The organism is Streptomyces sp. NPDC031274 (genome assembly GCF_055570235.1).
In genome coordinates this window covers 123,936-238,090 of record NZ_JBVIHP010000015.1, presented here as the reverse complement: position 1 = coordinate 238,090, position 114,155 = coordinate 123,936, and the positions used below count along the sequence as shown (strand labels likewise).

Annotated in this window: 83 protein-coding genes; 30 read left to right on the top strand and 53 right to left on the bottom strand. The window is 71.2% G+C overall.

From position 1 onward, the window contains the following. The 3 genes from ACZ5CR_RS24375 to ACZ5CR_RS24365 form a co-directional block, all read left to right on the top strand. On the top strand, positions 1-15,639 hold a 15,639-nt coding region (locus ACZ5CR_RS24375; RefSeq protein ID WP_468860738.1), incomplete at its 5' end, for an SDR family NAD(P)-dependent oxidoreductase. Positions 15,640-15,696: 57 nt separating this feature from the next. Beyond that, the gene (locus tag ACZ5CR_RS24370; protein ID WP_468860735.1) at positions 15,697-27,060 is read left to right on the top strand and encodes a type I polyketide synthase; all 11,364 of its coding nucleotides are present in this window, start codon (positions 15,697-15,699) and stop codon (positions 27,058-27,060) included. 61 nt (positions 27,061-27,121) lie between these two features. After that, positions 27,122-27,880, top strand: coding sequence for a thioesterase II family protein (locus ACZ5CR_RS24365; RefSeq protein ID WP_468860733.1), 759 nt, complete (start codon positions 27,122-27,124; stop codon positions 27,878-27,880). A 170-nt stretch (positions 27,881-28,050) separates the two neighbouring features. On the opposite strand, the gene ACZ5CR_RS24360 is transcribed toward ACZ5CR_RS24365, so the two are convergent. Further along, positions 28,051-28,704, bottom strand: a complete 654-nt coding sequence (locus ACZ5CR_RS24360) for a helix-turn-helix transcriptional regulator (RefSeq protein ID WP_468860732.1) — start codon at positions 28,702-28,704, stop codon at positions 28,051-28,053. A gap of 279 nt (positions 28,705-28,983) precedes the next feature. Then, entirely contained in the window at positions 28,984-29,490 is a 507-nt protein-coding gene (locus ACZ5CR_RS24355) for a hypothetical protein (protein ID WP_468860729.1), read from the bottom strand. A gap of 333 nt (positions 29,491-29,823) precedes the next feature. Here ACZ5CR_RS24355 and ACZ5CR_RS24350 point away from each other — a divergent pair, with 333 nt between their 5' ends. From ACZ5CR_RS24350 to ACZ5CR_RS24335, 4 genes are all read left to right on the top strand, one after another. Continuing rightward, positions 29,824-30,570 carry a DUF1838 family protein gene (locus ACZ5CR_RS24350; protein WP_468860727.1) on the top strand — a complete coding sequence of 249 codons (747 nt, stop codon included), beginning with the start codon at positions 29,824-29,826 and terminating at the stop codon, positions 30,568-30,570. Positions 30,571-31,096: 526 nt separating this feature from the next. Continuing rightward, entirely contained in the window at positions 31,097-31,303 is a 207-nt protein-coding gene (locus ACZ5CR_RS24345) for a hypothetical protein (RefSeq protein WP_468860725.1), read from the top strand. Continuing rightward, the gene (locus ACZ5CR_RS24340) at positions 31,300-31,938 is read left to right on the top strand and encodes an RNA polymerase sigma factor (protein WP_468860723.1); all 639 of its coding nucleotides are present in this window, start codon (positions 31,300-31,302) and stop codon (positions 31,936-31,938) included. The genes ACZ5CR_RS24345 and ACZ5CR_RS24340 overlap by 4 nt, the downstream gene beginning before the upstream one ends. Before the next feature lie 4 nt (positions 31,939-31,942). Continuing rightward, positions 31,943-32,590, top strand: a complete 648-nt coding sequence (locus tag ACZ5CR_RS24335) for a hypothetical protein (RefSeq protein WP_468860721.1) — start codon at positions 31,943-31,945, stop codon at positions 32,588-32,590. Between the two features lie 265 nt (positions 32,591-32,855). Here the strand turns inward: ACZ5CR_RS24335 and ACZ5CR_RS24330 are convergent, their stop codons facing one another. The 8 genes from ACZ5CR_RS24330 to ACZ5CR_RS24295 all read right to left on the bottom strand — a co-directional run bounded on the left by ACZ5CR_RS24330 (position 32,856) and on the right by ACZ5CR_RS24295 (position 41,129). Next, the gene (locus ACZ5CR_RS24330; protein WP_468860719.1) at positions 32,856-34,175 is read right to left on the bottom strand and encodes an NADase-type glycan-binding domain-containing protein; all 1,320 of its coding nucleotides are present in this window, start codon (positions 34,173-34,175) and stop codon (positions 32,856-32,858) included. Then, complete coding sequence (locus tag ACZ5CR_RS24325; RefSeq protein WP_468860716.1) at positions 34,172-34,729, bottom strand: phage tail protein; 558 nt, start codon at positions 34,727-34,729, stop codon at positions 34,172-34,174. The genes ACZ5CR_RS24330 and ACZ5CR_RS24325 overlap by 4 nt, the downstream gene beginning before the upstream one ends. Next, positions 34,726-36,684 (bottom strand): putative baseplate assembly protein, encoded by a 1,959-nt coding sequence (locus ACZ5CR_RS24320; RefSeq protein ID WP_468860714.1) that lies wholly within the window; start codon positions 36,682-36,684, stop codon positions 34,726-34,728. Before ACZ5CR_RS24320 ends, ACZ5CR_RS24325 begins: the two co-directional genes overlap by 4 nt. Further along, entirely contained in the window at positions 36,684-37,136 is a 453-nt protein-coding gene (locus tag ACZ5CR_RS24315) for a GPW/gp25 family protein (RefSeq protein ID WP_468860712.1), read from the bottom strand. Before ACZ5CR_RS24315 ends, ACZ5CR_RS24320 begins: the two co-directional genes overlap by 1 nt. 55 nt (positions 37,137-37,191) lie before the next feature. Beyond that, positions 37,192-39,129: a VgrG-related protein gene (locus ACZ5CR_RS24310; RefSeq protein WP_468860710.1), complete on the bottom strand. Its 1,938-nt coding sequence runs from the start codon at positions 39,127-39,129 to the stop codon at positions 37,192-37,194. Continuing rightward, positions 39,129-39,848 (bottom strand): CIS tube protein, encoded by a 720-nt coding sequence (locus tag ACZ5CR_RS24305; RefSeq protein WP_468860708.1) that lies wholly within the window; start codon positions 39,846-39,848, stop codon positions 39,129-39,131. Before ACZ5CR_RS24305 ends, ACZ5CR_RS24310 begins: the two co-directional genes overlap by 1 nt. A 73-nt stretch (positions 39,849-39,921) precedes the next feature. Continuing rightward, positions 39,922-40,344 carry a phage tail protein gene (locus ACZ5CR_RS24300; RefSeq protein ID WP_453543737.1) on the bottom strand — a complete coding sequence of 141 codons (423 nt, stop codon included), beginning with the start codon at positions 40,342-40,344 and terminating at the stop codon, positions 39,922-39,924. A 59-nt stretch (positions 40,345-40,403) separates the two neighbouring features. Next, on the bottom strand, positions 40,404-41,129 hold the full coding sequence (locus ACZ5CR_RS24295) for a hypothetical protein (protein ID WP_468860706.1): 726 nt from the start codon (positions 41,127-41,129) through the stop codon (positions 40,404-40,406). A gap of 235 nt (positions 41,130-41,364) precedes the next feature. Between ACZ5CR_RS24295 and ACZ5CR_RS24290 the strand changes: the two genes are divergently transcribed. Both ACZ5CR_RS24290 and ACZ5CR_RS24285 read left to right on the top strand, forming a co-directional pair. Beyond that, on the top strand, positions 41,365-41,562 hold the full coding sequence (locus ACZ5CR_RS24290; RefSeq protein ID WP_468860704.1) for a hypothetical protein: 198 nt from the start codon (positions 41,365-41,367) through the stop codon (positions 41,560-41,562). 1,746 nt (positions 41,563-43,308) lie between these two features. Continuing rightward, positions 43,309-44,091, top strand: a complete 783-nt coding sequence (locus tag ACZ5CR_RS24285) for a hypothetical protein (protein WP_468860702.1) — start codon at positions 43,309-43,311, stop codon at positions 44,089-44,091. Here ACZ5CR_RS24285 and ACZ5CR_RS24280 read toward each other — a convergent pair. The 4 genes from ACZ5CR_RS24280 to ACZ5CR_RS24265 form a co-directional block, all read right to left on the bottom strand. Then, positions 44,040-44,198, bottom strand: a complete 159-nt coding sequence (locus ACZ5CR_RS24280) for a DUF6760 family protein (protein ID WP_389912212.1) — start codon at positions 44,196-44,198, stop codon at positions 44,040-44,042. The genes ACZ5CR_RS24285 and ACZ5CR_RS24280 overlap by 52 nt on opposite strands. Then, complete coding sequence (locus tag ACZ5CR_RS24275; RefSeq protein WP_468860700.1) at positions 44,195-44,701, bottom strand: hypothetical protein; 507 nt, start codon at positions 44,699-44,701, stop codon at positions 44,195-44,197. The genes ACZ5CR_RS24280 and ACZ5CR_RS24275 overlap by 4 nt, the downstream gene beginning before the upstream one ends. Then, positions 44,701-45,144, bottom strand: a complete 444-nt coding sequence (locus ACZ5CR_RS24270) for a phage tail protein (RefSeq protein WP_383279946.1) — start codon at positions 45,142-45,144, stop codon at positions 44,701-44,703. Before ACZ5CR_RS24270 ends, ACZ5CR_RS24275 begins: the two co-directional genes overlap by 1 nt. Positions 45,145-45,212: 68 nt before the next feature. Beyond that, a complete protein-coding gene (locus ACZ5CR_RS24265; RefSeq protein WP_468860697.1) occupies positions 45,213-46,811 on the bottom strand; it encodes a phage tail sheath subtilisin-like domain-containing protein in 1,599 nt (532 codons plus the stop codon). 425 nt (positions 46,812-47,236) lie between these two features. Here ACZ5CR_RS24265 and ACZ5CR_RS24260 point away from each other — a divergent pair, with 425 nt between their 5' ends. Further along, positions 47,237-48,637 (top strand): hydrolase, encoded by a 1,401-nt coding sequence (locus tag ACZ5CR_RS24260; RefSeq protein WP_468860694.1) that lies wholly within the window; start codon positions 47,237-47,239, stop codon positions 48,635-48,637. A 97-nt stretch (positions 48,638-48,734) separates the two neighbouring features. Here the strand turns inward: ACZ5CR_RS24260 and ACZ5CR_RS24255 are convergent, their stop codons facing one another. From ACZ5CR_RS24255 to ACZ5CR_RS24210, 10 genes are all read right to left on the bottom strand, one after another. After that, positions 48,735-50,846 carry an ATP-binding protein gene (locus ACZ5CR_RS24255; RefSeq protein ID WP_468860693.1) on the bottom strand — a complete coding sequence of 704 codons (2,112 nt, stop codon included), beginning with the start codon at positions 50,844-50,846 and terminating at the stop codon, positions 48,735-48,737. Beyond that, positions 50,843-51,520: a Pvc16 family protein gene (locus ACZ5CR_RS24250; RefSeq protein WP_468860690.1), complete on the bottom strand. Its 678-nt coding sequence runs from the start codon at positions 51,518-51,520 to the stop codon at positions 50,843-50,845. The genes ACZ5CR_RS24255 and ACZ5CR_RS24250 overlap by 4 nt, the downstream gene beginning before the upstream one ends. Before the next feature lie 204 nt (positions 51,521-51,724). Continuing rightward, positions 51,725-52,342 (bottom strand): helix-turn-helix transcriptional regulator, encoded by a 618-nt coding sequence (locus ACZ5CR_RS24245; RefSeq protein WP_468860759.1) that lies wholly within the window; start codon positions 52,340-52,342, stop codon positions 51,725-51,727. 159 nt (positions 52,343-52,501) lie between these two features. Next, positions 52,502-53,248, bottom strand: a complete 747-nt coding sequence (locus ACZ5CR_RS24240; protein ID WP_468860688.1) for an FG-GAP repeat domain-containing protein — start codon at positions 53,246-53,248, stop codon at positions 52,502-52,504. Between the two features lie 470 nt (positions 53,249-53,718). After that, positions 53,719-54,372, bottom strand: coding sequence for a GOLPH3/VPS74 family protein (locus tag ACZ5CR_RS24235; protein WP_468860685.1), 654 nt, complete (start codon positions 54,370-54,372; stop codon positions 53,719-53,721). Between the two features lie 260 nt (positions 54,373-54,632). Continuing rightward, entirely contained in the window at positions 54,633-55,529 is an 897-nt protein-coding gene (locus tag ACZ5CR_RS24230) for a sucrase ferredoxin (protein ID WP_468860683.1), read from the bottom strand. A 10-nt stretch (positions 55,530-55,539) separates the two neighbouring features. Further along, on the bottom strand, positions 55,540-56,745 hold the full coding sequence (locus tag ACZ5CR_RS24225; RefSeq protein WP_468860681.1) for a cupin domain-containing protein: 1,206 nt from the start codon (positions 56,743-56,745) through the stop codon (positions 55,540-55,542). Beyond that, positions 56,742-57,005 (bottom strand): BatC protein, encoded by a 264-nt coding sequence (locus tag ACZ5CR_RS24220; protein WP_468860679.1) that lies wholly within the window; start codon positions 57,003-57,005, stop codon positions 56,742-56,744. Before ACZ5CR_RS24220 ends, ACZ5CR_RS24225 begins: the two co-directional genes overlap by 4 nt. A 161-nt stretch (positions 57,006-57,166) precedes the next feature. Then, entirely contained in the window at positions 57,167-57,592 is a 426-nt protein-coding gene (locus ACZ5CR_RS24215; RefSeq protein ID WP_468860676.1) for a DUF6299 family protein, read from the bottom strand. A 158-nt stretch (positions 57,593-57,750) separates the two neighbouring features. After that, positions 57,751-58,158 (bottom strand): rodlin, encoded by a 408-nt coding sequence (locus ACZ5CR_RS24210; protein ID WP_468860674.1) that lies wholly within the window; start codon positions 58,156-58,158, stop codon positions 57,751-57,753. 281 nt (positions 58,159-58,439) lie between these two features. Here ACZ5CR_RS24210 and ACZ5CR_RS24205 point away from each other — a divergent pair, with 281 nt between their 5' ends. Then, the gene (locus tag ACZ5CR_RS24205; protein ID WP_468860671.1) at positions 58,440-58,742 is read left to right on the top strand and encodes a hypothetical protein; all 303 of its coding nucleotides are present in this window, start codon (positions 58,440-58,442) and stop codon (positions 58,740-58,742) included. A 105-nt stretch (positions 58,743-58,847) separates the two neighbouring features. Here ACZ5CR_RS24205 and ACZ5CR_RS24200 read toward each other — a convergent pair whose 3' ends face one another. Then, positions 58,848-59,306, bottom strand: coding sequence for an SRPBCC family protein (locus tag ACZ5CR_RS24200; protein ID WP_468860669.1), 459 nt, complete (start codon positions 59,304-59,306; stop codon positions 58,848-58,850). 195 nt (positions 59,307-59,501) lie between these two features. Here ACZ5CR_RS24200 and ACZ5CR_RS24195 point away from each other — a divergent pair, with 195 nt between their 5' ends. Further along, entirely contained in the window at positions 59,502-60,560 is a 1,059-nt protein-coding gene (locus tag ACZ5CR_RS24195; RefSeq protein WP_468860667.1) for a vWA domain-containing protein, read from the top strand. Here the strand turns inward: ACZ5CR_RS24195 and ACZ5CR_RS24190 are convergent. The 3 genes from ACZ5CR_RS24190 to ACZ5CR_RS24180 all read right to left on the bottom strand — a co-directional run bounded on the left by ACZ5CR_RS24190 (position 60,550) and on the right by ACZ5CR_RS24180 (position 62,321). After that, positions 60,550-60,777, bottom strand: coding sequence for a hypothetical protein (locus tag ACZ5CR_RS24190; RefSeq protein WP_468860664.1), 228 nt, complete (start codon positions 60,775-60,777; stop codon positions 60,550-60,552). The two genes, ACZ5CR_RS24195 and ACZ5CR_RS24190, sit on opposite strands and share 11 nt — an antisense overlap. Positions 60,778-60,870: 93 nt before the next feature. Next, positions 60,871-62,076, bottom strand: a complete 1,206-nt coding sequence (locus ACZ5CR_RS24185; protein WP_468860661.1) for a beta-ketoacyl-[acyl-carrier-protein] synthase family protein — start codon at positions 62,074-62,076, stop codon at positions 60,871-60,873. Then, positions 62,073-62,321: an acyl carrier protein gene (locus ACZ5CR_RS24180; protein ID WP_468860659.1), complete on the bottom strand. Its 249-nt coding sequence runs from the start codon at positions 62,319-62,321 to the stop codon at positions 62,073-62,075. Before ACZ5CR_RS24180 ends, ACZ5CR_RS24185 begins: the two co-directional genes overlap by 4 nt. A gap of 169 nt (positions 62,322-62,490) precedes the next feature. Here ACZ5CR_RS24180 and ACZ5CR_RS24175 point away from each other — a divergent pair, with 169 nt between their 5' ends. Then, positions 62,491-63,207: a 1-acyl-sn-glycerol-3-phosphate acyltransferase gene (locus tag ACZ5CR_RS24175; protein WP_468860656.1), complete on the top strand. Its 717-nt coding sequence runs from the start codon at positions 62,491-62,493 to the stop codon at positions 63,205-63,207. 18 nt (positions 63,208-63,225) lie between these two features. Here ACZ5CR_RS24175 and ACZ5CR_RS24170 read toward each other — a convergent pair whose 3' ends face one another. Continuing rightward, positions 63,226-64,692, bottom strand: coding sequence for a hypothetical protein (locus tag ACZ5CR_RS24170; RefSeq protein WP_468860653.1), 1,467 nt, complete (start codon positions 64,690-64,692; stop codon positions 63,226-63,228). A gap of 37 nt (positions 64,693-64,729) precedes the next feature. Next, positions 64,730-66,217: a lipase family protein gene (locus ACZ5CR_RS24165; protein ID WP_468860651.1), complete on the bottom strand. Its 1,488-nt coding sequence runs from the start codon at positions 66,215-66,217 to the stop codon at positions 64,730-64,732. 188 nt (positions 66,218-66,405) lie between these two features. On the opposite strand from ACZ5CR_RS24165, the gene ACZ5CR_RS24160 reads away from it, so the two are divergent. From ACZ5CR_RS24160 to ACZ5CR_RS24150, 3 genes are all read left to right on the top strand, one after another. Beyond that, positions 66,406-67,716 (top strand): hypothetical protein, encoded by a 1,311-nt coding sequence (locus tag ACZ5CR_RS24160; RefSeq protein WP_468860650.1) that lies wholly within the window; start codon positions 66,406-66,408, stop codon positions 67,714-67,716. Between the two features lie 28 nt (positions 67,717-67,744). Next, a complete protein-coding gene (locus ACZ5CR_RS24155; protein ID WP_468860648.1) occupies positions 67,745-68,485 on the top strand; it encodes a bestrophin-like domain in 741 nt (246 codons plus the stop codon). Between the two features lie 64 nt (positions 68,486-68,549). After that, positions 68,550-70,343 (top strand): alpha/beta fold hydrolase, encoded by a 1,794-nt coding sequence (locus ACZ5CR_RS24150; RefSeq protein WP_468860645.1) that lies wholly within the window; start codon positions 68,550-68,552, stop codon positions 70,341-70,343. 137 nt (positions 70,344-70,480) lie between these two features. Here ACZ5CR_RS24150 and ACZ5CR_RS24145 read toward each other — a convergent pair whose 3' ends face one another. Together ACZ5CR_RS24145 and ACZ5CR_RS24140 are read right to left on the bottom strand one after the other, a co-directional pair. Further along, complete coding sequence (locus ACZ5CR_RS24145) at positions 70,481-72,127, bottom strand: amidohydrolase (RefSeq protein WP_468860642.1); 1,647 nt, start codon at positions 72,125-72,127, stop codon at positions 70,481-70,483. 69 nt (positions 72,128-72,196) lie between these two features. Further along, entirely contained in the window at positions 72,197-73,060 is an 864-nt protein-coding gene (locus tag ACZ5CR_RS24140) for a mycofactocin-coupled SDR family oxidoreductase (RefSeq protein WP_468860640.1), read from the bottom strand. Positions 73,061-73,296: 236 nt separating this feature from the next. On the opposite strand from ACZ5CR_RS24140, the gene ACZ5CR_RS24135 reads away from it, so the two are divergent. Beyond that, positions 73,297-74,217, top strand: coding sequence for an AEC family transporter (locus ACZ5CR_RS24135; protein ID WP_468860637.1), 921 nt, complete (start codon positions 73,297-73,299; stop codon positions 74,215-74,217). Positions 74,218-74,221: 4 nt separating this feature from the next. Here ACZ5CR_RS24135 and ACZ5CR_RS24130 read toward each other — a convergent pair whose 3' ends face one another. Beyond that, positions 74,222-75,112 (bottom strand): MBL fold metallo-hydrolase, encoded by an 891-nt coding sequence (locus ACZ5CR_RS24130; protein WP_468860635.1) that lies wholly within the window; start codon positions 75,110-75,112, stop codon positions 74,222-74,224. Between the two features lie 115 nt (positions 75,113-75,227). On the opposite strand from ACZ5CR_RS24130, the gene ACZ5CR_RS24125 reads away from it, so the two are divergent. The 3 genes from ACZ5CR_RS24125 to ACZ5CR_RS24115 are packed head-to-tail and all read left to right on the top strand — an operon-like array spanning position 75,228 to position 77,450. Then, positions 75,228-75,434 (top strand): hypothetical protein, encoded by a 207-nt coding sequence (locus tag ACZ5CR_RS24125; protein ID WP_468860633.1) that lies wholly within the window; start codon positions 75,228-75,230, stop codon positions 75,432-75,434. Further along, the gene (locus tag ACZ5CR_RS24120; protein WP_468860631.1) at positions 75,421-76,836 is read left to right on the top strand and encodes an amidase; all 1,416 of its coding nucleotides are present in this window, start codon (positions 75,421-75,423) and stop codon (positions 76,834-76,836) included. Before ACZ5CR_RS24125 ends, ACZ5CR_RS24120 begins: the two co-directional genes overlap by 14 nt. 53 nt (positions 76,837-76,889) lie before the next feature. After that, on the top strand, positions 76,890-77,450 hold the full coding sequence (locus ACZ5CR_RS24115) for a TetR/AcrR family transcriptional regulator (RefSeq protein ID WP_468860629.1): 561 nt from the start codon (positions 76,890-76,892) through the stop codon (positions 77,448-77,450). 10 nt (positions 77,451-77,460) lie between these two features. Here the strand turns inward: ACZ5CR_RS24115 and ACZ5CR_RS24110 are convergent, their stop codons facing one another. The 11 genes from ACZ5CR_RS24110 to ACZ5CR_RS24060 all read right to left on the bottom strand — a co-directional run bounded on the left by ACZ5CR_RS24110 (position 77,461) and on the right by ACZ5CR_RS24060 (position 89,777). Beyond that, entirely contained in the window at positions 77,461-78,105 is a 645-nt protein-coding gene (locus ACZ5CR_RS24110; RefSeq protein WP_468860626.1) for a response regulator transcription factor, read from the bottom strand. Then, positions 78,096-79,262 (bottom strand): sensor histidine kinase, encoded by a 1,167-nt coding sequence (locus ACZ5CR_RS24105; protein WP_468860624.1) that lies wholly within the window; start codon positions 79,260-79,262, stop codon positions 78,096-78,098. Before ACZ5CR_RS24105 ends, ACZ5CR_RS24110 begins: the two co-directional genes overlap by 10 nt. Before the next feature lie 99 nt (positions 79,263-79,361). Beyond that, a complete protein-coding gene (locus ACZ5CR_RS24100; protein WP_468860621.1) occupies positions 79,362-80,036 on the bottom strand; it encodes a DedA family protein in 675 nt (224 codons plus the stop codon). A gap of 330 nt (positions 80,037-80,366) precedes the next feature. Next, positions 80,367-81,116 carry an ANTAR domain-containing protein gene (locus ACZ5CR_RS24095; RefSeq protein ID WP_468860618.1) on the bottom strand — a complete coding sequence of 250 codons (750 nt, stop codon included), beginning with the start codon at positions 81,114-81,116 and terminating at the stop codon, positions 80,367-80,369. A 234-nt stretch (positions 81,117-81,350) separates the two neighbouring features. Continuing rightward, complete coding sequence (locus ACZ5CR_RS24090; protein ID WP_468860616.1) at positions 81,351-82,166, bottom strand: DUF1295 domain-containing protein; 816 nt, start codon at positions 82,164-82,166, stop codon at positions 81,351-81,353. Further along, entirely contained in the window at positions 82,163-83,482 is a 1,320-nt protein-coding gene (locus ACZ5CR_RS24085; protein WP_468860614.1) for a class I SAM-dependent methyltransferase, read from the bottom strand. The genes ACZ5CR_RS24090 and ACZ5CR_RS24085 overlap by 4 nt, the downstream gene beginning before the upstream one ends. Continuing rightward, positions 83,479-84,762, bottom strand: a complete 1,284-nt coding sequence (locus ACZ5CR_RS24080; RefSeq protein WP_468860612.1) for a class I SAM-dependent methyltransferase — start codon at positions 84,760-84,762, stop codon at positions 83,479-83,481. Before ACZ5CR_RS24080 ends, ACZ5CR_RS24085 begins: the two co-directional genes overlap by 4 nt. Then, entirely contained in the window at positions 84,759-85,505 is a 747-nt protein-coding gene (locus ACZ5CR_RS24075; protein ID WP_468860757.1) for a DUF1365 domain-containing protein, read from the bottom strand. The genes ACZ5CR_RS24080 and ACZ5CR_RS24075 overlap by 4 nt, the downstream gene beginning before the upstream one ends. After that, positions 85,499-86,803 carry an NAD(P)/FAD-dependent oxidoreductase gene (locus tag ACZ5CR_RS24070; RefSeq protein ID WP_468860610.1) on the bottom strand — a complete coding sequence of 435 codons (1,305 nt, stop codon included), beginning with the start codon at positions 86,801-86,803 and terminating at the stop codon, positions 85,499-85,501. The genes ACZ5CR_RS24075 and ACZ5CR_RS24070 overlap by 7 nt, the downstream gene beginning before the upstream one ends. 160 nt (positions 86,804-86,963) lie before the next feature. After that, positions 86,964-87,653: an alpha/beta hydrolase gene (locus ACZ5CR_RS24065; RefSeq protein WP_468860608.1), complete on the bottom strand. Its 690-nt coding sequence runs from the start codon at positions 87,651-87,653 to the stop codon at positions 86,964-86,966. Positions 87,654-87,797: 144 nt separating this feature from the next. Continuing rightward, positions 87,798-89,777, bottom strand: a complete 1,980-nt coding sequence (locus tag ACZ5CR_RS24060; protein ID WP_468860605.1) for a hypothetical protein — start codon at positions 89,775-89,777, stop codon at positions 87,798-87,800. 465 nt (positions 89,778-90,242) lie between these two features. On the opposite strand from ACZ5CR_RS24060, the gene ACZ5CR_RS24055 reads away from it, so the two are divergent. The 5 genes from ACZ5CR_RS24055 (at position 90,243) to ACZ5CR_RS24035 (ending at position 94,799) form a co-directional block, all read left to right on the top strand. Then, positions 90,243-90,629: a hypothetical protein gene (locus tag ACZ5CR_RS24055; RefSeq protein WP_468860603.1), complete on the top strand. Its 387-nt coding sequence runs from the start codon at positions 90,243-90,245 to the stop codon at positions 90,627-90,629. 308 nt (positions 90,630-90,937) lie between these two features. After that, positions 90,938-92,281 carry a hemolysin family protein gene (locus ACZ5CR_RS24050; protein WP_468860755.1) on the top strand — a complete coding sequence of 448 codons (1,344 nt, stop codon included), beginning with the start codon at positions 90,938-90,940 and terminating at the stop codon, positions 92,279-92,281. After that, the gene (locus tag ACZ5CR_RS24045) at positions 92,278-93,300 is read left to right on the top strand and encodes a hemolysin family protein (RefSeq protein WP_468860602.1); all 1,023 of its coding nucleotides are present in this window, start codon (positions 92,278-92,280) and stop codon (positions 93,298-93,300) included. The genes ACZ5CR_RS24050 and ACZ5CR_RS24045 overlap by 4 nt, the downstream gene beginning before the upstream one ends. Before the next feature lie 151 nt (positions 93,301-93,451). Further along, entirely contained in the window at positions 93,452-93,868 is a 417-nt protein-coding gene (locus ACZ5CR_RS24040; RefSeq protein ID WP_468860599.1) for a GNAT family N-acetyltransferase, read from the top strand. Positions 93,869-93,962: 94 nt separating this feature from the next. After that, on the top strand, positions 93,963-94,799 hold the full coding sequence (locus ACZ5CR_RS24035) for a DUF1206 domain-containing protein (RefSeq protein WP_468860597.1): 837 nt from the start codon (positions 93,963-93,965) through the stop codon (positions 94,797-94,799). A gap of 46 nt (positions 94,800-94,845) precedes the next feature. Here the strand turns inward: ACZ5CR_RS24035 and ACZ5CR_RS24030 are convergent, their stop codons facing one another. The 3 genes from ACZ5CR_RS24030 to ACZ5CR_RS24020 all read right to left on the bottom strand — a co-directional run bounded on the left by ACZ5CR_RS24030 (position 94,846) and on the right by ACZ5CR_RS24020 (position 98,579). Further along, complete coding sequence (locus tag ACZ5CR_RS24030) at positions 94,846-95,634, bottom strand: VOC family protein (RefSeq protein ID WP_468860594.1); 789 nt, start codon at positions 95,632-95,634, stop codon at positions 94,846-94,848. 146 nt (positions 95,635-95,780) lie between these two features. Then, a complete protein-coding gene (locus tag ACZ5CR_RS24025; protein ID WP_468860592.1) occupies positions 95,781-97,415 on the bottom strand; it encodes a sigma-70 family RNA polymerase sigma factor in 1,635 nt (544 codons plus the stop codon). A gap of 237 nt (positions 97,416-97,652) precedes the next feature. Beyond that, entirely contained in the window at positions 97,653-98,579 is a 927-nt protein-coding gene (locus tag ACZ5CR_RS24020; protein WP_468860590.1) for an alpha/beta fold hydrolase, read from the bottom strand. A gap of 116 nt (positions 98,580-98,695) precedes the next feature. On the opposite strand from ACZ5CR_RS24020, the gene ACZ5CR_RS24015 reads away from it, so the two are divergent. Beyond that, positions 98,696-100,693, top strand: a complete 1,998-nt coding sequence (locus ACZ5CR_RS24015) for an AfsR/SARP family transcriptional regulator (RefSeq protein WP_468860587.1) — start codon at positions 98,696-98,698, stop codon at positions 100,691-100,693. Positions 100,694-100,722: 29 nt separating this feature from the next. Here the strand turns inward: ACZ5CR_RS24015 and ACZ5CR_RS24010 are convergent, their stop codons facing one another. Both ACZ5CR_RS24010 and ACZ5CR_RS24005 read right to left on the bottom strand, forming a co-directional pair. Beyond that, positions 100,723-101,685, bottom strand: a complete 963-nt coding sequence (locus ACZ5CR_RS24010; RefSeq protein ID WP_468860585.1) for an electron transfer flavoprotein subunit alpha/FixB family protein — start codon at positions 101,683-101,685, stop codon at positions 100,723-100,725. Between the two features lie 47 nt (positions 101,686-101,732). After that, positions 101,733-102,518, bottom strand: coding sequence for an electron transfer flavoprotein subunit beta/FixA family protein (locus ACZ5CR_RS24005; RefSeq protein ID WP_468860582.1), 786 nt, complete (start codon positions 102,516-102,518; stop codon positions 101,733-101,735). Between the two features lie 108 nt (positions 102,519-102,626). Between ACZ5CR_RS24005 and ACZ5CR_RS24000 the strand changes: the two genes are divergently transcribed. Both ACZ5CR_RS24000 and ACZ5CR_RS23995 read left to right on the top strand, forming a co-directional pair. Then, positions 102,627-103,334 (top strand): TetR family transcriptional regulator, encoded by a 708-nt coding sequence (locus ACZ5CR_RS24000; RefSeq protein WP_468860581.1) that lies wholly within the window; start codon positions 102,627-102,629, stop codon positions 103,332-103,334. Between the two features lie 161 nt (positions 103,335-103,495). Next, positions 103,496-103,879 (top strand): Zn-ribbon domain-containing OB-fold protein, encoded by a 384-nt coding sequence (locus tag ACZ5CR_RS23995; protein ID WP_468860578.1) that lies wholly within the window; start codon positions 103,496-103,498, stop codon positions 103,877-103,879. Positions 103,880-103,948: 69 nt separating this feature from the next. Here ACZ5CR_RS23995 and ACZ5CR_RS23990 read toward each other — a convergent pair whose 3' ends face one another. The 3 genes from ACZ5CR_RS23990 to ACZ5CR_RS23980 form a co-directional block, all read right to left on the bottom strand. Then, positions 103,949-105,484 (bottom strand): AMP-binding protein, encoded by a 1,536-nt coding sequence (locus ACZ5CR_RS23990; RefSeq protein ID WP_468860575.1) that lies wholly within the window; start codon positions 105,482-105,484, stop codon positions 103,949-103,951. 81 nt (positions 105,485-105,565) lie between these two features. Continuing rightward, positions 105,566-107,026, bottom strand: coding sequence for a SufS family cysteine desulfurase (locus tag ACZ5CR_RS23985; protein WP_468860572.1), 1,461 nt, complete (start codon positions 107,024-107,026; stop codon positions 105,566-105,568). Then, positions 107,013-108,401, bottom strand: coding sequence for a family 2B encapsulin nanocompartment shell protein (locus ACZ5CR_RS23980; RefSeq protein ID WP_468860569.1), 1,389 nt, complete (start codon positions 108,399-108,401; stop codon positions 107,013-107,015). The genes ACZ5CR_RS23985 and ACZ5CR_RS23980 overlap by 14 nt, the downstream gene beginning before the upstream one ends. 374 nt (positions 108,402-108,775) lie before the next feature. Here ACZ5CR_RS23980 and ACZ5CR_RS23975 point away from each other — a divergent pair, with 374 nt between their 5' ends. Continuing rightward, positions 108,776-109,633 (top strand): GNAT family N-acetyltransferase, encoded by an 858-nt coding sequence (locus ACZ5CR_RS23975; RefSeq protein ID WP_468860566.1) that lies wholly within the window; start codon positions 108,776-108,778, stop codon positions 109,631-109,633. Between the two features lie 48 nt (positions 109,634-109,681). Here the strand turns inward: ACZ5CR_RS23975 and ACZ5CR_RS23970 are convergent, their stop codons facing one another. After that, entirely contained in the window at positions 109,682-111,985 is a 2,304-nt protein-coding gene (locus tag ACZ5CR_RS23970) for a glycoside hydrolase family 3 N-terminal domain-containing protein (protein WP_468860564.1), read from the bottom strand. A 191-nt stretch (positions 111,986-112,176) separates the two neighbouring features. Here ACZ5CR_RS23970 and ACZ5CR_RS23965 point away from each other — a divergent pair, with 191 nt between their 5' ends. Then, positions 112,177-114,069, top strand: coding sequence for an ABC transporter ATP-binding protein (locus ACZ5CR_RS23965; protein ID WP_468860562.1), 1,893 nt, complete (start codon positions 112,177-112,179; stop codon positions 114,067-114,069). Positions 114,070-114,155 lie beyond the last annotated feature (86 nt).

The following is a 114,155-nucleotide window of genomic DNA, read 5'->3' as shown; positions in this document are numbered from 1 at the left end:
CTGAGTGAGGCCACCGGTGTCGCCCTGCCCGCCACGCTGGTCTACGACTACCCCAACGCCGCGGTCCTGGCCGCGTACCTGCGGACCGAACTGTCCGGCGTCGTCCCCACCGCCTCCACGTCCGTGGCCGTGTCCAGCGCGACCGATGAGCCGATCGCGATCGTGGCGATGGCCTGCCGTTTCCCGGGTGGTGTGTCGAGCCCGGAGGAGCTGTGGGACGTAGTCCTGTCGGGTGGGGACGCGGTGTCGGAGTTCCCGACCGATCGTGGTTGGGACCTGGAAGCGTTGTACGACCCCGACCCGGATGGGGTGGGGACCTCGTATTCGCGTTCGGGCGCGTTCCTGGAGGACGTGGGCGCGTTCGACCCGGCGTTCTTCGGGATCTCGCCGCGTGAGGCCCTCGCGATGGACCCCCAGCAGCGACTGCTCCTGGAAACCTCGTGGGAGGCGTTCGAGCGGGCAGGGGTCGACCCGAACTCGCTGCGCGGTGAGCGCGTCGGCGTGTTCGTGGGATCGAACATGCAGGACTACGGCTGGGTGCTCGGCGCGGCTGCCGACGACATGGGCGGCTACGTGGCGACCGGCAACGCGGCCAGCGTGGCCTCCGGTCGCCTGTCCTACACCTTCGGTCTTGAGGGACCCGCGGTGACGGTGGACACGGCGTGCTCGTCGTCCCTGGTGGCTCTGCACCTGGCGGTGCAGGCGCTGCAGAGGGGCGAGTGCGAACTGGCCCTCGCGGGTGGCGTGACGGTGATGTCCACGCCGACCTCGTTCGTCGAGTTCAGCCGCCAGCGCGGTCTCGCTGTGGACGGCCGCTGCAAGGCGTTCGCCGCCGGCGCCGACGGCACCGGCTGGGGTGAGGGCGTCGGCATGCTGTTCGTCGAGCGGCTCTCGGACGCTCAGCGCAACGGCCACCAGGTACTTGCCCTCGTGCGTGGTTCGGCGGTGAACCAGGATGGCGCGTCCAACGGCCTGACCGCGCCGAACGGTCCCTCGCAGCAGCGCGTCATCCGCCAGGCCCTGGCGAGTGCGGGCCTGGAATCGGCCGACGTGGACGTGGTCGAGGCACACGGCACCGGCACCAAGCTCGGCGACCCGATCGAGGCCCAGGCGCTCCTCGCCACCTACGGTCAGGACCGCCCCGCCGACCGGCCGCTGTGGCTCGGCTCGATCAAGTCGAACCTTGGCCACACGCAGGCCGCCGCCGGTGTCGCCGGTGTGATCAAGATGGTCATGGCCATGCGACACGGCGTACTGCCCAAGACCCTGCACGTGGACGAGCCCTCGCCCCACGTCGACTGGTCCGCCGGTGCGGTGGAACTCCTCACCGACGAGCGCGAGTGGCCCGCCGCGGACCGGCCGTGGCGGGCGGGTGTGTCGTCGTTCGGGTTCAGCGGCACCAACGCGCACACCATCATCGAGCAGGCTCCCGTGGTGGAGCAGGCGGAGGCTCCGGCGCCGGTGCCTGACGGCGGTCTTGTGCCGTGGGTGTTGTCGGCGCGGAGTGCCGAGGCGCTGCGGGAGCAGGCGGCGCGACTCAAGTCTTTCGCGGACACGGCTCCTGAGCTGACCGTGGCGGACGTGGGCCGTGCGTTGGTGTCCTCGCGGGCGGTGCTTGAGCACCGCGCCGTGGTGGTCGGTGCGGACCGGTCGGAGCTGCTGGCCGCTCTGGCGGCCGTGGCCGAGGGACGGTCGACCGGCGCGGCGGTCGCAGGGGTCGCCGATGAGCCTGGTCGGTTGGGTTTCCTGTTCTCGGGTCAGGGGTCGCAGCGGCTGGGCATGGGGCGTGAACTAGCCTTCCGCTTCCCGGTGTTCGCTGCGGCTCTGGACGAGGTTCTTGGCGCGTTCGATCCGCAGGTGCGGGAGGTGTTGTTCGGTGAGGATGCCGACGCCCTGAACGAGACGGGGGTGACGCAGCCTGCGTTGTTCGCGGTCGAGGTCGCGTTGTTCCGGCTTCTTGAGTCGTGGGGTGTGCGCCCCGACATGCTGGCGGGCCACTCGATCGGTGAACTGGCCGCCGCGCATGTGGCGGGTGTCTGGTCGCTGACCGACGCCGTCAAGGTGGTGTCGGCGCGTGGTGCGCTGATGCAGGCGCTGCCGTCCGGTGGCGCGATGGTCGCGATCCAGGCGTCCGAGGCCGAGGTCGCCTCCGATCTGCCGGAGACCGTGGGCATAGCAGCTGTGAACGGCCCGACGTCGGTGGTCGTTTCCGGTGTCGCCGCTGACGTAGAAATGATCGCGGAGCGCTGGCGCGAGGCGGGCCGCAAGGTGTCTCGCCTGAAGGTCAGTCACGCCTTCCACTCGCCGCTCATGGAGCCGATGCTCGACGACTTCAGCCGGGTCCTTGAAGGCATTTCGTACGAGACGCCCGTGCTCCCGATCGTGTCGACGCTGACCGGTGTCCGCGCGTCCGCCGAGGAGCTGACGTCTCCGGAGTACTGGGTGCGGCACGTGCGCGAGTCGGTGCGGTTCGCCGACGCGGTCGGCACGCTCGTCGCCGAGGGTGTGGGCACGTTCGTCGAGGTCGGCCCCGGTGGGACGCTGTCCGCGCTGGGCCAGGAGTCCGCGCCGGAAGCAGCTTTCGTACCCACGCTGCGTGGCGATCGCCCGGAGGCGGTGGCAGCCACGACGGCCGCCGGACAGCTGCACGTGCGCGGCGTCCGAGTGGACTGGGACGTGTTCTTCTCCGGTCACAGTGCACGGTGGGCGGACCTGCCGACGTACGCCTTCCAGCGCGAGCGCTACTGGCCCGACGTGCAGCCGATCATCGGAAACGTCGCGGCGGCCGGGCTCGGTGCCGCCGAGCACCCGCTCCTTGGCGCGACCGTCACCCTCGGCGGCACGGACGGTGTGCTGCTGACCGGCCGCCTGTCGGTCCAGACCCACCCGTGGCTGGCCGATCATGAGATTTTGGGCTCGGTGCTGCTGCCCGGTACGGCGTTCCTGGAGCTGGCGGTACGTGCGGGTGACCAGGTCGGGTGCGATCTGGTCGAGGAGTTGACGCTGGAGGCGCCGCTCGTCCTGCCGGAGAACGGTTCCGTGCGGGTGCAGGTGTGGGTCGGTGCCGAGGACTCGTCGGGCAGGCGTGAGCTGAGCTTCCACTCCAGCGTGGGTGACACCGACGACGGCCGTTCGTGGACCCGCCACGCCACCGGCGTGCTGGGGGCGGCAGGTCGCTCCGTCGGGGCCTCGCTGGTCGAGTGGCCGCCCGCAGATGCGGAGGTCGTCGACCTCGACGGCTACTACGACCGTATGGTCGAGGGTGGCTTCGGCTACGGACCGGTGTTCCAGGGGCTGCGGTCGGCTTGGCGCAGCGGGGACGAGATGTTCGCCGAGGTCGCGCTGCCGGACGGTGTGAAGGCTGAGGGCTTCGGCCTGCACCCGGCGCTGTTGGACGCGACGCTGCAAGCCATCGGGCTGATGGGCGAGGCCGACGCTCCCGGGAAGCTGCCGTTCGCATGGTCGGGTGTGCGGCTGCATGCCTCGGGTGCGACGGCGTTGCGGGTGCGGTTGGTGCCCACAGGCGCTGACGGAGTGGCACTGACGGTCGCGGACGGCTCCGGTGCTCCGGTGGCCACGATCGACTCGCTGGTGCTGCGCCCGGCCGCACCGGTCCAGGGCGCCGGTGACGACCGAGACGACGCGCTGTTCGGCGTCGACTGGGTCTCGGTGCCCCTGTCCGACAGCGACGTATCGGCAGACGTACCGGCAGACGTACCGACGGTCGAGTGGACCGACCTGGAGGCACTGGCGGACTCGGCGGAACTGCCTGACTTCGCCGTTCTGCCGTGCCCGGTCACTTCTGGGTCCGACCCGGTCGCCGGTGCGCATGAAGCGGCGTACTGGGCGTTGAACACGGTCCAGTCCTGGCTCAATGACGAGCGGTTCGACGCGTCACGCCTGGTCATCGCGACCAACGGCGCGATCGGCGCCACGGACGATGAAGACGTACGTGACGTCGCGCAGGCGGCGGTGTGGGGTCTGGTGCGCTCCGCCCAGTCGGAGAACCCGGACCGGATCGTCCTGGTGGACCTCGATGAGGAGACCGCCTCGCTGGACGTACTGCCGTCCGCGCTGGCCACCGGTGAGCCGCAGTTGGCGGTGCGAGCAGGCGCTGCCAGGGCACCGCGCCTGGCCAGGGCCCGCCGGTCCGTGGTGGACGACCCGGGCTTCGGTTCGGGGGCGGTGCTGCTGACCGGTGCGACGGGCACGTTGGGTGGCCTTGTCGCCCGGCACCTGGTCGCGGAGCGAGGCGTACGGAATCTGCTCCTGGTGAGCAGGCGCGGCGCCAGCGCCGAGGGTGCGCAGGAACTGCGTGCCGAACTGGTCGCGCAGGGCGCCGAAGTCACGTATGTGGCATGTGACGTGGCTGACCGCGAGGCCCTCAAGGCACTGCTTGCCGAGCACGAGATCTCCGCCGTCGTACACACCGCCGGTGTGCTGGACGACGGCACCATCGGCTCACTGACTCCGGACCGGATCGACACCGTCTTCCGGCCCAAGGTCGACGCGGCCTGGAACCTGCACGACCTGACCCGCGACCTGGACCTGTCCGCGTTCGTACTCTTCTCGTCCGCCGCCGGTGTGTTCGGTGGCGCGGGTCAGGGCAACTACGCGGCCGCCAACGCGTTCCTGGACGCGCTCGCCCAGCACCGCCGCGCGGCCGGTCTTGCCGCGACGTCGCTCGCGTGGGGCCTGTGGGCCTCGGGCGGCGGCATGGCGGGCAGCCTCGACGAGGCCGACGTACGGCGGATCACCAGCGGCGGCGCGATCCCGATCGGCGCGGCCCAGGGCCTGGCGCTGTTCGACGCGGCGACCTCCACAGGGCGTGCGCTCCTCGCGCCGGTTCCCCTGGACCTGTCGGTTCTGCAGAAGCAGGCCCGCTCCCACCCCGTACCGCACCTCTTGCGCGGCCTGGTGCGTGGCACCGCGCGCAGGACCGTCGACCCCGCCGCCGCTCGGACCGCCCTCGCGCAGTCCCTCGCCGGCATGACCGAGGCCGAGCGCGAGAAGGCACTGCTCGACCTCGTCCGTACCACCGCCGCCGCTGTGCTCGGCCACAGCTCGGCGCACGCCGTCGCACCCGGCCGCGCGTTCCAGGAACTGGGCTTCGACTCGCTCAGCTCCGTCGAACTGCGCAACCACCTCAACGCCGCCACCGAGCTGCGCCTGCCCGCCACGCTGGTCTTCGACCACCCGAACCCGGCCGCTCTCGCCGCGTTCATCGGCACCGAAATCGCGGGCGTGCCCGTCGTCGTGGCGCCCACCCGCAAGACCGGCGCCGTGACCGACGAGCCGATCGCGATCGTCGGCATGAGCTGCCGCTACCCCGGCGGCGTGAACTCGCCCGAGGACCTGTGGCGACTCGTCCTGAACGGCGACGACGCCATCAGCGAGTTCCCCGTCAACCGCGGCTGGGACCTGGACGCGCTGTACAACCCGGACCCCGAGCACATCGGCACCTCGTACACCCGCGAGGGCGGCTTCCTGCACGACGCCGACCTGTTCGACCCGACGTTCTTCGGGATCTCGCCCCGCGAGGCCCTCGCGATGGACCCGCAGCAGCGCCTGCTCCTGGAGACCTCCTGGGAGGCCTTCGAGCGGGCCGGTATCGCCCCGGAGACAGCGCGGGGCAGCGCGACCGGCGTGTTCGCGGGCGTGATGTACCACGACTACGTGGCCCGACTGCGTTCCGTCGCGCCGGACGTCGAGGGCTACCTCGGCACCGGCGGGGCGGGCAGCGTCGCCTCCGGGCGCGTCGCCTACGCACTGGGCCTAGAGGGGCCCGCCGTCACCGTCGACACCGCGTGCTCCTCGTCCCTCGTGGCCCTGCACTGGGCGATCCAGGCACTGCGCCAGGGGGAGTGCTCGATGGCGCTCGCCGGTGGTGTCGCCGTGATGGCGAGCCCGGCGACCTTCGTCGACTTCAGCCGCCAGCGCGGCCTGTCCGCCGACGGCCGCTGCAAGTCGTTCTCCGACGACGCCGACGGGACCGGCTGGGGCGAGGGCGTCGGCATGCTCCTCGTGGAGCGGCTCTCGGACGCCCGCCGCAACGGACACCCCGTCCTTGCTGTCATCCGTGGTTCCGCGGTGAACCAGGACGGCGCGTCCAACGGTCTCACCGCGCCCAACGGCCCGTCGCAGCAGCGCGTCATGCGACAGGCGCTCGCGAGCGCGGGCCTCACGCCGTCGGACGTGGACGCGGTCGAGGCACACGGCACCGGCACCACGCTCGGCGACCCCATCGAGGCCCAGGCCCTCCTTGCGACCTACGGTCAGGACCGCACCGGTGAGCCGCTGTGGCTCGGCTCGATCAAGTCGAACATCGGCCACACGCAGGCCGCCGCCGGTGTCGCCGGTGTGATCAAGATGGTCATGGCGATGCGGGAAGGTGTACTGCCGCAGTCCCTGCACGTCGGCGAGCCCTCAACGAACGTGGACTGGTCCGCGGGCGACATCGAGCTCCTGACCGAGGCCAAGGCGTGGCCGGAGACCGGTCGCCTGCGCCGGGCCGCTGTGTCGTCGTTCGGCGTGAGCGGGACGAACGCGCACACCATCATCGAGCACGTACCGAGCGAGGACCGCCGCCCGGCCCCGGTCAGTGGCGCCCCGGTCGGCGGCGCTCCGGCCGACGGCGCCCTGCCGTGGGTACTGTCCGCACGGAGCCCGGAGGCGCTGCGCGAGCAGGCGATCCGGCTGCGCGAGCACGTCACGGGCGAGAGCGCGGGCCGGCCGGGAGCCGGTGCGCTGGACGTCGGCTACTCATTGGCGACGACGCGATCGGCCTTCGACCACAGGGCTGTTGTCGTGGGCGACGACCGCACGACGCTCCTTGACGGGCTCACCGCACTGGCCGAGGGACGGCCGTTCCCCGGACTGGTCGCCGGGTCCGTCGCCGTGGGCGGTGTGGGATTCCTGTTCTCGGGTCAGGGTTCGCAGCGGCTGGGCATGGGGCGTGAACTGTCCGCCCGTTTCCCGGTGTTCGCTGCGGCTCTGGACGAGGTTCTTGGCGCGTTCGATCCGCAGGTGCGGGAGGTGTTGTTCGGTGAGGATGCCGACGCCCTGAACGAGACGGGGGTGACGCAGCCTGCGTTGTTCGCGGTCGAGGTGGCGTTGTTCCGGCTTCTTGAGTCGTGGGGTGTGCGCCCCGACATGCTGGCGGGCCACTCGATCGGTGAACTCGCTGCGGCGCATGTGGCGGGTGTCTGGTCGCTGACCGACGCCGTGAAGGTGGTGTCGGCGCGTGGTGCGCTGATGCAGGCGCTGCCGTCCGGTGGCGCCATGGTCGCGATCCAGGCGACCGAGGACGAGGTCGCCGTGGACCTGCCGGAGACCGTCGGTGTCGCCGCGGTCAACGGCCCCACCTCGGTGGTCGTCTCAGGGATCACCGCCGATGTGGAGACGGTCGCGGAGCGCTGGCGCGAGGCGGGCCGCAAGGTCACCCGCCTTCGCGTGAGCCACGCCTTCCACTCCCCGCTCATGGAGCCGATGCTCGACGAGTTCCGCCAGGTCCTCGATGGCGTGTCGTACGAGACGCCCGTGCTCCCGATCGTGTCGACGCTGACCGGTGTCCGGGCGTCCGCCGAGGAGCTGATGTCTCCGGAGTACTGGGTGCGGCACGTGCGCGAGTCGGTGCGGTTCGCCGACGCCGTCGGCACGCTCGTGGACGAGGGCATGGCGACCTTCGTCGAGATCGGCCCGGGCGGAACGCTCTCCGCGCTTGGCCAGGAGTCGGCTCCGGAGGCCGGGTTCGTCCCGGTGCTGCGCAACGACCGCCCGGAGGAGCCCGCGCTGGTCTCCGCTGTGGCCCAACTGAGCACGTGGGGCGCACGGGTGGACTGGGAAGCCTTCTTCGCCGGTCGTGGCGCGCGCCGCGTCGACCTGCCCACGTACGCGTTCCAGCACCAGAGCTACTGGCTGGACGCCGGGGTGTCGGCAGGCGACCTGGACGCCGCGGGGCTCGGCTCGGCCGGTCACCCGCTGCTCGGCGCGTTCGTCGACACGGCCGACTCGGACGGGCAGTTCTTCACCGGCCGGTTGTCGGTGGCGACCCACCCGTGGCTGGCCGATCACGTGATCCAGGGCTCGATCCTGCTGCCCGGCACGGCGTTCCTCGAACTGGCGGTGCGCGCCGGTGACCAGGTCGGGTGCGACCTGGTGGAGGAGCTGACGCTGGAGGCGCCGTTGGTGGTGCCCGAGCGCGGTGGCGTACGGGTGCAGGTGCAGGTCGGCGTGTTGGACGAGTCCGGTCGGCGTTCGGTGACGGTGCACGCGCGGGACGACGGCGGTGATCTGTGGGTGCGGCATGCGAGCGGTGCGCTCGTGAGCAGCACCGAGGTGCCGTCGGCCGACGTCGGCGCCTGGCCGCCGGCCGGGGCCAAGGCCGTGGACCTCGATGGTCTCTACGACCGCATGGCCGACGGCGGTTTCGGCTACGGGCCGGTGTTCCAGGGACTGCGGGCCGCGTGGCGCAAGGGCGACGAGGTGTTCGCCGAGGTCGCGCTGCCGGACGGCGCGGGAGTGGACGGCTTCGGTCTGCATCCGGCGCTCCTCGACGCCTCGCTGCACGCCATCGGCCTGATGGGCGAGACGGACGGTCCCGGCAAGCTGCCGTTCTCGTGGTCGGGCGTACGACTGCACGCCTCGGGCGCGACGGGACTGCGGGTGCGGTTGACGCCCGCGGGGTCGGACGGGGTGTCATTGGCGGTCGCGGACGGCTCCGGCGCTCCGGTGGCCACGATCGACTCGCTGGTGCTGCGGCCGGTGACGGCGGCGACGCTGTCGCGGCAGGGCCTGGATTCGCTGTTCCGCCTGGACTGGGTGCCCGCCGCCGTGTCGGCCGGGAGTACCGGTCCGGTGGCGGAGTTCGCGGACTGGGCGGCCGTGCGATCGGCGCTCGACGCGGGCGAGTCGCTGCCGGAGAACGTCGTGGTGCGGTGCTCCGAGTCCGGCGACGTGGACGGCGTGCGCTCTCGGACGCTGAGTGCCCTGGAGCTGGTGCGGGCCTGGCTGGCCGATGACCGGTGCGTGGCGTCGCGGCTGGTCCTTGTGACGCGTGGCGCTGTCGCCGTGGGCGCCGAGGACGACGTGGCGGACCTGGCATCGGCCGCGGTGTGGGGACTGGTGCGGTCCGCCCAGTTGGAGGACCCGGATCGCCTCGTCCTTGTGGATGTCGACGACGATGACGGCTGGCGGTCGGCGCTCGCGACGGGCGAACCCCAGGCCGTCGTGCGGGACGGTCGGGTGTTCGTGGCCCGTCTGGCGCGGGTGCGGCCCGAAGTGGCCGACACCGACCCGGCGTTCGGCCCGGACAGCTCGGTCCTTGTGACCGGCGCGTCGGGTGCCCTCGGCGGTCTCGTCGCCCGGCACCTCGTCGGCAGCCACGGCGTCGGACGCCTGGTCCTGGCAAGCAGGCGCGGGGCGACGGCGGAAGGCGCCGAGGAACTGCGTGCGGAACTGCTCGCGCAGGGCGCCGACGTGACGTTCGCGTCGTGCGACGTCGCGGACCGGGACGCGCTGGCCGCGCTCCTCGCCGAGCACCCCGTGACGGCCGTCGTGCACACCGCCGGTGTGCTCGACGACGCCACGATCGGCTCGCTGACCCCGGACCAGGTCGACACCGTGTTCCGGCCCAAGGTCGACGCGGCGAACCACCTGCACGAGCTGACCCGCGACCTGAACCTGGACCTGACGGCGTTCGTGCTGTTCTCCTCGGTGGCGGGCACCCTGGGCGCGACCGGCCAGAGCAACTACTCGGCGGCCAACGCGTTCCTCGACGGCCTTGCCCGGCGCAGGCGCGCCCAGGGCCTGCCCGCGACATCCCTTGCCTGGGGCCTGTGGGCCGACGGCATGGGCGCCAAGGTGGCGGATGCCGCCTCGACCGGCCTGTCCGCCGAGGAGGGCGTCGCGCTGTTCGACGCCGCGGTCTCCGGGACCGACCCGGTCGTCGTACCGATGCGGCTCGACCTGCGGGCCGTACGGGAACTCCCGGTGATACCGCCGGTGTTCAGCGGCCTGGTGCGGACGACGACCCGCAGGGCGGCGGAGAGCGGAGGCGACCCCGCCGCGGCGCTCCGCGACCGCCTCGCGTCGCTGGCCGATGACGAACGCGAGCGGGTGCTCCTCGACCTCGTCCGCACCCAGGCCTCAGCGGTGCTCGGCCATGCCGGTCCCGAGGCGGTCTCGCTCGGCCAGGCATTCACCGAGCTGGGCTTCGACTCGCTGACCGCCGTCGACCTGCGCAACCGGCTCAACCTGGCCACGGGCCTGCGCCTGCCCGCCACGCTGGTCTTCGACTACCCAACCCCCGCGGCACTCGCCGGGTTCATCGGTACGGAGTTCGCGGGCGCCCCCGTCGTCGCGGCACCCACCGCCACGGCCGTGGCCGTGACCGACGAGCCGATCGCGATCGTCGGCATGAGCTGCCGCTACCCCGGTGGCGTCCGCTCGCCGGAGGACCTGTGGCGACTGGTCTTCGACGGAGCCGACGGCATCACCCCGTTCCCGACCGAGCGCGGCTGGGACATGGAGGCCCTCTACGATCCCTCGGGCGAACGCGACGGCAGCTCCTACACCCGCGAGGGCGGCTTCCTGCACGACGCCGACCTGTTCGACCCGACGTTCTTCGGGATCTCGCCCCGCGAGGCCCTTGCCATGGACCCGCAGCAGCGGCTGCTCCTGGAGACCTCCTGGGAGGCCTTCGAGCGGGCGGGCATCGACCCCAGGTCGCTGCGGGGCAGCGCGACCGGCGTGTTCGCGGGCATCATGTACCACGACTACGCCTCCCAGCTGCACGGCGTGTCGAAGAGCAGTGAGGGCTTCCTCGGTACGGGCAACGCGGGCAGCGTGGCGTCCGGCCGCGTGTCCTACACGTTCGGCCTCGAAGGCCCCGCGATGACCGTGGACACGGCGTGCTCGTCGTCGCTCGTCGCGCTGCACCTGGCGGCGCAGGCACTGCGGTCGGGGGAGTGCTCGCTCGCGCTCGCGGGTGGTGCCACCGTCATGGCGACGCCCGGCGCGTTCGTCGACTTCAGCCGCCAGCAGGGTCTTTCCGCCGATGGCCGGTGCAAGTCGTTCTCCGCCGATGCCGACGGCACCGGCTGGGGCGAGGGCGTCGGCATGCTCGTACTGGAACGTCTCTCGGACGCCCGGAGCAACGGACACCCGGTGCTCGCGGTGGTCCGTGGCTCGGCGATCAACCAGGACGGCGCGTCCAACGGGCTCACCGCTCCGAACGGCCCTTCGCAGCAGCGGGTCATCCGCCAGGCGTTGGCGAGCGCGGGCCTGACGCCGTCGGACGTGGACGCGGTCGAGGCGCACGGCACCGGCACCACGCTGGGCGACCCGATCGAGGCGCAGGCGCTGCTCGCCACCTACGGGCGGGACCGTGCGGGTGAGCCGCTGTGGCTGGGCTCGCTGAAGTCCAACATCGGCCACACTCAGGCAGCCGCGGGCGTGGGTGGCGTCATCAAGACGGTGATGTCACTGCGGCACGGCGTACTGCCGAAGACGCTGCACGTAGGCGAGCCCTCGCCGCACATCGACTGGTCGGCGGGCGCCGTGGAACTCCTTACCGAGGCCAAGGCGTGGCCCCAGGCGGACCGGCCCCGACGGGCGGGAGTGTCCTCCTTCGGCTTCAGCGGCACCAACGCGCACGTCATCATCGAGTCCCCGTCGGACATCGACACGCCCCAGGCCTCCGAGACTCCCGACGCGCCTACCGGTCCGTGGCTCCTTTCCGGCCGCACCGAGAGCGCCCTGCGCGACCAGGCGGTGCGACTGCGCGACCACTTGGCCGCGCGGCCCGACGTCGACCCGGCGGAGGTCGCCCGCGCGCTCGCGACCTCGCGGTCCGGGTTCGAGCACCGACTCGCCGTCGTCGGCCGTGACGTGGCCGACCTGACGGCCGGACTCGCCGACGCCGCCGAGGGACGGCCGGGCAGCGGAGTCGTGCTGGGTGTCACGGATGAGCACCGGGTCGGCTTCCTGTTCTCGGGTCAGGGTTCGCAGCGGCTCGGTATGGGCCGCGAACTGGCCTCCCGTTTCCCCGTGTTCGCCGCGGCTCTGGACGAGGTTCTTGGCACGTGCGATCCGCAGGTGCGTGAGGTGTTGTTCGGCGAGGATGCCGACGCCCTGAACGAGACCGGGGTGACGCAGCCCGCGCTGTTCGCCGTCGAGGTCGCGCTGTTCCGACTCCTTGAGTCGTGGAACATCCGGCCGGACGTGCTGGCCGGGCACTCGATCGGCGAGTTGGCCGCCGCGCACGTGGCCGGTGTCTGGTCGCTTGCTGATGCCGTGAAGGTGGTGTCGGCGCGTGGTGCGCTGATGCAGGCGCTCCCCGCGGGCGGGGCCATGGTCGCGATCCAGGCGACCGAGGACGAGGTCGCCGCGGACCTGCCGGAGACCGTCGGTGTCGCCGCGGTCAACGGCCCCACCTCGGTGGTCCTCTCAGGGATCACCGCCGATGTCGAGGCGGTCGCCGAGCGGTGGCGCGCGGCGGGCCGGAAGGTGTCTCGCCTGAAGGTCAGTCACGCCTTCCACTCACCGCTGATGGAGCCGATGCTCGACGACTTCCGCCGGGTACTTGACGAGGTGTCCTACGAGGCACCCACCATCCCGATCGTCTCCACACTGACGGGCAGGTCGGCCTCCGTACAGGAGCTGGGTTCGGCCGAGTACTGGGTGCGGCACGTGCGCGAGTCCGTGCGGTTCGCCGACGCCGTGGCCGACATGGGCGCGGACGTCCTCGTCGAGATCGGCCCCGGTGGCGTGCTGTCGGCGCTCGGGCAGGAGTCCCTGCCGGACGCGGCCTTCGTACCGGTGCTGCGCGGCGACCGGGCGGAGGACGGCGCCCTCATGACGGCGCTCGCCGAACTGCACGTGCGCGGCGTGCACGTCGACTGGGCCGGCTACTTCTCCGGCAGTGGCTACGGCGTGGAACTGCCGACGTACGCCTTCCAGTACCAGCGGTTCTGGCCCGACACGAGCGTGCGACCCGCCACCGACGCGAGCGGGCTCGGTCTCGGATCCGCCGACCACCCGCTGCTCGGCACCGCGGTCGCGCTCGCGGACGAGGACACCGTCCTGCTCACGGGCAGGCTGTCGCTGCGGACGCATCCGTGGCTCGCCGAGCACGAGATCATGGGGTCGGTCCTGCTGCCCGGCACGGCGTTCGTCGAGCTTGCGGTACGCGCCGGTGACCAGGTCGGTTGCGCCTCGGTGGAGGAGCTGACCCTTGAGGCGCCGCTGGTGCTTCCCGAGCACGGCGGTGTGCAGGTCCAGGTACGGGTCGGCGCGCCGGACGAGTCAGGACGGCGTCCGGTCGCGGTCCACGCCAGGGACGAGAGCGGCGACCTGCCGTGGGCCCGGCACGCGAGCGGTTTCCTCGCCGGTGACGGCGCTGCTCCCGCCGACCTCGGTGAGTGGCCGCCGACGGGCGCGGAGACCGTGGACCTCGACGGTTTCTACGACGGAATGGCCGACGGCGGCTTCGCCTACGGCCCGGTGTTCCAGGGCCTGCGGTCGGTGTGGCGCAAGGGCGACGAGGTGTTCGCCGAGGTCGCACTGCCCCAGGACACGGCCGTCGCCGGGTTCGGCGTGCACCCGGCACTCCTCGACGCGGTGCTGCACACGGTGGCGTTCGGCGTGCTGCCCCCGGTCGAGCACGGACGGCTCCCGTTCGCGTGGACGGGGGTCCGCCTGCACGCCGAGGGCGCGACGACGCTGCGGGTGCGGGTGACCGCGGTCGGGCCTGACGCGGTGGCCCTGGCCGTCGCCGACGGCTCCGGAGCCCCGGTCGCGACCGTGGACTCGCTGGTGCTTCGCGCGGTGTCGCCGGGTTCGCTGGAGACGGCACGCGGGCACGAGTCGCTGTTCCGGCTCGACTGGGTGGCCGCTGCGGCGGCGACCGGGAGTGCCGGTTCCGTGGCGGAGTTCGCGGACTGGGGCGCCGTGCGAGCGGCGCTCGACGCGGGCGAGTCGCTGCCGGAGAACGTCGTGGTGCGGTGCGCGCGATCCGGTGAGGTGGACGCGGGCGTGGTGCGTCGGCAGGTGCACACCGCGCTCGAACTGGTGCAGGGCTGGCTGGCCGACGACCGCTGCGAGGCGTCGCGTCTCGTGCTGGTGACCAGCGGCGCCGTGGCGGTGGGTGCCGAGGACGACGTGGCGGACCTGGCATCGGCCGCGGTGTGGGGTCTGCTGCGGACGGCGCAGGCGGAGAACCCGGACCGCTTCGTCCTCGTGGACGTCGACGACGAGGACAGCTGGAAGCCGGCCGTCGTGGGCGCGGAGCCCGAGCTGGCCGTACGCGCCGGTGAGACGTTCGTGCCCAGGCTCGTGCGGACCCGTCCCGCAGTGGAGGAGGGGGCGGGCTTCGGCTCTGGGCCGGTCCTTGTGACCGGTGCGAGCGGGATGCTCGGCGGCCTCGTGGCGCGGCAACTGGTCGTACGGCACGGGGTGCGGCAGCTGGTGCTCGCCAGTAGGCGCGGTCAAGTAGGCGCCCTGCGCGGTGAATTGGAAGCGTTGGGTGCCGAAGTCGCCGCCGTGGCGTGTGACGTGGCGGACCGGGACGCGGTGGCGGCGCTGCTCGCCGAGCACCCCGTGACGGCCGTCGTGCACGTGGCGGGTGTCCTGGACGACGGTGTGATCGGGTCGCAGACTTCCGAGCGCATCGACACGGTGTTCCGGCCCAAGGTCGACGCGGCGTTGAACCTGCACGAGCTCACCCGCGACCTTGACCTCTGCGCGTTCGTGCTGTTCTCGTCCGCGGCGGGCACGCTGGGCAACCCCGGCCAGGCCAACTACTCCGCTGCCAACGCGTTCCTGGACGCGCTCGCCCAGCACCGGCGAGCACAGGGCCTGCCCGCGACGTCGCTCGCGTGGGGCCTGTGGGCCGGAGAGGACGGCATGGGCGCCCGGATGGCCGAGGGTGGCGCCGCGGGCCTGTCCGCCGACGAGGGCATGGAGCTGTTCGACGCGGCGGCACTGGGCGATGACCCCGTCGTCGTACCGATGCGGCTCGACCTGCGGGCCGTACGCGAACTCCCGGTGACACCGCCGGTGTTCAGCGGCCTGGTGCGTACGACGGCTCGCAGGACGGCGGAGATTGGGGTCGACCCCGCGGCAGCACTGCGGGACCGGCTCGCGGCGCTGCCGCCGTCCGAGCGGACGTCCGCCCTGGTGGACGTGGTGTGCACGCACGTCGCGGCCGTACTGGCGCTCCCCGGCGCCGGAGCGGTCGACGAGCGGCGCGCGTTCACCGAGCTGGGCTTCGACTCGCTGACCGCGGTCGAACTGCGCAACCGCCTCGGCGCCGCCACCGGCCTGCGCCTGCCCGCCACCGCGATCTTCGACTACCCGACCGCGCTCGACCTGGTCGGCCACATCGCGGACGCGCTCGTCATCGAAGAGCCCGACGGGGTGGCACCGCTGCTCGCCGAGCTGAGCCGCATCGAGGCGGGCCTCGCCTCGATCAAGCCCGGCGACGACGAAGACGACCGGGTCGGCGCCCGTCTGTCGGCGCTCCTCGCCGTGTGGCGCGACAACCGTGCCGACGCCGCCGCGCAGGAGTCCGACGACCTGGAAGCCGCAACGGACGACGAGGTGTTCGACCTGCTCGGCAAGGAGTTCGGCATCTCCTGACCTGCCCGCTCCCCCCGGCCACCGCACTTGCACGAACACTCCCTGGAGTTGAGAACGATGGACAACGAGGACAAGCTCCGCTATTTCCTGAAGCGGGTCACCGCCGACCTGCGTGACACCCGCAGGCGCCTGCGCGAGGTCGAGGAGGGTGAGCAGGAGCCGGTCGCGATCATCGGTATGAGCTGCCGCTACCCCGGTGACGTACGTTCCCCCGAGGATCTGTGGGAGCTGGTCTCGAACGGCCGCGACGGCGTGACGGCGTTCCCCGCAGACCGTGGCTGGGGCGACGTCGAGCTTTCCGACCCCGAGGACCCCGACCGCGCGTTCCGTACCGAGGGCGGGTTCCTGCACGACGCGGCCGATTTCGACCCCGGCCTGTTCGGGATATCGCCGCGCGAGGCCCTGGCGATGGACCCGCAGCAGCGGTTACTCCTGGAGACCTCCTGGGAGGCGTTCGAGCGGGCCGGGATCGACGCGTCCTCGCTGCGCGGCAGCAGGACGGGCGTGTTCGCCGGGGTGATGTACCACGACTACACGTCACGGCTGCGGTCGGTTCCGGAGGGAGTCGAAGGCTTCCTCGGCACCGGCAGCTTCGGCAGCGTCGCCTCCGGCCGTGTGTCGTACACGTTCGCCCTTGAGGGGCCCGCCGTCACGGTGGACACCGCCTGCTCGTCCTCCCTGGTCACGCTGCACCTGGCGGCCCAGGCGCTGCGCTCCGGCGAGTGCACGCTCGCCCTCGCCGGCGGTGTCACCGTGATGGCGACCCCGGACACGTTCATCGGCTTCAGCAAGCAGCGGGGCCTCGCCGCGGACGGCCGGTGCAAGTCCTTCTCCGAGGACGCCGACGGCACCGGCTGGGGCGAGGGCGCCGGCATGCTGCTCCTCGAGCGGCTCTCCGACGCCCGGCGCAACGGCCACACCGTCCTCGGGGTCGTGCGCGGTTCGGCGGTGAACCAGGACGGCGCCTCGAACGGCCTCACCGCGCCCAACGGACCCTCGCAGCAGCGGGTGATCCGGCAGGCGCTCGACAGTGCCGGACTGACCGCCGACCAGGTCGACGCGGTCGAGGCGCACGGCACCGGCACCACGCTCGGCGACCCGATCGAGGCCCAGGCGCTCCTCGCCACCTACGGCCGGGACCGCCGCGCCGACCGGCCGCTGTGGCTCGGCTCGGTGAAGTCCAACATCGGTCACACACAGGCCGCCGCGGGCGTCGCGGGCGTGATCAAGACGGTCATGGCGATGCGGCACGGCGTGCTTCCGCGGACCCTGCACGTCGGCGAGCGCTCCCGGCACGTCGACTGGTCGGCGGGCGCCGTGGAACTGCTGACCGAGGCGCGACCGTGGCCGGAGACGGGGCAGCCGCGCAGAACGGCGGTGTCGTCCTTCGGCATCAGCGGAACCAACGCCCATGTCGTCCTCGAACAGGCCCCGGCCGAGGACGCCGACGGCGAGCAGGACGGCGAGCAGGACGACCAGTTCGGCGGGCCCGCCGAACTGGCCGACCCCGTCCTCGCCGACGCCGTGCCGTGGGTCCTCTCCGGCAACGACCCCGCCGCCCTGCGCGAGCGGGCCGCCACCCTCATCTCTCACCTGGGCGGCAGGGACGGCCTGGACGAGACGCCGGTGGACATCGGCTACTCGCTCGCCGTGAGCAGGACCGCCCTTGAGCACCGTGCCGCCGTCGTCGGCGCGGACCGCGCGGAACTGCTGGCCGGTCTGCAGGCCCTGGCGGCAGGTGGCGAGGCACCGAACCTGGTCCGCGGCACGGTCGGTTCACGCGGCAAGCTCGCGTTCCTGTTCAGCGGACAGGGCAGCCAGCGGGTGGGCATGGGGCAGGAGTTGTACGGGGAGTTCCCGCTGTTCGCCCAAGCCCTCGACGAGGTCTGCGCGGGCCTGGACCCGCACCTGGACCGGCCGTTGCGTGACGTGCTCTTCGCCGAGCCCGGCACCGAGGCCGCCGCCCTGCTCGACCTGACCACCTACACGCAGCCCGCGCTGTTCGCGATCGAGGTGGCGCTGTTCCGCCTCGTCACCGCGTGGGGCCTCACCCCGCAGTTCCTCGCGGGCCACTCCATCGGGGAACTCGCGGCGGCGCACGTGTCGGGCGTGTTCTCCCTCGCCGACGCGTGCAAGCTTGTCGCCGCCCGCGGCAGGCTGATGGGCGCGCTGCCCGAGGGCGGGGCGATGCTCTCGCTGCGCGCGGACGAGGACACCGTCCGCGGCCTCGTCGCCGAGCACGGCGGCACGGTGGACATCGCGGCGGTCAACGGCCCCGAGTCCACGGTGATCGCGGGCGACGCCGACGCCGTGGCCGCGATCGACGGCGCGTGGCGGGAGCGCGGCGGCAAGACCCGGTACCTGCGGGTCAGCCACGCGTTCCACTCACCGCACGTGGACGCCGTCCTCGACGACTTCCGCGCCGTCGCCAGGACCATCACCTACGGCACCCCGGCGATTCCGATCGTCTCCACCCTGACCGGCGCCCTGCTCACCCCGGAGCAGGCGCGCGACCCGGAGCACTGGGTACGTCATGTCCGCGAGGCCGTCCGGTTCCTCGACGGCGTACGGAGCCTGGGTGCGCAGGGCGTCACCAACTTCCTGGAGCTCGGCCCCGACGCGGTGCTGACCGCCGCGGGCCGCGACTGCGCCGACGAGGGCGCGCTCCTTGTCGCCGGGGCGCGCGCGAACCGGCCCGAGGGGGCCACGCTCACCTCGGCGGTCGCGGCACTGCACGTGCGGGGCGTCGCCCTCGACTGGCAGGCGGTCTTCGCGGGCCGCGGCGCACGGCGGACCGAGCTGCCCACGTACCCGTTCCAGCGCACCAGGTACTGGCTGGACGTCGGCGCGCACGTCGGCGACGTGGCATCGGTGGGCCTGCGCCCCGCCGACCACCCGCTCCTCGGCGCCGCGGTCACCCTGGCCGACGAGGAGGGCGCCCTGCTCACCGGCAGGCTCTCCCTGGTCACGCACCCGTGGCTGGCCGACCACACCGTCGGAGGCGTGGTCCTCGTACCCGGCGCCGCGTTGGTGGAGTTGGCGATCAGGGCGGGCGACCAGGTCGGGCTCGACGACATCGAGGAGCTGACACTGGCGGCGCCGCTGATCCTGCCCGCGGACGGCGCCGTACGACTCCAGGTGTCCGTCGGGGCCCCGGACGAGTCCGGGCGCCGCGCGCTGAGCGTCTACTCACGGGCCGACGACGCGGCCGACGACCAGCCGTGGACACGGCACGCGTTCGGCACGCTGACGGCGGGAGCGGCGGGCGCCGCGGCCCCGACCACTGAGGAGGCGGCGGCCTGGCCGCCCGCCGGAGCCGAGCGCATCGACATCGAGGGCCGCTACGACGACCTCGCCGATTCGGGCCTCGGCTACGGACCGGCGTTCCGCGGGCTGCGTGCGGCATGGCGCCGCGGTGACGAGGTGTTCGTCGACCTTGAGCTGCCCGACCAGGACAGCGCGGGTTCCTTCGGCCTGCACCCCGCGCTGCTCGACTCCGCACTGCACGCCATCGGCCTCGGCGACTTCGTCACCGACACGGAGCGGCTGCACCTGCCGTACTCCTGGCGCGGTGTGCGGCTGCACAGCAGCGGCGCGTCGGCGCTGCGGGGGCGGCTGTCCCCGGCGGGCGCCTCGGGCGTCGCGATCGCCCTGACCGACGGCACCGGCGCCCCCGTCGCCTCGGTCGAGGAACTGTCGCTGCGCCCCCTGACGGCGGACGGCCTCACCGGCGACCGCCTCGACTCACTGTTCCGGGTCGACTGGACGCAGGTGCGGCCCGCCGACTCGCCCTCGTCCCGCTGGGCGGTCCTGGGGGACTGGGACCCGGGTGACGCAGGCCTGGCCGCGCTGGCGGAGAACGGGGTGCCGGACCTCGTGTTCGCCCCCGTGCCCCCGGCCGCCGACCCCGCGCAGGCCACGTACAGGGCGCTGGCCCTGGTGCGTGCCTGGCTCGCCGACGACCGGTTCGGCTCGGCGCGGCTGGTGTTCGTCACCGGCGGCGCGGTGGCGGCAGGACCCGACGAGGACGTCCTCGACCTGGCCAATGCCCCGGTGTGGGGCCTCCTGCGCGCGGCACAGTCCGAGCACCCCGGCCGGTTCGTGCTCATCGACACCGACACCGACACCGACTGGTCGACTGCCACGGCCCAGACCCTGCTGGGCGCCGTCGCGACCGGTGAGCCCCAACTGGCCCTGCGCGCCGGTGAACTGCACGCGCCGAGGCTCGTGCGGGCCCGTCCCGCAGCGGAGGAAGAGGGGGCGGGCTTCGGCTCTGGGCCGGTTCTTGTGACCGGTGCGAGCGGGATGCTCGGCGGGCTTGTGGCACGGCACTTGGTCGTACGTCACGGGGTACGGCAGCTGGTGCTCGCCAGCAGGCGCGGTCAAGTAGGCGCCCTGCGCGGTGAATTGGAAGCACTGGGTGCCGAAGTCGCCGCCGTGGCGTGTGACGTGGCGGACCGGGACGCGGTGGCGGCGCTGCTCGCCGAGCACCCCGTGACGGCCGTCGTGCACGTGGCGGGTGTCCTGGACGACGGTGTGATCGAGTCGCTGACCCCGGAGCGCATCGACACGGTGTTCCGGCCCAAGGTCGACGCGGCGTTGAACCTGCACGAGCTGACCCGCGACCTGAACCTCTCGGCATTCGTCCTCTTCTCCTCCGCCGCGGGCACGTTCGGCAACGCGGGGCAGGCCAACTACTCCGCTGCCAACGCGTTCCTGGACGCGCTCGCCCAGCACCGGCGAGCGCGAGGCCTGCCCGCGACATCGCTCGCCTGGGGCCTGTGGGCGGACGCGAGCGGTATGACCGACGATCTCGCCGAGAGCGACCGGGGACGCCTCGCGCGGGCCGGCGTCACCGCGCTGTCCGCCGAGGAGGGGCTGCGCCTCTTCGACGCCGCCCTCGCGCTGCCCTCCGCCGTGGCCGTGCCCATGCGCCTCGACCTGGCGCCACTGCGGGCCCGCCCCGAGACCGTCCCCCCGCTGCTCCGCTCACTGGTGCGCACGGCGCGCCCCGGGGCCGTCAAGGCCGACGGGGGCCTGGCGGCGCGGATCTCCGCGCTGCCGGAGGACGAGCGCCTCCCCGCACTGCTCGATCTCGTACGCACCTGTGTCGCCGCCGTGCTCGGCCACGATTCCGCCGCGGCGGTGGAAGCGGAGCGGGCCTTCGACGAGCTCGGGTTCGACTCGCTCACCGCGGTCGAGCTGCGCAACCGGCTCGACGCGGCCACCGGCCTGCGCCTGCCCGCCACGCTGGTCTTCGACTATCCGACGCCCCTGGCCCTCGCGAAGCATCTGCGCGCCACGCTCCTCGGCGACGAAGAGACGCGCACGCCGATCATCCGCACGGCCGCCGCCGACGACGAGCCGATCGCCATCGTCGGCATGAGCTGCCGCTACCCCGGCGGAGTGCGCTCGTCGGATGACCTGTGGCGCCTCGTCGCCGAGGGCCGTGACGCGGTGTCCGACTTCCCGGACAACCGGGGCTGGGACGTGGAATCGCTCTACGACCCCGACCCCGAGAACACCGGCACCAGCACCGTCAAGTCGGGTGGCTTCCTCCACGACGCCGCCGAGTTCGACCCGGCGTTCTTCGGCATGTCACCGCGCGAGGCGCTCGCGGTCGACCCGCAGCAGCGACTGCTCCTGGAGACCTCCTGGGAGGCGTTCGAGCGGGCCGGTATCGACCCGAAGTCGCTGCGCGGAAGCGCGACCGGTGTGTTCGCGGGCGTGATGTACAACGACTATGCCGCCAGGCTCGGGCGCTCTCCGGAGGGATTCGAGGGCCAGCTCGGCGTCGGCAGTTCGGGCAGCGTCGCGTCCGGCCGCGTCTCCTACGTGTTCGGCCTCGAAGGCCCCGCGGTGACCGTGGACACGGCGTGCTCGTCGTCGCTGGTGTCGATGCACCTCGCGGCCCAGGCGCTGCGCTCCGGTGAGTGCACGCTGGCCCTCGCGGGTGGCGTGACGGTGATGGCGAGCCCGGCGACCTTCGTGGAGTTCAGCAGGCAGCGTGGCCTGGCCCCGGACGGCCGCTGCAAGGCGTTCTCCGACAGTGCCGACGGCACCGGCTGGGGCGAAGGGGTCGGCATGCTGGTCCTCGAGCGCCTTTCGGACGCCCGACGCAACGGCCACCAGGTCCTCGCGGTCGTACGAGGATCCGCGGTGAACCAGGACGGCGCGTCCAACGGCCTCACCGCCCCGAACGGTCCCTCGCAGCAGCGCGTCATCCGCCAGGCCCTGGCCAGCGCGGGCCTCACGCCGTCCGACGTGGACGCGGTAGAGGCGCACGGCACCGGCACCACCCTCGGCGACCCCATCGAGGCGCAGGCCCTCCTCGCCACCTACGGCCAGGACCGCGCCGGAGAGCCCCTCTGGCTGGGCTCGCTGAAGTCGAACATCGGCCACACCCAGGCCGCCGCCGGTGTCGGTGGCGTGATCAAGATGGTGATGGCGCTGCGGCACGGCGAACTCCCGAAGACGTTGCACATCACCGAACGCTCCCCGCACGTGGACTGGTCGGCGGGCGAGGTCGAGGTGCTGACGGAGACCCGGCCGTGGCCGGACCTCGGCCGACCGCGCAGGGCGGGCGTGTCGTCGTTCGGCGTGAGCGGGACGAACGCACACACCATCCTTGAGCAGGCACCCGACGAGACCCCCGCCGACTTGCCGTCGACGTCCGGGCCGGTGCCATCCGGGTTGGTCCCCCTGGTGTTCTCCGCACGTACGGAGGGCGCTCTGCGGGCCTACGCCGCCCAGCTCGCGTCGGTGAACGATGGATTGACGCCCGTGGACGTGGCGGACGCCTTGCTGTCGCGGTCGGTGTTCGATCATCGGGCTGTGGTGGTGGCGGGTGGTGCTGAGGCGCTGACGGCGGTGGCCGGTGGTGCGGAGTCTGCTCGGGTGGCGGTCGGTGTGGCGCGGCCTGTCGGCAAGGTGGCGTTCGTGTTCCCGGGCCAGGGTTCTCAGTGGCTGGGTATGGGTGCGGAGCTGGCGGAGTCGTCGCCCGCGTTCCGTGCCTCTCTCGACGCGTGTGCTGAGGCGCTTGCTCCGTATGTGGACTGGTCGCTCCATGAAGTGCTGGCTGACGCGGCCGAGTTGGAGCGGGTGGATGTCGTGCAGCCCGCGTTGTTCGCGGTGATGGTGTCCCTTGCCGCGCTCTGGCGTTCGTACGGTGTGGAGCCGGACGCGGTGGTGGGGCACAGCCAGGGTGAGATCGCTGCCGCGCACGTGGCGGGGGCGCTCTCCTTGGGTGATGCCGCCAAGGTGGTGGCGCTTCGCAGTAAGGCGATCCTGGCGTTGTCGGGTCAGGGCGGCATGGTGTCCCTCGCGGTATCCATCGATGCCGCGCGGGAGCGGATCGCGCGGTGGGACGGGCGGATATCGGTCGCCGCGGTCAACGGCCCGCGTTCGGTGGTGGTGGCGGGTGACGCCGACGCACTGGACGAGCTGATCGAGTCGTGCGCGGCCGATGAGGTACGCGCCCGCCGGGTGCCTGTCGACTACGCCTCCCACTCCCCGCATGTGGAGCGCATCCAGGAAGAACTGGCCGTTGTCCTTGCGGGCGTTGAGCCCCTGCGCGCGGGTGTGCCGATGCTGTCCACGGTCACGGGGGAGTGGCTGACCGGTACCGAGGTGGGTGCCGAGTACTGGTATCAGAATCTGCGCAACACCGTGCGGTTCGAGGATGCGACGCGCGGTCTGCTGGAGCACGGCGTCGGCGCGTTCGTGGAGTGCAGCCCCCACCCCGTCCTCACCATCGGCGTGTCCGAGACGGTGGAGGCCACCGGTGGTGACGCCGTCATGGTGGGCACGCTGCGCCGGGACGAGGGCGGCCTCGACCGGTTCCTGCTGTCTGCCGCAGAGGCGTACGTGGAAGGCCTGCCGTTCGAGTGGCGGCAGACGGTGCCCGCCGGACAGCACGTGGACCTGCCCACCTATCCCTTCCAGCGCAAGCACTACTGGCTGGACGCTCCCCGTGATCTGCGTTTCGTCGAAGCGGCCGGCGGTCTCGGCCTGGCGGACGCCGACCACCCGCTGCTCGGCGCCGTCGTCGAACTCGCCGACGAGCAGGGCCTGGTGTGCACCGGCAGGCTGGGCACGGACACCCACCCGTGGCTCGCCGAGCACGCCGTCGCACAGACGACGCTCCTGCCCGGCACCGCCTTCGCGGAGATCGCGCTGGCGGCGGGCGGCAGGCTCGGCCTCGACGAGGTGGAGGAACTGGCGCTCGCCGCGCCCCTGGTGCTGCCCGAACGCGGTGGGGTGCGGCTGCGGGTGACGGTCGGCGGCGACGACGGCTCGGGCCGGCGGGCGCTGAACATCGACTCCTGCCCGGACGACCCGGCCACCGTCGCGGACTGGACCCGGAACGCCACCGGCTTCCTCACCACCGGAGCACCCGCCGAGCCGGCCACCGTCACGCAGTGGCCGCCCGCCGGAGCCGAGCCCGTCGACATCGACGGCCTCTACGACAGCCTGGAAGGAGCCGGGTTCGCCTACGGGCCCGCCTTCCAGGGCCTCAGGGCGGCATGGCGCGACGAGGGCGCCGTGTACGCCGAGATCAGTCTTGACGAGGACCAGCACCGGGACGCCGCGTCGTTCGGGCTCCACCCGGCGCTGCTCGACGCCGCGCTGCACGCCTGCATGCTCGGCGGCCTCGTCGAAGACGCCGGTCGGCCCCGGCTCCCGTTCTCCTGGAGCGGGATCCGGTGGCACGCGACCGGTGCCACGGCGGCGCGGGTACGGCTCACACCTGCCGGACCCGACGCCGTCTCCCTGGAACTGACCGACGTACAGGGGAATCCCCTGGCGACGGTCGCATCCCTGGTACTGCGGCCGATCGCCGCCGACCAATGGGGTGCGCGCCACCGCGATTCACTGTTCCGGCTGGAGTGGGTGGCCGCACCGACCCGTGCGGCCACCCCCGCTCCCGTCCGCGGTTGCGCAGTCGTCGGCCCGGACGACCTGAAGGTCGGCGCGGGCCTGGCCGCCGCCGGTATCGCCGTCGAGGAGCACGAAGACCTCGCTGCCCTCGCCGAGACCGGAGTACCGGGCCTTGTCGTCGTCCCGTGCGTCGAGGACGACGCCGAGCCGGTCGCCGCCGCCCGCACCGCCGCCCTGCGCGCGCTGCGCCTCGCCCAGGAGTGGCTGGCCGACGACCGGTTCCTCGGATCCCGCCTCGTCTTCGTGACCCGCGGGGCCGTCGCGACCGGCCCTGACGAGGACGTGCCCGACATCGCCGACGCGACGGTGTGGGGCCTGATCCGGTCGGCACAGTCCGAGAACCCCGACCGGTTCACGCTGGTCGACGTGGACGGGGACGGCACGTCCTGGCCGGTACTGCCCGCCGCCCTCACCGCGTCCGAGCCGCAACTCGCGGTGCGCACCGGTGACGTCCTGGTGCCGCGCATCGCACGGACCCGGCCGTCCGACACGGACTCCGGAATCGCGTTCGCGCCCGGCGGCACCGTCCTGGTGACCGGCGCCACCGGCATGATCGGCGGCCTCGTCACCCGGCACTTGGTGACCGAGCACGGTGTCCGGCACCTCGTCCTCGCGAGCCGCAGCGGCGCCGCCGCACCCGGAGCCGACGCCCTGCGCGCCGAACTGACCGCCCTCGACGCGCACGTGACGTTCGCCGCCTGCGACGTCACCGACCCCGTCGCGCTGGCGGAGCTCCTCGCCGCGGTGCCATCGAACCACCCGCTGACCGGCGTGGTGCACTCGGCGGGCGTCCTGGACGACGGCACGATCAGCTCGCTGACCCCGGAACAGATCGACAAGGTGTTCCGGCCCAAGGTCGACGCTGCCTGGAACCTGCACGAGCTGACCCGGGACCTGGACCTGTCCGCGTTCGTGCTGTTCTCCTCGGCTGCGGGCATCCTCGGTGGCCCCGGCCAGGGCAACTACGCGGCGGCCAACGCGTTCGTCGACGCGCTCACCCACCACCGCAGGGCCGCCGGACTTCCCGCCACGTCACTGGCGTGGGGCCTGTGGGAGACGGCAAGCGCGATGACCGGCGACATGGGGGAGACCGACGTGGCGCGGCTCTCCCGCTCCGGGGTCGCGGGCCTGACCGAGGAGCAGGGCCTCGCGCTGTTCGACCTCGGATGCGCGGCGGGCGACGCGGTCGTGGTGCCGATGCGGCTCGACCTCGGTGCGTTGCGCGGCGGGCCCGACGAGGTGCCTCCGCTGCTGCGCGGTCTCGTGCGCCCGCGGGCCGCCAAGGCGGCCGCCGTGAGCGAGGAGCCGTTGGCGCAGCGGCTCGCCGGTCTGACTGAGGAGGAGCAGGGGCAGGAACTCCTGCTGCTCGTCCGGGACCAGACGGCGGCCGTGCTCGGCTACGAGCCGGAGGAGCTCGATGTCTCCGGCGCCCTGACCCAGCTCGGCCTCGACTCCTTGACCGCGCTGCAACTGCGCAACCGGCTCGCGGGCGCGACCGGGCTTCGCCTGCCCACCACCGTCGTGTTCGACCAGCCGACAGGACCGGCGCTCGCCGGGTACCTCCGGCGTGAACTCGCTTCGGGTGCCGCGGTCGACACGGGGGGTGACGCCCCCGCCGCGACCGCTGCCCTGGCGGTGGAGGACACGCTCACCGGCCTGTACCGGCAGGCCTGCGACCTCGGCCTGTACGAGGAGGGGTGGCAGATGGTGAACGCCGCCGCGCGGGTGCGGCCGGTGTTCGAGACGCCGGACGAGGTGCCCGCACTGCCGCCGGTCACCCTGGCGACAGGACCCGGAATCCCGTTGCTCTGCCTCCCGCCGACGATGGCGCCCTCAGGGCCGCACTACTTCGGCCGGTTCGCCCCCGTGTTCGCGGGCGAGCGGGACGTGACCGTGTTGCCCAACCCCGGGTTCGCCGCTGGGGAGGCGCTGCCCGCGACCAGGGAGGCGGTCGTACGCTTCCAGGCCGAGGCCGTGATGAGGCAGGCGGGCGACCGCCCGTTCGTGCTCGTCGGCTATTCGTCGGGCGGGTGGCTGGCCAACGCGGTCGCCGCGCTGCTCGAGAAGGAGGGCGGCACACCGATGGCGGTGGTGCTCGTCGACACCTACACCGCGACGACCTCGTTCGAGGGCCGCCTTGAGGAGGCACTGCGGCAGCGCGCGGCCACCAGCGAGGCGTTCGAGCTGATGTCCGGCGCGCAACTCACCGGTCAGGGCGGCTACTTGCGGGTGTTCGGCGACTGGGAGCCCGAACCGATCGACGCGCCGACGCTGTACGTGCACGCCACCTTCCCGCCCGGGGAGTCGCAGGCACTGGACACCGAGGACGACTGGCGGCCGCAGTGGCCCCTGCCGCACGAGGACGCCGACGTCCCCGGCGACCACTTCACGATCATGGACGACCACTCGGAGTCGACGGCGCTCGCCGTACGGACCTGGCTGGCCGACGACCGGCACAACGCCGACACCAACTCCCGCTGAGCGCGACAGAGACAGCGGAACGCCGAGTACGACAACCACCACAGCAGAACGGACGATCAACATGACTGTTACCGACGGCAGCGACCTCTGGCTCCGCCGGTTCCACCCCGCACCGGACGCCCCGGTACGGCTGGTGTGCTTCCCGCACGCGGGTGGCTCGGCGAGTTTCTACTTCCCCGTCTCGGCCGCGCTCGCGAGCGACAGCGATGTGTCGGCCCTCCAGTACCCCGGCCGCCAGGACAGGCGGATGGAACCGAACGTGGACGACATCGGCGCCCTTGCCGACCGCATCGCGCCCGTGGTGGCGCCGCTGTTCGACCGGCCCGTGGTGTTCTTCGGGCACAGCATGGGCGCGATCCTCGCCTTCGAGGTCGCGCGCAGGCTCGAGGAACAGGGCCACACGCCCGCGATGCTGTTCGCCTCCGGCAGGCGTGCACCGTCGACGCGACGCCAGGAGAACGTCCACCAGCGGGACGACGACGGGCTCGTGGCCGAGATGAAGGCCATGAGCGGCACCGACGCCCAAGTACTCGGTGACGAGGAGCTGCTGCGGATGGTGCTGCCCGCGATCCGCAGCGACTACCGGGCCATCGAGACGTACGGTCCGGTGGACGCGACCGTCGGCTGCCCGATCACCGCACTGGTGGGCGACGACGACCCGAAGACGACGGTGGCGGAAGCGGACGTGTGGCGCTCCCACACGACAGCCGCGTTCCGCATCCAGACGTTCCGCGGGGGCCACTTCTACCTCAGCCCGCGCGCGGCGGAAGTGATCGCGCTGACGCGTGAGGCGCTGCGCGGTGCCGTAGCCGTCGGATAGGCACAAGTCGGATAGGCGCAAGGGGGGGAACGGGGGTTGGGCGAGCAGGTGGTCCAGCCCCCGTCGTGCTCGGCTGCGCGGGACTGCGGGCTGCCGTCCGCGTACGGCATCACCGCGTACGGCCTCATCGCGTACGGACATCACCGCGTACGACATCGCCGTGTACGACCTCAGATGTAGCCCGCACGCACCGCGTAGGCCACTACATGGGTGCGGTTGCGCAGTTGGAGACGGGAGGTCAGATTCTGCAGGACGTTCTTCACCGTCCGTTCGGAGTACGCGAGCTTGACCGCTATCTGCCCGGTGTCATGACCTTCGGCCACTAACTGAAGGACTTCGACCTCCCGCGACGTCATTCCCATCGTGGGGAGTCCGGCCGGGCCGGGTGCGCTGCTCTTGAGCTGCCCCATCCGGGTGAGGAATGTGCCAAGGAGATCGGCCGGCAGGTCCCCGTCACCTCGGTGGGCCGCGAGTATGGCCCGAAGCAGCCGAGCCGGTGTCGCGTCTCGTCGCCATACGATCGAGGTGACCCCGCATCCGGCGACGTCGAACAGGTCGGCCTCCCGCATCCGGTCCACCACCAGGACCGCCCGGACGCCCTTGACATGGACGAGCGTGCGCAGTTCCAGCAGAGTCGTCTCGTCCACGGAGCCGACGACCAGCAGGGCGACTTGGCCGCGGTCCTGCCGGGCGGTGTCCACCAACTCGATCTCCGGGTACTGACGGAGCTGGGTGAGCACTCCGGCCCGGGAAATCGGGTCCGATGTGTGAACGGACAGCTGCACCCGTTCAGTCTCAGGGATGCTCTCGACGGTCTGCTGCACGGGCTGGAGCTCCTTCTGCTTCCACGAAGACCAGGGGCTCGAGCGCTGCAGACACGCGTGCGCGGCGCTACCCCCTTGTCGACCAGGTCACCAGATACTGCGTTTGTGCCCTAAGAGGCTCCACGCGATCAACAGGTTGTGTGCTGACGCTCACGTCCTGCTGATGTTCTGCTGACGTCCACTCCCGTGCCATCCGTTCCCGCCGCTCCTCCGAAGCCGCGCACTCCGTGCTTTCAGGCAAGGAAAAGGGGAGTACAGGGGGAGTACTGCACAGGGCTTTCAGCGCCCGAGCTGATCCCGGCACAACGCCAGGGTGGCCGGGTCGACCACGCCGTCCGCCATCCGGCACACCACCTTGCCGTCGTACGTCTGCCGTGGCCGCGCGGGACGCGGTGCCACAGGTGCGGGACGCCGCGGAGGGCGCTGCGCCGTGGACCGGACCGGCGCCGGCGCCCGGTGGACGGGGGGACGCGGAGGGGCAGGCGCCGGACGCCTGTGGTCGACGGTGGCGGGCTCCTCGCGGCGGCGCGTCGCCTCCTTGGCCTCAGTGACCTTCTTGGCCTTCCTGCCCTGGGGCTTGCTCGTACCGCTCTCGACCAACGCGTCCCGGGCCGAGGGCTGCACGGCGGGGGAGCGGGACGCGATCGGCGACGGGACCGTGCCGCCCGTGGGCGCGAGCGACTGGCGAGGCGGTAGCCGATCCGGATCGCCGCCCGGCGTCACGGAGGCGCACCCGGCGGTACTCAGCAGGGCGAGGGCTACGAAGGTGATGATCCGGCGATGCACGCGGCCACTCTCCCTCAGCGCGGAGCCCGGAGAGGGGTGCAGAGCAGCCGGTCCACCGGACCGAGTGATGGCGCGATGCGTGATGACTGGGATCTCCTCCTGCCGAGGAGAGGGTCGGGAGGTGGCCCTGCCCCCAACTACGAAGCCGCCGGTCTCGTCCTACGAAGCCGCCGGTGTCGTCGTCCGTGCCGCGGCCGACGGCGACGGCCCTTGTCTGTCTTCCTCACGTCCTGGTCAGCGCCCTCGAAGGCCGCCGACCGGCGGCGGCACGAATCCTGCGCGGCGGCGGTGTTTCCCGCCCGGCCGGGGCGGCTGTCGCGCACAGTGGTCCGTATGACAACACCCGCAGAGCTGCTCCGTTCCTTCGCCCGCACCCGGGCCTCGCTCGATGGCGATGAGGTCACGTACTGGTGGTCCGGCGACGTGTACTCCTGGGCCCCCGATGAGCCCTACCAGCGCCTCTTCGGCTTCGAAGGGCTCAACGTCGCTCGCCTCGTCCAGGACGCCGAAGGTGGCCCCGACTCCTATCAACTGCTCACCCGCGAGGCTGCCTTCTACCTGGACCCCGTCACCCGCGAGATCCTGGAGACCTGGCAGGACCTGCCGGTGGTGCACATCTGGAACGACCCGGCGAACCAGAAATGGCGCCCTTTCCCGATCCCGACGACCGATCTCGGCGAGCAGGTCTGCTTCAGCCTGGAGATCCCGCTCGCCTACCCCTCGCCGCTGCCGGTGGCCGAGTACCCGGTCCACTCGGCGGGCGACACGTACAAGGCCCTTGAGCTCTTCCAGTTCTTCGCCGACCGCGCTGATCTGGCAGGCCAGGCGCCCAGCGTCCCGGCCACCATGTCGTGGACCCGGATGTCGCCGTGGCTTCCGTGGATGGCCCGCGGCCAGCGCCCCGGCGGCCTCACCTACCACTGCCGGGGTCGCAAGCTCGGCTCGTACACCGAGGTCCCCGAGCGCACCCGCGCCTACATCGCCGACCACCACCCGGAGTTCGCCCAGGCCCCGGAGAAGTGGAGCGAACCGAACGAGACGAGCTGGACGTACTTCCGCAAGCTCCATCCCCCACAGTAGCCGCAGCAGGCGCGGTAGCCGCCGAGCGCCGTCCGGGGTCGCCGTGGCGATCCCGGACGCGGCGGCATGTTCGACGCCGGGCCCATCAGGAACGGTGTAGGTGCCAACCCGGCCCGCAGCGAGCGAAGTTGGCCTGCCGCATATATCAGCGGCCTTGCTGGTGAACGGAGTTGGACAACAAGAGGTGACTTCTGTCACATGGGTCGCTACTTCTGAGTGTCAACGACCGGTGCACGCAAGGGATTTCGTGGGAACAGGCGTGCGCTGCGACGGTGGTGAGCGAGTGGATTTCCGCTGGCCAGGCGTCCGTACGTAGAGTGAGAGTTCGTTACCGATCGTTCACTCTCGAACGCTCGTTTTGCCCTACGGTTACTAGTCAGTCACTTTGCGTCGAAAATTGATTGCCTCTGGCATACGCGTTTGCCCCCTCCGATCCGAAATCCTGCGGTTGAGGACATCGGCGTTCTCCGGCGGCCCGCACCTGATGCGGGATGGACCGCCGCCAGCAGGACAAAGGACAGAAACAGTGCCCTTCACCCTCGACGATGTACTCGCCGCGACCGCGGTCATCACCGCGCTACGGGTCTTCGCCCCAGACGCCCGGCATCTGACGCGCCGCCTGCTGCGCGCCGGTGTGCGCGTGGGCGCCAATGAACTGCTCAAGAGCGGCCACCCTGCCGACGCTGCCCCCTCGTTGACCGCCGCATCCAGTGACGAGGGGTCCCAGCGATGAGCGAACACACGGGATCGCAGCCGTCCGAGGACGCGGACGAGCCGAAAGGAACCCCTGACGCCCTGGCCGGCTACCCCAATCTGGACGACCTCGCCGGCCTGTCCTACGAGATACCGCCGGACCTGGAGGCGCTCTTCGCCGTCTGCGAAAGGCCCCACCTGCGCTATGCCCTCCGGACGCTCGGGGACAAGCAGGCCGCCAAGAGCGTGGTGCGCCGTTGCTTTGGCCACCTGGCCCTGAACTGGCCGCACGTCGCCAAAGAAGAGAGCCCCGAGGCGTATGCGTGGAAGTTGCTCAAGCAGCGGGTGGGGACGCAGCTGCGGCTTGCGGGGCGGCCCGCCGGGTCGCCGTCCGCGCAGGCGGCCGCCCTCCAGGACACCGCGCGCGCCACGCTGGAGGCCGCGCGCTGCAAGTTCGCGGCGATGGAATCCCCTCTGGGGCTCTACTCCGCGATAGCCGGACTTCCGGAGCGCCAGTACGACGTCTTCGTGCTCTCTTACGTTCTGGGCTACACCTCGCCGCACATAGCCAAGATCATGGGCATCAAGCCTGACACCGTCCGATCCCACCGCCGGCTGGCGTATCAGCGCATCGCCATCAAGCTCGGCCTGCCGATCACCAACGAGACGGAGTAGCACTGTGCCAAGCCGAATCGACGACATCCTCGCCCACGTCGCAGTGGAAGAGGACGTGTTCACCGACGCCGACCTGGACGGCCTTCGCCAGGAAGTCGTCCGCGACGTCACCGAGATCCTCATGCTCGGGCCCGTCCCCGCCCCGGTCGGCCGTCTGCCCACCGTCCACGGGCACGCGGCCACCCGACTCGACGTGCTGTCCACCCAGGTCCTGCACCAGCGCGACGCCGCCGGACACCTGGCCCGGTTCGTCGCCGACGGGCCCGATCCGGAGGGGACGCTGCACTTCGCCTGCCTGCTCAGCCTGGCCGGCTGCCACGACGGCGCCCAGTTCTGGTGGCAGTTCTCCGCCGGCGCGGGCAACGCCGTCGCCGCCCAGTGCCTGCACCTCTACCACCTCAGTCGCGGTGAACTCCGCGACGCCGAATTCTGGGAACAGCAGGCGATCACCCTCGCCGGGCCGCCCGCCCCGCGCACTTCCTGTGCGCGGCGTCCGGCCACGGCGGCTCGCGGAACCCGCCTGCCCAAGCAGTTGCATGACGCCGTGCGCCGCCTGAGGGTCGACACCGTGGAGGAGTTCGGCATGGGGCGCGTGCCGCACCCCGACCCCCACCTCGCCGACCAGGTCGAAGAGCTCGCCGATGCCCTGTAGACATCGATGCCCCGTGGGCACGGGAAAGCCCCGGCTGGACGGGGGAGACCAGCCGGGGCCGTAAAGCGTGACACGCGGAGGGCGGTCGCCTCTCGGCGAAAGGCTCCATGGGACTTCAGCCGAACGATCTTCCCCATGGGCTATAGGTGGGCCCGGGGACACTGTCCCCTCCGCAGCCACACCCAGTAGAACGACGACTCGTATCCGAATGTTCCGGACCAGCGCCGTCCGCGCGGTGAACTACGACACATCGGAGAAGTCGCCCTCAGGTCCGGCTGCCGTCGGACGGGCCGAAGAGCTCGACCTCGGCGATGGCCACCTGCTTCTTGGCGGACGCGGCGTGGGACGACTCGATGGTGAAGCGGACGCGGGTGACGTCACCGACGCGGAAGGACCGGCGCTGGGCACCCGGGCCCGGGTCCAAGGAGAGTTCCCGGGTCGTGGTCGTGCCGTCCTTCTTGGTGATCGTGGCCTTGACGCGGTGGGGCAGGGCGGACTTGGAGAGCTGGTCGGCCTGGACCGACACGCCCGGCGTGATGATGACGTCGAGCAGGCGGGTCGGCCGGACGAAACGTACTTCGATCCACTCGCCCTGGCCCGACTCCGCGACACCGGGTCCCCACCAGGTGTTGTTGAGCTTGTCGAAGGCCCGCTTCACCGGATGGCCCTCGTACGACTTCGAGGCGTGGATCTCGTCCGGCTCGACCGGAACGCGCTTGGCGAAATGGTCGCGCGTGGCCTGGATGCCGTCGGGCAGGTACACCGCGGTGAAGATGAGCGCGGTCACGACGAGGGCCGCGGTGATCCAGCCGCCGATGTTGTCGAACACGCGGCGCAGCCGGGGGCGCTCACCGGCCCAGGGCGTCTGGTTGCGGCCGGGACCCATGAGGCGGCGCCACCACGGCAGCGGCGCCTGCGTCTGGTCCGCGGTCTCGGCGAGCGGCATCGCGCAGCGGGCGCAGAAGTGCCGGTCGGGGCGGTTCGGGGTGGCGCACCACTGGCACGGCGGGCCGTTTCCGGTCTGGGGCTGCGCGCTGGGCACGCGCACGTGCGGGCGCTGGGCGTCGGGCCGTCCGGGCAGGACGGGACGCACGCCCGGCGGCGGCGGGGTGCCCTCGGGGTCCGAGACGGGGACCAGGAGGGAACGGACGGTGTCCGGCCCCGGGGTGTACGCGGGCACCGGATCGTTGGGCGCCGTGTCCGTCAAGTCCGGGGACTGGTAGGGAGGTTGGGGTGAGGCGGCGGCCGGGGGCTCCGAAGGCGCCGCCGGGTGGGGGCGGAGGGGAAGGCCGGAGTCGGCGCGCGGATCGGCGGCCGGGGGCGGTACCGGACCGGCCCCGGGGGCGCCCCCGGGGCCGGACGCGGCGGGTGCCGTACGGTCCGAACGCGCGAAGCCGTCCCAGCCGTGGCCGGCGTCGGACTGCGCCCCGGCCCCGGAGTTGGCGTGGGCACCCGAGTCGGCGGCCGAAGCCGCCCCCGAGCGCGCCCCGGCCGGATCCCAGCTGAGGACGGCGCCGCAGGCGTCGCAGAACGACTGGCCCGGTTCCACGCGGGCGTCGCACTCGGTGCAGTTCTGCCTGGTCATGACTCCAGAGTCCTTTCGGCGGCCGTGACGGTGACGGTGTAGGGCATGTGGGCGGGGCGGGCTGCGGCCACGAGCGTGTCCAGGCGGTGGGTGTCCGCCGGGGTCGGCTCTGCCAGCTGGAGCGCCACGTGGAGGTGGGGGCGGGGACTGCCGGGGACCGGACCGCGGGGGCGGGCGCTCCACGCCGCGCCGCCGCTCTCGGTGATCTCCGGTGCGGTGCCGAACGCGAGGCGCACCGCCTCCGACAGGCCCTGTCGCGTGCCCCGTACCCGGTGCAGCGCTGCCGCGGCCGCGACGGCGGCGCGCAGCCGTGCCTCGGACTCGATGCCGTCCGTCTCCGCGCCCACCCAGATGCTGAGCCACTCGGCGAAGTCGACCGGGGTGAGCGCGGGGTCGAAGTACGTGTCCAGGCAGTCGAGGACGTTCAGGATCGGCGCAAGGACATCGTCGAGGCCCGCGACGAACCGCTGGGCCAGGTCGTCGTCGGCGAAGACGGCCGGGAGCATCATCCCGATGGGCGCGGAGGAGCCGAGGCCGTCGACGGAGCCCCTCATGTGGCGTCCCCGATGACCCGTACGCGGTGGTCGAAGGAGAACACCAGGGCGGACGGCTCCAGGTCGATGCGGTCGGTCCGTTCGCCGCGCTTGCCGGTCAGTGGATCGGCCTGGTGCAGGACGACCTCGTCGACCAGTTCCACGCCGGGCACCCGCTGCAGGACCGCGAAGATCTCGCCCGCCTGGACGGGGCGGCCGAAGGGCCAGCCCTTGCCGTCCGCGCCACCGGTGAGCGGGTCGAGGTGGTGGTAGAGGGCGTCGTGGGTGGCGCGCCGCACCCGGTCGGTCTCCACACCGCGGAACGCGTGCACCGTGGCCACCACCGTGATGCCCTGGTAGTACGGCGGGCCGACGGCGAGACGGGTGCCGATGAGACGGCGTTCGTCGAGATGGCGGGTGATGCGGCCGAGCAGCGCGTCGCCGGGGACGAGCTGCTCGAACCGCAGCCGCCCGCCGGGGTCGGGCACCGCCTGCGGCACGACCAGGACGCGCACCGCGTGCGCCCCGTAGTCGTCGCGCTTGCCCTCAAGGCACATGATGCGGGCGGTCTCCGGCGCGGCTCGGCGGGCGAGTTCCTCGTAGTCGCGCAGGGTCACGGCGCGCTCCTGGGCGCGCAGTGTGATGGGGGCGCGGACCTTCGCCTCCTCGACCGTCTCGCCGTCGACCCCGCTGTGCGCGGCCTCCCGGTTGATGACTTCGGTGACGTACGGGATGGAGGTGCGCAGCACGCTCAGGGCGCCGCGGGCCACGTTGCCGGCCCGGCCGCCGCCGGTGCGGTAGCGGCGGGCGCGGATGACGGCGCCCTTGGGGGCGACCCTGCCGTACTGGCGCAGGGAGCCGTCGGCCTCGCGGACGGAGGGGCCGAACGCGATGTCGCCGGTGGCCGCGTCCAGGGTGATGTGCCGGTCGTCGGGGCGGGACTCGGCGAAGTGCCGCACCACCTGCCAGTCCTCCCAGCCGTTGTGCTCGGCGGTCTGAAGAAGCACCGGCGGGTCGTCGCCGACGATGGGCGCGTGGGCGAGACGCAGCCGCTGACCGGGCAGCCCGGTGGCCTCACCGAGCGCCTCGTCGTACACCGTGTCCGCGTGTACGACACCGGTGGTGCCGCCGATCGTGCAGGCGTCGCTGGAGCGCACCGTCGGCGAGGTGGTGTAGAAGGGCTGGTCGGCCAGCGGTTCGGTGACGCGGCAGCGCAGCCAGCCCGCCTCGTGGCCGCCGTTGCGGGACAGGACGTGCCCGCCGGGGACATGCAGGACCACGTCGCCGGGCCGGTTGAGGCCGCCGGTGCCGTCACGGTGCACCTCGCACGGCTGCCAGCCGTCCGCCGTCCACGCCTCCCAGACCAGCGGGGGCTGGCGGGGGTCGACGCCGACGCCGTCGACACGGCTGTCGAGCTCGATGGCGACCGCGCAGTGCGGCACCGCGGCGGTCAGACCGAACAGCAGGCAGTCACCGGCGGCCGGGGCCTCGGCGAAGCACAGCACGTCGGTGCCCTCGGCGAGGTCGGCGGTGCGGTCGGTGACGGGCTCGCCGCGGCGCTGCACCATCAGATGCCGCAGCATGCAAGGGACGATGCGCAGGTCGTGCTCGGCGGCGAAGACGACGGCGTCCTCGGTCTCGGTGCGCAGCGTCGTCACCTCGGTGCCGACCGGCACGGCCACCACCTCGTCGCGAGGCGCGGACAGCCAGAAGGTGACGTCGGTGCGCGCGGCGGACGGCGGGAACAGCGTGATGCCGACCAGGTCGAGGAAGGCCAGGTGGTTCTTCTCCGGGACGCGGTTGAGGCGGTAGACGATCTGGTCCGCCATGTGCGCGACCGTCTCTACCAGGGTGACGCCGGGGTCGGAGACGTTGTGGTCGGTCCACTCCGGGGCGCGCTGCTGTATGTAGCGCTTGGCGTCGTCGACGAACTGCTGGAAGCGGCGGTCGTCGAGGTTGGGGCTCTGCAGGGGCATCAGCGGTCGCTTTCGGGGAAGGCGCCGGGGCCGTCGGACGTCTCCGCGGCTCCCGGCTCCTCGTGGGAGGGAATGACGTAGAAGGGGAAGACGAGGCTGCGTGGGTTGTTGGTGCCGCGGATCCCGTAGCGCACGTCGATGTACAGCACGGACTGGTCATCGCCCGCGGTGACCTCGACCTCGTGCACCTCGATGCGCGGCTCCCAGCGGTCAAGGCTCAGATAGACCTCGTGCTGGATGCGGCCCGCGGTCTGCTCGTTGACCGGCGCGAACACCAGTTCGTGGATGGCGCAGCCGAACTCCGGGCGCATCGGACGCTCGCCGGGTGCGGTGGCGAGGACGAGCCGGATGGCCTCCTCGACCTCGCGCTCCCCACTGACCAGGGCGATGCCCCCGGTGGGGCCGATGCGCAGCGGGAACGCCCAGCCGGAGCCGACGAACTGTTCGGCCATCAGGAAAGCACCTGTCCTCTCTCGGGATGCGGGGTCACAGGGGTCACAGGGGTCATCAGAAGGGCAAGGGCTTCCCCTTGATCAGGACCGTCCCGTTCAGCCCGATCAGGGGCATGTTCGCTGTGAGGTTGCTGGAGGTCAGGGTCATCAGGGCGCCGGAAGTGAGCGCCATCGCCCCAGGGGTGTTCATCGTGACCCCGCCCGTAGCGATGAGGGACGCCATACCGGCCGCCCGCACGTTGAACATCGATGCGTTGACGCTGAACCCGCCGCCGCCCGCGTTCACGTTGACGGCGCTCCCGGCCCGCAGGCTGAGTATCCCGCCGCTCTGGATGGACACATTGCGTTTGGCGCTCAGCGTGAGGTCGGTCCCAGCCCGGACGGACACGGAGCGGCTGCCCTTGATGGTCACCGAGCCCTTGCTGTCCACGGTGATCTCGGTCTTCGCGCGGTCGAGATGGACGGTCAGTTTGTCGTCGCCCGTGCTGACCTTCACGCCTCGGTGGGTGCCCACGCGCTGGCTGAGCAGGTCGACGCGGTTGCCGGTGCGGTCGGAGATGGTGTGGCGGCTCGCCTGGTTGCGCGCCCCGGAGTACAGCGGTGCCTTGTTCCGGGTCGGATTGTCCTTGCCGTTGTAGAGCCCGCCGATCACGAAGGGGTGGTCGAGCGCGCCCCGGTCGAAGCCGACGAGGACCTCGTCGCCCACGTCCATCGGGAAGATGCCACCGCCGCGCTTCCCGCCGAGCTGCACACAGCGCGTCCAGTCGCTGACGTACGTGTCGTCCAGCCACGGGAACTTCAGCTTCACGCGGGCCTGGTCGTCCTTCTTGTCGACGTCCGTGACGACGGCGTTGGCCACTCCGGGCAGCCGCGGCTCGCTCTCCGTACCGCCCGATGTGAGCCCGTACAGGGAGCGCCACTGGCGGCCGCTGACGGTCACCCAGGACTCGTAACGCTGCCCGTTGCCGAACACGTGCCGCACGGAGGTCGTCGTGTACTTGCCCTGGAAGGGCCAGCCGACGTCGGCGAGCGCCACCGGCACGCCAGGACGCAGCTTGGGGTTGCCGTGGACGATCACCTCCAGTTCGGAGAACGAGGAGGACACGTCGTCGAAGAGCGCGTCGGCGGCGTGCTTGACCTCGGGCTGCTTGTCGTAGGGCACCGAGGTCTGTACGAGCTTGGTCTTCTTGAAGGCGGCCGCGGCCTTCTTCGGCGAGCTGCCGATGGAGAAGACCGGATTGTCGGCGCGGCGCGAAGTCTCCACGATCTCCCGCGCGTTGGCGACGTCGTAGCCGCGCACCTCCACCTCGGCCACCTGGTCGGCGGCGGTCACGGAGGTGCGCAGGCGCAGGATGTCGGTCCCGGACTTCAGGACGAGAGGGTTCTTCGCGCTCCGGCCGCCGCTCGGCGACGGCGCGCCCGACGAGGGCTTCGGCGAGACGAAGTTGAACTTGCCCTTGGCGTCGAGGGACATCACCATCTTGTTCTCGTCCGCGAGCCGGGTGATGAAGTCCCAGTCGGAGACGTTGGCCTGGCTGATGAACTCGTAGCTCGCGCGGGTGGATTCGATCTTCCCGACCGGAACGCCCGCGAGCCCCGCCAGCTTCCTGACGATCGAGGACGCGGTCTCGTTCGTGTACGCGACCACGCGGCGCCTGCGCATGAAGCGGTGCCCGAGGTCGTAGCCGCGGATGACGGTGAAGGATCCTGTGCCGTCGTAGTCGGCCTCCAGGGCGGTGACCTCACCGGTGAGGAGCGGGTCGCCGGAGCCCTGCCCGTCGGCCACCGGGGTCAGCACCACCGGGGTGCCGAACTTCACGTTGAGCTCCTTGAGGAGCAGGCGGTGCGGGTCGCGGAAGGTGAGCCGGAACGCGGCGGGCACCCCGGCGCCCTGGTCGACCCAGCCGTCGACGAACATCCGGCTGTACTCGTCGGGGATCTTGGCCCCGCCGAGCTTCACCTTCATGACACTGGAAAAGGCGGTGTTGGCCATCAGCGACCCACCTCCTGCGCCGCGGGCAGCACGAGTTCGGTGCCGGACGCGAGCGCGGCCGGGTCGTCGATCCCGTTGGCTTCGGCGATGGTCCGCCACACCGTGGCGTCGCCGTACTCGCGCCAGGCGAGCGACTGCAGCGAGTCACCGGCGACGACCCGGTGCACTCTCTGCGCGGTGAGCGCACCGGAGGTCGGGTTCTGCGCCAGGGCATCGCTCGGGATCTCGTGCAGCCGCAGCTGGCAGGTGGCCCTGATGGGTATGCCCGAGGTGCCGAAGAGGGTGTACGAGGCGTCGACGGAAGCCACGTAGGCGACGAACCGAGCCGTTTTGAACGACCCCCACTGGAAGATCACCCACGGCGGCGACGGCTGGTCGGCGTTCTTGCTCATGGACGTCACCCCACAGCAGTCGAGGAGCGTCTGCACCTTCTTCAGGACCACGTTGCTCGTCGGCCGGTCGGAGGAGTCGAGGAAGATCTCCACGCTCATCTCACGCTGTTCCGAACCCATGAACTCCGGCATCGCGCCGTCGCGGTTGTCCGCCGTCGGCGTCACCGTCCAGTTGGCCCGGCGGCCGATGGTCAGCTGCGACGGGTTGAAGTCGAATTCGAACGTCTTCATGAGCCCGCCCGGCGAGGTGCTGGTGCCGATGGGGGGCTCGTGAATGGCGAGGCTGGCGCGTACGAGGCTCTTGCCTGCGCCCTTGCTCTGGGGCATGTGGGTGTCTCCCGCTACTCTCTCCGGACTCCCGGGTCACTCGGACCCCGGGCCCCTTGCTCTTTGAGGCCGCTCAGTCCGTGAACCCGTGGTGGGCGATCTCCAGGACCTCCGTGGCGACGGCCGGGCTGCTCGGGTCGAGCCGGGGGCCCTGCCAACTGACGGGAAGCACATCGACAAGACCCCACCGCGCGACCTCCGAACCATCCGCGCGCAGCGCCGCGATCTCGGCCGTGGGCCGCTTGATCCCCGTCTGCACGGAGGAGATCCACTTGGCGACCTTCGTGGTGTCCGGGGTGAGCGGACGGGTGAGCCGGATGGTGGAGAAGGTGACGCGGGACGGCAGTTGCCAGACGAAGCCGTTGTTGCCGCCCTCCTGGCGATGCTCGACCTCCACCTGCGTCGAAAGCCCCTCGCATCCGTTGAAGTAGCCGAGGCTCTGGCCGTCGATGGAGAGGCTGAACCAGATCGTGGAACCCGGGTCCTGGCGGGGCATCGCGGGTGGGCCTTTCTGTCGGTGCTGCTGCTCTTGCTGTTGTCACTGCTGCGCGCGGGTCAGCGGCGGTCGTCGCGGAGCCTGCCGATCCGTTCGCGGTCCATGCGGAGTTCGGTGCGGACGAGGCGCGTGATGCGGCCGATCATGCGGTGCACGAGTTCGTCGATCTGGAAGTCCGTGAGGTCCTTCGGGTCGAACGTCCCCTCGGGCACCCGCGCGTACTCGGGTGGCGGCGGCGCGCTGCTGGTGGCGGAGGTCGCCGAGGCCGTGGTCCTGTCGGGCGGGAAGGGCAGCGGGTCGTCCGCGATGCTGTCGTGCTGCTGCTCCTGCTGGCTCTGGCCGCTCGGCCGGATCCGACCCATGGCGTTTGCGACGGTGGAGGCGGCCGCGGCGGCGAGCGTCTGGGTCGCCGAGCGGAAATCCCGCTGCACAGTGGGGCCGCCGCCAGGTGGCAGGGCAACAGGCCTGGATGAGGGCGGAGTTACGCGGCCCGGCGTCGACGGGGCTACGAGGCGGGCCACGGGGAGGGGTGAAGACGTGGCGGGGGTGGTGCTGGTGCTTGTGTTGGGTGAGGTGAGACGGCGTAGAGGCTTGGCGGGGGTGGCCAGGGTGGCCGGGGTGAACGTGGTTGATTCGAGGGCCCGTTGGATCGGCATGTGCGGCTGGGTGCTCGGCCGGGGGGCTTCCGATGCCTGCGGCGGGGTGCTCGTGTGCGGTGCCGCTTCGCGGGGCGGGGTGGCCAGTTGGACCGGCGGGGGAGTGGCGGCGTCGGAGCGGGAAGTCACGGGAGTCTGCTTCGGGGCAGCCTCGGGAGGCGTCGCCGTGTCCTGCGCCGGTGCGAACGCGGCCGGCGAGTTGGGGGTGATGGCTCGCTGAACAGGCGGCACTTCGGGGGTGCTGGTGCGAGGAGCTCCGGGGGTCTGCTTCGAGGGGGCGACAGGCGAGCTGGGGACAGCCCTCTGCACCGGTGGCGCTACCCGACCGGTGGGCGGACCGGAGGCGGGGGGCGGAGTGGACGGGGTGGTTCGTTGGACCGGCGGCACGGTGGGCGTGGCGGACGCGGTGGGTGCGTTGGGCGTGGCGGCTCGCTGGACCGGTGGCGCCGTCGGACCGGTGGACCCGGGCGACTCGGGAGTCGGCTTCGGAGCGTCTGCGGGCGGCGCGGGATTCGTCGACGGCGCGGATGCGGAGGTCCATTGCGCTGACGTCGGGACGTGAGGGCGTGACGCGTCGGCCGACGCCGAGGGCGAGTCGGCGGAAGCGGCCCGCTGAACCGAGGGCGGAGCTGTGCGGTCGCTGTGGCGCGACGCGGCAGCAGGTCCCCGCTGCCGGGAGTTCGTGAGCGGTACGGCCTCCGGAGGCGGGGCGGTGAGCGGAGCGCCGAGCGGGCTGCGTCCGCGTGGCGCGGGGGTGGTGACGGGAGCGGTGGAGCGCTGGACCTTGTGTGCGGGCTGCGTGGAAGCGGGCGGCGGCTCGGCGGGAGTGGCGTGCGCGTTGGGGGTGGTGGCGGGCGCGCCGAGTGGGTTGTGGCCGCGTGGCGTGGGGTTGGTGGCGGGAGTGGTGGAGCGCTGGACCTCGTGCGAGGGCTGCGTGGAAGCACGCGGCGCGGTGGGAGCGGCGGGTGCAGTGACGGGTGCGCCGAGCGGGTTGTGGCCGCGTGGCGTGGGGTTGGTGACGGGAGCCGTTGAGCGCTGGACCTCGTGCGTGGGCTGCGTGGAGGCCGGGTTCGCGCGCGGTCCGGCAGGAGCGCTGGGGACGTCGGGGGCGGACGTCGGGCTCGGATGCGTCGAGGCGACCGGGGCGCCGAGACCCGCACGGGGTGCCTTGGGGGTGGCGCTGCGCTGCACTGTTGGACGCTGGGGGATCACGGGCGTCTGGGGCGGAGCTGAAATCGGCTTTTGGATAGGGGAGTTGGGCGCATCAGTGCGGGGTGCGCTCGCGGTGGCACGCGAATCCGATGCAGCCAGGGGCGAGTTGCTTGCATCAGTACGCGATACACCGCTGTCCGTACGAGTGTTGTTCACCGCTGTACGAGGCTGAGGTGCTGTAGAAGGTGGGGCGGCCGGGGAGGGGCGTGAGGCGGACGGCGTCGGGCTGTGCGCACTCCGAGTCGCTCGCTGTGCCACTGGCCGCGCATCGGACGGCCCGCTCCGGTCAGTCGGCTTCGCGGCAGCCGGTGTCGCAGCATCGGACAGGGCGGCAGCCGTTGATGCGGCACCCGATGACGCAGCACCCGACGAAGCAGCACCCGACGAGGCAGCGCCCGACGAGGCAATGCCCGACGAGGCAATGCCCGACGAGGCAGCACCCGATGACGCGGTACCCGACGAGGCGGCAGGTGAAGTCGCAGCAACCGACGAAGCAGCACCCGCTGTTGCGGGAGCCGACGAAGCGCCCGGCTCAGGCGTGGACGAGGAGCTCGTGAACGGCCTTGAAGGGGAGGCCGCTTCGCCTCCCCCTCGTTCCCCGTCGCCCCCGCCCGGAGGCGCCCCCCGCGCCCCGTCACTCGCGGCGGCCCGCGCCGGCGCAGGCTCCCGACGGGCCACAGGCAGGACGCGGCGCTGCACGGCCGAAGGCGCGACCGGCGCCCTGGTCAGGGCAGGGGGCCGCGTGGCCGCCAGGGGCACGGCGGCCGGGACGGGCGTCACGCGTACCCCATGGGCCGGGGTCGGCGACGGTGTGGCAGCGCTCGGCACACGGGGCGGCGTGGCTGCCGACGCCCCGTTCCCCTCCTGCGCGGAGTGCGCGCGCTGCACGGTCCGGGAGACGGGACGCTGCCGACCGGAACCCTGCTCTCCAGGAATCCGTGCCAGCGCCTGTGCGACAGGTACAGGCACCCCGGGCCCTCCAGAGCCTCGTGCGCCGGACGCCGCAGCACGCTGCACCGGTACGGGTACGGGTACGGGCGCCGTCACCGGAGTCTGCCCCGCGCCTCCAACGCCCTTTGCGGGCACGGAAGATGCCGTGGGCCCCGGCCGCCTACCGGGACCCACGGGGGCGGTACGCCCGGCGGTCGACCCTGCCGAACCCGCCGATGCCGCCGATCCCACGGTCCCCACCGATCGACGGGATGCGGCAGGCCCCTTCGGGCCGCCGGACGCACCTGATCTGGGCGCCTCCGCTCCGGGGACTTCCGGAGCGGCAGGCAGTGCGGGCGAGACGGGCGTCGACTCCGCCCGCCGCACCTCACGCAGCGGCGCTACCGGCAGGCGGCGCGCCGACGAGGACGGCGACGCGGGTGTCCAGGGCGCCGCGCCGACGGCACCCTCGAGCCCCGTGACCGGCCGTGCCGTCTCGCTCAGTGCCGCGGGCGACGAGGAGAAGGTGGAGGAGAGCAGGCTGCTCGACGACGCCCCGTCCAGGACGCCGATGCGGGACGACGTCGCAGCGAACGACGGGTTCTGCCACGTGGGCAGCCGCATGCCGAACGCGGAATCCGCGACGCCGGACCCGCCGTCGCGCACGGACCGCTGGATCGGCGGCAGCCCGGACCACGCACCCGCGGCACGTCCGGCGCCGTCGGACGCGCCGTCCGATGCGCCGTCCGATGCGCCACCGGACACGGCGTCGCTGACCGACGGAACCGTGACGGCACCGCCGTCACCACCCCCACCCTCGCCACCGACATCGGCAGCGTCAGCGAGCACGCCCCCGTCCCCGTCCCGGCCCCGCAGCCTGTCGAAGAATCCCACCGCTCAGCCCTCCGCCCCGGCGAGCGTCACGAAGGACGCGATCTGGTCCGCGTAGAGGCGGCGGTCATGGTGCTCCAGATCCAGGATCGTCTCCAGGTTCCAGTGGAAGTGATAGGCGACGTACGCGATCTCCTCGTGCAGTCGGTCGGTCGCGTACGTCACGATTCCCCCAGGCGGCTCCCGCCGAGTTCCACTTCGAACGGCTCGGAGCAGTGCGGGCACTCCACGGCGGCGCGGGTGTGCCCCTCGGCATTGATCTGTCGGTAGAAGTCCTGGAGGAACGCCAGGTCGGAGGCGAACAGGTTCTCCACCGTCCCGTCGTGCACCGACGGCAGCGTGCCCAGGCGCGTGATGACCCGGCCCAGAAGCACCACCGACAGGTAGGCCGGGTTCTCCTGGACGCGGACATCTCGCAGCGGGATCAGTTCGTCCCGCGCCGTCGACAGGCGCATCACGCCGTCCCGGTGCACGGTCCCCGCCTCGTCCACGTACCCGCGGGGCAACTGGAAGGGGAACTCCGTGCGCAGGACCCGCGGTGCGGTGTCGGTCTGAGCGGCGGGGGGAGCCTGAGCGGGGGACTCCGCTCCCCCCGCCGCGGTCTGGATGGCCGGGGGCGCCGCGACGACCGTGCCCGTGTCCGGCGCACCAACAGCCTTGCGCCGCATTACTCGATGACCAGTTCTTCGAAGACGATGGTCACGGTCTCGGTGAGCACGGCGGCCTCGCCGGCCTTCAGGCTGCTGGCGTCGATCTTGTTGCACCAGGCGTTGCGCAGGTTGTACCGCTTCACCGGGTTGTCCTGGTAATCCATCATGATGATGGAGGCGTTCTTGCGGGCCGTGCTCATCTGGCCATTGATCGAGTCGTTGATCCACTGGGTGAACGCGGACGACTGGGTCATGCCGCGCACCACGGTGCACTGCCCGTTCTTCTTCACGCCCGGCAGGATGTTGATGTCGATCTTTCCCTGCGCGGTGTTCTGCTGGCTGACGATGATGTCCTGTTCGAGGGTCAGACCGCTGACCTCCTGGAGGTACTCGACCATCACGCCGTCGATCTGCAGACCGAAGTTGTGTGAAGTGAGGGAGTCACCCTGCATGAGACTCATGGAATCGCTGTCCTTCTAAAGCTGGCTTCGTGGCGATGGCGTACGAGGGCGGGGGTGCGGACGGCGGACTACTCGTCCAACTCCCCGCTGCCGCTGGAGAACTGGGACAACCGGAAGATCACGAACTCCGCGGGCTTGACCGGCGCGACGCCGATCTCGCACACGACCCGGCCCAGGTCGACCGACTCCGGAGGGTTGGTCTCCTCGTCGCACTTGACGTAGAACGCGTCCTCGGGCCGCTGGCCGAAGAGCGCGCCGTTGCGCCACTCGGTGATCAGGAACGCCGAGATGTTGCGCCGGATCCGGGCCCACAGCGCGTGGTCGTTCGGCTCGAACACCACCCACTGGGTGCCGATCAGGACCGACTCCTCCAGGTAGTTGAAGTACCGGCGGATGTTCAGGTAGCGCCACTCGGGGTCCGAGGAGAGGGTGCGCGCGCCCCAGACGCGGATGCCGCGGCCGGGGAAGGAGCGGATGCAGTTGACGCCGATGGGGTTGAGCAGGTCCTGCTCACCGCGGGTGATCTGCAGCTCCAGGTCGACGGCGCCGCGTACGACCTCGTTGGCTGGGGCCTTGTGCACGCCGCGCTCGGAGTCGTTGCGGGCCCAGATGCCGGCGATGTGGCCGCTCGGCGGCATCATGCGGGCCTTGCCCGACGCCGGGTCGAAGGTCTTCAGCCAGGGATAGTACAGGGCCGCGTACTTGGAGTCGTAACCGGCCGTCTCCTGGCGCCACACGCGGATCTGACGGGCATTCAGGCTCGGGGGCGGGTCGATGACCGCGACCCGGTCGCCCATCAGCTCGCAGTGGGCGATGAGCCCGAGCTGCACGGCCTTGACGGACTCCAGGTCGATCGCGCCCTGCTGGTAGGCGGCCATGAGGTCGGGGACGGCCACCATGGAGATCTCGTCGATGGCCTCAAGGCCGCCGAAGCCGGTGCGGTCGGCGGAGTCGCCGAGGTACTGGGCCGGACCGGGGTGCGAGGACGTGTGCTGCTCCACGGGCGCGGGCACGGGGGCCGCCGCGGCGGGAGGCGCGGGCAGTGCGACGGTCTGGTTCTCAGGCCGGGTGAGCTGCGCGCCGGACGCGTTCTCCGTCACGGTGATGAGCTTGGAGCGCTCCTTGACCTGGGTGACGACGTACGACCGGTTGCCCTTCTTGGCACTCACGTCGAAGGTCTCGACCGGCTTGTCACCGCTCTTGACGATCAACTTGAAGCGCTCCGCGGGGCCTTCGCCCTCGGGGTCGGCGACCTCCACGGACAGCTGGCCGTTCGCGCCGGGCGCCGTGGCGGCCACGGAGAACGCGCCGAGCTGCTTCGCCTCGGCGGCGGGCAGCGCCGCCGCGGGTGCCCCGCCGGTAACCGCGGCGGGAGCCCTGCCGTCTTCGGACGGGCCGTCCGCGGAGCCGCCCACGCGAATCACGTACGCGGCGGATCCGCCGTTGTTGAAGAAGCCGTAGACGGAGTGCGCGAGGTAGTACCCGTCGGTGAAGTCGCCGAAGGCGGCGACGTACTGGGTCCAGTTGGTCACCAGCGTGGGCTCGTTGAGGGATCCGGTCGGCGCGAGTCCGACGAAGGCCGCCACGGAGGTGCCCACCCCCTCGATCGGACGCGAACCGCTGGCGACCTCCTCGACGTAGACGCCGGGCGACAAGTAGGACGGCATGCTCTGCTCTCCTCGGGGTACGTGACGGAACCTCTTCAGCCTGGCCGGTTCGGGTCGCCGCCGAAATGGCCTCCGGTGCCGGTTGCCGGGCAACGTCGATGCCCGCAAGGGCACTTCGGCGTGAACGGAAGTCGCTGCCCGGACACCCCGCCCGCGTCGGTGCCCGTACGACTGCCCCTGTGGCCCTGTCCGGGCGTGAGGTGGCCGGGTAGGGGTGGTGGGTCAGCTCCTGGTTCCACCAGTGGCGGGGCCGCTTGGGCCACGACGGACGGACACGGCCGACGGTCGTCATGAACTGGGCGTGAAGTTCGCTTCGAGGGAACGGAGTCCGGCGGGCCGGGCAGCACATGCCGCTGCCCCTCCAGGCAACAAGGTCTGCCCGGCGGGCTCCTGACGAGCCGTGCGGTCTCTCCTAGCGTCGTGGCGTGAGCCTTTGGACTTCCCTAGAACCCGCCTCCGCAACCGTCGATCCCGGCAGCAGTACAACGGTGCGGCTGAAAGTGCGCAATACCGGTGACATCGTCGACGAGTACCGCTTCGAACCGGTCGGTGACCTCACCCCCTGGACCAGAGTGGAGCCGCCGTCGCTGCGGCTGTACCCGGGGACGACGGGCACGGTGGAGCTGACGTTCGCGCCACCACGTACGCCGGACGCGACCGCAGGACCCAATCCGTACGCGGTGCGGATCACTCCGACAGAACATCCCGACGCCGTCACCGTCCCCGAGGGCAACCTCACCATCACTCCCTTCACCGAGGTGCGCGCCGATCTTGTGCCGCCGACGGTGAAGGGGCGTTTCCGGGGACGGCCGCGGCTTGCGGTGGACAACCTCGGCAACACCAAGGTCACCGCGTCGCTCAGTGGCAGCGACAGCGGGGACCGGCTGTCGTACGACCTCCAGCCGAGCAACATCCAGATCGAGCCGGGCCGCGCCGCGTTCGTGAAGACGACGCTGCGGCCCCGGCAGATCACCTGGTTCGGTTCCAAGCAGGAGCAGCCCTACTCGCTGGCCGTACGGCGCTCCGGCACCGAGCCGATGGACGTGAACGGCACCTTCGTACAGCGCGGGATCCTGCCGGGCTGGCTGGCCACCACCTTCGCCCTGCTCCTCGCCGTGACGATCGCCTTCGTGGTGATCTGGCTGTCGTACCGGCCGCAGCTGCAGACCGCCGCGAAGGAGAAGCCGGAGGCGGCGGGGAACATCGCGCCGTCCAGTTCACCTCCTCCGATCAGCAGCCCGTCGCCCGAGCCCGAGGACAAGCCGTCCGAGTCCGCCGAGAAGCCCGGTGGCGGCGGCTCGGACGACGAGAAGGGCGGCGGCGGTGGTGGCGGCGGAGACAAGCCCGCGAAACCCAAGAAGGAGACCGCGGCCGACGCGGTGCGCAAGCTCGCCGCGCGCAGCGAGGGCCGCCACATCTGCTACCGCGCCCTGGTCAAGGGAGACGGCTGGCAGGACCCGGTGTGTGACGGCGTCGAAGCCGGCACGGTCGGCAAGGGCAAGCCCATCAAGGCTCTGAACATCGCGGTGAGCGACACTCAGGGCGTCACCGGCACCGGAGCCTGGGTGGGCGAAGGCTGGCGGAAGGAGATCCCGTGGGCGGAAGTGGACGACGGGAAGAACATGTACTTCGGCAGCTCCAAGAGTGAAGACCCCCCGCTGGAGGGCTACACCTTCAAGGTCTTCGACGGCTCCGTGTGCAGTGACGCCTATGTCAAGGACAGGCAGTGGATGGGGCCGGTGTGCACCGACCCCGGCGGGTGGAAGTACCACGGGAGCCCGATCGAGCAGTACCAACAGCTGGAAGCGGTCCGCTTCAAGGTGTGACGGCCCCCGACTTCACCGTCGGCTTCACTGGCGACTTCACCGGGTGACGGTCAGGACCGGCACCCGGTTCACCCGGTTCACCCGGTGAAGTCGGCGGTCACCAGCTCGCTTCGCCCGGGACGAGACGGCCGGCTTTGCGGTACTCGCGGCGGGCGCCCTCCACCAGGTCGCCCGTCGCGACCGGCTCGTCCCGTCCGGCCGCGAGGTAGGCGGCGGTGACCACCGCACTGCGGATGGCGCCACCCGAAAGCTCGAAGTCCCTGGCGAGGCCGTCCACTTCGATGGCATCGGCGCGCGGCACGTGCGACAGGCCGTGCCGCCACAGGGCAAGGCGCTGCCCGGGGTCGGGGAAGGGAAAGTCGACCACCAGGTCGAGGCGCCGGGTGAACGCGTCGTCGATGTTGGCCCGCAGATTGGTCGTCAGCAGGGCGATGCCGTCGAAGGACTCCAGGCGCTGCAGCAGGTAGGCGCTCTCCATGTTGGCGTACCGGTCGTGGGAGTCCTTGACCTCGGAGCGCTTGCCGAAGACGGCATCGGCCTCGTCGAAGAGGAGCACGGCGTCCGTGCGGTCGGCCTCGGTGAAGATCCGCTCTAGGTTCTTCTCGGTCTCGCCGACATACTTGTCCACGATCGAGGAGAGCTGGACCACGTAGAGGTCCACTCCCAGATCGGCGGCGACCACTTCGGCGGACAGCGTCTTCCCGGTGCCGGACTCTCCCGCGAACAGACCGACGACCCCGCGGCCACGGCCGCCGCCCGCGCTGAGCCGCCAGTCGCCGAGGACCCGGTCGCGGTGGCGGGCGCGCAGGGCGAGCTCCCGCAGCTGGGCGAGGGGGGCGCCGGGCAGGACCAGGTCCTGCCAGGTCACCGCGGGCCGGATCCGGCGAGCGTGCTGTTCGAGGCCCGACGCCGACTGCTGCCGGGCGGCGAGACGGACGTGGGCGGCGGTGAGCGCGGTCCCGTCGAAGGCGGCGAGCGTGGCGGCGGCCTGCGCGGCGCGCCCGATGCGCTCGGCACCGAGGTGGTACGGGGCCACGGTGCCTGCCAGGTCGAAGGCGTCGGCGGCCGGACCGAGCGCGGTCCGCCACGCGGCCGTTCCCCCGGCGGGGAGCCGGGGCGCCTGGAGCACCAGAGGGTCGCGCGCGGACCACTGCGGGTCGTAGGGGCGGGGATCGGCCAGGAGCACGGTCACGTCCGTCGCCGCTGCCAACTCGGCCACCAGCGGGCCCGGTTGTTCGGGCAGCCCGGATATGACGACGGCCCGGCCGCTGAGACGTGCCTCGCGCAGCAGTTGAGGGACGTGGTCGGCGGGGCCGGAGAACCGCAGGGCTTCGAGACCGGCCCCGTGCAGGGCGGACGCGAGGACGGCCAGGGCATCGCCCTCGCGGTGTTCGCGCAGATAGGCGGTGATCGGCCCTTCGCCGAGTCGGGCGGTCAGCTGCCGTACGAAGCCCTCGTCGTGCTCCGCGTGGGCCTGCGGGACCGGCATCGGACGCAGAAGTCCCAGGAGCGCGGCGTCCGAGGAGGCGTCACCCAGCAGATGGGCGGTGAGCCGGTCGGGCACGCGCAAGGAGCGGGTGAGAAGCGGCCGTTCGTCCTCCTCGACCGTCAGCAGCCCCAGGGCACGCAGCGGCGCCGCGAGGTGGAAGCGGGCGCGGGCGTCCGGCAGGTGCGCGGGCACCCCGCACAGGTCGAGGGCGAGTCCCACGGTGGCGCGGCGCCGGCTCACATCGTCGTTGAGGTAGCCGTACAGCGGCTCGAAGGTGCGGTCCAGGTCGGGGGCGAGGGCGATGAGCAGGACGGCCGCGTCCAGCTCGGTCAGGTGCAGCCGGGTAGCCGTCCGGGCCAGGCGGTCGTCGGGGTCGCCGGTGTCCTCGGGCCACGGCGCCCACACCTCCGGCGGGACGTCCGCATCCGGCTCCGCACGTGGCCAGGCCCGCAGCAGATGACGTACGGCCTCCTCGGACATGTACAGGCCGCGCAACGGGTCGCTCGCGGTGGGATCCCCGGCGGAGCGGTGTTCGACCAGGGCGCTCGCGGTCTGCCGTAGTCCGGCAAGGCGGTCGAGGAGGCAGCGGGCCGGTCCTGTGGGCACGAGGTCCTGTGGGCGGGCAGCCGTGGGGGAGGGGTCTTGCGGCGACGACGACGGCGATGACGGCAACGACTGCGATGACGGCGACGATTGCGACGACAACGACGAGGTGCTCATGACTGCTCCGTGGGGCGGACCGTCGCCTGTTCGCGGGCGGAGCGCGCGGCCGCCACGTGGTGGGGGCGGTGGGCGCGTTCCGTCGACCGGGGCGGGCCGCCGTCGACAGCGCCGACCCGGACCGTCGCGCCCTCGGTGACCGGCGGCCCCGCGTCGTAGTCGGGGTACGCCGGGAACGGCACGGTCACCGTGACGTCCAATGACGGTTTGAGCTCGCCGCCGAGCGCCGACCAGATGTCGGCGAGGGAGCGGGCCTCCGACTGGTTGGCGGAGACCGTCACAGGCACCGAAAGGCCAAGATCCCCGAGGGCGCCCGGGAGTTCCTGGGCGGGCAGGAGCTCGTGCGGCAGCAGTGTCGCCAACACGGCGGACAGCAGCCGGTGTTCGTCCTGTGGCGTCTTCGTCCAGGAGGTCACCAGGTAGGCGAGCCGGAACCAGCGCGGGGGACGGCGGCGGCGTACGACGATGTCACGGCTGTCGCGCAGCCCGGTGTGGCCGCGCTGCCGCAGGCTCACGTCCTCCCGGATGTCGTACAAGTACGCGTTGACCACGGGTGCGTTGCGCCGGGCCGCCCAGTCACGGGTGGGCACGTCGAAGGACACGTCGATTCCGGACCCGGCCAGTGCCCCGCCGCTGATGAGGCCCTTGAGGACCTCGTCCACCTCATGGATCACTCTCGCGCTCCCACCTGCCGTTGGCTTCCCCGCCGAACGATGTGATGGCGGCCCTGCCGTCGATCGTGCTCCCCGCAGCGGCCGGAGCCCAGGGACGCCAGGGATGACGTCGGGGCAGTGCTCTCTGCCTCAACGGGCTGCCCGGGAGCCCGTCCGGTCAGATTCCGGGGAGCCTCTCCGGTGAGATTCCGGGAGTCGGTCCGGTCAGATGTAGCCCTCACGCAGGGCATGGGCCACCACGTGCGCGCGGTTGCGCAGGTGCAGGCGTGTGGTGAGGCCGTGCATCACGTTCTTGACGGTTCGTTCGGAGTACGACAGCTTCATGGCGATCTCCGAAGTGTCGAACCCCTCCGCCACGAGGCGCACGACGTCCACCTCGCGCTTGGTGAAGCTCAGGAAGGACACCGGCAGATCGGCGCCGCCACGGTGGAGGCGCCGCACCTGGCCGATGAGCTGGCCCAGCAGGTCCGACGGCAGATCGCCGCCACCCCGGGCGGTGGTCAGCACCGCCTGGACCAGGCGCTGGGCGGTCGCTTCGTGGCGCCACACTATGGCCCCCACACCGCACTCGATGACCTCCAGGAGTTCGTGCTCGCGGACCGTGCCCGCGACGAGCACGGCACGCGCGCCCTCGCTGCGCACGACGCGCCTCAGCCGGGTCAGCGCGGCCTCGTCGAGGGTGTCCTCGATGAGCAGCGCGACTGTGGTGGGGCCGGACTCCCCTTCCAGTTCGACCTCGGGGTGCCGGCGTAACTGGCTGAGGACGCCCTCACGGCTGATCGGGTCGGAGGCGGTCACGGCGACCCGCACCCGGTTCGTCATCGGTGGGGCGGTCGAGGGGGCCGGGGGCGAGCTGGACAAGCGAACTTCCTCACTTCTGGGACTGCGGTGATCGGGGCTCGGGCGTGGCATGGAGCCGGACCCGTATCAGGAGCCGGACCTGTATCGGGAGCCGGACCTGTATCGGGAGCAGGACCTGTATCAGGAGCAGGACTTGTAGAAGTGCTTCCAGCCGTCGGTGGGCATGGCAGGCAGTTCGGCCGGGGTCCCGGTCTCGCCGTACTTCTGCTGCAGCTCGTAGTCGAAGGCGCCGGGGCCGCTGCCCGGCTTGGTCAGGCGCACGGATCGCTCGATCACTCCGTCGCCGGCGTTGTTGAGGATCGCGAGGTCCGGGTATGTGTCGCCGCCGTAGTGGGCGATGCGGAGCTGCTTGGCCTCGCCGAGGTCGCCGATGTCGGAGTGCCGGGCGGCGGCGGAGGACAGGTTCGACCGCTTGAGCGGGCCGGGGCGGAATTCGGCGACGCGTGCCTTGTTGGGGTCGTCCCCGCCGGCGGGCGTCACGAGGTTGACGACCATGTCCAGGGTGCCGTCCTTCTGGAAGTCGGCGACCGCGGCGGTGGCGACCTCATCCGTCTTCGCGCCGAGGAGTCCCGCGACCGTCTTCTTGCTGCCGAACGAGCCGTCCGCGGCGCCCCACTGGACCGTCATCTTGGTGCCGGTGTGCCCGGGGTTGACGATCTTGTCCGGACGGCCGTCGCCGTCCAGGTCGCCGACCAGCGTCGTGGCGCCGGACAGACACGGGGCCGTCGCGTCGGCAGCCTTGCCGGACCGTGCCGCGCCGTCCGATTCTGACGAGCCCGCCGCGTTGGCCTGGTACCCGGCGGCGGTCAGGGTCAGGGCGAGCGCCGCCACCGGGGCGGCGATCAGACGTGAGCGCTTGCGAAGCATTCTGTGAACTCCTCATGTCGTGGCTGTTGTGGGTGCCGTGGCTGTCGGGACGTGTCTCTCGGGTCTCTCGGATCTCCCGTAAGGGCACGGCTTGAGCTTGCGGGGTGATCCGCTCCGACCGCCACGAAAGCCGGGCAGTTGGGGACGCTGGAACGAGAAATACGCCTTTGACCAGCTGAAACGTAAGCGGCCTGGAACGCTGAGATGGGACGCGCGGTCCTCATCGGGCAAGCGGAGGGGCAGTGTCTGGGGTCATTTGGGGAAGCACTCGAGGAATCACCGAGCAGGCGCCGCGCTCTTCGTCGCCGCGAACGACGTTAGTGAGGCGGCGGAGTATTTGGCAGTGTCAGATTTTCTTCACACCACGTGACTTCTGAGTGGCCGCGCCATTCCGCGCTGCTGATCCACGGCATTGGATTGCCTGCCCTGCCCTGCCCTGTTCTGCCTGCCTGTCGGCGTCTCCCGCGCGTTCAGGCGCTCCAGCCTCCGCCGACCGCCCTGCTCGACAGGTACGAGTCGCGCAGAGCTCTGCGCAGGCCGGGAACGATCTCGTCGAACCGCGCGGCGAGCGCCTTGAGCGCCTGCTTGTGGGTGCGGAGTTCTCCGCGGCTCCACACGCAGGTCACCTCGACCTCCGCCGCGAACACGGCCATGGCCAGCTCCTCCAGCGGGATCGTCACCGGAGCGAATCCTTTGAGTACGGTGTCGCGCACCCGCTCCTGGAGGGTGCGCACCTCCTCCGGGCGGGCGACGGTGACACGGTCGGCCGGGATGAGGCCCATCACCCTGCCGCGCGAGACGGAGATCTCTCCCGCGGCGGCGAGCTGGTCGCGGACCGGTGTCTCCGCGGTGTGGGCCTTGTTGTGCACGAACTGGAGCCAGCCCTTGGGCTTGCTGTCGGGCAGGTCGCTCCACACCGCGGCATTGAAGGAGTTGTCCGGCGTCTTCCCGAGCATGCGGACCACCTTGCCTCCCTTCGCGTCGAGGAGGCCGTCGCGAGCCAGCTCGGTCAGGGCACCGGCCCGCAGCAACTGGCCGCGGCCCTGCAGGTTGTCGAGCTGGAACTTGCCCTTGTCCACGGAGTAGCAGAGCAGGTAGAGCCGCTGCGGCAGCGTCTGGGTCATGTCGTCTCCCATGCAGAGGATGCGGGGCGCCGGGCCGTGCGGCGGGCACGTTCTGTCACTTAGTGACAATGTCACTAAGTGACAGATGGCGCAAGCGCCCGCCCCCTCCGAAAGTCGGGGGTGGTAGTCGGGGGTAGTCAGACGCATCACTTAGTAACGCGATGTCATCAAGTGATGCGGCACCGGCGCCGCCTCGCCCTCAGGCGAATCGGGAGACGTGACCACCATGGAGCCCCTGACGTGGCGGAGATCCCGCAGCCTCAGGCGACGCGGATCGAGGTGACCTCGTAGTGGACGGCCGAACTCATCGACAACCCGCGGCAGGTCAGCTGACTCGGTGGTGTGCGATGGGAGCGCACCTCGATGTCGAGAGCCGCCGGACCAGGCGGACGGCCGGTGACGCGGATCCGCCAGCGGTCGTCTTCGCGGGACGTCTCGACGATGGCGTAGTCATGCCGGCCGGCCGGGCCGAAGCGCCCGAGTGCGGCGGCGACCGCGGCCTGCTGCGGAGGGAAGAGATCCGTGTATCCGCGCAGGTGCTCCGCGTGGATGCGGCCGGTCAGGTGCCCTTCGACCGCTGCCACGGACGATCTGGCATCGAGATTGCCGTAGTAGACACCGTCGGGCGCGACAACGACGTTGGCGGCGAATCTGTCGCCGCCCACATGGGTGCATTCCCACACCAGACTCGGCCAGCGCTCGCTCAGGACGCGCCCCACAGGGCGGCCGCGCACGGCGCAGCAGGTGTCGTGCTGACCGTGGGCGCAGACGAGGACGACGGGCGGACGGTCGAGCTCTCCGGGGGCGCCGAGGGCATCTACGATCTGCGCCAAGTCCTCGTCGCGGCTCCACGTGCCCCATTGCTGGCGGTGGGCGCCGGAGCTGTCGTAGCGCAGTACGGCCCAGCGCATGGGGCCCTCGGGGCTGCGGCGTCCGTGCCGCCTGATCAGAAGCATCCGTGCCCGCACCGCCTGGGCGGCGGAGAACACCAGGCCTTTGGCCGCAGGATCGAGATCGAGGCCGTCGAAACCGTTGGGCGGCCAGCCGCCCCGGTACTCGATGAGGATCCAGACAGAGCCGTACGGTGCCGTGCCCGCGAGCGAGTCGCCGCGTGCCCGTGCGGCCTCGGCGCAGAAGAAGCGCTCCGTCGCCGTCACCGCGGCCACGTCACTGTTCGGCGGGCACCAGCACACCCGCACGCAACAGCCTCTCGACGAGGTCGACGCCGAGATCACCGGACATGTGGACCTCGCCGTCGAGTACACGCGTGACCGACGGCAGATCGGTCTCCGGGAAGTCGAGCCAGCCCACGCGCGTGGCCAGGCGGCGGCCCTCAAGCCGCACTTCCAGCGCCTCACGGAGCCGCACCGGTGCATCGGGGCCCAGGCTGTCGACGGCCGCGAGCTGGGCCAGCGGCCCCAGGGGTGCGGGGCGCCCCTGGCCTCGCCTTGCGCGGTGGAACAACGGAGCGGAATCGGCCTTCGTGACGGCGGCGACGAGGTGTTCGCGCACGATGTCGATCTCACCCTCCGGCCCGTCCACGCCCAGGGGCAGTGTGCCGCGCATCCGGGGATCGTCGCGCAACGTCGCGAGTGCGGCCTTGGCGAGCTGTTCGGCAAGGCCGTAGCGCGTCCAGCCGTGGATTCCGAGCGTCAGATGGATCGAGACCTCGCCCTGCGCCCGCGCGGCGTGCAACCAGCCCCGCGGGAGGTAGAGGACGTCACCGGGCTCGAGAACGGTGTCGATATGGGCCTCGCCCTTCGCGGCGTCGGCGACGGCATCGCGGCGATCGGTCCAGGGCTGGTCGCGCAGCGGGTCGGGATGGACCGGCTCGTGGATGAGCCAGCGCTTTGTGCCGTCGATCTGAAGAACGAAGACGTCGTGTACGTCGTAGTGGTCGTCGAACCCGCGGTTCTGCGGCGGCGTGACGTAGGCGTTGGCCTGCACCGGATGCCCCAGCTCCGCGCTCAGCCGGGCACTGAAGTCCGCGACAGGCCCCCACGTGCGCTGCAGAGCTTGCAGGACGAGCGTGGCGCCGTCGGCGAACTCGCGCCACAGCGCGGTGTCGTCGAGCTGGTCGGCGATGGTGGCGCCGACACCGCCGGGCGCGGTGAACGACGACTCGGGGAGCGTGGAGCCGTTCTTGGCGACGCGGAGGAAAGGGGTACGCAGCCCGCGACGCGAGATGAGTTCGTCCACGGCGTCGGCGGAGAACAGGTCGGAGAAGTCGCTCGCACGGCGCGTAAGCAGCGCTGTGCGCGCCCAGACGTCGCGGGCGAATTCATCCCGGCTCAGGCCGGTCAGGCGTGTCTCCAGAACGCCGACGCCTGCTGTGGCGCCGACGTCCTGAAGCTCGGTCGGGGGAGCACTCAAACGCCGCTGCCGGACTCGTCGGCTCCGCCGTCGGCGCCTCCGTCGTGGACGCCGGGCGTGCCTGCCGCTCCGCCGTCTGCCGGGCCTTCGGCTCCGCCGTCCGCGCCGCCGTCGTGGACGCCGGGCGTGCCTGCCGCGCCACCGTCCGCCGGGCCCTCGGCTCCGCCGTCCGCACCGCCGTCATGGACGCCGGGCGTGCCCGCGGCGCCACCGTCCGCCGGGCCTTCCTGCTGGTTCGGATCCTGCTCGGGGTTGGACATAGTGCCTCCTGAGAATCGAACGGCTGGGATCGGGCGCCCCCTCAAGACAGGGCCCTCTCTGCTTCCACCAAGCTCGCTCACGCGATGGGGGTCGGCAACCTGAAGGGATCACGGGGTGCCCGGTCGGCTTCCCGGGTCGGCGGTCGTCGGCGAGGCCGCCGTCAGCTCTGAGCGAGTACGACGTCCTGCCGCTGCGCGGCGTGGAAGCGGGGCAGCGGGAGCCCGCTGCGCGAGTCCAGTTCCAGCACGGTGGCTTCGACGTGGCTGACGCCCGGCTTGAGGGCGGCGGGCGAAGGGCGTCCCGTGTTGGTCCAGGCGTGCTGCGCGCCGTCGCAGATCGCACGGGTGCCGCCGATGCCGTACTGGACGGTGCGATTGCCCTGGGTCAGGGAGGAGGACACGAAGACGGGGCCAGTGCCGCCGGTGCACTGGTATGTGCCGGAGAGGGTGACGGTGCCGTCCCGGGTGAGGCGGCCTGTGGGGTCGACGGTCACCGCCTCGTGCGGGTCGGCGAGCGCATCGGCAGCGGGTGCGGTGCACAGCAACAGTGAAGCGGTGAAGACCATGGTGGCCTGGCGCAATGACATGGGGCCTCTTGGGTGAGGGGAGACGGAACTCGAAGTTCCGTCAGCAGCGGACCTGGTGGAACTGCGAGCCCCGGTTGCCGGAGGGGAGTGCCTCCTGGCAACCGGGGCAGCGGCGAGCGGGAGGCACGCGGCCACCGTCATCTCGCCGCCACGTCACTTCATCCGTTGGCTGTGCCGTTGCCGGAGAGCACCGGAACGCCCTCGACGAGGTGCGACAGCGGCTCGTCGCCCTTGGACTGCGTGGAGTTGTCGGCGCACTGCTGGTTCTGGGGCGCCGAAAGGACCGGCACGTCCTGTACGGCGACCGGCACGAGAATGCCGACGAGGGAGCCCACGTTCGCCTTGACCGGCACACCGGCGCAGAGCTTGTTCAACGAGCCCTGGATCGCGGCACCTTGGAGGCTCTGGTCGCCGTGGGTGGCGCTGTTGCCGAAGGCCTCCTTGGCGTTGTTGCCACTGGCGCTGGTGGTGCCGTCGTCGTTGCCGACGGCGGCCGCGCCACCGGCGCTGCCCACCAGGGAGAGGGCGGCAAGGCTGAGAGCCAGCGGGAAGGTACGGGTTCGCATGTCACTCCAGTACGAAACTTTGGTTGAGGACATGAATCAATACAGCTTCAAGGCCTTGGGGCCGGGCATATTCGTCCATTGGCAGAGTGTCGGCGGAGCGGAGCTGACGGCAGGACGGGAAAGCGTATGAGCACACGCGTGTACGCCATGTGGTGCGCCGTGCGCGGAGGAGCTGGGTCATCCGGGGCGCTGGGCGCCGGGCCGCACAGCACCCAGCGCCCCGGGGGTGGGACGGGGCGCGCGCCGCGGCATCCTCACCGGTGGCGGGTCATGATGGCTTTGTGGCGGCAGAGAGCGTGCGGTACACCGAAGACGGCCATTTCGTCATCATCAAGGGGCGACGCTGGCGGGCGACTGACCCCCGCCTGCCCCACGAAGTGGAAGAGCGCCTGACTCACCACCTGATGTCGGCCCGCCGGGCCGTGGCCGCCGCGGGCGACGACGAAGACGCACGGAAAGCGGCCCGAGCCCGCGTACACCTCGCGAAGACAGGACTGGGGGAGCGCGGCACGGCCTGGTGGGAACAGACCCCGGCCGAACGGCGCCGACGCTGGAACGACTGCCTGCACCGACTGGACCAATGAGGGTGCTCCCTGCTCCCTGCTGACTGCTCCTGACGACTCCGATCGGAACCATGGTGCGACACAGGCAGTAGACATGGTGCGACACAGGCAGCAGACCGGATCGCCCTAGGCGGACGCCTCCGCGCACTCCCTCACGTACACGTTGCGCGCCTCGATGAGCCTGGGCATGTACCGGCCGAGCGCCACCGCCTCCACGCCCGTTCCCAGCAGGCCGAACGGCGCCGCGAATTCGATCACGTCGCGCATCACCGTGCCCCCGCGCCCGTCCGGTGCGAAGTGGTGCGTGTGGTGCCACCGCTTGAACGGTCCGGCCACCTGCTCGTCCACGAATCGTGCGGGCCGCTCGTACACGCTGATGCGTGAGGTCATCCGCCACCGCACACCGAAGTGCCGGGCCTGCCACGTCACCGTGTCGCCGAGCGTCATACGTCCGGCACGGACTCCGCCGACGATCCGCTCCCCGGAGTCGGCCATGGACGCGGTGTGCAGGTCCACGTCCAACGACAGGTCGAAGACGACCGCCGGAGACGCGGAGATGTGCGTGACGGTCTCGAAGCGCTTCATGCCGGGATGCTCGCACAAGCACTCGGCCAGAGGATCAACCGCCTGCCACTCTCACCCGGCCGCGGGCTCCAGGTCGGCTCCCGAGTGCCGAACACGGCGGAGGACGACGGCAGGTGATCGTGCGTCAAAGGCCGTTGTCAGTGCCTACCCATAGAGTGAAATCAGTCGGGAAGCCCTCGAAGAAGGAGCAGAATCATGTCCGCCAACAGGATCCAGCACAAGGTGAATCACGTGGCGCTGGTAGTGGACTGTTCGGGTTCCATGCGACCGCACCAGAATCAGCTCGTCCGCGTCGTGGACGAGTTCGTGTCGGGTTTGAAAGCAGAGTCGGACAGCCTCGGCCACGAGACCCGAATCAGCCTTTACTCCTTCGACCACCGGGTGGAGAACCTGGTTTGGGACATGGACGTGAAGCACCTGCCGTCCATGCGGGGTCTTTACCATGTCAACAATGGCGCTACGGCCCTCATCGAGGCTTCGCTGAAGTCTCTGGACGACCTGGAACACATATGGGAGGAATACGGCGAGCACAGCTTCCTCCAGATAGTGGTGACGGACGGCGAGGAGAACGCCTCCGGCGGCAACAGGCGGCACGACGGCGACATGACCATCCTCGGACCCTGGCTGGACAAGATCGCGGCGAAGATGGGTGGGCTTCCGGGCCACTGGACCTCGGCGATCCTCGTTCCGAATTCCCTGGCCAAGCGGACCGCCCAGAACTACGGCTTCCCGGCCGGGAACATAGCCATCTGGGACGCGGATTCCCAGGAGGGCGTCGAGGAGGCGATAGGTACCGTACGCGCGGCCGCCACCAGCTTCCTCCGGGCCCGCGAGCAGGGTGTGCGTGGAACGAAGAATCTGTTCGCCGTCGGCCAGGACATTTCGATTGACGAAGTGCGGGCGAATCTCGAACCGATTGCGGCCGACATGTACCGGCTCCTCAAGGTCGACAAGGAGATCGAGATCCGCCCCTTCGTCGATTCACATCCGGGTGTGACGTACGAACGCGGTGCTTGTTACTACCAATTGGGCGCCCGCGCTCAGGTCCAGCCGAACAAGGAAGTCATCGTGGTCGAGAAGGACACCGATCGCGCCTACACGGGAGACGCGGCGCGCAGCCTGCTGTTCGGTTCGGGTATTCAGGGAACCGTCTCGGTGAAGGCGGGCAACAATCCCAAGCTGGAGGTCTATGTGCAGAGTCGTTCGGTGAACAGGAAGCTCAAGCCGAAGACACGTCTGCTCATCATGCTCTGAGACACCCGACCCCCTTCTGCCCCTCGACCGAGTCCCGCTGCTCGCGGGACGGCGGCACGTCCTGTCGCCCGGAGGGCAGCGGCACGGGGGAGCGCCGGGAGAGCCGCCCTTGCGGCGCGGCGAGGATCGCACCCGCCAAGCGCACCAGAGCCCCCACCGCCTGCACGGCGGCGAGGGACTCCCCGAGGAACAGAGTGCCGCAGACGGTGTTGACCACCCCGGAACGGTGAACATCTTGCCTGCTCAGAGCAGGCGTCACGCCCGGCCTCAGAGCAGGCGTCACGCCCGGCGGCTTTCGACGCGCCTGAGCTCAGTCGCGGGCCAGCACCACGACCGCGTTGTGGCCGCCGAAGCCGAAGGAGTTGCTGACGGCGACGGCCGAGGTGACGGTCCTGGCGCTGTCGGCGACCACGTCGATGTCGAGCGCCGGATCCGGGTCGGTCAGCCCCGCGGTGGGCGGGACGAGGTCCGCGCCCAGCGCCAGTACCGTCAGAGCGGCTTCGATCGCGCCTGCCGCGCCGAGGGTGTGACCAAGAGCCCCCTTGGCGGAGGTGACGGGCGGCCGGTGCGGGAGGAGGCGAGCCAGGACCGCCGCCTCCATCGCGTCGCCACGCGGGGTGGAGGTGCCGTGCGCGTTGACATGGTCGACGTCGCCGGGGGCGACCCCGGCCTCGGCGAGCGCGGCGCGCAGAGCCCGCTCGGCGTGGCGCCCCTCGGGGTGCGGGGCCACCAGATGGTGGGCGTCGCTGCTCGCCCCGTAACCGATGAGCCGGGCGAGCCGGGGTGCCGAGCGGGCGGCCGCGTGCTCGGGCCGTTCCAGGATCAGGGCGCCCGCGCCCTCGGCGATGACGAAGCCGTCGCGGGCCGCGTCGAACGGACGGGAGCACTGGTCGGACAGTGCCCGGAGCTGGGCGAAGCCGGTCACCATGAGCGGAGTGACGGCCGCGTCGGCACCGCAGACCACGGCGATGTCGCACTGGTCCGAGGCGAGCAGGTCACGGGCCGTGCCGAGGGCGGTGGCCCCCGAGGCGCACGCGGTCGCGACGTTCAGGGTCGGCCCCGTCACGCCGAGGTGCAGGGCGATGGCGGCACACGCCATGTTGGGCAGGTAGCCGGTCAGGAAGTACGGGGAGACGCTCTGCGGGCCGTCGGTGGCGAGGCGGGCCCCGGCGGCCCGCTGGGTGTGCATCCCGCCGACGGAGCAGCCGGTGACGACGGCGACGCGGGCCGGATCCCACTCGGCGGGGTCGAGCTTGGCCGTGTCCAGGGCCTGGGTGACGGCGGCCAGGCCCATGCGGGCGCCGGGATCGAGCTGCGCGGCGCCGGGCTGCCGCGGGGGAAGCTCGTCCACGGCGTCGACACGGCAGCTCAGGGAGACCTGCAGGTCCCGCAGTTCCGGGTCGGTCCTCGCGGTCGCGCGTCCTTCGCGGACCGCGGCCCAGGTGCTTTCCGTGTCGGCCCCCGCCGCGGTGACCAGGCCGAGGCCGGTCACCGCGACGGCGGTGTCCCGCGTCATCCGGCGCGGCGCTCGTCGACGCGGGCGGAGAATTCGGCGAAGGTGAGCTCCCGCAGCTCGTCCTCGGTGGCGCTGACGCCCAGGTCGTCCTTGAGCGTGATGGCCATCTCGACGACCATCAGCGAGTCGGCGAGCAGGTCGGTCATGCGGGCGTCGGCCCGGACTGCGGCCGGGTCGACCTCGAACTTGGCGACGAGCAGGCTGGTGATCAGATCCGCGGTCGCAGGTGACGCAGAGGTACTCATGGCTGGCCTTTCCCTGAACGCGTCCGGAATTCGGGCGCTAGTGAGAGAGACCACCTCAATGGCATCTTTAGGCTTGCAACGGCCCATTTTCAGCTGAAAGTGGGATCTTGTGACAGATCTAGCAGATGTGAAGGATGCGGAAGACGCGTCAGAAGCGAGCGCGGGACCTTTGAGCGAAGCCGGCGCCGACCTGGTGGACGGCGTACTGAGCTGGCTCGCCGACGACTACCTCCGCGTGGAGGTGTCGGGCCTGGAGAACGTACCGCTGTCCGGGCCCGCGCTCATGGTCGCCAACCACTCCGGCGCCTGGGGGCTCGACGCTTTCGTCCTGCACAAGCTCCTGCACCGCCGGCTGCGACGGCCGGTGCACTTCTACGCCTCCGCGTCGGTCTTCCGGCTGCCGCCCCTTGCCGCGTACGCCCGTCGGCACGACGTCTTCACCGACGATCCGACCCTGGGCCGGGACCGGCTGGAGGCGGGGCACATCGTCGCTGTGTTCCCCGAGGGACTCGACGGGGTCGGCAAGCCGTTCTCGCAGCGCTACCGACTGCGCCCCTTCGGCCCGGGTTTCGCGGTCACCGCGGTGCAGACCGGCGTGCCGGTGGTGCCCGTGTCGATCGTCGGCGCCGAGGAGACGTATCCGAAGCTCGGTGAGATCCGGGCGCTGGCCCGCCGGTTCGACCTGCCGTACTTCCCTCTCACCACGCCGCTGCCGCTTCCGGCGAAGTGGCGGATCAGCATCGGCGAGCCGGTCCCCGCCCCGGCCCGCGCGGCGTCCTTCGCGGCCCGCTCGGCGGCGGCGCGGCGGCTGTGCGACGAGGTCTGGTTCACCGTCCAGGGCATGGTCGACCGGGACCGGCACCGCCGGGCGACACCGTTCTGGTAGGGAGGCGGGCGTCCGGGCTCAGTTCGTCAGCCAGTCGGCGGCCCGGCGTGCGTCCGCGGCGGCGCGGGCGCAGCGCTCGGCGTGGGCGAGCAACGTCATCCGGCAGGCTTCACCGAACGCGTCGTGGTTCCAGCCGGGCTGGTGTGCGCAGTCGGCGAGTTTCCGGGCGTGCTCGTCCAGGCTGCGGGCGCCCGCCGCGGTGAGCGCGGCGTAGTGGGCGGGGCTCTGTCCGACGCTTGGCGGCACGTACCCGTCGGCCACCGCGCGGGCGTCGGCGCCGTCCGGTGCGTGGCCGACCGGGTGGTCGGCGTCCGCGAGGGCGACGCGGAGCGAAGCGGCGGGCAGGGTGGCAGGCAGCGCGTCGGGGGTGAGGTGCGGGGCCAGGACGATCGGTTCGGCGTGCTGGGTGAGAGCGCGGACCAGTTCCGTGGCGGCGAGGACGGCGAGTTCGGCCGTGGCGCACGGGGCGGGCGCAGCGCACAGGGACACCGACGGGTCGTCGCTGCCGTGGCCCGGTGTTCCGTCCAGGTCGCGCAGCCAGGCGGTCGCGCACAGGATCTCGGTGCCGGTCGCGACGGTCAGGTCGTGCCATGCGAAGGGGGCGCGGATCTCGTGCACGGTGGCGGCCAGCGGCGGGTAGCGGTGCAGGGCCTCGCTGACGGCCCGCTCGGCCCGTTCGGTGCGGTCGGTTGCGGGCATCAGCGGCTGCACCGTCACCAGCGCCAGGGCCTGCGACGCCGTGTCGGTCAGGGCCCGGGTGACGGTCTCGAGGGCGTGCTCGAGCACGGCATCCCTGGTGTCGTCGGTGAGATCGGCGGCGGCGAGTCCGCCCGGGTGCGCGTCATGGACGTACGGGTCGAGACGGCGGCGCAGCGCGGCGGCGCGGGCGGCGTACTCGGTGCTGTCATCGGACCGGGCGGTGGCTTCGAGGATGGCGCTGACGAGGCTGTCGTCGGCGGCTCCGTCCCCGAGGACGATCCGCCGCGCCAGGCGTGCCGTGTGCGCGGACCAGTCGGCGCGGGAGATGCTGCCGTCCGTGCGGCGACCGGCGTAGACGGCGGCGGCCTCTTCGTCGACGGCCGCCCGCACCTGGGCGCGCAGCGCGTCGAGGGGGACGGGCAGCGTCGCATGGGGTGTCAGCCGCAGGCGGCGTCCCTCTGCGGTGAGGGCGGTGACGGTACCTCCGGCGCCGGCCTCGTCGGCCCCGCGGATCAGGCCGGCGGCGTCATCGGCGCTCAGCGGCATCAGGAAGGTGCCGAACGCGGTGCGCAGCCGGGTCGGCCTACCGGACGTGGTGCGCCGCAGCTGGGCGAGGACCTGCCGCGTCAGGTGCTGCCGGGTGAACGGTTTGAGGCCGAGGGCGCGCGCCGGGGCGTCGATCCAGGAGACGCGCTGGGCCGCGAGCGCGGCACTGATCAGAGCGTTCTCCAGGGGCCAGGCCGTCGCGGGCCTGCGGGGAGCTGTCGTGGTGTCACTGGCGTTCATCGCCGGTCTCCCTGTAGGGGGTTGCTGGCTGGCGGCGTCACTTGTCGCGCAGCAGATAGGGCTGGTTGTCGACGATCTCGCCGTCGTAGAGGGTGATGAGCTCGTTCACGCGGGCACGGTGCGGGAGATCGCCGCTGCGCAGGGTGCCCGCGTACGACTGAGGGGCGTGGGAGAGGGGATAGTCGTACGTCTCGTCCAGCCAGGAGAGCTCGACCCAGCTGTCCGGGATGTCGTTCGCGCAGGCAGGACCGCGCCCGTCGAGGCCCGGGATGACGTCGTGCTCGTTGACGAGGCTGACCACCTGGGTTGTGGGGTCGGCGGGGCGCTTGGTGTCGATGGGGGAGCCGACGGTGATCACATGCGTGAGCCGGTAGGTGGACACGAAGTCGAGGTCGCAGGCGAGGTTCATGGCGGTGATCCCGCCGAGGCTGTGTCCGACGATCATCAACTCCGCGCCCTCGGGCACCCCCGCGCGCAGCAGCATCTGCTTCGCGGATCGGCTGTACGTGGTGTCGGTGCGCAGCAGCGCGTCGAACGCACCGACCAGGTCCTGCGGGGTGCTGTTGCTCAGCCGCCCGAAACTGGTGCCCGGCAGCAGCAGGACGTGGCGCGTCGTGCCGTCCGCGCAGGCGACGCGCCGCAGCAGGGCGAGCCCGTGGTTGCCGAGGGCGGAGATGTCGTCGATGTAGCGCACGATGTCGTTGCCGGAACGGGTCAGGACGCGGGTCAGCATCGCGTCGGCCTCGGTGCGCTCGGCGCGCCCCGGGCCCGGGTTGAGGTGCCGGATCAGCCCGGCGGGCAGGCCGAACAGCGGGTCGGTGGTGGGCACGCCGCCGGCCAGGGTGACCCAGGCGAAACTGTCGTTGGTCGGGTTCTCGTCGAGCAGCCCGGCAAGCGCGAGCAGCTCCATGATCACGGGACTGATCGTGGTCAAGGTGCGGGTGACGCCGAGAAGGTCCACCAACTCTCTGGCGGCACGCACCACTTCGATCCTGCGGCCGGCGACCACGGCGTCCGTGAGCCGTTTCGCGAGCGGCGCCGCCAGGTTCGGGTGCTCTCGGGCGGCGGCCTCGATGCGCAGCGCGAAGGCGTCCACGGCCATCGCCACGCAGGCGGGCCGGCGGCGTGTCACGGCACCCAGGGACCGGACGGTCTCTCCGACCAGACCGCCGTTGGCGGCGAGGCCGAGCCCCGCGGGGTTCGACATGGCCCGGGCCGCCGAAAGGGCGGTGCCGAGCGCCCACGCGGGGCGCCGCAGCGCCTGCAGCCCGACCCGCCAGCTGGCGCCGGCCGCGGTCAGTCCCGCGCCGGTCCGCCGTGCCGCGAGTGCGGCGTCCGCGAGCAGCACCGAGGTCGCGACAAGCAGCTCGGCATCGGTCTGCGCCTGCTGTCCCTGCTGCCCTTGCTGTCGCTGGTGTGTCGACTGTTCCTGTCGTACGGCCGTCCGCCCGCCGACGGTGTCGATCGCTCCGGCCGCTTCGGCTGTGTTGGCCGCATCGGCCGCATCGGCTGTCCGGGCTGTCATACCCGCCACCTCATCTCCGGGTGTTCCGGCCGGACCGCGAGGTAACGCGCGACGCCGGGCCTGTCACTCCCAGCAGTAGAACCGCCGCCGTGCCGTTCGGCAGGCCACTGCCACCGCTCGGGTGAATCACCGAGCGTGTACGCGTGCCGGGGTCGACTGCCGGCGGGTGCCCGTGAACATCTTCCAGTGTGATCATCGGGCGAGAGGGTGCGGCAACGGCATGGGCGCGGTGGCTTCTGGTCGGCCTTCTCGTGACCGTGGGCTGCTGGTCGGCTGCCGGACCCTCCGCCGCCGACGGCCCCGGCTCGCACGGCCTTGCCCTCGAGGTCACGGTGAACTCCCGGCCGGGCCTCGGCGCTCGGCACCCCGGCATCCGGACCGGTGCCGTCGTCGTCAAGTCGTACCGTCTCGTCAATCGCGGTGGCGCCGACCTGTACGAGGTGCGGGTGTGGGACCCCGGAATGCCGGGCGCCGCGATCCGCTGCCCCGGCGGACGGGACCGGGTGCCGATGCTGGCAGGGCTGCGTTCGGTGCGGTGCACGGCGACCGGGGCCGCGCGCCCCGGAGACTGGATCGGCGAGGTGTGGGCGGTCGGACAGCAGCCCTATCTGCGCGCGGGTGCCATGCAGGCGACCACGCGTTCCCTGCGTGCCGGCGGCGTGCGGGCGACCGCGCGTTCCGGGTACACCGGGGTCGGCGCGGCCCTGGCCCTGACGGAGACGGCACGGGTCACCGGCCCGCAGCAGGCGGAGATCCGCTACGTCCTGGCCAACCGGGGCAACCGGTCCGTCCACGGCGTCCGGATCACGGACCCGGTCCTTGCCCCGGACCGGATCGCCTGTACGGGCGGGCGGCCGGTCGTCGCTCATCTCGCCGCAGGGGCGCAGGCCGCGTGCACCGCCGTCGTCCGGCGCCCCCCTGGCACGTACGTCAGCGGGGGGCGCGCCGACGGCAGCGACCTGCTCCGCACTCTCGGCCCACGCGGCGAAGCGGTGATACCCCCGCGGTTGACGGCACGGGCCCGGGCGCGCTTCACGCTCCGCGCCCGGGCACCCGCGACTCCCTTGGCGCCACGGCCCCGCACGCCCGTGGCGCATCCCGGACAGCGACCGCGAGCCGGGACACCGGCTTCCGTGCCTCGCCTCGCGTCACAGCTCCCCGCAGTACCCCTGCCCCCAGGCATCGCGGCACCCGGCGGCGGAGCGCCTGGCGTCGGACCGCCGGGAGTCGCACCACCTGGGCCCGCCGCACCCGAGGGGGCAGCACCCGGTGTCGCTCCGCCCGCTGCGCCCGACGGTGCGGGACAAGCTCCGGCAGCGGTTCCGCCCGCGGTGCCACCAGCCGCTGTGCCGAAGGAGGCCGAGCCGCGGCATCCGCTGCTCAGCCGCTTCGTCCGGGCGGACCACACCCCCACCGGCATGGGCATGCTGGCCGCGCTCTTGCTGGTCCTGTTGCCCGCAGCTATCGCGGCCGCCGTGTTCGGCTCCCGCAGACTCTGACCGTGCCGCCACGAATCGGGACCCATCGATGATCGAAAGCCTCGCCATCGTTCTGGGCGTCGCCCTGCTCGCAGCGGCGGTCGTCCTGCTCAAACACCGCTTCTGGCCGCTGGGTCCGGACGAGGAACCCCGCGAGGACGTCGCCGAGTACATCTCCATGATGGTCGGTGTCCTGTACGCCCTGGTCCTCGGCCTCGCCCTGGTGTCGGTCTGGGACACCCACTCCGGTGCCGAGGACCACGCCGCCACCGAGGCCAGTGCCGCGCACCAGATCCATCTGATCTCCGCGGGCCTGCCCCCGGCGCAGGCCGACCGGGTGCGGGGCGAGATCGAGACGTACGTCCGGCACGTCACCGACACGGAGTGGCCCGCGATGGCCGCGCGCGCCCCGCTGGGTCCCGAGGGCTGGCGTCTGCTGGACGAGGTGCGCGTGGCGGGTCAGGTCCCCGAGGGCGCCACACCTGCCCAACTGGCCACGGCCCAGGAGGTATTGGCGCAGCTGAGCACCCTGGACGAGGCGCGTCGCGGCCGTGAGTCCGACTCCACGGAGCGCCTTTCACCGGTGATCTGGTTCGGCCTGATCGTCGGCGGCGTCCTCACCATCGCCTTCATGTTCATGTTCGGTGTCCAGCGCAGCTTCACCCATGTCGTGATGGTGATGGGCCTGTCCGCCCTGATCAGCTTCACCGTGCTTCTCATCTACCAGATGAACAGCCCGTTCCACGGGCTGTTCGCCGTCGACCCGGCCCCGTTCACGCGCTACTTCTGACCACGACCTGGGACCTGACGTCTTGGCGGCTTGCAAAATATATAGACCGGTCTAGTCTTCGTTCATGAGGGAAACCAAGGAAGCCAGGGCCAGGCACGCACTGGTGCTGGGCGCGAGCGGCTTCATCGGACGCCACGTCGTACTCGCACTCGGCCGGACCGGCGTCCGGGTGAGCGCGGCCGGCCGGAGCGAGGAGTCCTACCGGCGGTTGGTCCGGTGGCTGGCCCGGCACGGGTACGACCAGGCCCCGGCCGACCTCCGGGTCGATTTCACCAAGGCGTCGCTGATCGAGGGCGAGCTCGACGGCATCACCGAGATCTACAACTGCGCCGGTGCCTACCGGTTCGGGATGGCGGCGGACGAGGCCCGTCGTGCCAACGTCGACAGCGTCCGCGCGGTCGTCGCGTTCGCGGCGCGACAACCGGGCCTGCGGCGCCTGGTCCAGGTCTCCGGATACCGCGTGGGCGGTCAGGCCGCCGCCCTGTGGAGCGAAGAGCAACGGCGGGACACCTACCGGGCGTTGGGCGCCTACGAGGCATCCCGGGTCGAGGCGGACGTCGTGTTCCAGGTCGAGGCGGCGCGGGCGGGTGTTCCCTGGACCATCGTCAACCCGCCCAGCGTGATCGGAGACAGCGTCACCGGGGAGTCCGACCAGTACCTGGGACTCGCCTCCAACGTGAAAGACCTCTGGCAGGGCTCACTCGCGGCGCTGCCGGGAAACGGTCGGACCTTTGTCCCCGTGGTCGCCGCCGACCACCTCGCCCGGTTCATGACCCTGCTCCCGACGGACGAGGCCACCCGACAGACCGCGTACTGGCCATTGGCCGACGACACCCCCGCACTGCCCGACCTGCTCACACTCATCGCGGAGCACTACGGCGTCAAGGCGCCCCGGCCACGTATCCCGGTACCCCTGCTCAAGCGGTTGCCCCGCCGGCTCACCAAGGCCGATCCGGAGACCCTGACGTTCCTGTCGACCGACCGCTACCCGACCGATCCCGCCCATGCCTTCGCCGCCCGGCACGGGCTGACCATGCCGGACACCGTCACGACGATCCGCCGCTGGGCCGACCATCTGGCAGCCCACCGCTTCGGGGACGTCCCCGCAGGTGACAGGCGGTTCACCGCACCGGGCGGAATACGCACGTTCGAGCTCGGTGACGCGGGTGCCCCCACGGTGGTGCTGCCCGGTCTACCGGTCAACGCCGACACCTGGGCGCCGGCCGTCGCGGCGCTCGGACATGCCCGTGCCGTCGACCTGCCGGGCCTGGGAATGAGTACGGGACGCCACGAGGACTGGCCGACCTGGCTGAGCGCACTGGTGACCAAGACCGGTGCCCGCCATCTGGTGGGCCACTCCATCGGCGGCGCGGCCGCCGTCGAGGCCGCGATCTCCCATCCTGGCGCGGTGGACCAACTCACCCTCGTAGCACCGTTCTTCCTGCAGCAGCCCCCGGCTCGCGTGCTCAAGTGGACGCCCTTGACCCGCCAGTACCTGAGCCGGACGACTCCCGAGGCGCTTGCCGGACGACTGACCGGCACCAGGGGCCATGCGGCCGCGCTCCGACCGGCTGTCGCGGATCTTCGCCGCGGCTCTGTCGCGGCCACCGTCGCCCGCCTCCTGGCCTTCGCCGCGCACCCGCGGCGGCGCGCGGACCTCAGGGCCAAGCTCCAGCGCTACCCAGGGCGCGTCCACATCGTCGTGGGCTCCGACGACCCGCTCACCGCCGAGGGACAGGCTTTGTTGGACACCCTCCCGCACGCCACCGTGACGGTGCTTGCCGACGCGGGCCACCATCCCCAGCTGACGCACCCGGAAGAGGTCGCCCGGGCCATCGGCGAGCAGAGCGCATCGTAGGTCGCCGGGGGGCAGTTCATCCGCCCCGGCCTCCTCGCCCCGGTGACCTCGAACGTCCCGCACAGCTGAAGGCACAGCTGAAGCGGGCGCTGTCCACAACGACCACGGGCCTGTCACGCACAACGACCACGGGCCTGTCACGCACGTGCGCGATCGAAGACCAGCTCACCTTCGATGAACGTCATCTTGACCTCGGTGGTGTGCACTTGGGTGATCTGCGCTTCGAAGGGGTTCTGGTCGACGACGATGACGTCGGCGAGCATGCCCGGTTCGATGCGGCCCAGGCGGTTCGCCATGCCCTCCTGGCGTGCGGAGTTGACCGTGAACAGGTCGAAGGCCTGGTCCAGCGTGATGGCCTGGGACGCGCCGAAGGAGTCGGCGCTGCCCCCCGGCGCCTGCCGGGTGACGAGCGTTTCGATGGCCGACCACGGGTTCACCGACGGCACGACGCACCAGTCGGACCCCGGCACGACCAGTGCGCGGGCTTCGAGCATCTCGCGCACCGGCCAGACGCGTTCGATTGCCTCCGGGCCGACGGCCGCAGCGATGTCCGAGCAGATGGGGGAGGGCTGCCACAAGTAGGGAGAGACTTCGAACGTCGCGCCGATCTGCGACGCGCGCTCGATGTCGGACTTCGCCACGAACGTGCAGTGTCCTACGTTGTGCATGCAGGGGCCGTGGCCGTTTGCCGTGCGGGCGGTCTCGATGGCGTCCAGTGCCGCCCGGACCGCGGCATCACCGGCCGCGTGGAACTTGACCGTGATGCCCATCCGATCGAAGCGGGTCACAGCCTGATCGAGGACCGCCGGCACGATCGCGAGCAGCCCATGCCGGCCGGCCTCGTCGTCCCGCCCCGCCACCGTGTCCGCGTAGGGCTCGATCATCGCCGCCGTGTGGCTGTCGGTCGGTACCCCGTCGAGGAAGATCTTCACGCAGTCGGGCGCGATGTGGGCGCTCGCGTAGAGGTTTCGCGCAGCGATCACGTCTTCGCACGTGGGCTCATGGGGGGACCACACGAGACTGAGACGCACGCGCTGCCCGACGGCGCCACGCGCGGCGAGACGGGTGTAGGCCCGCAGCTCGGCTCGCGGCCCGGCGGTGAACCCGACCGCGGCTTCGGTGAACGACGTGATCCCGTAGGAGAGCATCTCCTTGAGGGACCACTCCAGGGCCGCCTCGACTTCTTCGTCGGCCGGTTTGGGGGCCGAGGCGGCGAGCAGATCGGCGGCGGTCTCGCGCTGTATGCCGCTCGGACTGCCCGTGGCGTCCCGCTCGAAGATGCCGCCCGGCGGGTCAGGTGTGCCGGGGCCGATTCCGGCGGCCCTGAGTGCCGCGCTGTTCGCCCATGAACTGTGTCCGCTGGTGTCCTCCAGGAGGACCGGATGGGCGGGGGAGACAGCGTCGAGCACGGTCCGGTCCGGGAGGGTGCCGAGCGCGGATGTGTCCCACTGTCCGCCCAGGACCCAGGTGCCGGGGGCGGTCCGAGATATGTGCTCGGCCACGATGCGGAGGGTGTGGGCCAGGCTCGAACCCTGCGGGACTTTGCAGCGGCGTTCGCGGATCCCGGCGTAGATCGGATGCACGTGCAGGTCGTGCAGGCCCGGCAGGACGGTGTCGCCGGCCAGGTCGACCACCCGCGTGCCCGGTCCGCGCCGTCGCAGCACATCCTTGGCGCCGCCGACCGTCTCGATGACACCGGCGCGTACGGTGAGCCCCTCGGCCCAGCCCGTTGATGTCTTGACGTGCCCGCCCACCAGAATCGTGTCCGCGTACTGATCGGTCATGGCGCTCCACCTCCAGCTCGGCTCCAGTTCGGCTCCTGCTCGGCTCCTGCTCGGCTCTACCTCGATGGCTCAGCGGCGGTTGATGAATCCGGCGTCGACGGGCAGCGTGACACCGGTGATGTAGCGGGCTTCGTCCGAGGCCAGCCACAAGACGGCATTCGACACGTCGACCGCTTCGACCGTGTCCACGGGAAGGGCGTTGGGCGCCGTCTCGGACAGGATCGGGTCCTGGGCGACGAACTCGGCGATGGCGGGGTCGGTCACCATGGGTGTGGCCACGCCGGTGGGGTGCACCGAGTTCACCCTGATGCTGTGCGGGGCGAGGTTGTTGGCGTACGTACGCATCAACCCGACCACACCGTGTTTCGAGGCGGCGTAGCCGAGGCCGCCGTTGCTGGCCCCGCCGATACCGACAAGGCCGGCGGTGGAGCTGACGATCACGATCGAACCGCCCTGCTCGGCGGCGACCATCGACGGGATGGCCACCTCGACGGTGTGGAAGGTCCCGCTGAGGTTGACATCGATGGCGTCGTGCCACGCCTGCACCCTGTCCTCCACAAGGAGCGGTGCGATCCCGGCGTTGGCGACAACGACGTGGATCCGCCCGAACTCGGCGAGCCCGGCGTCGTACGCCTCTTGGAGGGAGTCTCGATCGCGTACGTCCGCCTGCCGCGCCACGACGCGGCGTCCGAGCGACCGCACTTCCTCGACCGCCTCGGACAGGTCCTCCGGTGTCGACAGCGGGTAGGGCACGGTGTCGAGCGACCGGCATATGTCCACGATGACCAGGTCGGCGCCCTCCTCCGCCATCCGACGAACGTGGGCGCGGCCGAGCCCTCCGGCCGCACCGGTGACGAAGGCCACCTTGCCGTCGAGGCGCCCCTTCGGTCCCTGAGTTTCCTTGGTCCGCCGGTAGCCGTTGTGCGGGGTCATGTTGGTGATGTACCGCGCGGCAGTCGGCTTGGCCAGGGCGGAATCGGAGCGACTGTCGTGCGCCGACCCCTGGGAGCGGAGGTGGGGACAGGTGGGGCCCCTCACGTGCCCCCACACATCAACTGCTCCGCTGCTCCTCGCGGTCTTCGAGGGCGCTGATCGCGGTGGCGGCGGTGGCGGAAATCCAGGCTGTCGACCCCGGGATATGATCTTCATTTCGGAGCTCGGAGTCAGTCATGCAGGGAGTGCTCACCGGATTCGCGGTGATCGCCGTCGTCATCGCGGTCGGCTACTTCCTCGGGCTCCGCGGGCACTTGGGCAAGGACGGCCGGACGGTCCTGACCTCGCTCGCCTTCAACGTGGCCACACCCGCCCTGCTTTTCACCACCCTGGCAGGCGCCGACCTGTCGGTCATCCTCTCCGAGCGCCTCCTCGTGACCGCGGCCAGCACCGCCGCCGTAGCCGCCGTCTTCATCACCGTCGGGGCCCTACGAGGCTGGGGAACGGGGCAGATCACCATCGGCGCCCTGTGCTCCAGCTACGTCAACGCGGGCAACCTCGGTATCCCGATCGCCGTGTACGTGCTGGGAGATGCCTCGCTCGTCGCACCGATCCTGCTCTTCCAGCAGATCATCGTCACCCCGCTGGCCCTCACCGTCCTCGACCTGAACCGGCCCGGCGAGCCGACGCCCCTCTGGCGGCGTCTGACCACACCGCTCCGCAACCCGACGGCGGTCGGTTCCCTGACGGGCCTCGCCGTGGCCTGCACGGGCTGGACCATCCCGCAGCCGGCCCTCGAACCCCTCAACCTCATCGGCAACATGTCCGTCCCCGCGGTTCTGCTGGCCTTCGGGATCTCCCTGCGGGGCAGCGGACTGCCCGCCCGCGGAGACAACCGGCCCGCGATCGTTCTCTCCACCGTCCTCAAGACGGTCGCCCAGCCCCTCGTCGCCTGGGGCCTCGGCGCGGGACTCTTCCACCTGCACGGGACGGAACTGCTGGCCGTCGTCGTGACCGCGGCCCTCCCCGCCGCCCAGAACCTCTACACGTACGCCTCGCAGTACCGCGTGGCCGAACAACTCGCCCGGGAATCCATACTGCTGTCCACACTCGCCTCCGTACCGGTGCTGATCACCATCGCCGCCCTCCTCGGATAGCTGTTCAGGACGGCTCGGCCGGCGCCAGTCGGTACGCGTCCCCCGCACGTCGTACGTGTCCGGCGGTCGGCGGCGGGAAATGGCTGCCGAGCAGCAGAGTGGACGTGCCTGCGAGCGAGTCGAGCACCTGCTCACGAGTCCTGGCGGCGAGTCCGGGGTCGATGTCCACGCAGCTGCAGAGCGCGGGATGCGACATCTGGACCGGGTGGTGGATGCTGTCGCCGGTGACCAGCGCTCGCTCGCCCCTGCTGCTCAACTCGACCGCCACCTGCCCCGGGGTGTGGCCAGGAGTGGGCAGCAGACGGATGCCCGGTGCGACGTCCGTGCCGTCGTCCGCGACGTCGACCAGATCCAGCAGGCCCGCGTCGCGGACGGGGTGGACCGAGTCACGGAACATCTGCCGACGCGCTTCCTCCATGTCGACACCGGCCCAGTAGTCCCATTCGGTGCGCGCGGTGAGGTAGCGCGCGTTGGGGAAGGTGGGCACCCAGTCGTCGCCCTCCGCGCGGGTGTTCCACCCCACGTGATCGGTGTGGAGGTGGGTCATGACGACGAGATCCACGCTCTCCGGCGCGAATCCCGCCGACCGGAGGCGCGTCACGTAGTCGCTGTCCAGGTCGTGCCAAGCGGGATTGGCACGCTGCTTTCCGTTGCCGATGCCGGTGTCGACCAGGACGCGCATTCCGTCGGCCTCGACGGCGAAGCTGTGGCTCGCCAGGCGGATGACGCCTCGGTCGTCGGCGAAGTCGGGGCGCAGCCAGGGCGTACGGGTCACGATGTCGGCCGTCGCTCCGGGCAGGAGCCAGGGACCGGTCTGGGCGGGCAGGGCTATTTCGTCGATACGCCGGACGACGTGGTCGCCGACAGCCCAGGCGGGGAGCGAAGACGTGGACATGGTTGGTCCTTCCCAAGCTAAAAGCAATCGGTTTGCGTTAACTCACCGTAGGTCCTATGGTCGGCTAAAGCAAACGATTCGCTTTAGGTGTTCCGTGCAGACCCGGAAGGACGCAATGACCAGCGAACTCACTCCCCAGGAGGCGGCCGTGTCGGCGCTGCGGGCGGGGTTGCCCCTCGCGGGCGACCGGCATGAAGGGGTGGCCGCGACGGCCAACCACATCCACTCCGTCATCACCACGCTGCGCGAGCTCGACTTCGGCGACACGCCTCCCGCGGCCTCCTACCGAGCCGGATGGGAGAACACCGATGCAGCCGTTTGAGCTTTCGCTCACCGAGGCTTCCCGCGCGGTGCGCGCAAGGGAGCTGTCTCCTGTCGACCTCACTGAATCCGTACTCGCTCGCATCTCCGCGGTCGACGGACGGCTCGGCGCCTACGTCACCGTCGCCGCGGACACGGCCCTGGCAGCGGCCGCCCGGGCCGAACGGGAGATCGCGGAGAAGGGGCAGCGCGGACCGCTGCACGGCATCCCCATGGGCCTGAAGGACCTGATCGACGCCGAGGGAATGCCCACCACGGCGAGCTCGGACGTCCGGTCCGGGCACGTCGCGGACCGTGACAGCCATGTCGCCGCACTCCTCGACGCCGCCGGGACCGTCCTCCTGGGCAAGACGCACACCCATGAATTCGCCTACGGCCTGACCACTCCGCAGACGAAGAACGCATGGGACCACAGCCGTGTCGCCGGAGGGTCGAGCGGTGGCTCGGCGGTGGCGGTCGCTGCCGGTGGGGCGACGTTCGCGCTGGGTACGGACACCGGCGGTTCCATCCGGGTTCCCGCCGCCCTGAACGGAGTCGTGGGCCTCAAGCCGACCTACGGCCTCGTCTCCCGCACCGGCGTGACCTCGCTCTCCTGGTCCCTGGACCACGTGGGCCCCCTCACCCGCACCGTGCGGGACGCGGCTCTGGTCCTCGCCGCGACAGCGGGCCACGACCCTCGCGATCCGGCGAGCGTGCCCGGACCCGCGACGGACTTCCTCGAAGCGGGTGACTTGAGGGGCCTGAAGGTCGGGGTGCCCCGCAATTACTACTTCGACCGAGTCACGCCCGAGGTGGAGGAAGCCGTACGGAGCGCGATCGGGCGCCTTGCCGAGCTCGGGGCGGAACTCGTCGACGTCGACATCCCGATGACGCGCTACATCCACGCCACACACTGGGGTCTGATGGTCCCCGAGGCCACCGCCTATCACGAGCGGTCGCTGCGGACCACGGCCGACCTGTACGCGCCGGACGTCCGCATCCTCCTGGAGGCGGGCGAACTCATCTCGGCGGGCGACTACCTCCGCGCCCAGCGCGCCCGCACCATGATGCGCGACTCCTGGGCGCGCATGTTCGACGGGATCGATGTCCTCGCCGCGCCGACGGTGCCCATGACGGCTGCCGCGACCGGCCAGGACACGGTCGAATGGGCCGATGGCACCGTCGAGTCCGTGTCCGACAGCTACGTCCGTCTCTCCGCACCGGCCAACATCACCGGCGTACCCGCCCTCACCCTTCCGGTCGGCCGCGACCGCGAGGGGCTGCCGATCGGCATGCAGCTGATGGGGCGGCCCTTCCGGGATGCGACGGTGCTGCGAGTGGGCCGGGCCTACGAGGAGGCGGTGGCCGATACGGGGCGACTCGCACCGACAGCGACAGCGGCAGCGGCAGTGGCAGTGGCCTGAGAGCCTCGCGCGGGCAGTCCTAGAAGCAACGGATTCGCATTAAGGTGGTCGGTATGAGTCCCAAGCCCATGGCCCGCCCGGGCGGGCGCAGCGCACGCGTGCAGGAGTCCGTCCACTCCGCTGTCCGTGACCTCGTCGCCGAAGCGGGACGCGATGCGCTGACCGTCCCCCTGGTGGCGGCCCGCGCGGGGGTGACTCCGTCCACCATCTACCGTCGCTGGGGCGATCTGCAGGAACTCCTCTCCGACGTCGCGGTCGAGCGGCTGCGCCCGGAGACGGATCCCGCCGATCTCGGCAGTCTTCGGGCCGATCTCGACGCATGGGCGGAGCAGTTCCTCGACGAGATGGCGTCTCCGTCCGGGCGCGCCTACATCAGGGACGCGCTCCTCGGAGACCCGGAAGGCACCAACGCCGGTCAGTGCTCCGCCTATGCGGCGGAGCAGATCGACGCCGTGCTCGACCGGGCGGCCCGGCGTGGCGAGCCGGTGCCCGACACGGAACTGATGATCGACGACGTCGTGGCGCCGATCATGTACCGCATCCTTTTCCGCCCCGGCCGGCTTGACGCCGCGTACGCGCGCGAGCTCGTGGCGCACGCCCTCGACCGGCTCTGACGCGGCAGTGTCAGGACTCCAGATAGCGCAGCACCGCGAGCACCCGGCGGCTGTAGCCGGTGGTGCGAGAGAGATCGAGCTTGTCGAAGATCATGTTGAGGTTCTTCTCGACCGCGCTCAGTGAGATGTGCAGCTTCTGCGCGATGGCCGCGTTCGTGTGTCCCTGCGCAAGCGCCTCGATGACGGTCCGCTCGCGGGGCGTGAGGCGCGACAGGGGGTCGCTGTGCGTGGTGCGGACGACCAACTGCTGTACGACTTCGGGGTCGATGGCGGCGCCGCCCGCGTGGATCCGCTCCAGCGAGTCGAGGAACTCGTCGACCTGCGCGACGCGGTCCTTGAGGAGGTAGCCGACCCGCTCGACGTTCGAAGTGAACAGCTGCGCCGCGTAGTTGCGCTGCACGTACTGGGAGAGCACGAGCACGCCGACCCCGGGCCAGCGCTCGCGGATCTCCACCGCGGCGCGCAGCCCCTCGTCGGTGTGGGTCGGCGGCATCCGGATGTCGGTGACCACTACGTCCGGCTTCTGCGCCTCCACCTCCCGCAGCAGCGAGACCGCGTCACCCACCCCGGCGAGAACCTCGTGGCCCTCCTCGACGAGCAGCCGGATCAGCCCTTCTCGCAACAGGGTCGAGTCCTCGGCGAGGATTACGCGCACGGCAGCTCCGCGGTGATGGTGGTGGGGCCCCCGGAGGGGCTGTGCACGTTCAGTCTGCCGTCGAGCGCGGCCACCCGGCTGCGCAGCCCGGTCAGACCGCTGCCCCGAGGGTCGGCACCGCCGACGCCGCTGTCGCGTATCAGGATGCCGAGGTACGTGCCGTACGCCCGGACGCTGACGAAGATGTCCCCGGCCGAGGAGTGCTTGGCCGCGTTGGTCACGGCCTCCGACACGACGAAGTAGGCGGCCGTCTCGACGGACGGCGGCAGCGGCCCGGCAACGTCGTACTCGATCCTCAACGGGATGCCGCACCGCTCGGCCACCCCGCCGAGCGCCTCCTGAAGACCGAGGCTGTCGAGCGCCGACGGATAGACCCGCCAGGCCACTTCGCGCAGTTCGGTGACGACTTCCTGGGACTCCTTGTGCGCCTGCTCCAGGAGAGCGTCCGCCTGCTCGGGAGCCTTGCTGCGGCGGGCCCTGCCGAGCAGCATGGCGAGCGCCACGAGGCGCTGTTGCACGCCGTCGTGCAGATCGCGCTCGACGCGGCGCCGCTCGGCGTCCACCGCCTGCACCACCGCGGCGCGGCTTGCGGCCAGTTCGTTGATGCGCCGCTCGAGGAGTTCGCGCTCGGACGGCCCGAAGCACTCGCGGGCCAGGCGGGTGTCCAGGGCAGCGAGCGACAAGAGGCCCTGTACGTCGAGGAAGAGCAGGACGCCGCCGAGCACCACCTGGCCCAGGAGCTCCTGCCAGGTCAGCGTGGACCGGGCGACGCCCGCGGCGAGCAGCCCGGCCAGGACGACGCCGAAGACGAGGAGTCCGACCACGATGCCGCACAGCAGTCCGGCGTACGTACGGGCCGCGAGGTAGCGCAGCACCTGCTGGTCGGAGGCGTGGTGCTCGGGGAACGAGTCGTGGAAGAAGACCGAGCGCCGCCGGCGCTCAAGGGCGGTCAGTCCGCGGGCTCCCGTGGTGAGCAGGGCGTGGGCCCGGCGGCGGGTGCGCGGCCACAGCAGGAAAGCGCCGAGCACGGCACCGGCCAGGAGGAAGTACAACAGGCCGAGCAGGGCGGTCAAGCAGCTGATCAGGACACCGGCGCCCCTGAGCAGAAACGTCGAAGGAAGACGGTCGGTGTCCGTGTCGTTCAGGTCCCCCTCCACGCCGGCTGACACTAGTGCTGCCGCATCGCCGGGACAAGATCGCTCAGCTTGGGCGGGCAGGGGACGGGCAGGGGTCGCGTCGCCGGTCATCGCCGCGGTTCAGGACGTGCGGCGATGCTGGGACTGCGGCTGAGGCCGCTTCATGGACCGGACGCGCACGACCACGTAGACGGCGATCGCGACGAGTACCAGGACGAGGACGGCCTTGGAGAGGAAGCCGACGTAGGTCTCCACCGCGTCCCACTGGTCGCCCAGCCAGTAGCCCGCCATCACGAGCACCGAGTTCCAGACCAGGCTGCCGAGGGTGGTCAGGGAGAGGAAGACCGGCAGCGGCATTCGCTCCACACCGGCCGGGATCGAGATGAGGCTGCGGAAGATCGGCACCATGCGGCCGAGCAGGACGGCCTTCGTGCCGTGTTTGGCGAACCACTGCTCGGTGCGCTCCAGGTCGGAGCCCTTGACCAGGGGCAGCTTGGCCCAGATGGCGTGCATGCGCTCACGGCCGAACAGCACGCCGATCCAGTACAGGACGGCGGCGCCGACCACCGAACCGAGCGTGGTCCAGAACAGCGCGGACGCCAGGCTGAGCACGCCCTGCCCGGCGGCGAAGCCGGTCAGCGGCAGGATCACTTCGCTGGGCAGCGGCGGGAAGAGGTTCTCGAGGGCGATGGCGAGACCGGCTCCCGGGCCGCCCATCACGTCCACGAGGTCGGCCGCCCAGCCCGCTATGCCGCCCGCGGGTTCCTGGGGGAGAGCGAGAGTCACGAGATCCATGCGGTTTCTCCAAGCTGGTGGAACGGCGGCTGCAGCACAGGCGCCGGGATGCACCAGCAACGCTAGAAACCGCGGATCAGCGGCGGTATGTGGGTTGCCTTCGAGCATAGTGGGGTTTTCCGCAGGGCTCCGGGCGCCCCGTGGGGCTTCACTCAGGCAGCGGCGGCAGCCCGTGCCGCCTCGCCCCCCGATGAACTGGCCGAGAGCGGGCAGCGGTCAAGGGCGCTGCCCGGTATCAGGATCACCGCAATCGTCCTGGTCGCACTCAGTACCTTGCTCACGCCCACCCTCATGCGCCGCTGACGGACGAGGGTTCGGAAAAGTGGGGGCTCAGCGTTCGGGGGCGAGGAGTGTGTCCGCGACCGCGCCGTTCAGGACCTGGCGGGCCACGTCGGAGAGCTTGAGCTGCCGGTTGCGGGCGTACGTCCGCATGCGGGTGAATGCCTGATCCGCGGTGCAGCCGCGGGAGTTGGAGAGATATCCCTTGGCCTGCTCGATGACGATCCGGGAGTCCAGGGAGTTGTGCAGGTCCGCGATCTGCGTCAGCTGCGCGTGCACCACTTGCCGCTGCATCACGCAGACAGTGGCGATGTCCGCCAGCGCCTGGGCCAGTCGCAGCTGGGTGTCGTCCAGGCGTCTCGTCCGGTCATGGAGGAGGCTCAGGGCGCCGACCACCGTGCCCTGGCAGCGCAGCGGAACCGTCGCGACCGAGGTGAAGCCGAGGAGCAGGGCGCGCGGTGTGAACCGGGGCCATCGTGGACAGGCGTCATCGACGTCGAGGCGGGTCTCGGAGATGCGCGCCTCGGAGCGGGCGCAGTCCCGGCACGGACCCTCGTCGCATTCGAGGCCGAACAGCTCAAGCGCGTGGGTGTACTCGTCGGAGGCGACCACCTCCACGCCCTGGCCGTGCGGAACGTCAAGGAGGACCCCGGCCGCCGATACGTCAAGCAGCTCCACACAGTGTTCGGTCAGGGTGCGCAGGACATCGGTCACGCTCACATCCCGCACCAGTGGTGCGGTGAGATCCACGAACGCGGACGCCAGTCGCTCCTCGCGCCGCCTCTCGGACATGGCGGTCATGCCGCCACTCCCTTCCACGCCCTGTATCAGCAACGGAACTGTGCGCATGCTTGACTTGAACATTCCGTCGATCCGCTGATCCACGGAATGCTCTTCACATTACCGCGATCGGTCGTCCGGCATCAGACACACGCCGATCGGATGTGGTCGAGAGGTTGCAAGGGCGATAATCAATCGCCCTCTTTTGTTCTGTTGAAATCAGGATTGAATTCCTGTCAACTCAACTTTCTCCTCTCATCGCGGCTTTTCCGCCGCCCGTGGTGGCCTCGGGAAGAATCCGCTGGTGCGCCGCTGGTAGGCGGCGTAGCCCGGCCGGTCCGCCATGTGGCGTTCGAGCAGCGCCTTGCCGCTGCCCCGCGTCAGCAGATACGTCATCACCAGAGGAGCGACGACGGTGGCGGCGGCCGCCACGGGCGCCTCGCACGTGATGAGGAACAGGCCCCACCAGACGCAGAAGTCGCCGAAGTAGTTGGGATGGCGCGTCCAGGACCAGAGCCCGCGGTCCATGAGGCGGCCCTTGTTGGCCGGGTCCGCCTTGAACCGGGCGAGCTGGTGGTCCCCGACCGTCTCGAAGGCCAGACCGACCAGCCACAGCAGCCCTCCGGCGGCAGCGAGCACGCCCATCGGCCCTTCGATGTAGGCGGCGGCCTGCACGGGCAGGGACACCAGCCAGACAAGGCCCCCTTGCAGGAGGTAGACCATGCGCAGGGCGTACGCGGCCCGGTTGCCCGGAGCCTTCGAAAGCAGCCGCTCGTAGCGAGGGTCCTCGCCGTGCCCCCGTCCGCGCCAGGCGATGTGCGCCGCGAGCCGCAGGCCCCACACCACCGTCAGAGCCGTCACGAGCAGCCGCCGCCCCTCGTCACCGTGGCCCGCCGAGAGGACGTACGTGATGAGGGCGACGGCCGCGAAGGCGACACCCCAGGCGATGTCCACGACGCGGTGCATCCCGCGGTTCAGGGCGAGCGCGAAGGTGGCCAGGAGAACGGCCAGGGCGGTGAGCGCGGCGAAGCCGAGATTGACGCCGAACGCGCCCCAGGCGAAGCCGTTCACGACGCACCGTCCCCACGGTGCCCGTCCCTGCGATGCCGGTCCCCGCGGTACCAGTCGGCCGTCGTGGCGGTCATGCCCGACCGGCCCAGATCACTGGTGCGTACGGCGAGAATCTGGTCGACCCCCATGCGCCTCTCCTCGAACGCGAGCGATCCGCCCACCAGATACAACCGCCAGGTCCTGGCCGCCTCCACTCCGACCAGCGAGACGAACTCCTCCCAGCGCTCCTCCAGCGTGGCGCGCCACGCGTCGACGGTGCGCACGTAATGCTCGCGCAGCGACTCGGCCGAACGCACCTCGAAGCCCGCCCCCTCCCACAGACCGACCGTCTCGCCCAGGGGACGCATGTGCATGTCCGGAGCGATGTACGACTCGATGAACGCGCCACCGCCCGGGGCCTTGGCGCCCCGGGACATCTGCTGGACGAGGATCCGGCCCTGCGGCCGCAGCAAGCCGTGCAGTCGGGCCGCGAACCCGGGGTACTCCGCGTCCCCGACGTGCTCTCCCATCTCGATCACACTGATGGCCTCGTACTGTCCGCTCTCGATGGCGCGGTAGTGCCGAAGCTGTACGTCGACCTGGTCGTCGAGGCCGCGTTCGCGCACCCGCGCCCGGACGAAGTCCCGCTGCTCACGGGAGAGAGTCACCGCCGTGACCTGCGCCTTGTAGCGCTCTGCCGCATAGAGGGAAAGCGCTCCCCAGCCGCAGCCGACGTCGAGCAGCCGGGTTCCGGGGATCAATCCCAGCTTCCGGCAGGCCAGTTCCAGCTTGGCGCGCTGGGCGTCCGCGAGGCCGTACCCCGGATCCTCGCTCTCCCAGTACCCGCAGGAGTACGCCATCGAGGGGTCGAGCAGCAGTTCGTAGAAGCGGTGGGAGACGTCGTAGTGGTGGCTGATGGCCGCACGGTCCCGGGCGGTGCTGTGCCGTACACCCCGCATCCTGGCGCGGCCCGCGGGCGCCTTCGGCGGCGGGCCGATGGCGCCGAGCCTGGCCGCGGCCGCCGCGGCGGACGCCAGTTGCCCCACGCCGGGCCTGACCGGGGCGAGCCGCTGCTCACGGGCCCCGGCCCACATGGTCCGCAGCCCGTCGCCGAGGTCGCCCTCGATGTCGAGGTCACCGGTGATGTACGCCTCGGCCAGACCGAGTTCGCCCGGCTGCCACAGCAGGCGGCGCAGCGCCCGGCGGGACCGGACGATCACGACGGGGGCCCGGGTCGGTCCGTACTCGCTGCCGTCCCAGGCGCGCAGCCGAAGCGGCACGGGACCGCCCAGCACATCGGCGAGAAGTCCGTTCAGGCGCTTGGCGATCGAGGTCACTGTCCTGCTCCCTGTCCGGTCAGCTGGATCTGATGTACGTCGAGGTAGCCGGAGCGGAATCCGGCCTCGGAGTAGGCGAGATAGAAGTCCCACATGCGCCGGAAGGTGGCGTCGAAGCCCAAGTCGCCCACCTCGTCGCCCTGTTGGGCGAAGCGCTCGCGCCACAGCTTCAGCGTCTGCGCGTAGTGCGCGCCGAATCCCTCACATGCGGTGACCCGCAGTCCGGTGTGGGCGCGCGCGGTCTCCTCGACGGCCTGGACGGAGGGCAGCTGCCCGCCGGGGAAGATGTACTTCTGCACCCAGGTGTAGGTGTTCCGCCCCGCGAGCATGCGATCGTGCGGCATGGTGATCGCCTGGAGCGCCACCGAGCCGCCCGGCACAAGGAGGGCGTCCAGGGTGCGGAAGAAGGTCGGCCAGTACTCCGCCCCGACCGCCTCGATCATCTCCACGCTCGCGATCGCGTCGTACCTCCCGCGCACCTGGCGGTAGTCGCACAGCTCGATGCGGACGCGGTCCTCGTGCCCTGCGGCCCGCACCCGCTCCAGGGCGAGAGCGCGCTGTTCGGCGGAGAGCGTGACCGAGTGGACGTACGCACCCCGCTCCGCCGCGCGCATGGCCAGAGCGCCCCAGCCCGTGCCGATCTCCAGCAGCCGCGTACCGGACCCCACGCCACACAGGTCGAGCAGCCTGTCGATCTTGCGGTGCTGGCCGTCCTCCAGATCGGGCCAGGCCGCGGGCAGGTGGTCGAACAGCGCCGAGGAGTAGCTCAGGGACTCGTCGAGGAAGAGCGCGAACAGGTCGTTCGACAGGTCGTAGTGGTGCTGGATGTTGGCCTGCGCGCCACTGGGGGTGTTGCGCTGCGCGGCAGGATGCCTGGGCGCCCAGAGGGCGCGCAGGCGCTGCAGCGACTGGGGCACCAGCGTGGCCGCGTGCTGGGCGAGCACGGTGAGCACCGCGACCGGGTCCTGCGCGTCCCACTCGTGCGCCATGTACGACTCGCCGAAGCCGATGAGCCCGTTCGTCGAGATGCGCCGCAGGAAGCTGTCGGGATCGTGTACCTCCAGCAGCGGGCCGCCCTGGCCCCAGCGTTCACCGCCCCTCAGCGCCACCCGGAGCGGCAAGTCGTTCAAGGCGCGGCGCACGACGATCCGGCCCACCGCCTGCCGCGCGGCGGAACAGTGCGGCACGGCCACGACATCGGGCCACCGCTCGGTGTCGATCGTGCCCGGTGGACGGGGCGCTCCGGCTACACCGGACACACCGGAAACGGACGTACTCACTTCATGCCCTCCTGGGGACGGTGTCGGGGTCGTTTCTGCACGGGCAGGCCGCGCAGCCACAACGCGATGCCGTGCCGCCGGATGGCCACCGAAACGGCCAGCGTGGACCAGGGGTGGCGGACAGCGGCCCGCAGCAGCACGCCGGTGGTGGCAGGGCGGCGCTCGCCGCGCACGGTCGCCGTGAACCTGCGCCGGCCGCCCTGTGCGAAGTGCAGGGTGATGCCGAGGCGCTCGCCCGGAACGGGGAGCCGCATGCGGTACTCGCCCTCGACGGGGAAGAACGGCGAGACGTAGAACTCCTTGGGCACGTCCGCGCTGTGGGCGGCATCGGGGCTCAGGAGGTAGCAGTGCCGTTCGCCGTAGGTGTTGTGCACCTCGGCCACGACACAGCGCAGCTCCCCGTCGGGGCCGTGGCACCAGTACAGGGACAGCGGGTTGAAGACGTATCCGAGGACACGGGCGTGGGCGAGCATCAGCACGCGGCCGCCGTCCAGCGTGATCCCGTGGGTGGCGAGAAACTCCAGGAGCCCCGCCTTGATGTCCGTGGTCCGGCCGCCGAAGTGGTCGCCTCCGTCGAACCGGGCCAACGGGCGCAGTGCTAGGGGCAGCCGGGGAGGCTGGTCCAGGTCGATCAGCCACAGGTACGTGCGGTGGGTGAGCTTGTAGTGACGCGGGCTTGTGCGGACGTGGGTGATGACGCTCGGATACAGCGCGGGCACCGGACCGGGGGAGGCGTTCACCAGCGCACCCCCATCGCCAGGGCCGCCTCGACCCCCGAGCGGCAGCCGTCCTCGTGGAAACCCCAGCCGTGATAGGCGCCGGCGAACGCGGTGACAGGGCCGTTCAGCGAGGGCAGCCTGCGTTGCGCGGCGAGCGACTCCGGGGTGTAGACGGGGTGTTCGTACGCCATCCTGGCCAGCACGCGGTCAGGGCCGACCATGCTCTCGCCGCCCAGGGTCACCACGTACGTCTCGGGGGCGTCGAGCCGCTGCAGACGGCTCATGTCGTAGCTGACCCGTACGTTCTCGGTCGTGGCGCCGCACGAGGGGAGCAGATAGTTCCACGAGGCGCGCGCGGAGCGGCTGCGTGGAAGAACCGTGGTGTCGGTGTGCAGAAGGGCGGGATTGGCGGAGTAGCGGAAGGCTCCGAGGATCTCGCGTTCCGCCGTGGACGCGTCCGCGAGAAGACGCAGGGCCTGGTCCGGATGGACAGCGACGACCACGGAGTCGTGGACATCGGTCGTGCCGTCCTCGGTGGTGACTCGCACGCCGCCGTCGCCTCGGCGCACGGACCGCACCGGCGTCGATGTGTGCACGGTCTGGAGCTGCTTGCCGATCCGCTCCACGTACTCCCGTGAACCGCCGGCCACGGTGCGCCAGGCGGGAGAGCCGGTCACCGTGAGCATCCCGTGGTGGTCCAGGAACCGGAACAGATAGCGAGCCGGATACCGCAGCGCCGTCCCCGGCGGACAGGACCACACCGCCGACACGAGGGGCACCGCGAAGTGCCGCACGAAGTAGTGGGAGAAGCGGTGACGGGTGAGGAACGCGCCGAACGTTTCGTCGGGACCGGTGCCGTCCGCGTTGTCCGTGTCATCCGTGCTGTCCGGGCTCTCTGCCAGTGACTCCGAGGCCCTGCGGTGGAAGCGCGGTATCTCGGAGAGCATCCTCAGGTACGGGCCGCGCATCAGATTGCGCGGCTGTGCGAACAGTCCGCTGGGGCCGCGGGCGCCCGCGTATTCGAGACCGCAGCCCTCGCACCGCACGGACATGCTCATCTCCGTCGGCAGCGAGGTGACGGCCAGTTCCCGGAACAGGCGGAGCAGGTTCGGATAGGTGCGGTCGTTGTGCACGATGAAACCGGAGTCCACGCTGCGCGTGCGGCCGTCCGACCCCGAGAGGTCGTGGGTGTGCGCGTGGCCCCCGAGCCGGTCGTCCGCCTCGTAGACGGTCACATCATGTGCGGATCGCAGGATGTACGCGGCGGTGAGCCCCGCCACCCCGGATCCCACCACCGCGGTACGCCGTCGCTGTTCTCTCATGCCGTCCCATCTCCTCGTCCGGATCCGCCGGACGTGCTCTGAAGATGATTCGGAGCGGCAAGCGCCGTGGCTTGGTCAGGAGTGGAACGATCTCTTCGCCACCACAAACGTACTGTCCGTCACCGCGAACGCGCTGTCCGTCACCACGGCGTACTGTCCGTCACCACGAAGTACTGGTGGAGGGAAGCTGATCGGCGATCACGGGTGGCAGCTCGGAGAGGCCCAGAAGCCCGGCCACCGTCCGTCCTGTCAGCGTGTGCCATGCGGGGGCACGTCTCAGCATGGCGTGGTCACTGCCGTCCATCAGCACGCTGGCCGCCTCGGCGCCGGCGGCACGGGCCCGGGCCGCGAAGTCCAGAGAGGCCCTCGGGTCGGTCGTACGATCCCTGTCGCCGTGCAGCAGCACCACACGACGCCCGCGCAGGTGCGCCACCGGCTCCCCGGCGGGGCACCAAGGGGCGAGGGCGACCACCCCGCGCACCAGCGGTTCCCCGCCGACCCGCAGCGCGGCGCGGCCTCCCATCGAGTGCCCCACCAGGACGGTCGGCACCTCACCGGCGAGCAGTTCCAGCTCCCGCAGCGCCCGGCGGGCGTCCTGGGCCGCGTCCTGCCGCTCTCCGTTCCAGCCCCGATGGCGGTAGCGCACCCGCCCGATCAGCACCCCGCCTCCCGACGTGGCCCGGCGGATCGCGCCCTCGAAGAGACGCAGCCGCGCGCCCGGCAGATTCCACGGCGGGGGCGCGGCGGTGCCGTGCTCCCGGCCGCCGTGCAGCAGGAGTACGACGGCACGTGGCTCCTGGACGTGACCTCTCAGCTCCAGCGCCGAGCGGTGGCCATCGCGGAAGGGCACAGAGACTCCTCGACATGTCGGTGACCGGCCGTACGCACCGGACACGACTTATTCGGAGCCGCGCCGGTGTCGGATGGGTCGTACGACGCGATCGCCTCTGCCGTGTCTCCGCAGTGGCCGCTCGTCGGCTCCGTCCGAGGCCGCCTAGTGCCCGGGGCGCGAGCCGACCTCGTCCAGGGTCTCACCGTCCTTCAGATCCGCCCGCACGGTGACGCCGGGGTTCTTGGAAGCCTTGACGGCCAGGGTGCGGCCTCGCTCCTTCACGTCGACGTCGCCGGTCACCTCGATGCCGGTGACCTCGCGGCTGCCCGCGGCGAGGAGGTAGTGCCGCCCGGAGCCCGCAGTCCAGGGGGTGCTTGCCACGATGTGCTGGCCGAACCGGCTGCACGAAGCGGTGGAGCGTGCCTGGCCGACGACCTTCGCCGGCGCGGTCGCGGACGCCGTGGACGTGCGGAACTGCACGAGGACGTCGCCGGGGCCGCGCCAGGTGGAGGCACGGGTGCAGGTCCACACCGCTCGGCCGCCCCGCTCGGGCAGGTCCTGCTCGGCGAAGTCCCATTGGTTGACGGACCGCACGCCGCTGCGCCGCATCTCGGGGAGTTGGCATGCGGTGCGGGCCCAACTCCGCAGCGCCGTACTGCTGGTGGCCTCGCGAGGCTGCCGGGGCGGGGCTCCGGTGCCGGGCAGGGGGGTGTAGCTGAGATGTACGGGAGTGAGGCCTCCAAGGTCGGTGACGAGGAAGGCGTGCTTCTCCACGATCCTGCTCGATGAGCGCAGTTGCAGCACCGGCAGGCTGTCGCACGATCCCTTGGCCGGTAGCTCGGGGACGGCATCGGTGACGCCCTCGTCCGACACGTCGAGCGGACGGCCGGGGGAGTTGGGGGCCAGCAGGTCGCGCGTCCGCGCCTCGGCGATCCAGGGTGCGGTCAGATAGCGGACCTTGCCCGCCCTGCGGCTGACGGCGAGCGCGGCCGCCGTGGTGACGTCGGCCTCGTCGGATCGGGAGATGTCCAGGGAGGCGGCGTCCTGCGCGGAGGGCGGTTCGCCGTAGCGCACGACGCGTCGACCGTCGTAGAACAGCACGACCGCCTCCTTGCCGACGTCACCCGCGTACAGCAACTGGGTGTTGCCGGGCGGTGGTTCGGCGCTGGTGGCCTTGGCGACACTCACCCGGGTGCCGCTTGGTGGATCGGTCCACGTGGCGAGCGCGCGCGTGATGAGCGCGTCGTCTTTGACGCGTGTGCCTCGGGCCGGCCATGCGGTGAAGTCCACGCGGGAGGTGTCGGCCCAGACGTCAGGTGGGGTGTGGACCAACTGGGCCGGGCCGATCGGGGGGCGGGCGTCGACGGTCCGGGAGGGCTCGGCCGATGGCGTGCTCCCGACGGTGGCCATCAGTACCGCGCAACAGAGGGCTACGACGCCCGCGGTGAACCAGGCGAGCTGGAACCGGCGTCTGCGGCGCAGCAGATCGGTCGGACGGGTCTGTACGGAACAGGCGTCGAACTCCCGCGAACGCAGGAGCGCTTCCGCCGCCACGCCCGCGGTCGCCTCCACGCCGCGGGCGCCGCGCAGCACCTGCCTCGGCTGCGGCACACCGGCGGTGGTGAGCTGCTCGACGACCTCGGAGGGGGACAGGCCCTCCAGCTTGAGCAGCACGAATGCCGCACGCGTGGCTGCGGGTACTTCGGAGAGTGCCTGCCCCAGCGCGATCTCCTCGCCGCCGCCCGCGCGAGGGAACAGGCGCAGTCCCCAGACCACCGGGAGCATGGGGCGCAGTGTGCGGGGCGGCGGGAGGAAGCCCGGCCAGCCGCGCGGACGGTGGTCGTGGGCGAGCGCCGAGCGCAGGACGCGCGCCCGCGTGCTCGCCAACGCGGGGTCGGCCTTCTGCGTGCCCCTCCGCTGCTCAGGCACACGGGATATTGATCGCCCGACACGGAAACCGGGCAGAGCGCGCTGTACCAGAGCGTGGGCGACGAGGACTCGCCTGTGTCTGCTGAGGGTGTGGGGGAGTGTGAGGTAGGCGAGGCGTGCGAGTCGGGTGTACTGGTCGACGATGACGGCTTCGACCTGGTCAAGGGCGACCCGCCCCGACTTCTTCGCCGGGCGCCGTTGCGATGTGCTCATCGATCAAGGAGCCTTCCAAAGGCTGACGACATTGCGTCCTGACCCGATTCAAACGAGTGAATCGTGCGATGGTCACAGCCGTCGCGTCACGGCGGTGGCAGTTGCCTTGAACAGACGGCCGGGGGCTGAGGGGCGAGGGCTGAGAGGCGAGGGCGGAGGTGGCGGCGGCGGCGTCCGGGCGGAGGAGGCCGACGCCTCGCACTCCACCGGGATCGGCTGCACCGGTCGCCACCTCCGCGCGTCCGAGCGGGGTCCCTCACACCCCTGTCGGACACCCGTGATTCGTCGGCGGCGGCGTGATGGATTGGCATGGATCGGCATGGATTGGCTCGGAGTGAGCGGGCGGGCGGCCCGGAGCGCCTGATTCCGGGGGAAGCCGCGTAACCGATGATCATGCCCCGCGTTGGTCTGCCGGGGCCCGGCATGTCAGGCCGGGCCATGACGAAGGCTTGAGGGTCACTCATCATGCACGACATCACCAGGAAGATCGCCGCGTGGATCGGCGCCGTCGCCGCGGCGCTCGGCTGTGTCATCGTCGCCGGGCCGCCGGCTGCGGCCGACGGCAAGTGGTGCAACAACGCGGTCTGCATCGAGACCTACGACAGCGGCACTTATCTGGGCAGGGTCGAGGTCTCGGTCATCAACACCAACCAGCCGCACCGCATCAGCGCCCGCGTCTGGACCACCAACGGCTGGAGCGCCAACACGAAGGTGGAGGACGTCGACGCGTTCAGGACCTACCGGGACCAGGCCTACCCGCAGCGCCACTTCCCCGCGGGCACCCGGCTCTGCGCGGAGGGCTTCCGGGGTGGCGACAGCGTGGGCCTTCCCTGCGTCACCCTGACTGACTGACCTCGCCGCGGCTCAGCCGTACTGGCGACAGCGGCCGGAGGTTCGGTGGTTCGGCCCGCCGCTCGACGGTCTCCGGCGCTGGGTCGCCGGGGCGACGTACGACATCCCGTGACGTCCCGGCCGGACCCCGTCCGCGGAGCGATTCAGGAGAGGTGCTTTGCGATTCTTTTACAGTGGGTGTAGAAGTTAGCCATACTTCTCCACCCACTGTCGCTGTACGGCCGGGGCGCCACCTCCGGCGTGGCGGGATGCCCCGGCCACGTCGAGAATGACCGGCACGCCCCTTCATCGGAACGGAGCCACTGTTGCTGTCCGCCGTACTCGGTCTGCTCGCCGTTCTCCTCCTGACCGCGGGCACCGGCTACTTCGTCGCGCAGGAGTTCGCGTACGTGGCCGCGGACCGCCTCGCGCTCGCGCGTGAGGCGCAGGCGGGCGACCGGCGGGCGGCCCGGGCCGTGCAGGTCCTCGAGCGGCTCTCGTTCATGCTGTCGGGCGCCCAGCTGGGAATCACCGTCACCGGGCTGGTCGTCGGCTTCCTCGCCGAGCCGTCCGTGTCCGGGCTCCTGAAGCCCGCCCTGGACGGCACCGGCCTCTCGGACGGCGTCGTCTCCGCCCTCTCCGTGGTCCTCGGCTTCGTCGTTGCCACCGTGCTCCAGATGGTCCTCGGCGAGCTCGCCCCCAAGAATCTCGCGCTCGCCGTCCCCGAGCGGCTCGCGAAGTCCCTGGCCGCCTCCACACTGGCGTATCTGAAGGTCGTCGGACCGATCGTCCGTGTCTTCGACAGCGCCGCCAACCGGCTGTTGCGCCGTATCGGCATCGAGCCCGTCGAGGAGCTGCACCACGGCGCCACGCTCGAAGAGCTCAGCCACCTCATCGGCGAGTCCCACGAGCACGGCCAGCTGCCGCGCGAGAGCGCCGAGCTCCTCGACCATGCCCTGGAGTTCTCCGAGCGCACACTGGCCGAGGTGATGGTGCCGCGGGCGGACGTCACCTTCGTGCGCAAGGACGCCACGGCGGACGAGGCGGTGCGGCTCATCGCCCGGCACGGGCACTCGAACCACCCCGTCATGGGTGACCACCCGGACGACGTCGCGGGCGTCCTCGGGGTCCGCGAGCTGATGCGGCTGCCCGCGGGGCAGTTCGACCGCACCACGGCGGGCGAACAGGCCCGCCGCCCCCTGCTCCTTCCCGACACCCTGCCGCTGCCGGGCGCGGTGGCGCAGATGCGCGAGCGGGACGACGAGTTCGCGGTCGTCCTCGACGAGCACGGGGGCGTGGCGGGCATCGTGACGTACGAGGACATCGCCGAGGAACTCGTCGGTGACATCGCCGACGAGACCGACACCGTCGTCGCGCTCGCGGTCGCCGACGGTGACGGCTGGTTCGTCGACGCGGGCCGCCGCCTGGACGAGGTGGCCGACGCGACCGGCATCGACCTGCCCGAGGAGGACGACTACGACACCGTGGCCGGGCTCATCGTGGACCGGCTCGGCCGCTTCCCGGCCATCGGCGACCGCCTGACCGTGGAACTGTCCGACGGCAGCCGCGTCGCCGTCGCCGTACTCGGCCTTGACCGCCACGTACCGGAGCGCGTACGGATCGAGCGCCTGCCGGGTGCGCAGGTGCCGACCGCCGAGGAGACCACCGCATGAGCTTCCCGCTGGCCCTCTTCGTCACCGTCCTGCTGCTGATCGCGAGCGGCTTCTTCGTCGCCGCGGAGTTCGCCCTTGTGGCCGCCAAGCGGCACCGCATGGAGCGCGCGGTCGCCGCAGGGCAGCGCGGCGCCAAGTCCGCGCTCGCGGGCATGCGGGAACTGTCCCTGATGCTCGCCGGGGCCCAACTCGGCATCACCGTCTGCACCTTGGGCCTCGGCTCGGTCTCCAAGCCCGCCATCTCCCACGAACTCGACCCGCTCCTGGCGAAGCTGGGCCTGCCCGCGGGGCTCAGCTACGGCATCGCCTTCGCGCTCGCCATGGTCGTCGTGGTGTTCCTGCACATGGTCGTCGGCGAGATGGCCCCCAAGTCCTGGGCCATCGCCCACCCCGAGCGCTCCGCGATGCTGCTCACCCCGCCCTTCCGGGCCGTGGTCAAGGTCGTGCGCCCGCTGCTCACCGTCCTGAACAAGGTCAGCAACGCGCTCGTCCGCCTGTGCAAGGTCACCCCGCGCGACGAGCTCACCTCGGTGCACAACCGCGAGCAACTCACGCACCTGGTCCAGGAGTCGTGGCGGCTCGGCCTGATCAGCGAGGCCGACTCCGGCCTCATCACCACCTCGCTCACCGCACCCCTGACCGCGGTCGGCGACCTCCAGACCGCGGCCGCGCAGATCACGTCCGTCCCGGCCGACGCGAGCATCGACGAGGTCCTTGAGGTGGCCGCGGCGAGCGACCGCACCCGGCTGCTCGTCAGGGACGGCGCCGCCGTCCTCGGCTCGGTGCACGCCCGTGACGCCCTGGTGGCCCGCGCCCGCGGCCGCGCCCTGACCGCTCGCGAGCTGGCCCGGCCCGTCCCGGAACTCGCCGCCGACGACACGCTCGCGCACGCCGTCGAGGAACTGCGCCGCCGTCGTGCCTCGCTCGCCGTGCTCTGCGACGAATCGGGCCGTCTCACCGGCCTGGTCAGTCTGGACGACCTGCTCGCCCGCCTCATGGAACCGCGACAGGCGGCCTGATGACCATCCGATGCCGCCCTTCCGGGCGGCGAAAAGCCACTCGGAACGGGGATGTACGCCTGTCGTGTCCTGTGGCTACATTGCTCGCAATGTCCCGTGCCGACGCAGTCACGCACCGTCACCCGGCACCCCGCACGAGCGCGGCGCCGCGATGAAGTTCCGAAGACCGCCTCCTCCCTGCCCGCAGGCGGTCACCTACCGGTGGGCCCCGGCGACGGTGGCGGCGGGCTGCCAGGTCATCACGCTCCTGGACGGCAAGGGCCACGACATCGGGCACCTCGACTACCAGGTGTGCCATCTGTGCGGTGCCGCGCACGTCAACACGATCGCCATCGCCGGGCCCTGGCAGGGCATGGGCCTGGGACGCGAGGCACTCCACCGCGCCACCGACCCCTGGTCCGCGTACGCGTGGAGCACATCCAGACAGTCCGCCGGCGGCCGGAAGTTCTTCGCCGCGATGGCGGAGGAGACAGGCATGGACTTCGTGCCGGGAGCCGTGGGGTGCCGTCACATCACCGCGTCGCCACCGGGATCCAGGTCCGGCGGGGTCCTGGGGCGTCAGGAGTGAACGGCCCGCTGGGGCGTCAGGAGTGAACGGCCGCTGACCGGGGCACTCGGAGACCGGGCGCGTATCAACGCGCCCACGTTTCTGGGAGGACACGATGACGCTGTCTCGGGTGTACTCGCGCGGCAGGACCAAGAAGGCCGCGGTCCGTCGCTCGGCGGAGGAGGAATCGCTGACAGCGGCGGGCAGGGCGGGCTTCGTCGCCCGTGGCGTCGTCTACGTCCTCATCGGCGCCCTTGCCCTGCGGATCGCCCTCGGCGGCAGCGGTGAACAGGCCGACAGACAGGGCGCGTTGGCCCAGGTCGCCGAGCAGCCCTTCGGCGAGGTGATGCTGTGGGCACTGGCCGTCGGGTTCGGCTGCATGGCGCTGTGGCGGGGCTCCCGCGCGGTGGGGAGGCGGGGGCCCCGTCGCAAGGCCGCATCGCGGGCCCTCGACGGCGGCAGGGCGGTCTTCTACGCCTTCGTCTGCTGGGCGACCGCCGTCTACGCGGCCGGGGGCAGCCAGGGTTCGAGCGGCGACGCCAAGTCGCAGGGCTGGACGGCCTCGACGCTGGAACTCCCCTACGGACGCCACCTGGTGGGCGCCGCGGGCTGTGTGCTGACCGGCGTCGGCGTGGTGCTCGCCGTCCGGGCGATGATGCGCCGCTTCCTGCGGCAGTTGGACCTCGGTTCCCTCAAGGGCCGCACACGGCAGGTCGTCACCGCTCTCGGCGTGACCGGTGGTGTCGCACGCGGCGCGGTGTTCGCCGCCGCGGGCGTCTTCATCCTGACGGCGGCAGTGCAGGCCGACCCCGACGAGGCCAAGGGCGTGGACGCGACGCTCCGCAGCTTCTCGCACACCCCCGTCGGCCCCTGGCTGTTGGCCGCCGTCGCGGCCGGGCTCGTCCTCTTCGGGGTGTTCTCCTTCGCCTCCGCGCGCTGGCGGCGCTTGTGAATCCGCGCCCCCGCTCCCTGATCCGGCCTGATCCAAACGAGAGGCCCTAGGCGAACGACGGCATCTCGCCCTCCGTGGTCGTCAGATCGACGACGCTGAAGGTGGCACCCTGCTGGTCGGCGACCGTGGCGAAGCGGCCGAAGGGGCTGTCCATCGGGCCGAAGAGCAGCCGGCCGCCGAGCTTGGTGACGGTGACGATCGCGGCATCGCAGTTGTCCACGGCGAAGTGCACGTTGATGAACGGCGGCACGTCCGGCGGGAAGTCCTCGGTCATCCTGAGCCGGCCGAGCACCGGCCGGTCACCGACCTTGAAGACGCCGTAGTCCACGTCGTCGACGTCCATCGTCTCCACCTCGAAGGGGAAGACGGCGGGCAGGAACGCGTCCGCGGCCGCCGGGTCTCGCGTGGTGAGCTCCGCCCAGCAGTACGCTCCTGCCTCGCCGGTCTTCTCGAAGCCCTCGTGGGCGCCCGGCTGCCAGACACTGAAGTACGCGCCGCTCGGCTCCTGGGCCGTCACCATGGTGCCGAAATCGCCCACCCGCATCGGCTCCATGGTGAGCGTTCCGCCGTGGTCGCGGATCTTCGCGGCCGTCGCTGCGGCGTCGGGCGAGGCGAAGTAGAGGTTCCAGGCGGCCGGTCCTTCCACGCCCTGCATCCGCGGGACGACGGCGGCCACAGCCTTGCCGTCCGAGCGTGCCTGCGTATAGCCGCCGAACTCCTCGGAGCCGGAGTCGAACGTCCAGCCGAGCAGTTCGCCGTAGAAGCTCTTCGCGGCCGCCACGTCGGGGAACATCGCGTCCGCCCAGCAGGGCGTGCCTTCCGGGTGCGCGGCCATCGCGAGGCCTCCTTCTGCCGAACTTCTGCGGGACTTCCGAGGGACTTCCGAGGGACTTCCGGGCGATACCTGACGGTTTCACGCTATTCGAACGGAGGCCCCCGCGCTCGTCGGCCCCCGAGCCCGCCGCCCCGGATGATCCGTGATCACTGCGCGCCGAAGTTCTGCGTCCACCAGGGGCCACCGCTGCCCTGCCGGTAGCCGATGCCGATCTCCTTGAAGGAGCAGTTGAGGATGTTGGCCTTGTGGCCGGAGCTGTTCATCCAGGAGTCCATCACGGCGGCCGGGGTGCGCTGGCCCGCGGCGATGTTCTCGCCGTAGGTGGTCCACTTGTAGCCCGCTGCCGTGACCCGGTCGCCGGGGTCCTTGCCGTCGGGGTTGGTGTGGTCGAAGAAGTCGCGCTCCGCCATGTCGTCGGAGTGGCCCTGCGCCGCCTTGCCCAGCTTGCCGTTGAGGGTCACCGGGTCGCAGCCGCTCTTGGAGCGCTCGGCGTTGACGAGCCGGGTGACCTCCGCGCTGTACGAGTTGCCCGCCGGGGCCTGTGGAGCCTGGGGTGCGCTGCTCGTGCGGGTGGGCTTCAAAGTCGCCTTGGGCTCCGGCGCCTGGGTCTTCGTCTTCGACGGCGTGGGCTTGGGGGACGGCTTCCGCGTCCGGCTGGGGGAGGCGGAGGGGGACTTGCTGTGCTTGGGGGCCGTGGTGGTCGGAGCCGCCGACGAGGGCGGCTGCGACGCGGTGAGCGGCTGTGCTTCCGTCTGTTCGTCGTCCGCGGGGCGTGTGGCCGAGTAGATGACCCCGGTCGCGACGACGAGCACGGCGACTCCCGCGGCGACCGTACGGCCCTTGCGCGGCATCCGGTGGTCGCGCTGTGCGGCGTGTCTCGCCGGGGCGCTCCGGGCGGCGGATATCTCGTACGTGTTCGCCGCCGTGGCGTGCGCGTCGGTCGCCGTGTGCGGAGAGTCGTACGCCAGGTGGTGCGCGTCGGCCGCGCTCACCGCGCGTATCGCACCGGGCGCGGCCAGCGCGGCGGTCGGCGGCACCAGGGCGACACCCACAAGGAGTCGCTCGGCGAGCACCAGGCCCGCGCCGTGACCCGAGCACAGCGCGCAGTCACGGACGTGCCGGGCCAGGCGCTTGCGCCAGAGGGAGGAAGGAGTGCCGTCCCACGGGGCCACCACGTCGCTCAGGTAAGGGCACCGGGGGGACGCGGCCAGCGCGCGGACCACGATCCGGGCCGTCTCCAGCTGGGTCTTCATCCGCTGCACCCGGACCGTGGCGTGCTGCGTCGGCAGCTCCAGGGCGGAGGCGACCTCCGCACGGGTGAGCTCGCCGGAGACCTCGAGCCACCACAGCGACAGAAGCGCGCGGTCGTCGGTGTCCAGCCAGCGAGTGGCCTCTGCCACCTCCCGGCGCTGCCCCACCAGGCCGAGCCGGATGATGGTCAGGTCGACGAAGTCCGCCCCGGGGTCCACGACGTCGTGCGCCTCATGGAGCGGGCTCGGGCTCTTCTGCCCGGACGCACGCTGCTGCCAGTGCCTGCGGATCTCGTTCATGGCGATGGCCACGAGCCAGGACCGGAAGCTCGCCGGGTCGCGGAGCGACGACAGGCCGGCGAGCGCCCGCAGCATGGTCTCCTGCACCACGTCGTCGACGTCGGCGTGGCCGTCGAGCGCCCGCCCGACGATGTTGTAGACCAGCGGCAGGTATCCGGCCACCAGGTCGTCCTGCGCCCGCTGGTCCCCGGTCTGCGCCGCCGTCACCAGAGGATCGTGTTCACCGATCATGGACTGCCTCACTCGCTTTCTTCGTCGGCACGTGTGGCCTTACACCTGGGAGATCGCGTGAGCGCACGGAGATAACAGAAATCCGCGAACAGAAATCTGCGGCGAGCATACGCACCTGGTCATCAGCGCAAGCGATCCAGGAATACGTAAATCCATATATACGGCTTACCGGACATCAACTGGTTCCGCACGATCGACGACGCCGCGCATCTACGCGGAGGGGGACCACGGAGTGCCTCAGCGGGCGAGCAGGTCCCGCAGCGCCTTCGCCATCTCGGCGGGGGCTTCCTCGGCCATGAAGTGGCCGCAGGTGACGGGCGTGTGCCGCAGGTCCGGCGCCCACGCGCTCCACAGGGCCGCCGCGTCGAAGCCGAGCGCGGAGCCCCAGTCCTGCTGGAGCACGGCCACCGGCATCTTCAGCCGGTTTCCGGTGTCCAGGTCGGCGCGGTCGTGGTCGACGTCGATACCGGCGGAGGCACGGTAGTCGGCCACGATCGAGGGCACCGCGGAGCGACAGGCGTCCAGATAGGCGGCGCGTACGTCGGCGGGGATCGCCTGCGGGTCGTTCGTCCAGATGTCGAGGAAGTAGCCGAAGAACGCGTCAGGGGCGCCGGCGATCAACTCCTCGGGCAGGCCGGTCGGTTGAGCCATCAGGTAGAGGTGGAATCCGACGGCGGCGGTGACGCCGTGCATCACGTCCCACATGTCCAGTGTGGGCAGCACGTCGAGGCAGGCCAGGTGCGTGATCGTGCCGGGGTGGTCGAGTCCGGCCCGGAACGCGACCAGGGCGCCGCGATCGTGTCCGGCGAGGGCGAAGCGGTCGTGGCCGAGCGCACGCGCCACTTCGACGACATCGGCGGCCATGGTGCGCTTGGAGTACGTGCCGCCGTCGGTCTCCGCGGGCTTGTCGCTCGCTCCGTAGCCGCGCAGGTCGGGGCAGATCACCGTGTGGTCAGCGGCGAGGTCGGCCGCGACATGCCGCCACATGAGATGGGTCTGCGGGAAGCCGTGCAGCAGCACGATCGGCGGGCCCGAGCCGCCGATGGCCACGCTCAGGCGCACGCCGTCCGCGACGGGCACGCGCCGGTAGGTGAAGTCCTCGATGACAGGAGTCGTGGCAGGGGGTGTGGCAGGGGTCGTGCCAGAGGGCGTGTCAGGGGTCATGGCCGCGTCCTTCGCGTTGGCGGAACAAGTGACTCCGAGCCTGCCGGGCGGCAATGAGCATCCGATGAGCGCGCTACCGTGACCAGCGTCGATGCCCATGGAAAAGGTGGTCAAGCGTGCGGGTCGCGTTCGGGGTCCTCGGTCCTGTGGTGGCCTGGGACGGCGCCGAGGCCGCCGTCGGGCTGAAGGGCCCGCGGCACCGCGCGGTGCTCGCCCGGCTGATCGTCGCCCGCCGCCGCGTCGTCCCCGTGGCCCGTCTGGTCGAAGACCTGTGGGCGGACCCGCCCCAGGACGCGATCGGAGCGGTACGCACCTTCGTGGCCGCACTGCGCCGAGCCCTTGAACCGGAGCGACCGCCCCGCACCCCGGCCCGGCTGCTCGTCACCGAAGGCCCGGGGTACGCCCTGCGCGCCGATCCCGGCACCGTGGACGCCTGGCGCTTCGAGCAGGCGGTGACCGACGCCGCGACCCTGTCGCCGCAGGGCGCCCTCGATTGCCTGGAGGAGGCTCTTGGTTGGTGGCGCGGCCCCGCCTACGCCGATTTCACCGAAGAGGCCTGGGCCCGCGCCGAGCGCTCCCGCCTGGGTGAACTGCGCCTGCACGCGGTCGAGCGCCGGGCCGAGGCACGCCTCGGCCTGGGACGCGCCGCCGACGCGGTACCGGACCTGGACGCACACGTCGCCGAACACCCCTGGCGCGAGGACGCCTGGCGGCTCCTCGCCCTCGCGCTCTACCGCGCCGGCCGTCAGGGCGACGCGCTCGCGGTCCTGCGCCGGGCCCGTACGCTCCTGGTCGAGGAGCTCGGCGTGGATCCAGGACCGGGCCTTCGCCGCCTGGAGACGGACATCCTCGCCCAGGCCCACCACCTGGACCTCCCGACGCCCCCGGCCGGTGGCGCGGCGGAACGGGTGTGGGCCCGGGCCACCACCGCCTACCAACGGACCGTGGCATCCGGAGCCCGTGCCCGGCTCGACTCCACGGTGAGCCTGCTGCGCAACCTCGCGGTGACCGGAGGCGGCGGCCTCGAAGCGGCCCGCGAGCACCGGGTGGCGGCCATCGAGGCGGCGGAGGAACTGGGCGACGCGGAACTCACCGCCCGCGTGATCGGTGCGTACGACGTCCCGGCGAACTGGACCCGCGTCGACGACCCACGACAGGCCGCGCAGGTCGTGGCGGCGGCCGAACGCACGCTGGCCGCGCTCCGTCCCGACGTGCACCCGGCGGCACGGGCCCGCCTGCTGACCACGATCGCCCTGGAGTCGCGCGGCACCACATCGGCGCGCGGGCCCCAGGCCGCCCGGCAGGCCGAGGAGATCGCCCGCCGCCTCGACGACCCGGCGCTCCTCGCGTTCGCCCTCAACGGGCTGTACATGCAGACCTTCCACCGTGCGGGCCTTGCCGCACACCGGGACGCGATCGGCGCCGAGCTCGTCGCCCTCTCCGCCCGGCACGGCCTGGCCACCTACGAGGTCCTCGGCCACCTCATCCGCCTCCAGGCCCGCGGCGCGCTCGCGGACTTCCTGGGAGCCGACGGCCACGCGGCAGCCGCGAACCTCCTGGCGGAACGTCATGAGCTGCCGCTGGTGGGCGTGTTCACCCAGTGGTACGCGGCGCTGCGGCTCGCCGCGACAGGGCAGGCACCGGCTGCCGAGGCCGCTTACCAGGAGGCTGCCTCGGGGCTGGACGGCGCGGGCATGCCCGGCCTGGAACGCGGACTGCTCCCGCTCGCTCTGCTGTGCCTGCGCCTACGGAGCGATTCCCCCGCCTCGGCCGACGTACAAATCGGCCAGGGACTGGATGACAGTACGGAATGGGGGCCTTACGAGCCCTGGACCCGCCCTCTGGTGCTGCTGTCCCAGGGCCGCCGCGACGAGGCGGCGCAGGCACTGCGCCGCCTCCCGGAACCGCCCCGCGACCTACTGCTCGAAGCTCTGTGGTGCCTGGCGGGGCGAGCGGCGATCGCCGTCGACGACCGGGAGGTGATGGAACGCGTCCACGCGGAACTGGCCCCCGCCGCAGGAGAGTTGGCGGGGGCGGGCAGTGGCCTGCTCACGCTGGGCCCGGTCGCACAGCACCTGGACGACCTTGCCTCAGCCCTCCGCCGCTCTCGGTGAGCGGTCGTCGAAAGTCGGACAGACCGCGCTCAGCCCTTGCGGGTGTTGACCTCTTCGGTGAGGGCGGGGACGACGTCGAAGAGGTCGCCGACCACGCCGTAGTCGACGAGCTCGAAGATCGGGGCCTCGGCGTCCTTGTTGATCGCCACGATGGTCTTGGAGGTCTGCATGCCCGCCCGGTGCTGGATCGCGCCGGAGATGCCCGAGGCGATGTACAGCTGCGGCGAGACACTCTTGCCGGTCTGGCCGACCTGGTTGGAGTGCGGGTACCAGCCCGCGTCCACCGCGGCGCGCGAGGCACCCACGGCCGCACCCAGGGAGTCGGCGAGCGACTCGATGAGGTGGAAGTTCTCCGACCCGTTCACACCACGGCCGCCGGAGACCACGATGGCCGCCTCGGTCAGCTCCGGACGCCCGGTGGACTCCCGCGGGGTGCGCGCGGTCACCTTGGTGCCGGTGGCCTGCTCCGAGAAGGAGACGGCCAGCGCCTCGACGGCGCCGGCGGCCGGGGCGGCCTCCACGGCGACCGAGTTCGGCTTGACCGTGATGACCGGAGTACCGCTGGTGATACGGGACTTGGTGGTGTACGAGGCGGCGAACGCGGACTGCGTGGCGAGCGGGCCCTCGTCGGAGGCCTCCAGGTCGACGGCGTCGGTGATGATGCCGGACTTGATGCGCACCGCGAGACGGGCGGCGATCTCCTTGCCCTCCGCGGAGGAGGGCACCAGCACGGCGGCCGGGGACACCGCGTCGTAGGCGGCCTGCAGCGCGTCCACCTTCGGCACGACCAGATAGTCGGCGAACTCCGGGGCATCGGCGGTCAGCACCTTGACCGCGCCGTGCTCGGCCAGCGCGGCCGCGGTGTCGGCGGCGCCGGCACCCAGCGCCACGGCGACGGGCTCGCCCAGACGGCGGGCCAGCGTCAGCAGCTCCAGGGTGGGCTTGCGGACGGCACCGTCCACGTGGTCGACGTAGACAAGAACTTCAGCCATGGCTCTTCCAATTTCCTCGACGTGTCAGCGAATCAGCGAATCAGGGACTAGATGAACTTCTGGCCCGCGAGGAACTCGGCGAGCTGCTTGCCGCCCTCGCCCTCGTCCTTGACGATCGTGCCCGCGGTGCGCGCGGGCCGCTCGGTGGCCGACTCGACCTTCGTCCAGGCACCCTCCAGGCCCACCTGCCCGGCCTCCAGATCCAGGTCCGAGAGGTCCCAGGCCTGCACCGGCTTCTTCTTGGCGGCCATGATGCCCTTGAAGGACGGGTAACGGGCCTCGCCCGACTGGTCGGTCACCGACACCACGGCCGGCAGCGAGGCCTCCAGCTGCTCGGAGGCGGCATCACCGTCACGGCGGCCCTTGACGACACCGCCCTCGACGGACACCTCGGAGAGCAGCGTGACCTGCGGGACACCCAGCCGCTCGGCGAGCAGCGCCGGAACCACACCCGCGGTGCCGTCCGTGGACGCCATCCCGGAGATCACCAGGTCGTAACCGGCCTTCTCGATCGCCTTGGCCAGCACCAGCGAGGTCCCGATGATGTCACTGCCGTGCAGATCCTCGTCCTCCACATGGATAGCCTTGTCCGCACCCATCGACAGTGCCTTGCGCAACGCGTCCTTGGCGTCCTCGGGACCCACCGTCAACACGGTGATCTCCGCGTCGTCGGCCCCGTCCGCGATCTGCAACGCCTGCTCCACCGCGTACTCGTCCAGCTCCGACAGCAGGCCATCGACGTCATCCCGGTCGACGGTCAGGTCATCGGCGAAGTGCCGGTCGCCGGTGGCGTCGGGCACGTACTTCACGGTGACAACGATCCTCAAGCTCACGCCGGCTCTCCTACCTGGTGTTGTTCGTTATGGCGACCGTATGGCACTCAGTACCCCCTGTAAAGGTACGTAGTGCCAGATAGGCCTTCACGATGCTACGTTCCCCGCATGACTGAGGCGCGCGGACCAGCGAAGAAGGCCCCCATGCGGGAGGTGCTCGCCAAGGCGGCGTTCCAGTTGTTTCTGGAGCGGGGCTTCGAGCAGACCACGGTGGACGACATCGTGGCGCGGGCCGGGGTCGGGCGGCGCTCCTTCTTCCGGTACTTCCCCTCCAAAGAGGACGCGGTCTTCCCCGACCACGAGAGCTGCCTGGCCGACATGACGGCGTTCCTCGACGCGGCCGACGGCCACGATCCCGTGGACGCCGTGTGCGACGCGGCCCGGATCGTGCTGCGCATGTACGCCACGAACCCGGAGTTCTCCGTCCAGCGTTACCGCCTCACGCAGGAGGTGCCCGGCCTGCGCACGTACGAACTCTCCGTGGTGCGCCGCTACGAACGCACCATGGCCGGCTACCTCCGCCGCCGCTACGCCGAGGACGCGGACGGCTCCCTGCGCGCCGAGGTGGTCGCCGCCGCCGTGGTCGCCGCGCACAACAACGCCCTGCGCTCCTGGCTGCGTTCGGGCGGTGACGGTGACGCCGAGACCGCGGTGGACCACGCGCTCGAGCTCGTGCGGAACGGATGGGGGAGTGCCGTCACCGGCGGGGAAGCCGCCGCTGACGCCGATGACGAGGTCGTCGTCATGGTCGTCTCCAAGCGCGCGCCCATGTGGCGCGTGGTGCAGCGCGTCGAGTCGGCCCTCGGCCAGGACTGAGTGCTGAGTGAGGCCAGGGCCGAGTACGGCCGGGACTGAAGTGCCGCCAGGACTGAGTATGTAGCACTCAGTACCTTTACCTTCTGGCACTCAGTGCCATATGGTGCGGATGCGTCGACGCCGACGGCGGCGCATCCGAGCCGAATGCAGGGGGTCGAGACGTGTCCCAGCAGGAATTGAGCGTCGCGCCGACAGACGACGAGCAGCGAACCGGCCTGATCTACCACCGCTGCCGATGGTGCGGCACCGCGTCCTTCCGGCGCATGCTGTGTCCGGTGTGCGCCTCCAGCGACCTGGTGGCCGAACAGAGCGACGGCGAGGGCGTCGTCGTACAGTCGAGCGTGGTCAACCGTTACACGGGGACCGCACGCAACGAGTCCCTCGTCCGTTTCCCCGAAGGGTTCGTGTTCCGCTGCCGTGTCGTGGGTGCCTCGCCGCATCTCGTGTGGGTCGGCGCGCGTGTACGGCCCGTGGCCGGGTCCGATCCGGAGACCGGGGAGGCCGTCTTCGAGCTCTGCGAGACGCACACGAGCGCCGACTGGTAGTGCTTCCGGCGGTGCTGCGGACGGGTCAACCGGTAGCACTCCGGACGGATCAACCGGTAGGACTCCGGATCAGTTGACGCCCCGCTCGCGCCCCTCCCAGTAGGGGTCGCGCAGCTTGTACTTCTGGAGTTTCCCGGTGGCCGTGCGAGCCAGTTCGTCGCGGAACTCCACCGAGGTCGGCGCCTTGAAGCCGGCGAGGTGCTCCTTGCAGTGCCGGATGAGCTCCTCTTCCGTGGCGTGGGCGCCGGAGGCGAGGACGACCAGGGCCTTGATGGTCTCGCCCCACTTCTGGTCCGGCACCCCGATGACCGCGACCTCGGCGACCGCGGCATGGCTGAACAGCACGTCCTCCACCTCGATCGACGACACGTTCTCACCGCCGGTGATGATGACGTCCTTCTTGCGGTCGCTGATCGTCAGATGGCCGTCCGTGCCGATCGAACCGCCGTCTCCTGTGTGGAACCAGCCGCCTTCCAGCGCCTGAGCGCTCTCCTGAGGCTGCTCCCAGTACCCCTCGAGGATCACGTTCGAGCGGGCCAGGACCTCGCCCTCGTCCGACGTGCGCAGCGTCACGCCCAGGGCGGGGGCACCGGCCTGGACCAGTTTCTCCGCGCGCTGCTGCGAGGTGAGGTCGTCCCACTCGCCGCGGGTGCGGTTGATGGTGAGCAGGGGAGAGGTCTCGGTGAGTCCGTAGATCTGGATGAACTCCCAGCCCAGCTCGGTCTCGACCTGTTCGACCGTCCTGGTGGGCGGCGGAGCTCCCGCGACGATGATGCGCACCCGATCCCGGCCCGGGATCTCCCCGTCCCATGAACGTGCGGCGGCAAGCACCGAGTTGACCACCGCGGGCGCCGCGCACATCACCGTGACCCCGTGCTCGGCGACGCGGCGCAGGATCTCCGCACCGTCCACCTTGCGCAGCACGATCTGGCGCGCGCCCATGCCGGACATCGCGAACGGCATGCCCCAGCCGTTCGCGTGGAACATCGGCAGGGTGTGCAGATAGACGTCCCGGTCCGTGACCCCGGCGTGCAGCGCGAACGTCAGGGCGTTCACCCAGATGTTGCGGTGCGTGATCTGTACGCCCTTGGGGCGCGCGGTCGTTCCGCTGGTGAAGTTGATGGTCGCGGTGGCGTTCTCGTCGTGCTCCCAGGGCTCGGGCTCGGTGTCGAACCGGTACAACTCCGAGTCGGCCTCCGCCCCGAGCGTGAAGCGGTGCTTGCAGACCACCCCCGAGAGGCGGTCCTCGAGCTCGGGGTCGACCAGCAGGACGCTCGCGCCCGACTGGCCGACGATGTAGCTCACTTCTTCGGCCGAGAGGCGGAAGTTGACCGGGACGAGGACCCGGCCGTGGCCGCTGACGCCGAAGAACGACGTGAGGAGCCGTGCGCTGTTGGGCGAGACCACCGCGACGCGTGCGCCGTGCGGCACCCCGAGCGCGTCGAGCCCGGCGGCCTGGGCCCGGGCCAGCTCACCCACGCGCCGGTAGGTGAGCCCCTGCCAGGGCTCGGCCGGCTGATCGGGCTCGTCGACGATGCCGACCCGGTCCCCGTACACGGTCGTGGCGCGGTCCAGAAAATCAAGGGCCCCGAACGGGACGAACATCCTGGCCTCCCGAAGCTCAGTCGATGTACGTCGCCTATCCGACCATGCCCCACGGGAAACCGGGCCCCCGGCGCCGTCCCCTTACCCGACCTCCTCCGGCGCTTCCTGAAGCCGCCGCAAAGACGTCACCAGCTGATCCACCTCCTCGGACGTGTTGTAGAGCGCCAGTGACGCGCGGGCGGCCGACTCCAGGCCGTAGTGGGCGAGCGCGGGCTGGGCGCAGTGGTGGCCCGCACGGATGGCGATGCCGTCGCGGTCGAGCCAGTCCGCGACACCGGCCGGGTCCTGGCCCGCGAGGGTGAACGTGAGGACGGCGATCCGCTCGGGCGCCGAACCGAGGACCTCCAGGCCCGGCACGGTGGACAGCGCCTGCTGCGCGTACGTCATGAGCGCACTCTCGTACGCGGCGACGGCCTCCCGGTCGAAGGACGTGAACCAGTTCAGTGCGGCGAGCAGGCCGATCACGCCGGAGATGTGGCCCGTGCCCGCTTCCAGGCGGTGCGGGACCGGCGCGAACGTGGTCCGTGTGAAGTCGACCGACTCGATCATGTTGCCGCCGCCCTGCCACGGCAGCATGGACTGGAGGATCTCCGGCTTCGCGTAGAGCGCGCCGATGCCGGTCGGCGCGAAGAGCTTGTGCCCCGAGAAGGCGTAGAAGTCGGCGTCCAGGTCCTGCACGTCGACCGGGAAGTGCGCGACGGCCTGCGCCCCGTCCACCAGGACCTTGGCGCCGTAGCGGTGGGCGAGGGCGGTCATCTCCTTCACGGGCGGCACGGTGCCGAGCACGTTCGACGCGTGGCTGACGGCGACGAGCTGCGTGCGGGACGAGAGGAGATCGGCGTAGGCGGCCTGGTCGATCGCCCCCTCGGGAGTGAGAGGGATCGGGACGACCCTGGCCCGGGTCTCCTTCGCGATCAGCTGCCAGGGCACGATGTCGGAGTGGTGTTCTAGGACGGCCACCAGAATGTCGTCCCCGGGGCCGAGGTTGGCCCGTCCCCAGCTCTGGGCGACCAGGTTGACGGCCTCGGTCGTGCCGCGTACGAAGACGATGTCGTCCGGCGACCCGGCCCCCAGGAACTGAGCGACCGCGGACCGCCCCGCCTCGTACATCTCAGTCGCCTCGCGCGCCATGGTGTGCGCGCCCCGGTGGATGTTGGAGTTCGCGGTGCCGTAGTAGGCGCCGAGTGCCTCGATGACCTGGCGCGGCTTCTGCGTGGTGGCACCGTTGTCGAGCCAGACGAGTGGGTGGCCGTTGACGGTGCGGTGCAGGATCGGGATGTCCCGGCGCGCCGACTCGGGGGAGAACCCGGGTGGTTGGAGCTGCGGGAGCGCGCCCGCGCCGGGGGTGGCGGCCGGGGGAGCCGAGTCCGCGGGGGCCGGGTCCGTTAGGGCCGTCGGCATCACCGCCGTCGAGCCCGGCACTTCCGGCATACCCGCACCGGGCAGGCCTGGCACACCGGGTAAGCCTGGCACACCCGCACCGGGCAGGCCCGGCACACCTGGAATGCCCGGCCCGCGCGCCGTGACGTCAGGAGTAGTCATGGTAGTTCGACACCTCGACGTTCTGCAGGACCGCGATGGCGTCCTCGACCAGGACCGCCGTGTTGAAGTACGCCGTCATCAGGTACGACGTGATGCCCTTCTGGTCGACACCCATGTTCCGCATGGACAGGCCCGGTTCGACCTCGTCCGCGACACCGGCGGGACGAAGGCCCACCACACCCTGCTCGGCCTCGCCCGTCCGCATCAGCAGGATCTCGGTGGTGCCCATGCCGGCGCCCGTGCTGCCCGAGAAAGGCACCTTGTCCGACGGGAGCAGCGGGACGCCGCGCCACGTCAGGAGCGGGCTGCCGAAGCGGTTGTCCGTCACCGGGGGCACGCCACGCCGCGTACATTCACGGCCGAAGGCGGCGATCGCCCTGGGGTGGGCCAGGAAGAAGCCGGGCTGCTTCCAGACCCGCGTGAGGAGCTCGTCCAGATCGTCGGGGGTGGGCGCACCGGTGCGTGCCTGGACCCGCTGACCGGCGGAGACGTTGTGGAACAGGCCGTGCTCGGGGTGGTTCAGGAGTGAGGACTCCTGGCGTTCCCGCAGTGCCGCGACGGTGAGGTTGGACTGTGCGCGGGTCTGGTCGATCGGCCCGTTGTAGAGGTCGGCGACCCGTGTGTGCACGCGGAGCACCGTCTGCGCCAGCGTCATGTGGTACTCACGCGGCGCGTCCTCGTAGTCGACGAACGTCCCCGGCAGGTCCGGCTCCCCGACGTGCCCCGCGCTCAGGTCCACCGGCACCTCGGCGCCGGGCGTCATGGTGCTTCCGGCGCAGTACGCGGTGATCGCGCCGCCCAACGCCTCGTCCCGGTCGGCGAGCCCCGCGAGCGCGCTGCGGTCCGCGCAGAGAGCCACACCAGGGGTGAGCGCCTTGACGCGGTACGGCATCGCATCGGCCCGGGTCCACGCGCCGAGGTCGAAGAACTGCCCGTCGCCTATGACTTCGAGCAGCGCGTCCTCGCCGTACCGCCCGGTCACCCGCTTCTCCGCCTTGCCCCGCACGACCACCCACAGCCGGTCGGCGGCGTCGCCCTCCTGCGCGAGCACCTGTCCGGCCTCGAAGGTGACCTCGGTGAAGGCGCCGGCCAGCTCCGCGAGCAGCGCGTCGTCGGCGTCACGGAGGTAGGAGACCTCGCGCAGGTCGCCCGGCACGACGTGGTGACAGCCGCTCTCCTCGTACGTGGTGATCCGGTCGTCTCCGAGCACGAACGTCCGGCGGCGGTTCACCCGGTAGGTGCCCGACTCGACGTCCACCCAGGGCAGGGCGCGCAGCAGATAGCGCGGGGTGATGCCGCGCATCTGCGGGGTGGTCTTGGTGGTCGTGGCCAGTTGCCGTGCGGCATCCGGGCCGAGTGCGAGCCGGTCGTTCACTGGAACCTCCTGGAGGAACGGTCTTTGCTGGCCGCCGTGATGGCGTTCGGCGCCGATCGTCTTCGCGTTGTTCCATGGCCGCAAGTGGCCTTTTTTCAGAGATGATGCAGAAAGGGCCGGAAATGGACTGACAGCCGTCCTCCGACCCCGCAGCCCACCCTCCCAGGCCGCTGCCGGGGAGTCCCCGCACCGCGGATATCGGGCTCGAATCAGCTCAATACCGGACCTGAGCGCGCCTGAAAGCAGCGCTTATGACTCGGGTAGCGGGCCCAGGAGTCGGGAAGGATGGTTCCGGTGCGGCCGGTGATCGTGGGCGCACCGGGGCGCGGCCCTTCTCCGAGGGCGGCCCTCTCCGGCGTACGAAGGGTGTGGCGATGACGGATTCGGCCCCTGGGCGGCTCTCCATCTCGCGGGCGACGCTCGACGACTGGCACGTCGTCAGCGGATGGGCGCAGGACGAGGGCTGGAACCCGGGCCTGCGGGACGGCCCGTGCTTCTTCGCGCAGGACCCGGACGGATTCTTCATCGGCCGCATCGGGGGACAGGCGGTCTCCGCGATCTCGGTCGTGAACTACGACGAGGTGTACGCCTTCCTCGGCTTCTACCTCGTCCGCCCCGACCTGCGTGGCCACGGACACGGACTCGCCACCTGGCAGACGGCCCTCGCCCACGCGGGAACCCGCACCGTCGGCCTCGACGGCGTGGTCGCGCAGCAGGCCAACTACCGCCGCTCGGGCTTCGAGCTGGCCCACCGGACCATCCGGTACATGGGCTCCGTACCCCCAGGCGCCGCGAGGTCCGCGCAGATCCTGCCGGTCGAGGCCGCGGGCCTGCGGGCGATCACCGCGTACGACGCCGCGAGCCACCCGGCGGACCGTCCGCGCTTCCTGGAATCATGGCTCACCGCTCCCGGCCACCGCGCGCTCGCGCGCATCGTCGACGGCCGCATCACCGGGTACGGCGTGCTCCGCCCGGCCCATGGCGCCCTGCGGATCGGCCCCCTGTTCGCCGACACGCGCGCCGATGCCGAGGAGCTCTTCGACGCGCTGACGGCCGAGGCGGACGGCGCGCCCGTGCTCATCGACGTCCCCGAGACCCAGCCGCACGCCGTGGCCCTGGCCGAGGCGCGCGGAATGAAGCCGACGTTCGAGACCGCCCGCATGTACACGGGTCCTGTGCGGGAGCTGGCCGAGGAGCGGGTCTTCGGCGTCACCACGCTCGAACTCGGCTGACGCGCGAGGGCCGGGCCCCCAGGGACCCGGCCCCCTCGCCCACAGCCGCTACGTGATCGTCAGCCTCTTCTTCGCCTTCGCCTCGGAGCTGTTGCCGACGTAGACGTCCACGGCCCCCTCCTCGACACGGAACTCGCCGCTCTCCGCGTTCGTCCAGAACCCGAAGTCATCGGCGCCGAGCTGGAAGCGGACCGTCCTCGACCTGCCGGGCTCCAGCGTCACCCGGCGGAACCCGCGCAGCTTGCGCACCGGCTGCGTGATGCTCGCCGCGATGTCGTGGACGTACAACTGGACGACCTCGTCGCCCGCACGGTCACCCGTGTTGCGGACGGTGACCGAGACCTCCAGGGTGTCGCCTTTGCGCAGCGCCCCCGCCGACACACGGTCGCGGCTGAGTTTCGGTTCACCGATCTCGAAATCCGTGTACGAGAGCCCGTGGCCGAAGGCGAACTGCGGGTCCGGGGGCAGGTCGAGGTACTTGGACGTGTACTTGTTGTCCGCGTCGTAGGGGCGGCCCGTCGACTCGTGGTTGTAGTGGCAGGGGATCTGACCGACCGTTCGTGGGAAGGAGACGGGCAGCTTGCCGCCCGGATTGACCTTGCCGAACAGCACGTCGGCGATCGCGTTGCCCGCCTCGAGGCCCGGGTGCCAGGCCTCGAGGACGGCGGGCGCCGACTTGAGCCAGTCGCCGACGGTCAGCGGGCGCCCGTTGACCAGGACCACCACGAACGGCTTGCCCGTCCTGGCGATCGCCTCGATCAGCTTCTCCTGCCCGCCCGGCAGACTGATGTCGCTGCGCGCCGCCGCCTCGCCGCTCATCGCCGGGGGTTCACCCACGACCACGACGGTGACATCGGCGCCCTTGGCCGCGGCGACCGCCGCAGGGATGCCGCCGGTGTCCGTGCCCTCGGGGTCGACGCCTTTCGCGTACGTCACCTTCGCCCCCGGAGCCGCGGCCCGCACCGCGGCGAGGACCTTGCCCGAGGGGAAGTTCTTCGCGGCGCCGGGGAACGTCCATGTGCCGAGGAGGTCGTCGGAGTCGCCGAACGGGCCGACGACCGCGATCGAACCTGCCGACTTCTTGAGGGGAAGCGCCTTGCCGTCGTTCTTCAGGAGCACCATCGAGCGGGCGGCGGTCTCGCGGGCTGCCTTGCGGGCATCGGCGGACGGCTTGTCGATGGCGTCGTCCTCGTCGACGTACGGATTCTCGAAGAGCCCAAGGGCGTACTTCAGGCGCAGGATCCGCGTGACCGCTTCATCGAGGCGCTTCTCGCTGATCCTGCCGCTGCTCAGCAGCTTCTTGCCGTGCTCGGCGAGGTCCGTGCTCGCCATCTCCATGTCGACGCCGGCGTTCAGCGCGAGCCGTGCCGCGTCGGCGCCGTCCTCGGCGAAGCCGTGCGCGATGAGTTCGTCGACGCCGTTCCAGTCGCTGACGACGAAGCCGTCGAAGCCCCACTCCTTGTACAGGACGTCGGTGAGGGTGTGGGAGTTTCCGTGGGCGGGGACGCCGCTGATGGTGTTGAAGGAGGCCATCACCGTGGCCACGCCCGCGTCCAACGCGGCCTTGAACGGCGGCAGATAGTGGTTGCGCAGCCGGGACTCCGACACGTCGACCGTGTTGTAGTCCCGGCCGCCCTCGGCCCCGCCGTACGCGACGAAGTGCTTGGCGCAGGCGGCCACGCGGTCCTTGGCGTCGAGACGCGAACCCTTCTCGCCCTGGTAACCCTCCACCTTGGCCACGGCGAACGCCGTCGTGAGATACGGGTCCTCGCCGCAGCCCTCGGCGATCCGGCCCCAGCGCGGCTCGTGCGTGACATCCATCATCGGCGAGAACGTCCAGTGCACGCCGTTGGAGCGGGACTCCTTCGCCGACACCTCGGCGTCGCGTCTGGTGACCTCCGGGTCGAAGCTCGACGCCTGGGCGAGGGGGATCGGGAACGTCGTCCACAGGCCATGGATGACATCGAGTCCGAAGAGCAGCGGAACGCCGAGCCGGGATTCCTCCACGGCGATGCGTTGCAGTGCGTTGCTGCTCTTGGCGCCGAAGATGTTCAGGACGGAACCGAGCCGCCCGGCGCGCGCCGCGTCCTCGACGTCTTTCGTCTCGCTGCCGCCGGGGCCGGTGCTGACGGCCCACGGGAGCTGCTGCAACTGCCCCAGCTTCTCTTCGACAGTCATACGGTCGAGCAGCTTCTTGATCTTCGGGTCGATGGGGCCCGGGCGCTGCGGCGCGGCCTGGACGGCCCCGGTGTCCGCGGCGGCGACCCCGGCGCCCGCGGCGGTGAACCCGCCCCCTGCGACAGCGGTGCCGCCGATCGCGGACAGCAGAGTACGCCTTCGTAGCTCTCGCATGTGTTCGCCTTCTCGCATCAGGAAGTCGACAACCTCTGTGACGGCCACAAGAGTTGAAGCGAAAGTACGTTCCTGTTACATGCGGGTCAAGGGATGCGGCAGGGACGCGCGGGGCTCTTGTTTCGGTGTCCCGTCGGCGCCTCACTCCCGACGCTTGACCTCAAGGAAGCTTGAGGTTCTATGTTCTTCTCATGAGCATGGAAACGACAGCCTGGACCCAACTGCAGAGCGTCATGCGCGCCGAGCAGGACAGCCGTCCCTTCGCCCGCGCCACCTTGCGCCGCATCGGGACCTTCGCCCGCCCGCACAAACGCCGCATCGTCTACTTCGTCCTCCTGAGCATCGTCACCGCGCTGCTCGCCGTGGCGACGCCCGTCCTCGCGGGCAGCGTCGTGGACACGATCGTCTCGGACGGCGAATCCTCGCTCGTCGTCCGCTACGCCCTGCTCATCGCCGCCATCGCCGTCGCCGAGGCGGGCTTCGGCCTGCTCGCCCGCTGGCTCTCGGCGAACCTGGGGGAGGGGCTGATCCTCGACCTGCGCACCGCCGTCTTCGACCACGTACAGCGCATGCCCGTCGCCTTCTTCACCCGTACCCGCACCGGCGCCCTTGTCAGCCGCCTCAACAACGATGTGATCGGCGCCCAGCGCGCGTTCAGCAACACGCTCTCCGGAGTCGTCGGCAACGTCGTCACGCTGCTCCTGACCCTGGCCGTGATGCTGAGGCTCTCCTGGCAGATCACGCTCCTCGCCCTGGTCCTGCTCCCCCTCTTCATCGTGCCCGCACGCCGCATGGGCTCCCGGATGGCGAAACTCCAGCGGGAGGCCGCACACCACAACGCGGCGATGGGCACGCGCATGACCGAACGCTTCTCCGCGCCCGGCGCCACGCTCATCAAGCTCTTCGGGCGCCCGGGCGCCGAGTCGGCGGAGTTCGCCGCGCGGGCCGGCCGGGTGCGGGACATCGGTGTCCGCACGGCCATGTCGCAGTCCGTGTTCATCGCCGCGCTCACGCTGGTCTCGGCCCTCGCCCTGGCCCTCGTCTACGGCCTCGGCGGCTACTTCGCGCTGGACGGCACCCTGGAAGCGGGCGCGATCGTGTCCCTCGCCCTGCTCCTGACCCGCCTCTACGCGCCGCTGACCTCCCTGGCCGGGGCGCGGGTCGAGGTCATGAGTGCCCTCGTCAGCTTCGAGCGGGTCTTCGAGGTCCTCGACCTGAAGCCGCTGATCGACGAGAAGCCGGACGCGCGTGAAGTCCCCTCGGGCCCGGTGGCGGTGGAGTTCGACGACGTCCGCTTCGGCTACCCGTCCGCGGAGAAGGTCTCCCTCGCCTCCCTCGAAGAGGTCGCGTCCCTCGACACCCGAGGCGGCGACGAAGTCCTGCACGGCCTCTCCTTCCGCGCCGAGCCGGGCCAGACCGTGGCGCTCGTCGGATCGTCCGGTGCGGGCAAGTCGACGATCGCCCAACTGCTTCCCCGCCTGTACGACACGGACGGCGGAACCGTACGCATCGGCGGAGTCGACGTTCGTGATCTCTCGGCGGCGTCCATGCGCCAGACGCTCGGCATGGTCACCCAGGACGGCCACCTCTTCCACGAGTCGATCCGCGCCAACCTGCTGCTCGCCCGCCCCGAAGCCACCGAGGACGACCTGTGGGACGCCCTGCGCAGGTCCCGCCTCGAAGACCTCGTACGCTCCCTGCCGGACGGCCTCGACACGGTGGTAGGGGAGCGCGGCTACCGCCTCTCCGGCGGTGAGCGCCAGCGGATGACCATCGCCCGGCTGCTGCTCGCCCAGCAGCGGGTGGTCATCCTCGACGAGGCCACGGCGCACCTCGACAACACCTCCGAGGCAGCGGTGCAGGAGGCACTCGCCGAAGCCCTTCAGGGCCGCACCGCGATCGTCATCGCGCACCGGCTCTCGACGGTGCGGTCCGCCGACCAGATCCTCGTGGTCGAGGCCGGGCGGATCGTGGAGCGCGGGACGCACGAGGAACTGCTCGCGGTGGGCGGCCGGTACGCGGAGCTGTACCGCACACAGTTCGCGGACAAGGACAAGAACAAGACGGTGCAGGTCGCGGCGTAGAGCATGCGGAGCGGGGGGGGGGGGGGGGGGGGGGGGGGGGGAGGGGGGGGGGAGGGGGGGGGGGGGGGGGGGGGGAGGGAGTGGGT

Coding starts and splice junctions, on each gene's coding strand:
- ACZ5CR_RS24325 (WP_468860716.1), bottom strand. CDS start 34,729: ATGAGGGGCTCCGTCGACGGCCTCGGCTCCTCCGCGCCCATCGGGATG.
- ACZ5CR_RS23990 (WP_468860575.1), bottom strand. CDS start 105,484: ATGTTCGTCCCGTTCGGGGCCCTTGATTTTCTGGACCGCGCCACGACC.
- ACZ5CR_RS24315 (WP_468860712.1), bottom strand. CDS start 37,136: ATGGCCGAACAGTTCGTCGGCTCCGGCTGGGCGTTCCCGCTGCGCATC.
- ACZ5CR_RS24220 (WP_468860679.1), bottom strand. CDS start 57,005: ATGTCCAACCCCGAGCAGGATCCGAACCAGCAGGAAGGCCCGGCGGAC.
- ACZ5CR_RS24365 (WP_468860733.1), top strand. CDS start 27,122: ATGACTGTTACCGACGGCAGCGACCTCTGGCTCCGCCGGTTCCACCCC.
- ACZ5CR_RS24060 (WP_468860605.1), bottom strand. CDS start 89,777: ATGAGCACATCGCAACGGCGCCCGGCGAAGAAGTCGGGGCGGGTCGCC.
- ACZ5CR_RS24125 (WP_468860633.1), top strand. CDS start 75,228: ATGACCAGCGAACTCACTCCCCAGGAGGCGGCCGTGTCGGCGCTGCGG.
- ACZ5CR_RS24025 (WP_468860592.1), bottom strand. CDS start 97,415: ATGATCGGTGAACACGATCCTCTGGTGACGGCGGCGCAGACCGGGGAC.
- ACZ5CR_RS24095 (WP_468860618.1), bottom strand. CDS start 81,116: ATGACCGCCATGTCCGAGAGGCGGCGCGAGGAGCGACTGGCGTCCGCG.
- ACZ5CR_RS24350 (WP_468860727.1), top strand. CDS start 29,824: ATGACAACACCCGCAGAGCTGCTCCGTTCCTTCGCCCGCACCCGGGCC.
- ACZ5CR_RS24195 (WP_468860667.1), top strand. CDS start 59,502: ATGTCCGCCAACAGGATCCAGCACAAGGTGAATCACGTGGCGCTGGTA.
- ACZ5CR_RS24180 (WP_468860659.1), bottom strand. CDS start 62,321: ATGAGTACCTCTGCGTCACCTGCGACCGCGGATCTGATCACCAGCCTG.
- ACZ5CR_RS24045 (WP_468860602.1), top strand. CDS start 92,278: ATGAGCTTCCCGCTGGCCCTCTTCGTCACCGTCCTGCTGCTGATCGCG.
- ACZ5CR_RS24240 (WP_468860688.1), bottom strand. CDS start 53,248: ATGCTTCGCAAGCGCTCACGTCTGATCGCCGCCCCGGTGGCGGCGCTC.
- ACZ5CR_RS24310 (WP_468860710.1), bottom strand. CDS start 39,129: ATGGCCAACACCGCCTTTTCCAGTGTCATGAAGGTGAAGCTCGGCGGG.
- ACZ5CR_RS24000 (WP_468860581.1), top strand. CDS start 102,627: ATGACTGAGGCGCGCGGACCAGCGAAGAAGGCCCCCATGCGGGAGGTG.
- ACZ5CR_RS24150 (WP_468860645.1), top strand. CDS start 68,550: ATGAGGGAAACCAAGGAAGCCAGGGCCAGGCACGCACTGGTGCTGGGC.
- ACZ5CR_RS24330 (WP_468860719.1), bottom strand. CDS start 34,175: ATGACCAGGCAGAACTGCACCGAGTGCGACGCCCGCGTGGAACCGGGC.
- ACZ5CR_RS24235 (WP_468860685.1), bottom strand. CDS start 54,372: ATGACCCAGACGCTGCCGCAGCGGCTCTACCTGCTCTGCTACTCCGTG.
- ACZ5CR_RS24035 (WP_468860597.1), top strand. CDS start 93,963: ATGACGCTGTCTCGGGTGTACTCGCGCGGCAGGACCAAGAAGGCCGCG.
- ACZ5CR_RS24320 (WP_468860714.1), bottom strand. CDS start 36,684: ATGCCCCTGCAGAGCCCCAACCTCGACGACCGCCGCTTCCAGCAGTTC.
- ACZ5CR_RS24215 (WP_468860676.1), bottom strand. CDS start 57,592: ATGTCATTGCGCCAGGCCACCATGGTCTTCACCGCTTCACTGTTGCTG.
- ACZ5CR_RS24255 (WP_468860693.1), bottom strand. CDS start 50,846: ATGAGCACCTCGTCGTTGTCGTCGCAATCGTCGCCGTCATCGCAGTCG.
- ACZ5CR_RS24135 (WP_468860637.1), top strand. CDS start 73,297: ATGCAGGGAGTGCTCACCGGATTCGCGGTGATCGCCGTCGTCATCGCG.
- ACZ5CR_RS24170 (WP_468860653.1), bottom strand. CDS start 64,692: ATGAACGCCAGTGACACCACGACAGCTCCCCGCAGGCCCGCGACGGCC.
- ACZ5CR_RS24265 (WP_468860697.1), bottom strand. CDS start 46,811: ATGCCGTCCTACTTGTCGCCCGGCGTCTACGTCGAGGAGGTCGCCAGC.
- ACZ5CR_RS24340 (WP_468860723.1), top strand. CDS start 31,300: ATGAGCGAACACACGGGATCGCAGCCGTCCGAGGACGCGGACGAGCCG.
- ACZ5CR_RS24070 (WP_468860610.1), bottom strand. CDS start 86,803: ATGAGAGAACAGCGACGGCGTACCGCGGTGGTGGGATCCGGGGTGGCG.
- ACZ5CR_RS24305 (WP_468860708.1), bottom strand. CDS start 39,848: ATGCCCCAGAGCAAGGGCGCAGGCAAGAGCCTCGTACGCGCCAGCCTC.
- ACZ5CR_RS24300 (WP_453543737.1), bottom strand. CDS start 40,344: ATGCCCCGCCAGGACCCGGGTTCCACGATCTGGTTCAGCCTCTCCATC.
- ACZ5CR_RS23965 (WP_468860562.1), top strand. CDS start 112,177: ATGAGCATGGAAACGACAGCCTGGACCCAACTGCAGAGCGTCATGCGC.
- ACZ5CR_RS24100 (WP_468860621.1), bottom strand. CDS start 80,036: ATGGATCTCGTGACTCTCGCTCTCCCCCAGGAACCCGCGGGCGGCATA.
- ACZ5CR_RS24030 (WP_468860594.1), bottom strand. CDS start 95,634: ATGGCCGCGCACCCGGAAGGCACGCCCTGCTGGGCGGACGCGATGTTC.
- ACZ5CR_RS24155 (WP_468860648.1), top strand. CDS start 67,745: ATGATCGAAAGCCTCGCCATCGTTCTGGGCGTCGCCCTGCTCGCAGCG.
- ACZ5CR_RS24115 (WP_468860629.1), top strand. CDS start 76,890: ATGAGTCCCAAGCCCATGGCCCGCCCGGGCGGGCGCAGCGCACGCGTG.
- ACZ5CR_RS24140 (WP_468860640.1), bottom strand. CDS start 73,060: ATGACCCCGCACAACGGCTACCGGCGGACCAAGGAAACTCAGGGACCG.
- ACZ5CR_RS24165 (WP_468860651.1), bottom strand. CDS start 66,217: ATGACAGCCCGGACAGCCGATGCGGCCGATGCGGCCAACACAGCCGAA.
- ACZ5CR_RS24145 (WP_468860642.1), bottom strand. CDS start 72,127: ATGACCGATCAGTACGCGGACACGATTCTGGTGGGCGGGCACGTCAAG.
- ACZ5CR_RS24055 (WP_468860603.1), top strand. CDS start 90,243: ATGCACGACATCACCAGGAAGATCGCCGCGTGGATCGGCGCCGTCGCC.
- ACZ5CR_RS24270 (WP_383279946.1), bottom strand. CDS start 45,144: ATGAGTCTCATGCAGGGTGACTCCCTCACTTCACACAACTTCGGTCTG.
- ACZ5CR_RS24010 (WP_468860585.1), bottom strand. CDS start 101,685: ATGGCTGAAGTTCTTGTCTACGTCGACCACGTGGACGGTGCCGTCCGC.
- ACZ5CR_RS23985 (WP_468860572.1), bottom strand. CDS start 107,026: ATGACTACTCCTGACGTCACGGCGCGCGGGCCGGGCATTCCAGGTGTG.
- ACZ5CR_RS23975 (WP_468860566.1), top strand. CDS start 108,776: ATGACGGATTCGGCCCCTGGGCGGCTCTCCATCTCGCGGGCGACGCTC.
- ACZ5CR_RS24185 (WP_468860661.1), bottom strand. CDS start 62,076: ATGACGCGGGACACCGCCGTCGCGGTGACCGGCCTCGGCCTGGTCACC.
- ACZ5CR_RS24275 (WP_468860700.1), bottom strand. CDS start 44,701: ATGCGGCGCAAGGCTGTTGGTGCGCCGGACACGGGCACGGTCGTCGCG.
- ACZ5CR_RS24245 (WP_468860759.1), bottom strand. CDS start 52,342: ATGACGAACCGGGTGCGGGTCGCCGTGACCGCCTCCGACCCGATCAGC.
- ACZ5CR_RS24210 (WP_468860674.1), bottom strand. CDS start 58,158: ATGCGAACCCGTACCTTCCCGCTGGCTCTCAGCCTTGCCGCCCTCTCC.
- ACZ5CR_RS24200 (WP_468860669.1), bottom strand. CDS start 59,306: ATGAAGCGCTTCGAGACCGTCACGCACATCTCCGCGTCTCCGGCGGTC.
- ACZ5CR_RS23970 (WP_468860564.1), bottom strand. CDS start 111,985: ATGCGAGAGCTACGAAGGCGTACTCTGCTGTCCGCGATCGGCGGCACC.
- ACZ5CR_RS24120 (WP_468860631.1), top strand. CDS start 75,421: ATGCAGCCGTTTGAGCTTTCGCTCACCGAGGCTTCCCGCGCGGTGCGC.
- ACZ5CR_RS24040 (WP_468860599.1), top strand. CDS start 93,452: ATGAAGTTCCGAAGACCGCCTCCTCCCTGCCCGCAGGCGGTCACCTAC.
- ACZ5CR_RS24370 (WP_468860735.1), top strand. CDS start 15,697: ATGGACAACGAGGACAAGCTCCGCTATTTCCTGAAGCGGGTCACCGCC.
- ACZ5CR_RS24130 (WP_468860635.1), bottom strand. CDS start 75,112: ATGTCCACGTCTTCGCTCCCCGCCTGGGCTGTCGGCGACCACGTCGTC.
- ACZ5CR_RS24020 (WP_468860590.1), bottom strand. CDS start 98,579: ATGACCCCTGACACGCCCTCTGGCACGACCCCTGCCACACCCCCTGCC.